The sequence below is a fragment of the Leucogemmata humicola genome, assembly GCF_055379415.1.
Genome location: NZ_AP040875.1, coordinates 460,214 through 575,556 on the forward strand (window position 1 = coordinate 460,214; position 115,343 = coordinate 575,556).

Sequence of the window (115,343 nt, forward strand, 5' to 3'; positions counted from 1 at the left end):
CATCCTGAAGCCGTCGGGATCGGTGCGCTACACGATTCGGAAGTCTGTGCTTCACGCGAATCGGCTCGCCGCGCAGCGAACGTTCATGAACGGCGTGGGGAAAGCATTTTGGCAGTCGGGTCCAGAAGGTAGAATGCTCCCCGAGCCGCAGCCATTCTGTTTGCTGCACGAGGGATGGTACCAGCCTAGGCGGTAGACGCCCGTGCGTTGAGGTAGGCTTTTCGCTTCGCGGGTGTCATTCGTTCGATGGCGTATCGAAGCATCGTCCTCGGCATCTCGTCCGCGTGAGCGTCGAGAAATTCGTCGAGGCGCTCGGGGTCTCGCTTCCCGACTTCGCGCAGCATCCAGCCTGTCGCCTTGTGAATCAGGTCGTGAGAATCGCCGAGCAGTTTGGTTGCGATTCGGATGGTGTCGTCGAACTGGCCGGCGCGAATCAGCTCCTGCGTTGCGACGATAGCGATGCGCCGCTCCCACAGATTCTTGGAGCGCGCCAGCTTGTCGAGCAACGTGCGCGGTCGCTCCATGAGATGCGCGCCGACGATATTCGGCGCCGACGAGTCGACGAGATCCCAGTTGTTGACACGGTCCGCGTTCCGCACGTACAGCCGGAAAATCGCTTCGCGCTCCTTCTCCGTTCCGGCGTCATACCGATTGCCGAGCAGAATGACGCCGAGCAGTCGCGCCTCGTGCCAGGGCTCAAAGAGCAGCGCTTCGACGTCCTCGAGCGGAAGTTCGCGAAATTCTCGCGCAAGACGACGCGTAGCGGGAACGCGGATGCCAAGAAACTTGTCGCCGGCTCCGTATTCACCGGGGCCCGTCTTGAAAAAGCCTTGGAGAAACGCGGCGTCATCGGTGTCGCCGAGTTCGCGAAGTCGCTTTCGAACGGCGGTGAGCGTCGGTGGTCGTTCAGCGCGTGGTGCCATGGGCGGACGGTAGAAAGTGTGACGGAAGCTGGACGTTACTGGCCCGGATCGCCACCGGAAAGAGTCGCGAAGTCCTCCATCGTCTTGCCACATCGGTCATGCTCGGCGCATACTCCTGACGCAACGATTTCGCGCTTTCGATTCCGCTTTCTCGAGGTCAGCACCATGCCAGCATTTACGAAGACCGAATTCATTTGGATGAATGGCGAACTCATGCCGTGGGACGCCGCGAACATTCACGTGACTGCGCACGCGCTCCAGTACGGCACGGGCGTCTTCGAGGGCATGCGGTCGTACGACACGCCAGAAGGTCCCGCGATTTTCCGACTCGACGCACACATGCGTCGTTTCGAAGCCTCGGCGTCATTCTACGAAATCGCCTGGCCGTATTCGTTCGATGAGCTTTGCGCCGCGTCGCTCGACGTCGTCCGCGCGAACAACCTCGAGAATGCTTACCTCCGCCCACTCGCGTTCTTCGATTCATACAGCTTCAGCGTGTGGCCGAAAGACTGTCCTGTGACTGTGGCGATCATCGCAGTACCGGGACGCGCGTACATCCAGGGCGGTCCGGAACATGGTGTTCGTGCAACGGTGTCGACCGTCGAGCGCATTGCGCCGGCAACGCTGCCGCCGTTTGTGAAGGCGTGCGGTCATTACACGAACTCGGTGCGTGCGGTGCAGGAGGCGATTCGCCGGGGCTACGACGACGCAATTCTCATGAACAGCAAGGGTGACGTCGCCGAGGGTTCTGGCGCGAATCTGTTCATCGTGCGCAACGGCACCGTGATCACGAACGACGTCGACGCGTCGATCGTCATGGGCATCACACGCGACAGCGTGCTGCAGATCGCACGCGACCTTGGGCTTCCGGTGGAAGTACGCCCCATGGGTCTCATCGAAGTGCAGTCGGCCGACGAACTGTTCTTCACGGGAACGGCAATCGAAGTCACGCCGATCAAGGAGCTCGACGGTCGCATCGTTGCCGGCGGAAAGCCTGGCCCGATCACGCGTCAGATTCAGCAGACGTTCTTCGATGCCGTGCACGGCAAGCTGCCGCAGTATCGCAACTGGCTCGCGGTCGCGTCACAAATGGAAACCGCCTAGGCTTTTCGCTCACTCGGAGCCGCATACATGTCATTCTCTCGGTCGACGCTCGCCGTTGGTGTCGTGTGTTTTGCCACGGGCGCCGGTGTCGTGTGGGCGCAGCAGCAACAGGCCGCTTCGTACCGCGAGCCGCAATTTGAGAACGAGCACCTGCAGGTATGGAAGTCGGTCGTCATGCCGAATCAGCCGCTCTCGCTGCATCGCCACGATCACGGCCGCGCGTTGATCGCGCTCAACGACGGCCAGCTCAAGATCGTCGACAAGAACGGCAAGACGCTCGAGACCTACGATCTAAAGGCCGGAAAGGCGATGTGGCTCGGCGTCGATCCGCCGGGACAGCAGCACGCCGACGTGAATCCTGGAACGAAGCCTCTCGAAGTGATCGTCGTTCAGCTCAAGAACGACGTGAAGCCCGCGAAGTAGATCCGTGTAGCGCAGAGCCGTAGGGCTGGTAGCCAGAACGCCGCACCGCGACCCAGCCCACGGCGAGACCGGCGAAGGCGAGCAGAATGTTCGTCACGTCAAAGGTGCGGCCGGCCATCACGATGTGGCCAAGCTCGATCACGATGGCGAGCAATACCGCGGGCCGCAGACCCGACCAGCGTCCGGTGAGACGCAGTGGCCAAACCGCGAGCAACGCGCCCAGCGGCAGATAGAGCAGGAACTGCTGCGCCACGTGCAGCGCGCTGAATACGTCGACGCGCTCCGACAATCTCGCGAGCGGAATGAACGCCTGCGGCTCGAGCTCAGCGACGATCGCGTCCCACTGCGTTTCCGGATACAGAGGGCGCCATCCCCAGACGACGAGCAGTCCGAGATATGTGAAGATCGCGAGACGCGCACGCTCCGAGCTTCGATAGTGTTTGGTGAGACGGCCGAGATACGTGCTCGCCAGCCACGCACCGAACGCGATCGATACGCTGTCGGTGATCACGGCTTCCCAGCGGACGGGCAGGCTGAACAAACCGTGCGCCACGTGAGCCAACGTAACGGTGATCGCGCCAAGGATCGTAACGCCGATCCATTGGAGCGATGAGGCGCCCTTCCACTCGCGCAGAAACGCGACCAACAGAAATCCCCCAGCCACGTACAGCGGAATGTCCAACACTGGGATCTCGTTCCAGTCCAACGCTCGCGACGCAGAAAGTGCGATGGACAGCCGGTTGAGCGGGCCGCCCTCCATGAACGGGAGCGGATCGGACTCGAACAGCGGAGCAAGCGCTTCGCATAGCAACGCAAGCGCGTATGGACCGGCGATCAACAAGGTGGGAATGCCGACGTACGACTTATCCTGTCGCGCCCTCTGTACGGCGACGAGAAGCATTGCCGTGACGACCGCACCAGCGAGTCCGCCGAGTGTGTTGGTAAAGACGTCGAGAATGCTCGCCGTGCGAACGGGCGAGAATATCTGAAATCCTTCGACCAAGGTGCTCAACGCAAACGACGTGAGCGTTGCCCAGCGGAGTTCGCGGGGAATGCTGTTGGTGAACGACGTCAGCACCCAAACGGCGCCAAGTCCCGCGAACAACACGGCGTTCCGCAAACCGTCAATCGCATCGCGCCAACCAATCGACGGAGTGACCGCGCGCTGGAGGCGCATCATCGCGTCGTCAGCGTTTGCCGAGAAATGCAGATTCGTCAGCGTCGCAAGCAGAACGACGGCGACATAGGCGATTCTGGCAGTCAGGTACCGCTGGCGCGTTGTCACGGCGGAGAATCTAGCGCCAGAGGCCGATTCTACGCGGCAGGATAGCGATAAATTTCCGCCCGCCCGCCATAGAAATCGACGGTATCGGCAAGCATTGCACCGAGCTTCCTGGCCACCTTCACCGAGCCACTATTCCCGATGCGGATCACGCTGATGATGTCGCGCTGCTTCAGTTGTGTGCGCGCGTAGTTCAGCGCCGCCGCCGCGCCCTCGCTCGCATAGCCCTTTCCCCACGCGCTACGAGCGAGCGTGTAGCCGATCTCGAAACCCGGCCACCCCTCGGGCTCGAAGCATCCGATGCGGCCCAGGAACGCGCCTGACGATTTTTCTTCGACGGCCCAGATGCCGAAGCCTCGCAGCTCCCAGTGGCCGATGAACATGGCGAGCTGTCGCCAGGCTTCCCAGCGAGCAAGCGCTCGCCCGTCGGCAAGAAAGCGTGCGACCTCGGGATCCGCCATCATCTCGGCGTAGGCTTCGAAGTCGCTGGTGCGCAAGCTGCGAAGCAGCAGGCGGTCGGTCTGAATTTCCGGGACGTTCACTGGAGCCTCTTTGGATGGCGGTGCCGTCGGGACGCAGGTAGTTTCGCGGAATGAGACACCGGCTTCCAGTCCTGCTTTGCGCACTCCCGATCGTAGCGCAGGCACAGCGCGGTACCGTCGATTGGCCCGTCTATGGCGGCAACACCGATCATACGCACTACTCGACGCTCGCGCAGATCACTCCGGCGAATGTGTCGCGACTCAAAGTCGCGTGGACGTTCGAGACGCATGACGAGTTTCAGGGCTCGGAGATGCAGGCCAATCCGATCGTCGTCGATGGCATTCTCTACGCGACCACGCCAAAGCTTCGTGTGATCGCGCTGGATGCAACGACGGGCAAGGAGCTTTGGAGCTTCGACGCGAACGGCGGTCGCCCGCCGACATCGCGCTTCAGGCATCGAGGCGTCGTCGTTGCGGGCGATCGCGTGCTGTTCACGTATCGCAACAAGCTCTGGGCGCTCGATCGGAAAACGGGGAAGCCGATCTCATCGTTCGGCGTCGACGGCGCCGTGGATCTGCGCGAAGGACTTGGAAGGCCAGCCGAGCAACTGTCGGTGAGCGCGAGTACGCCGGGTGTTGTCTTTGAGGATATGCTCATCATCGGAAGCACGGTGAGCGAAACGCTGCCCGGATCGCCCGGCGACATCCGTGCGTACGATCTCAAAACGGGCGCGCTGCGTTGGAGCTTTCACACGATTCCGCACCCGGGAGAGTTTGGCTACGAGACGTGGCCGCCAGACTCGTACAAGGTGAATGGTGGTGCGAATGCCTGGGCGGGTGTAACGATCGATCCCAAACGCGCCATCGTCTTCGCGGCGACGGGATCTGCGTCGTTCGATTTCTACGGTTCGAATCGGATCGGCGACAATCTCTTCGCCAATACAGTCCTCGCGCTCGATGCGCGCACGGGCAAACGCATCTGGCATTTCCAGGGCGTGAAGCACGACCTTTGGGATCGTGATTTTCCCGCGGCGCCAGCGTTGGTCACCGTCAAGCGCGACGGCCGATCAGTCGACGCCGTCGCACAGATCACGAAGACGGGCCATGTCTATGTTTTCGAACGCGAGACCGGGAAGCCGCTGTTTCCAATCGAGTATCGCGCAGTCCCCTCGTCGCGGCTCGATGGGGAACGCGCGGCGACGACACAGCCCTTTCCGGTGAGCCCGCCGCCGGTCGCGCGCCAAGCGCTGACGGAGGACATGATCACGAACCGCACACCGGCTGCTCATGCGGCAGCGCTCGAGACATTTCGAAAGTACAAAACCAATGGGATGTTCGACCCGCCGAATCTCGACGGGACGATTCTCTTTCCCGGTGTCGACGGCGGCGGTGAGTGGGGAGGACCAGCCTTTGATCCAGCGACTGGTCTATTATACGTAAACTCTAACGAAATGCCCTGGCTGCTCAAGATGGTGCCGCGCAGCGACAAATCTGCGTACGCCGCGAATTGCGCGAGCTGCCACGGCGACGACTTGAAAGGCTCATCGGTGATGCCGTCGCTCGTCGACATCGGTGCGAAACGAACGCGCGAGCAGCTCTCACAGGTCATTCGTCAGGGGACAGGCCGCATGCCCGGCTTTGCCGCCGTGTTCGACAACGGCGCCGTGAATGACATGGTGAACTTCCTGCTCACCGGTCGCGACGTCGCGTCGACCGCCGCCGAAAATCCGAACTACCTCAAGTATCGAAGCACGGGCTTCGACATCTTTCTCGATCCCGACGGCTACCCCGCCATCACGCCTCCGTGGGGAACGCTCAACGCCATCGACCTGAACAAGGGCGAGATTCGGTGGACGATTCCCTTCGGCGAATACCCGAAGTTGGCGGCGCAGGGCATCACGAATACCGGCACCGACAACTACGGTGGCGCAATCGTCACGGAAAACGGCCTGCTGTTCATTGGCGCGACGACGTACGACAACAAGTTCCACGTCTACGACAAAGCGACTGGGAAGCTTCTCTGGGAGGCGACGCTGCCTGCTGCCGGCAACGCGACGCCATCCACCTATATGGTCAACGGTACGCAGTACGTGGTCATCGCCTGCGGTGGCGGCAAGAACGGCGCTCTGTCAGGCGGTACGTACGTCGCATTTGCGCTGCCCGCCGAGCGCCACTGAGCTCGGTGTGACCTAGGGCATTCCGACGTGCGCCGCGATTCTGCGCAATTGAGCGCGCCACTGGGCTCGCGCGGCGCCGAGTCGTAGCCCGTCCGCAGCGCGTAGTGTCGCGGCCCCCATTCGTCTCGTCGTGTCGGCGTTGATGGGCGTCGGAAAAATTCGGAACGTCGAGACGACTACCGTCGAGTCGCCGGCGGCCGCGAGTGAATCGTGGCGAGCGAGCGCCACGCGTGGGATCCCGCTCGGACTGTACTCGATCCCGTCCACGCTCAGGCTCGTTGGGGGCGTGATTTCTCGCACGACCCAGACCTGCCGCTGCCGCTTGCTCGAATCGCCCGGCGCGCCAGGCGTGGAGACGCGAATCGTATCACCCACGCCAACGACACCGTGACCAATCGGCGTTAGCTCGGCGCCGACAGGCAGCCATGCCGCGATGGAGTCGCGATCCGTGAGCAACGCAAAGACGTGCTCGGGCGAGCCCTGCACTGACAGCACGACGTTATCTCCCGCCTTCGAGAGCTTCCGATAGCCGAGGTAGCACGTTCCCATCATCGCGACAATCAGGAACACCATGGTGGCGGCGATCCACTTCCACATCGTTCACGCTCGTTCGATCCGAGACGAACAACATACTGCCTCACGTCCGCACCGCGCACGATGGCAGTTGCGAGCAACGCTTCGACGGTCACATCCGCACGGCGCCAGCGGTGCGCCGCATGCATCGCAAAATCGACATGCCCACTACGACCCCCACGCTCTCCACTTGGCTGCTCGGGCACGGCCAGCCGCCGCCGGTCGAAGTGCTTCGTAAGACACGACTCGCGGCGTATGGCTACACCGCGCTGCCCCGCACCAATCCCGCTCGCTCGTCGCTGCGGCCTGACTACATCGCGACGCTTGGACGACATCAGCGCATCAAGCGAGAAATCGTTCCACTCTTTCGTGCCTGGCGCGATGCCGGCATCGACGTACTGCTGTTCAAGGGCTTCCACCTCGCCGAATTCGTCTATCCACTTCCGGGTGCGCGCTTCCACGGCGACGTCGACGTGCTCGTACCTCGCGACCGCGAGCTGCACGCGTCGCGCATCGCACGATCGCTTGGTTGGCACGAAGCGACCGCGCAAACAGTGGGACCATCGCATTCGCACAATGCGTTCAGTCTGGTTCGCGCGAAAGGAACCACGATGATCGATGTGCACCGCGACATCATTCACGTTCGACTTCCCTGGAACGGAGTGCAGCGCCGTATCACCGATGCGGTGTGGAAAGAATCACGAGCGCGTTGGTGGGAGGGGCTCGACATCCTCGAGATGTGTCCCGTCGACATGCTCCTCGTGGGTGTCGTACTGCAGCGCTGTTGGAGCGGCGACGGTTGGCAGTTGAAGCCGCACGACGTGATCGACTATCGCCATATTGCCTCGCGCTACGACCTCGACGCAGACGCGCTGCACGAGCGGGCGAAACAGCTCGGGTGCGAACGGACGCTCGGCATCTTCCTGTCGCGCTGCGACCCGCAGTCGAGCCGGCTCGACCTGACGCGACCTCGCGCGGCCCGACGCTGGCGATGGAACGCGGCGGCGTTTCCCGAACGCGGACTGCTCGGCGCGCCAGAACTCACCGTCGCTCGGCTGTGTGGAGCGCCGTCAGGTGCCCGCGCGGCCCTCGCGATGGTGCCAGGCGTTCTGCGCGTGCACCTCGCGCTGCGCGTGCATAGTGATCTACGAACGCTGCTTCGTGCGATGACTCCTCGCGTGACGTCGGCTCCGCCAACGATGGGGCGCGCCGATGTCGTTGCGGCAGTGCGATGGGCGATTCGTCTCGTCGGCACGTGGCGTCACGGCCCGTGTGTCCTGCTCGCACTCTCTCTATACGTGAAATTGCGCGAGGCAGGCTGGCCCGTGGATTTCGTCAGCGGAATTCGTCGTGACGCGGACGGGACTGTCGGTCACGCGTGGGTCGAGCACGAGGGCGTGGCGTTGCCCGAGCTCTATGAAGCGGACAAGTGCGCCACGTTCGCCGAGAACTTCCGCTTTCCGGGTTAGCGCATCGTAACGCCGATCAGAGTACGATCGGCGTCCGCCCCAAAACCAGTTGACCAATGTCGAGGTGCCGGAGGAGTACCGGCACTTCTCGCGTGAAGCGGCGCCGCGTGCGATCGCAGAGCGGAACCCCGGCGCTCTCCCAGAGTGCGCGAACCGCGCTACGGGGATCGAGTTCATCGACCATCGAATCACGCCCGGCGTCGCGTTTGAGCTCCATGATTCGCTCGAGTGTCGCAGACGCGGGTCGCGTCGGCGCGCCAGTGAGTCGGCCGAATTCGATGTACTGCTTATTGCGCTCGCGACGCCAGCCGTTCGCTGGAACAACACTACGAACGCGAGCGAGGCCCGCGTCGGTCAGGTGAACGCCGCGATCCCATCCGTAAACGCGGCGCGTGAGCGGATTGAGCCAGGCAAAATCCTCGGCGAGTGGTGCCCACCCGCGCGCTATCATCGACACGAGTGTGCTGGTCTTTCCAACACCACTGCGACCGACAAACGCCACAGCGATTCCGTCGCGCACGACGACCGCGGCGTGCAACGGCACGAGTCCGGTTGCTCGTAAGGCTTCGCAGAGAGCGATGTGAAGCGCAGTGAGAAGGTCGGGCGGCATGTCGTCCATGCGATCGAACCAAAGATCGATACGTGCTCGATCGTCAGTCAGGTCGAGCCGAACGGCGCCGCTGCTCATGCGGGCGAACCAGGCGCGCTCGGCGACGCGAATCCAGTTGAGCGTCATACCATCGACCGTCGATGTCTGCGCGATGCCCGCGGCCGCCTGGAGCGTACGCGGAGTATGCGCGTGGGCGATCACATCAATCGCGAACCGGTTCGACACAACGGCTGTGTGACGAAATTCCCAATTTGCGCGCAGCCAGGACTCGAGATGCGCACTCAGGCCCAGCGCGCGACATGGGCGACCGAGAATGGGGAACTGCATCGTCGTGCTTTCCTAACTCACGTCATCCTCGCACCAGACCAGCCCAGCGCCCTGAAGCGCGGCAATCAACGAGTGCACATCGGTCAGCGCTTGCGCGCGCGAGATGTCGAACTCGGAAAGCAGCACGTTTGCGAGTTCGTCGGGCGTTCGCGCCGGCAGTGCGAACCAGATCTGCCGAGCGCTCGTATTCAGCGCGTACATCTCGCCGTTGCGCGGATCGAGCAAGACCATCTCGTGTTCGAGGTCGGTGGCAATCACGTCCGTCGACGCGTGATACATCAGAGGACCTCCCCCGCGTTCCCGTCCCACGGCGATTGGTGATTCATCGTGATCGGAACGGTCTGCTGCAGCGTTAGAGCGCTCCAGCTACCGAGATACTCGAGCACCGGCGCGGCGTACGCTGTACGCCGTTTGTGCTTGATGATGGACTGTCTCTCACTCGTCTTCGTCGTGCTGCGATCGCTAGGCATGTGAGATCTCGGTTGGCGCAGAGATAGGGGAGTGAATTAGCCGACGCGCACGTCGCGGGGGCATTGGCCCTTCGACGCACGACGTTCGCGCGCACTTGTTGCGTGGTCCCGCGCCGTACATGTCACGCGCACTTCGGATCGCTGTCGCATCGAGCATCGCACTTCTCTGCGCTCGCTCCGGTCAATCACAACAGCTCGGCAACAAACTGCTTGGGAGCGTCGGAATCGACGCAGGGGTGCAGCCGGCGCCCGGTCTGTACCTGATCGATCAAAGCATGCGCTACCGGGCGACGACGCTTCGCGACCGTAACGGTCAACGCGTTCCAATCGACGGCCTGACTATCGATGCGAAAGGCAACGCGCTCGGCGTTGGGTACACGCTCGTCACGTCGCATGCGCAGTACTTCAGCGTTGCGATCGGCGTTCCTGTGGCCAAAATCGACATCAGTAGCGACGAGCCAGCCGCATCACTGAACGGATACGGTTTTGGCGATCTCTTCGTGCAGCCGCTCAAAGTCGGTTGGCGCGAAGGTCGGTTCGACATCGTCACCTCGTACATGCTCTACGTGCCCACCGGCAAGTTCGAGCCTCGCAAAGGAGGCGTAGGACACGGCTATTGGACACACGAGTTCTCCGCTGGAGGCGCGATGTACTTCGATTCGACGCGAGCCAGTCGTGCATCCGTACTCGCTAGCTATGACCGCAACACACGCTCGCGCGACATCGAACTGCATCGCGGCAACATGTTTCAGTTGCAGGGTGGTGCTGGCCTTGGCGTGGCGAAGATTGCCGTTGTAGGCGTCGCCGGATTCGCGCTGTGGCAAGTGACGCGCGACCGCGGCGCGGACATCCCGCCCCAACTCCGCGGTCAATGGTCGCGTGTATTTGGACTCGGTCCCGAAGTCGGTCTTCTGATTCCGAAGCTTCGGATGCACGCCGATGTGCGCTTCGAACACGAGTTCGGTGTCACGTCGCGGCCCCAAGGCCGTGTGTTGTCCATTAGCCTCGCCTATATGCTGTCGCATCCCGCCAAGCCGCCTGGTGATCCCCGTCACACGCGTTAACGGCTCCGCTTGCTCGGCGTCGAATGGGTGACAACATCACCTTCGAGGGGATCATGAAAACGCTTCTGTTGGGGCTTGGAATCGCCGGGTCGCTCGCCTTCACGCCGGCCGTCATCGAACCGCATCCGCACATTCGCGCGTCCATCGTCGAACTTCAGTCGGCGAAGCACGAACTGCAGACAGCCGCGCATGATTTCGGCGGCCATCGCGTCGAAGCCATTCGCGCTATCGACGGTGCACTCAAGCAACTACGCTTGGCGCAACAGTTCGACAAGTAGCCTTCGGCGGCCGGGTAGGGCCGCGGAAACCGACGTGCGACCGCGACCGTAGGTTGCGAATCCTCTCGGTTCCCGACGGCCCCCACCCGGATCCGCATGCTTCACTGGAACGACGTTCGTTACGCGCTTCGAATTCTTCGTCGGAGCCCGCTGTTCACCGGCCTCACCGTCGCGGTCCTCGGTGGCGGACTCGGACTCTCGATCTTCACGTTCTCGTTCCTATATACGGCGGTCGTCAAACCGCTGCCGCTCGCCGGCGGCGATCGCATCGTGCGGATTGCACAGTCGGTCAGCGGATCGTCGAGTTCATTCGACGCGGCCGACGTTGCGGCCATGCGACCGTCGATTACGACACTGAGCACGATTGGCGCGTTTACATCGCGCGGCCTCGTCATTGGCGACGAGCGACATCAGCGCGTGCTCGACGCCACGATGACCGAAGCAAACCTCTTCGACATCACGCGAACGCGCGCGCTGCTCGGCCGAACGCTTCGCGTGGATGACCAGGCGCCCGGCGCCGAGCCGGTGATCGTGCTCAGCCACCGCGTGTGGCGCGCCGTGTTTGCCAGCGACAGCGCGATCGTTGATCGTATCGTGACGTTGAACGGAACGCGCACGCGCGTCGTTGGCGTCATGCCAGAACATTTCGAGTTTCCCGTTGCGTCCGACGCGTGGGTGCCAATCCCCGCGGCAACATTGACGTCGACGACTCCGGGCATCGAGGCGCTCGATCTCTATGCGCGACTCAAGGACGGCGCGACGATAGAACAAGCAGAAACGCAGCTCAGCGGCTTGTTGGATCGCGCAATCAAAACCCGTAACACATCGACCATCACTGCTTCGACTCAGCGAGTAGCCGTCACGGTCCGATCCTTTCCCGTCGCGCAAATTGGCGACGAAGCTCCTTTGGTGCTCGGCGTCTTGAATCTCATCGCGTCGCTCATCCTCCTGCTGGCGTGCATCAACGTCGTCAATCTGCTCCTCGCCCGAGCCAACGAGCGCGCGCAGGAAACGGCAGTGCGTCTCGCACTCGGCGCGTCACGTGGTCGACTCATGATGCAAAGCATGTGGGAGAGTGTCTTGCTCTGCACTATGGGCGGTGCTGTGGCGATGGGTATGGCCGCTTGGGGGCTCGACGCGATCAATCGCTGGGCGCAGGACAAGCTTCAAGGCAATCTCGCCTTTTGGTGGGTGTGGAAGTTCGATCGACCGGCGCTGTTCGCGGCTTGTGCGTTCGTGACGCTCGCTATGGTGGTGCTCGGCGCCGTTGTTTCATCGCGCGTTGCCGGAACTGAGTTCAACGCCGTGCTTCGCGATGGCGGTGCACGCGCCGGGAGCCGGCGAGAAGGTCGTGTCGCGCGAATGCTTGTAATCACCCAAGTGTTCACCGTCGCAGTCTTGATGTTCTTCGGCGTGATGTCGAGCATCGTCGCGTATCGGGTGGCGAACGTCGACGTTGGCTACGACACACACAATCTTCTCAGCGCCACGCTCGAGCCACGCGCCGATCGATATTCGTCGGACGCTGCCCGAGGCACGTTCTACCAGGCGGTGGCAAACGGCGTCGCCGAGAACAGCGCGATGACGGGCGTGCTGCTTCGATCACCGATTGCTGCGATCGACAACGAAGTTGGCGCGTTTGAAGTCAACGGTGGTCAGAGTGCGTTCACGACGGCAAGTCCGCGCGCATTCGTTCAGGCTATGCTAGGGCCGATCGAAGTTCTCGGAATGACTGTCCGCGCCGGACGCGCGCTCGCTGCGAGCGACGACGAACGCTCTGCGCGTGTCGCGGTCGTCAGCGCCGCGCTTGCCGCAAAGAGGTGGCCGGGAGTGTCGCCGGTCGGTCAATCGATCCGACTCGCGTCCGACGGACCGAACGCGGCACCGCGTCAGGTGGTCGGTATCGTGAGTGATGTATTGATGGGCAGTCCCTTTGCGCGCAACCGAAGCAATCAGGCGATCTACATCCCGCTGCGTCAGGCATCGGTGGCTCGTGCAGACATTCTGTTCAAGCATCGCGGCGCCGCCGTTGCGGCGCAGGCGGGCTTGTATCAGACGTTGTCCGTCGTCGACCCACGTCTCGCGCCACCCTACGTCTCGACCTTCGCGGAGATTCTCGCGAAGACGACGTTGATCGCGAAGTCGGTCACTCAGCTCTTTGCGCTCTGCTTTGGCTTCGCCCTTCTGCTGGCCGTGAGCGGCACATATGGATTGATGGCTCGGTCGATCGGTCAGCGAACTCGCGAAGTTGGTATTCGCCGCGCGCTTGGTGCGACGGATGGCAGCGTCGCGCGACTACTCGTCGGGCAGGGCGGTCGCCAGCTCGGCATTGGCGTGGCGCTCGCGTTGCCGTTCATGCTCGTCGTCGGCGTCGGCTTCTCGATGTACTTCCCGATCGGAACTCTCGTGTCAATCGGGGCCGCGACACTCGTATCGTCCGCGATCGTTGGCGTCGTGCTCGCGGCGACGTATCTCCCCACTCGCCGTGTCCTGCGCGTCACTCTTCGCGACGCACTTCGGTAGGCAACCCGGCGGGTGCTATCGACGATCGCGGGCGCCCAGGTACTCGGTGGGCAGCTCGCGCTCGACGACGGTCGAGCCGGAGATAGCCACGTGATACGCTTTCGCGGCCGGTCGCGAACTCACCACTCGGTGGAGTTTTCGGCCGATGAAATGGAGCGCGGCGCCGTCGTCCGCCGCATACCCTGCGGCAATCGTCTTTCGCTGTACCAGACGGTGGTACGCGGGTCGACGCGCGACCTCACCATCGTAGTGCGGACAGTGGCTGCCGCGCAGCCAGCCCAGGGCGTGCACCGGCTGCAGCGTGGGGCCAAACGAGTCGCTCACGCCCGATTCGAACCAGCACAGTGAGCCGGCGCTAAGGCCGGACATCACGGCCCCGTTTCTCCAGGCGCGCTTGAGCATTCTATCGATCCCCCATTCACGCCAGAGGACGAGCAGATTGCGTGTGCTGCCGCCGCCGACGTAAAAGATGTCTTGACGGGCGACGAGAGCAGCGACGTCGGGTGGCGGCGTCTGAAAGAGCATCAGGTGCGTCGGCTCACATCGCTGTTGGCTGAACGCCGTATAAAACTTCTCTACATATCCAGCAGCATCGCCGCTCGCAGTGCCGAGAAAGCAGATTCGCGGCTTGGAGCTTCCGGCTTGGCCAAGGATGTAGTCATCGAGCAGCCTATTCTCTGGCTCCATGGAGAAGCCGCCGCCGCCCATGGCGATGATCTGGCCCGTCTTGTTTGTGCGCGACGACGTGGTCATGACTCCACCCGTTCTTTGCGCCGCTCCAAGCCGCGCGCGACGACGTACGCGATCAGCAGAAAAACGAACACGACGAGCAGCAGCCATGCGACGGCTTGGAGCGTCCCGATCACGGTCCGATACACCTCGAGCGTCCATCGATCCGCGTTGAGAACGAGGGGATTCTCTTTCGGATCACGCGGAATGATGTACTGCTCGAGGGAATAGACTCTCACGCCGCCGGAGATTCCGACGACGTACAGCGCGAACATGAGATACCGATGCCACGCGCCGGCGAGATCAGGGGCGACGATGCGCTCGAGGATTCGCTGGAGCGAGGTACTGAACATCTTCGCGGTCGCAAACGAAACCAGAAGTGCGACCACGAAGGTGACGACGAGCAGAGTGAGGAACATGTGCGTGTGTGGGCTGCTATCTCGTTGGTGTTGGTGAATACCGAACGTGCACGCGCGCCGGAAAGGCAGACACCACGTCCGCTGTCACATTGGACATCCCGCCAAGTATCACTTCGCGTAGCTGCGGCAGCCAGGCAAGCGTCGCAATGCCGGCATTGGTGAGTCCAGCGCATGCCGAGAACTCGACGTTCTCGAGCGACACGGTGCGGCTGAGGAGCTCCGGGGTGCGGTCAGTGGTTTTCGTATAGCTTGCGAAGTACTTCTTCAGGTTCGGCAGCGTCGCGATGTGCTCGGTCGCGCCGTCGCCTGTCTCCCGGCAATACATGAGCGTGAGTACCTCGAGGCCGAGGCACTGCGCAATGAATCTGTAGCCGGCGTCGGGAACGTCCATCGGCATCAGTTCGCGTAGTGTAGGGAAGCTTGGCAATGCTGCCAAACCAGTGTCGTCGACGTTGAGGCAGCTCACGCCCAGGGTGCGCAGCTTCGGCATGTTCGCCAGTGCGGCGAATCCGCGCGATCTCAGATTATGGCAGCGACGCCCCCAGATGTTCTCGATCGATTGCGAGCGGCTGAGTGCCACGAACCCATCGTCGCCAGACACCGTGTCCTGAATCATCAGGAATCGGAGTTTCTTCATCGCAGCGATGAATGGCATTGCTGCGTCCGTGGCATCGAACGCGAGCGAGGCGAGGTTCGGCAGATCGACGAGAGGCGCGAGGCCATCGGCTGTGATCGCGAGCGCGCTGTCATCGACATTGAGAGCATATAGGCCGTCGAGCCCCGCAAGTTCCGCCAGGCCGCCGTTTGTAAACTGGCCGCGAAGCAGGAGTGAGTTTGGCTCCGGCTGATAGAGACTGCTGGCGACCTGTTCGTCGCCGCCGCGCCAGCTTTGAAAGACTGGAAAGTCGCGAAAGAGCGACATCCCGGTGTTCGTGAGTTGAACGCCGCTCTTGAAGTGACGTAGGTGCTCCTTGCCGACGAGCGCTTTCACCGCGCCATCGCCGGTGCGTGTGTGCATGAGGTTCACGCGCTCGAGCCACGGGCACGCTGCGAGAGTGGCGATGCCCGCGTCGGTCACACCGGTCCAAGACAACGAAATCGATCGCAGCTCTGGCAATTCGCTAAGCACGGCGACGCCACGATCGGAAATGCGGCAATTACTCAGATCCAGATGTTGCAGCCGGCGTAGGCGCGCGAGATGGCGCAGACCATCATCGGTGAGTTCCGCGGAGCCGTTGAGATCGAGTGACGTCAAGTGGCCGAGGTGTGACAGCCGCTCGAGCAGTTCATCGGTCATCTGACCAGACGCGTCGAGGCCCGCGGTCTCCCTCTCGCGCAGAAGCCCGACGGCGGCGCTCCAATCGCGTGTGTGAATGGACCGGTGCTTTTTGCCGCTCACATCGGCAGAGAACACGGTCACTTGTCGCGCGACGATCATCTCGCCATTCGCACGTGAGTCGACCAGTTCGACGAGCGCGTCCCACGTGGGAAAGTCGTGCGCTCTCGCTGTGAGCAAACGCGCATCGTCAATCGTGATGTCAGGCGCCGTTCCGTCGTGGCTCGGACGCTTGCCCAGATCGAGCTGCACGTATGTGCGCATTCCCTCCCACGAGCGCATGTGCCCGAAGGTGTTCCACACGCTGCGCATCGCGGCGTCATTGCCTGTGCGATACGCGTCGACGAGATCCGTCGCCATCTTTTCGAAACGTTCGATAGTCAGCGTTTGGCGGGATCGCTCGGCGGTCAGCGCTTCTCGCAGCGCATTCCAGCCGGCGAATCCGCGCTCGCGTGCGAGTGCCAACTGCACATGGCGCAGCGACGGCTCCGCTGGCACGTCTGTCAGGGCTCGTTCGAGCCGGTTGCGGGCTTCTTCGACTCCGTCGTGGAGTGCTTTGAGCCAGCGCTTCGCCTCCCTCTTCGCATTCTCGAGGGCGGACGTGGGCGTGGGACGCCTGGACATGACCATTCTCCCGTGTCGCCTGGAGTCCGCTGAATGCAGGCCGGAAGAAGGTTCGAGATACTGCGGATTTCGAACCGAATTGGGTGGGAGTAATCCTCCCTTGCCGCGGACAGGTGGCGCCCCAATGGCGCGCTGCGTGAGGAATAACGCAGCCACGCCAATCGTGTCAAGCGCGACTCATGGCTTCGCGGTTGCGCCCGCCGGTTGATACGGGCCGTACACGGCGTCGCGAAATCCCCGATGCAATCCGACCTTGTCGAAGGGCATCAGCTGCACGAATAGCACGGCCACGAGTTGGTTCGCCGGATCGACCCAGAACAGCGTGCTCGCCGCGCCATCCCAGAAGAACTCGCCGACAACGCCATGATTCTCGTCAGGCGACGACGTTGGCCGCGTTCGCACAGCGAAGTCGATCCCAAATCCAACCTGACCCTTGCTCGGCAGCCATGAGCGTTCTGTGATGCTGTCCGACAGGTGGCTCGTTGCCATCAGCTTCACGGTCGCCGGCTCGAGCACGCGCACACCGTCCAGCGTTCCGCCGGCGAGCAACATCCGCGCAAAGCGCATGTAGTCGTCGAGCGTCGACGTCAGGCCGTAGCTGCCGGGCGTCAACGCCCAGTGATTCGTGTTGAACACCCACGCCGACGCATACGGAACCTGCGAGAGCACACCCGCATCGCTCCGCTGGTACATCGCCGCGAAGCGCCCACGATCGCTCTCCGGCAGGAAGTACCGCGTCTCATTCATTCGGAGCGGGCCGAGCACATGCTGCTGGACGTAGTCGCCGTACTTCTGTCCCGATAGCCGCTCGACGAGAAAGGCCTGCACGTCGACCGACGGGCCGTATTCCCACTTCTCGCCCGGATGAAACCAGAGCGGCACCGTGCCGAGCTTCTGCGCCATCTGCGCGAGCGTATTCGTTTGATTCATCGGATCCGCCGCGCGGAGCAACGGCCCGACGCCCGGATTGTCGCCCCCCGTCGCGAAGCCCGCGGTGTGGCGCGTGATGTCACGGATCGTGATCGGCCGGTGCGGCTTCTCGAGCTTCGGGTTACCCGACGCGTCCGCGCCGGCATACACCATCATGTTCGCGAACTCGGGCGCGTACTTCGACAGCGGATCGTCGAGCGCGAACTTGCCCTGCTCGTATAGCGTCATCAGCGCCACGCCGGTGATCGGCTTGGTCATCGAGAAGATCTGCACGATCGCGTCTCGCGTCATGCGATGGCCCGCCGTTCGGTCGGCCATCCCGAATGCGCCGAAGTAGGCTTCGTCGCCCTTTTCGTAAACCAACGCTGAAACGCCAGCAACCTTGCCGGACTCGGCGAACGATCGAAGCGTCGAGTCGAGGCGCAGTTTTGCCGCGGCCGTGATGACGCGGCCACGATCGCCCTGTGGGCTTACCTGGCTCCCAGCAACCGGCACTCCGGGTCGCACGACCGCGGCGAGCACGACCATGATCGCGATCGAAAATCCGCGTCGTCCATTCACGCGAAGCATCTGACCTCCTCGGGATGTCATTTCAATCCGCCGGTTCATCACGCTTCAGGGCCGCTCCACCATCGCGCGCCTTCCTAGGCGGCGTCCGCTCACAACTTCCGGCCGCGGCGCGCGATGTCAAGCCAACGTAACGAGCGAAAATCTGTATGCTGAATTTCCAACCTTTCCTGAAATCGCAGTGTCCAACCGGCCGACACTGACCGGATGCCCCCCAATGCTGCCCGTCGTAGCGCTGCTCCTCGCCGCGCATTTGCCGCCTCAGGAAACCACACCGCCCGTCGCTCACACGCCGAGCGTCGTCGTCGCTGCCAGTGCGATTGCTGCTCGCGCGACCAGAGCGCCCGTGATCGACGGTCGCGACGACGACGAGATCTGGCTGACCGCCAAACGCATCACAGACTTCAAGCAGTTCCAGCCGCGCATTGATGCCGATCCGTCATTCCGCACGGAATTTCGCGTCGCCTACGACGATAAGAACCTCTATGTGTTCACGCGGATGTTCGATCCGCATCCCGACAGCATCATGCACGCGCTCACTCGGCGCGACGTGCGCGGCTCGTCGGATCAGATCAAGCTGCTCATCGACTCGTACAACGACCGGCGCAGTGGCTTCGAGTTCGCCGTGAACCCCGATGGCGTGAAGCGCGATTTCTCGATGAGTAACGACGGCAACGAGGACGACTCGTGGGACGGCGTTTGGGATGTCGCGACGCGCGTCGATTCCGCCGGTTGGACGGCCGAGTTTCGAATTCCGCTTTCGCAGCTCCGATACGCGAAATCCGAATCGAACACCTTCGGCTTTGGTGTGTGGCGCGACATCGAGCGACTCAATGAGCGCGAAGCGTGGCCGGCTTACTCGCCAACGCGTAGCGGCCTGACGTCGCAGCTTGGTGTGCTCACCGGACTCACCGGCATTACCGCTGGCCGACGCGTCGAGATGACGCCCTACGTCGTCACCAAGAATGTCGAGCGCACGTTGGCGAACTCGCGATACGCACGCGATCAACAAATCACCGGCGGCGGTGACATCAAGCTCGGCATTACGCCGAATATCACGCTGAGCGCGACGGTGAATCCCGACTTCGGCCAGGTCGAAGCCGATCCATCGGTCGTCAACCTCACCGCGTTCGAAACATTCTTCGCCGAGCATCGGCCGTTCTTCGTCGAAGGTACGGGACTGTATCAGTTCCAGCTGAATTGCTACATCGTCGTTGACTGTAGCACGAACGAAGGTCTGTTCTATTCGCGGAGAATCGGCCGGTCGCCATCATTGCGCGACGATTACGGTGACTCGGGAACGCCGAGTGCGACGCCAATTGCGGCAGCAACGAAACTCACCGGGCGCACGGCGAATGGAATGTCGTTCGGCGTGCTGGATGCCGTGACCGAGCGCGTTGGTGGGGTGAACGGTGCAACGGTGGAACCGCTCACGAACTATGGCGTGCTCCGCGCGCAGCAAGATCTGCGTGGGGGCGAAGCGGGCATCAGTGTCATCGCGACCGCGGTCAACCGTTCACTCGACGACCTCACGGCGCAGTTCCTCCATCGAGGTGCCTACACGACGGGGGCGACGTTCCGCAATCGCTTCGCGGGCGGAAAGTACGAACTTGCCGGACAGTTCGCCGGTTCGTACGTCACGGGAACGCCGGCAGCGCTGCTGCTCACGCAGACAAGCTCCGTTCACTATTTCCAGCAGCCGCAAGGCGACTCACAGGTCGACTCGACGCGCACGTCGCTCGGCGGACATTCCGAGCAGATCAAGTTTGGCAAGTACGGCGGTGGCATCACGCGCTTTGAAACGAGTCTGCTGCGACAGTCCGCCGGGTTCGAAGTGAATGACCTCGGCTACCTACGACGCGCGGACATTGTCGACTGGAGCACGTGGGGCGCGATGTCATTCAGAAATGCTCGTGGCATCTACAACTGGGCACAGCTGAACGGCAATCACTGGGAGCAATGGAACACGTCGGGCACGCGTCTCGAGAACGCCTTCAACTTCAACGGACATCTGGGTCTCAAGACGAACTGGGACATTCACATGGGCAACACCTTCGCGCACATCACGCCGACCTACTGCGATCGATGCACGCGCGGTGGGCCGCTGCTGCGACAGTCGCGCGCGTTCTACCCGTGGGGCGGATTCAACTCCGACAGTCGCAAGCCGGTGTCGTTCGGGATGTGGACGAATCTGTGGTTTGCCGATGAGGGCAGCTCGCATGGCGCGTCGTTCAGTCCGTACGTGAACTTCCGCCTGTCGTCGCGTCTCTCGATCAACGTCGGCCCGAACTACTCGCGCGATCACAACGATTCGCAGTGGTTCGGCAATTTCACGGACAGCGCCACGACGAGAGTGCACTATAGCTTCGCACACCTAGAGCAGCGCACCGTGTCGATGGGCGCGCGGACAACGTACACCGTCACGCCGACGCTCACGTTCGAGTTCTACGGTCAACCGTTCGTATCGACGGGTGAGTATTCCAACATTCGCGAGGCGAGCAATCCGACGGCCAGCAGCTATGCGGCGCGCTTTCAGCCGTACGCTCCTCCGGCCGGACAGGACATGTCGTTCAAGTACACGCAACTTCGCACGAACTCAGTGGTCCGCTGGGAATTCCGACCGGGCTCTACGCTCTTCGTGGTGTGGGCACACGGTCGCGATGGCTCTGGTACGGAAAACATGAATCAGTCCTGGTCGCAGGACTATCGCGACCTGTTCAGCCTGCACCCGGACAACACGTTCCTGGTGAAGTTCGCATACTGGCTGAATCGCTAGCTACATGTGATGGTGCGCGGCCGTGCCGATTGCCTGATTCAACTCGAGATCGAACCGAGCTTTGATTTCAGGCGTCGGCGCGAGTCGGCGATACTCGTCGGCGAGGGCGGTCCATTCGTCGAGAATCCTCTTGTGGGCCGCCTGGCCTTTCGCCGCGTCGTTCTTTCGCTCGGCGTCGCGTAGCTGCGATACGAGCGAGCGCAACGCGGCGCGGTGCGCGTCGAGTGTATTCTTGACTCCGTCGCGCGCAACGAATGCCGTGATATGGTGCGCCGCGACGAGGCGCGCGCCGTAGCTCTCGCCGATCGCGACCGCGAACAACCGCTCGTCCTGCATCGCGTGATTCGGGACCTTCAAACCAGTCGCGATGTAGGGCAGCGCAGGATTGTCGTGCGCGAACGGTCCATCCGGATTGGGCACGGTCCAGGTGTGGACCATCGCAATCTGCGTTGGCGACGCTTTGCCTCCGCGTTCCTTGCAGTCGTCTGGCCCATCAGCCAGCACGTTCCCCTCGCCTTGCACGCCGCGACAGAAGATGTGGCTGTGCCACTCGGCTGTCGTTCCGGCGAGCGTGGTCGGCAGTTCGGCGTTTGCCGCTTCTCGTTGCGAGTAGGCGACACCAATCGGGATGAGCGAATCGCCGACGGGGAGGTACATCATGAAGTTCGGCTGCGTCAGCTGTACCGGCGAGTTCGCCATGAACCGTCCGATCTGCAGCCAGTGCTGTCCCTGAAATGGCGTTAGATCCTTCGACCCGCCACGAAGGCCGATGACGATGTACCCGGCTCTCTGCAGAGCAATGGTATCTCGCAGCGGCGTGATGGCGCTCGTCGCCGTCGATACGATTGACGCTACGGTTTCCTGTGCGGCGACCGCGCTGGCTGATCCGAGGCCAATTCCCGCGATGGCTAGGAGTTCAGCAGACCTGCGACGTAACGGGCGGGACGAAACGAAAGCGAGGGGCATGACACGGGATGGTCGGAGTAGGCCCTATTTTACCCCAAAAACATCGAACCGGTACCTAGTCGATGATGACCCGTGCCGCTCGCGCCTGCGTAGGCGTGGCCCTTTCAGCCATCGACGGATTCGTCGGATAACCCTCGCCGTCGAACTGCAATAGCACGTCGCCCTTCTCCTTCGTTCGGACGATCAGTGTTCGCCAGCCATTCGACTTGAGCGACGAGAGGCGAATCGGTTCGCTCGTCACCGTCGCGGCCGATACGAACTCCAGTCCGGCTGTGGTCCCATGAAAAATGAGCAGACTACAACCGCCCGACCCACACCAGTCCGGACCAGTAAGGAGGACCACCGCGTCAGAGTGGTGGTCGTCGTCGAGATCAACCAGCGCCTGGCGAAACGCCGGCATGCTGTAGCTGCCTCGCGTGGCAATCCACGCCTCGACCGCCGCCGCCACGCTCGTGGCAGACTGGGCGGCAACAAACGTAGGGCAGAGGAGGAGCAATGAAACGAACAGCGAGCGTCGCATGTTGGGTCAGGAAGTGACCAAGCGACCGACGGGAGAGCCGGCCGACTGCACGTTGTACGCCGTCGTCGGCTCCAAAGATCCGAGAAAGAATTAAAGAGTTCTATTCAGATCGCAAGGCCGTCATGGGATCAAATGACGCCGCGCGCCGCGCCGGGAGATACGTGGCCACCAGCGCGATGACGATCAGCAGGAGAGACATCGCCACAAAAGTCATGAGGTCGAGCGCGCTGACGTCGAATAGGAACTTTGCAATCACGCGCGTGGCGCCCGCCGCGAGCACAATGCCGAGCACGACACCGGCAAGCACGAGTCTGGCGCCTTCGCGAATCACTAACCCCAGCACGTCGGATCGCTGGGCTCCCAGTGCGATTCGGACACCCATCTCACGCGTCCGTCGGTTCACCGAGTACGCGATCACGCCGTAGAGCCCAAGCGTCGCCAACAGCAGTCCTACGCCGCCGAGCACGCCGGTGACGATCACCGCAATGCGTTGTGGCAACACGGCGATCCCGCTCGCCTGCTCGAGCGACATCATTGGTGGAACCGGCACGGCGACGTCGACCGCTCGCATGGCGTCGCGAAAACCGCGCGCCAATTGAGCACGATCCGTCGCCGACTTGATCAACAAAGTCTGATTCGACTGCCAATGCTGATCCAACGGCGAAAACACCATGGGCGGCGTCAGCTCGTCGAAACTCGCGTACTTCGCATCGCGGGCGACGCCCACGACGGTCGCGATCGTCTTGCCGAGGACCAACGTCTTGCCCACGGCGTTCCCATCGGTCGCCAATCGCTTGGCCAATGTTTCGTTGATCACCACGACGGCGAGCGCCCGCGCATCGTCCGTCGTTGCGAAACCACGACCCGCCACAAGCGGCATACGAAGCGCGCTGAAATACTCGCTGCCCACGTTGTCCGTCGAAGCAAGAAGTCGCTCGCCACTCGCCAGCGTGATGCTGTCGTTCATGCTGCGCGTCGTCAGCGGCGCGAAGCTGGCAAACGTTGCGTCTGTTACGCCCGGCAATGCCGCGACTCGCTCGCGCAGGTCATGATAGAAGCGCCGAGCCTTGACCTCGTCGAATCCGTATGTCCGCGTGTCGAACGACACGATGGAAATTCCCGACCGATCGAAGCCAGGATCGACTCGCGAACCGATGTCGACGGCGCGAAAGAACAGCCCCGCGGCGACGAGCAGTACGAGCGACAGAGCCAATTGACCGACGATGAGCGTGTTTCCCGTCCAACTCTTTCGCGTTCCCGATCCCGCCGCACCGTCACGCAGCCGCGCAGACACATCGTCGCGCGACGCACGGACGGCAGGCGCCAATCCAAACACCAGCCCGGTGGCCAGGGAAATCAATAGCGAGAACGCCATCACTCGCAGATCGGGCGACATGTCCGGCGGCACAATCACATCAGCGGGCAGCGTCACCTTCGTTGCGAGACGCGTCGCGATGAACGCAAATCCGATAGCGCCCGCGGCGCCGATGCCAAACAGCAGAAGGATTTCCGTCAGCAGCTGAGCCACCAGACGCGACCGACTCGCGCCAAGCGCAGCACGTAACGCCATCTCACGCCGGCGCGCTACGGCGCGCGCCGAGAGCATGGCCGCAACATTGACGCTCGCAATGAACAGGACGAAGCCGGCCGCAACGAGCAGAATCGTCATGAAGCCGAGGAACTGCACACGCGCATCCTCCGGAACGGCGCGCAGCATCGCGACTCGCACGCCGTTCAATCGACTCGCTCGGCTACCGGCCGGCGCTTGCAGAGCCTCCGTTGCCATGATGGTCGTGAGTTCCGCCTGCGCCGCATTGTTCGACGCTCCATCCTTCAACCGTCCGACCAGGCGAAGCCACTGCGCGGTCGCAATGTTGCGCTCGGGCTGGATCTGACTCTGCATCATCAGCGGAATCCAGCCATCGACCGGAATCAGCGAGATGACGCCGCGGAAACCTGCCGGCGCGACACCGATGAGCGTGTATGGATTTCCATTCACGCTGATTGGCTTTCCGATGACGCTGCTGTCGGCGCCGAGACGCGTTGACCAGAATGCCTGCGAGACGACAACCACAGGATGCGTGTTCGGCGTACTGTCTTCCTCGGGCAGAAAAAAGCGACCCAGCATTGGTCGAACGCCGAGCACCGAGAAGTAGTTGGCCGACGCGTAGTTCCCCGAGACCACGGCACCGCCATCGCGATCCGCCGTCGCTCCCGCCGAGATCGACAGCGCAACTCGGCCCCACGCAGCAAGCCCGCTTAGAGTTCGCGTTTCTTTACGCATTCTCTGATACGTGTCCCACGATCCCGCGATCTCGAGCCGTCCGTTGCGCTGCGAGAACTGCAGCCCTACGAGGCGCGAACCATCCGTGGTACCGGCCAGCGGGCGAAGTACCATCGAGTTCATCGCGCTGAAGATCGTGGCGACTGCACCGGCACCGAGCGAAATCGCCAGCACGGCAACGACGGTGAAGACCGGGCTCTTCCTCAACATTCGCGTCGCGAAGCGCAGGTCGTTCTTCGTATTCTCGAACATGTTGGGGCGTCTCGCGGATTGAGGAGTGTACGCAGCGCGGTGCTCGGCAACGGCAGCCCGCACTAGACCGATCGTGAGCCTCAGTGAGCGCCATGTGACGCGGAGTCGCCCGCCGCCCTCGCGAGACGCTCGAAGCTGATCGGCCAGCACGTCGCGCATGTCGTCGGCATACCGCTGACGAAATTCGCGCGGATAGAGCGCAATCGCGCATCGGCAGAGAAACGGCACCCGCCGCGCACCATGGTCGCGTCGGTTCACGTGGCGAATCTCCGAGCCACCGAACGAACGGCCGGCGATCCAATCAACGCGCGCAGTCGTTCCAGTTCGGCGCCGAGCACCTTCCCGCCAAGTGGCGTGAGTTTGTAGTAGCGCCGTCGCTCGTTTCCGAGGTCGGGTGCCGCTCGGTGTTCGGTCTCGGCCACGAGTCCGTCGTCGGCCAACCGTTTGACGACGCGATACAGGTTCCCCGGGTCGAGCGTCACCAGGCCGCCCGTCCGATCGGCGATTTCCTGGACGAGTCCATACCCGTGGCGCTCCTCGTCGGCCAGCGCGAGCAGCAACTGCAAATCGACGGGCCGCAACGGGAGAAAATTGCGCGGATCAGCGGGCACCACGACCTCGTGTCGGTGTATGGTTAAAATAACTATACGAGGCTAGCCGCCCGGAGTTTCACGCCTCCGAACGACCGCTCCGCGAGGCGATTGGCGTGATCCCCGTCACCCCCTACCCCCGCGGTTGGACGTTCCCTGCGTCACGCGCGATGTTTCGTCTATGCGATTCAAGCAAGACAGTATCGTTCTGCTCCTCGTCGCCGGCCTCATTGCCGTTGGCTATGGCGCCTACCGCACGGGACGCCGCGACCCGACTGCTCCGACTCGAATCGGGCGCCGGGCTCCGGGCGACCGATCCATCGTCGTCGACCAGAGTTCTCTGATCGTCGCCGAACAGTTGGTACGCCTACCAACCACGCCCGACGAACGCATCTCCGCCGAAGACGCCCTCCGACTCGGCGACCAGGAAATGGATCTGGCGTTCGCGCAGGCCGTCCGTCAGGCCGCGAGCCAGAACCGACCGTTGTCGCCAGAGGCGAAAGAGATTGACGCGCAGCTGCAGCAGGCACTTCGCGCGCTGGCATCGGACGAATCGCAGGTAAAGGACCTCACCGCCGCGGTCGCCAAAGCAAGCCCGTCTGCCGCGGAGTCGCTGAACGATCGGCTGAACCTGGCCAAGGCACAGCTCGCGCTCGATCAGGACGAAGCGGACGACGCGCGGCAGGATCTTCGACGAGCCGGCGGTGATCCGCAGGGCCGAATGCAGGAAATGATCGACCAGCACGACGCCGCGTCGCGTAGTTCTGACAGCGTGCACGTCAACATCACCACCGCGCCCGACTCGCGCGGATTGGTTCGACGCGTTCAAGCGCTCCAGGCCCTGTATGGCAAGGAGGCTCAGCTCAAGCTTGCCAAGGCGATGGCTGATTCACTCGCCGACGCATTCAAGAAGCGACATGATCGCATGGAGGCGCGCGCCACACGCATGCGCGACTCGGCGAATGCTCAGCTCAGTCACGATTCGTCGGCAGCGCTGCTTGCAGCGACGCGTCGCAATGCGTTGGCCGAAAAGGCGCGCGCCACACTCGATCAACGCGTCGACAATCAGCATCGGCTATCCGACGTCTACACCGGATGGATTGCGGTCGTCGCGTCGCAAGAGCGAGTGGTGATCAATCACATCCTGATTGGAATTGCCGTCATTCTCGTGATCGTGCTCATCGGACTGCTCATGGCTCGCTGGATTGAGCATGTCGTTGGCGCATCGACCATGGATCGCCGACGCACTCAGACGCTCTACATGGTGACGCGCGTGTCGTTGCAGGTGATTGGTGTGCTGTTCATCCTGCTCGTCATCTTTGGACCGCCCGACAATCTCGGCACATTCCTTGGACTCGCGGGCGCCGGTCTTACCGTGGCGCTCAAGGATTTCATCGTCGGTTTCATCGGTTGGTTCGTGCTCATGGGCAAGAACGGGATTCGCATTGGCGATCTCGTCGAGGTCAACGGCGTGACGGGCGAAGTCGTCGAGCTCGGACTGTTCTATACGGTGCTGCTGGAAACGGGAAGCTGGAACGAGTCGGGACATCCGACCGGTCGGCGTGTCACGTTCACAAACGGCTTTGCCATCGAAGGGCACTACTTCAACTTCTCGACGTCAGGTCAGTGGCTTTGGGACGAAGTGCAAATCGAGGTGCCGGCCGGACAGGATCCGTATCCGATCGTCGACGTCATTCAAAAGGAAGTCGAAGAGGCGACGGCCGACAGCGCACGTCAGGCCGAAGCCGAGTGGAAGGGTTCGCGTCGCTCGCCGCATCTCGCGTCGCTGACAAGTGCGCCGGCAATCAGCCTCAAGCCGGTGGCTGGAGGCGTCGAGATCAGCGCGCGATACATCACGCGCGCGTCGGAACGCAGCGCACTGCGTACTCGCCTGTACCACACTGCGATCGCACAGCTCGGTGGAGCAACGTCGCCTGTAGCGACGCGGTAGTTGCTACGGTCGGGAAAGAACCTACTCGTATCGGCCCAGTCGCAGTTGAAGATGGCGACGAACGTCGGGCCACTCTTGTGCGAGAATGCTGTACATGACCGTATCGCGCACCGTGCCGTCACGCCGGCGCCTGTGATGACGGATGACGCCGTCCTTCTGCGCGCCGAGTCGCTCGATTGCTCGTTGCGAGGCAAAGTTGAAGCGGTCCGTGCGCAACCCAACGACTTTGCAGCCGAGCGTTTCGAAGGCGTGCGTGAGTAGCATGAGCTTGCACGTGGTATTCACGTGGCTTCGCTGCCACTTCTTCGAATACCAGGTATAGCCGATTTCCACGCGATCGATCTCGGCGTCGATGTCGTGATAGCGAGTCGTGCCGATGATCGCGCCGGTGCCGAGCTCTCGTACCACCCAGCCGAGCATGTGACCTGCTCGCTGTCCGGCGAGCGCTTCGTCGACATATGCCGGCATGCCGCCGGGTTCTGGCACCGTCGTGAACCAGAGTTCCCACAGGTTGCCGTCTGACGCGGCCGACTCGAGGTCGCGCGCGTGCGCAGCCTCGAGTGGCTCGAGTCGAATGCCCGGACCTTCGAGTGTGACCGGTTCGAGTGTGATCATTCTTCAACGATGGAGGATGCCCTACGACTGTGCCGCGTACCGGAGCATGACGTTGCCCGCCGGAAAGGACTTCGCTTCCAGCAGCTTCAGGCCGATGCGCTTCGAAACGCCGCTGATCAATGAACGTCCGCTGCCAAGCAAAACCGGACTGACGACGAACATATATTCGTCGATCAGACCGTGCTCTGTAAGCTGCGATGTGAGCGCGCCGCTGCCAAAGATCATCATGTCCTTTCCCGGCTCGGATTTCATGGCGGCGATCTCGCGCGGATTCAGCTCGTGAATCAGCCGCGAGTTCTTCCAGGTCACGTCCTTTTTCGTTCTCGAGAACACGATCTTCTTGGCGTCGTTGATCCACGTAGCCATGGCGCGCATGCCCTCTGTGCGTCGCCCATCGACGTGAGGATCGGGCGCAGTGCCGGAGCCGTCTAGCACCGTTGGCCAGAAGCTCTCGAACTGATCATACGTGCGTCGCCCAAACAGTATCGTGTCCGTCCCGGGCATCGAGCCGACTGCGCCCTTGTCGAGTTCCTCATCGGGAACGGCCCAATCGAGCGCGCCTTGGGGAGTAGAGAAGTAGCCGTCGACCGTGACTCGGTCGAACGCGAGAATTCGTCGCGTAGTTGTCATTGATGCATTCCTCGTCTGTCGGGTGATGAGCCGGTTGTGTGTATCGACGTTCGAGCCGGTGCTCATCGGACAGTCAGCAGCGTGCAGGCGACGACGTTGGCGCGCGCCGTTGAGGCTACGTCGCGCGTTTGCGAACTGCGCGCGGAGGGTTCGGCGACAGCCCAAGCACCGCATAGATCATCCGTCGCATGATCGGCGCGACGTCGTGCGGTGTGCGGTCCTTTCCGGCGAGCGCGTGGAAGCTCGCGAAGCTCAGAAGCACGAACAGAACGTTCACCACCTCTTCGTGCGGCACGATCGGTTTGATTTCCTTGCCGAATCGTCCCACCAACTCCGCGAGACCGGCTCTGCGACGCTCGTTGCGGCCCAGCATCGCAGATGCGAGCTCCGGATCCGATGCGCCGGCGGCAGCCAAGCGCTCGTGCGATCGGCGGCTGAGCGTCCAAAACCGTCCGAAGAGTGCGATGAACTCGTCGAGCGCGACCCGTGGGTTCGTCTGCGCGAACACCGCTGGCAACTCGGCCAGAGGTCCGTGAAGGGCGAGCGAATCGAGCAGTGCCTCTAGCAGGCCGGCTTTCGACTCAAATTGGTTGTACACCGTCATTCGCGACACGCCCGCCCGGCGCGCCACGGCATCGAGCGAGAATGCCTCCGCGTCGGTGTCTTCCAGGAGCTGACGGGCCGCTCCGATGATGCGGTCGCGCCCCGCGTCGACCGACTTCTGTCGCTCGACCGGTGTGTAAGTCCGGGGCGCTACACGGCGCGGCATTGGGCCCGATGACGGATGCGCATCGTGCCCAGTCTAGCGCGCCCCGCGCGCCGCGCCTAGCCGGGATGCGACAACCGGCCTGCCATTGGCATGGATGCCATGGCGATCGCGAGATGCGATACGCGGACGATCCAATGAAAGTCGCCGGGCAAAATGTGTTGCTGCGTGAAGCCGACGACCGCGACCACGACGCCCCACGCGATCACGACGGCGGCCAGGCGTGTTTTCTGGCGCCGAACGAGGGCGAGCGACGCGATCGTCCACAGCGTGACGACGAACAGCATGCCGCCAATTCGATGGACGGGAACGAGCCCGTACCAATGTCCGGTCCAGAAGCCAATGCCCAGCACGATCTGAATCCACGCCAGAACGCGCAGGGTGAGAAGTGCGATTTTGGGAAACGACACGAGAGCCTCGCTAGACAGTATGTCCAACGAAATTAGACACACTGTCTAACGAAAACAATCGCCCGCATGGGCCCTCGCGGGACGGCGGCGAAGTCGCCATAATCCCGCATGACTGATAAGATGACCTTACTCGTCCGGGCGCCCCGCCTGGCCCTTTGTGCCCTCGGCGCGTTCGCGCTCGCCCTGGCGACCGCCTGCGGCGGAAGCGGTGGCGAGACCGCGGCGCCGACCGTTCCGGTAGAGAAGACCTGCCAGCAGGACCCCACCCAAGCGAAGTGCATCGTCACTCCACCGGCCACGACCACGACGCTGCGCGGGTTAGCGGCCGCCAAGGCTCGGTCGTTCGGTGTGGCCGTCGACGCCACCTTCTTCGGAACGAGTCCCGCACAGTACGACACGGTCGTCGCGCGCGAGTTCAACTTGCTCGTCGCGGGCAACGTCATGAAGTGGAGCTCGATCCATCGCGACTCGCGCTACGCGTACCGCTGGGCGAATCCCGACGCGATGCTGTCGTTCGCCCAAGCAAATACGATGAAGGTGCGCGGCCACACGCTCGTGTGGTATCAGCAGAATCCGACCTGGCTCACCGGTACGACGTGGAATGCAGAAACGCTCAAGGTCGTTCTCAAAGAGCACATCGACAGCGTAGTCGGACACTACAAGGGAAAGGTCGTCGCGTGGGACGTTGTCAATGAAGCGATCAACGACGGCAACGGGACGCTTCGCGTGACTGGTTCTCCGTGGGCAGCAACACTGGGCGCGTCGTACATCGATCTCGCCTTCCGCGAGGCGCGCGCAGTCGATCCGGCCGCGCTGCTGTTCTACAATGACTACAATCTCGAGTTTTCCGGCGCGAAACAGGATTCGGCATTCGCGTTGGTCAGCGGAATGAAAACGCGCGGCGTTCCCATCGATGGCATTGGCTTCCAAGCGCACTTTCAGGTCAACAGCGACGGGACCGGAGTGCCATCAAAGGATGCGCTCGTGTCGACGTTCAATCGATTCGCCGCGCTCGGACTCAAGATCCACATCACGGAGCTCGACATCCGCGTTCGCACACCTGGCGCAACCGCGGCCGAGCTCACGGCACAGACGCAGGGCTACGCTAACGTCGTGTCGGCGTGCCTCGCGGTAAGCGCGTGCGAGGCAATCATCGTGTGGGGATTGAACGACGGGGAATCGTGGGTGCCCGGCACGTTCCCCGGCTACGGTCAAGCGTTGCTATTCGACGACTCGTTCGGCCGAAAGCCGACGTACACCGCGGTAAGCGGAGCGCTCAGCGGAGGCTGAGCGCAGACATATCGTCGTCGCTGAGCTCGAGCACCGCGGCCGCGATGTTCTGCTCGACGTGCTTCACCTTCGATGTGCCGGGAATCACGAGCATCGCTGGCGAACGGGCGAGCAACCAAGCGAGCGCGATCTGCATTGATGGTACTTCGTGCCGTTGCGCGACACGTTCGATCGCATTTCGTGCTTCGGATTCATCGCGGTCGATCGAGCCGGCGCCAAGCGGAAACCACGGAATGAACGCCATCGCATTCCGCTCGCAATAGTCGACGACATCATCCCACCGACGCTCGGCGAGGTTATAGATGTTTTGCACCGAGACGATCGGCACGACTTTCCGCGCGCGGTCGATCTGATCGACGGTCACCTCTGATAGACCGATGTGCCGTACGAGACCTTCGCGTACGAAGTCTGAGAGCACACCGAGCTGTTCGTCCTCCGGCACTTTCGTATCGATGCGATGTAGCTGCCAGAGATCGATGCGGTCGACCCGCAGACGCTTGAGGCTTCCTTCGAGCGCCGAGCGAAGGTATTCCGGCTTGCCGTTCGTGACCCACTTGTCCGGACCGGGCCGCTCGAATCCGCCCTTCGTTCCAATGACGAGCCCCGCGGGATACGGATAGAGCGCTTCAGCGATGATCTCTTCGGAAACGTGCGGCCCATACGAGTCGGCCGTGTCGATGAATGTCACGCCCAACTCGACGGCACGTCGAAGCACGCGGATACATTCGGCGCGATCCGCGGGCTCTCCGAACACACCGCGACCCGTGATCCGCATGGCGCCATAACCCATGCGGTTCACAGTCATGTCGCCTCCGAGAGAGATCTCGCCGGCGCTCGCTGCGGGAAGGAACGATGAAACGGAATGGCGAACGTCGCCGATATCGGTCACGCGAAACTCCGGAACGGGCTGAATGGCGGGCGCAAGAACCATTCCGACCGTGTACTCACATCGCCGCTAGTCGGCCGCCATCGGCATGGCGTCGCTGATCGGATCGGCTTTCTCGATCACGCGATCGACCAGGCCGTAGTGCTTCGCCTCGCTCGAGGAAAACCAACGATCACGCTCGAACTCACGCTCGATGCGCTCGAGTGGCTGACCCGTGTGCTTTCCGAGTAGTGCGTACAGTCGTTCGCGATTGTGCAGAATTTCCTTCGCCATGATCTCGATGTCGGCCGCCGTTCCGCGACCGCCGCCGCCCGACGGTTGATGCATCATGATTCTCGCATTGGGCAGAGCGGCGCGACGTCCCTTGGCGCCCGCGGCGAGCAGAAAACATCCCATGCTCGCCGCCATCCCAACGCATGTCGTGCAAATCGGCGACGTCAGGTGCTGCATAGTGTCGTAGATCGCGAGTCCTGCCGTGACGACTCCTCCCGGCGAATTGATGTAGAACTGAATCTCCTTGCCCGGCGCATCTGCTTCGAGAAAGAGAAACTGCGCAATGAGAATGTTCGCGACGTCGTCATTGACCTCGGTGCCGAGGAAGACGATCCGGTCCATCAGAAGCCGCGAAAAAATGTCGTAGGTTCGCTCGCCGCGCGGCGAACGCTCGATCACATAGGGGACATGCAGCGACGACATGAGTTCCTCACGAGTATTTGACGGTTCCAAGAGCGAGCGCGAAGGCTCGCACGAGTGCATCAGCTGCCTCCGGTGATTGAAGCGCGGCGTGTGCGGCAGGAATCACACACCACGCATTCCCCGGTAGCGCCACGACGGTCGCGTCAGTCGTGACACGCGCGACATGTTTCGCAGAACGGCTCCCGAGTGGTCGCATGTCGCGCGTCACCTCGTATGCGGGCTTCACATCGCGCACCGCGTCGCGCGCGCGCGCGTCGGCAACGCGTGCAGCGAGGAACTCCACTGCCGTCGCCTCATCGGCGCCGCGGATTGCATCGCGCGCTTCGGCGAGCGTCACGAGACCGAGATAGCCAGCCAGTCGCGCACCTGCCACCTGCCAGAGATGACGAACGTCGTAGCGGGCAGAGATCGTCTTGCCCACGGGCGGATCGATAATGTCCTTGCGACGATAGTAGTGCACCGTGTTCACGCTGACGTCGGCAGTGACCGCGGGATCGAGTTGCAACGCGGCGACGCAATCGCGCAGAAGTCGCACGAGGTCGTCCACCTCGAGCGGCGTCGTTGCGTCGGGAACGGCGACTCGCCTCCACCGTTCGATCTCTGCGTGCGCACGCGTGACAGCGTCCGAGCGCACAGGCGTGGTCCGACGTGCGGCCTGGCCACGATGCGCCGTTGTCTGAACGCGCCGCGTCATGGACGCGCCGCCGGGCGTGCCGGAGCGGTTTGCTCTGCCGGCTTCGTCGGAGCTTCTTCGATCGCCGCCTCGCTTCCAACAACGAGGCGCATCTGAATGACCGTGGCCTCCGTCTCGAGCGGACCAAGGGACATCGGCATGAATTGCTGATCGGAGTGTCCGGTCAAACCAGTGCCGGCGGCTTGGTCGAAGTGCGGTTGCGTGTCGCGCACCACACCGGGAAAGCGTGGCGAGTACAGCGCGTCGATCGTTGCCGGCGTTCGCGGCGCGCCGCCGAGGGAACGCATCGGTGACTGCGACGGCATCGAGATCGACGGCATGTCGCCGCGGTTGTTGCCGCCGGGAAGTTCACGGCGAAAGCTCGCGTCGATCAGTCCGAGCGCATCATTGTCACGTCCGCCATCCGGCCCGAACGCGGCTTCGTCGCCCTCGGCCGCAACCGTAAAGCGGCCGTCTTCGCCGTCGTCGACCGGACGTTCGAGGTCCATCACGCTCCACGGTCGGAGCACGAGCCCTCCGCTGGTGACGCGACGACCGTCGATCGCAATGTCGGCCACACAGAACAGTGGACCGAAATTGCGAAGCCTCAGACGATAAACGGTTCCCGGTCTGGCGAGCACGTGGCCCGAGTCGAGTTCACGAACGCGAGCGTATCCGGACGGAACGACTTCGACGGCGAAATCACCGCGGCGCATTGGAGGTCTCCGAGAGCGTCTTTCAGAGACTACAATGGTACAACAATGGTGTCAATATGGCCTTCGCCTACCGATTCGGCCGCCACCACGGCGTCGGACCGTCGAGCTGGGCGGGCTCGACCGGTCGGCCGAGCACCGGCGTGATTACGCGCGCACGCGCCGCTTTGGACAGCGACATCAGTGTCTCGATGGGCTCGTCCCATGGATGAAGCCCGAGATCGAACGTCGCCCAATGAATCGGGAGCAACGTTCCGCCCCCGAGCATCTCGAGTGCGAGCAGCGCGTTCGCCGGTCCGAGGTGAATCGATCCCCACGCCGGATGCCACGCGCCGATTTCGATCATGCTTACGTCGAACGGCCCAAACCGACGACCAATCTCGGCCAGTTCGTCAGTGAGTCCGGTGTCGGCGGAAAAGAAAATTCGGCGATTCGCCGTCGTGAACACGAACGACGACCAGAGAGTTTTCTTATTCCTATCGAACAGGCCGCGTCCAGAAAAATGCTGCGCCGGCGTCGCGGTCAGCGTCAGCGTTCCTCCGGCGACCGCGTGCGTTTCCCACCAATCCAGTTCGGTGATCAGCGCGGGATCGACGCCGAACCGTTCCAACCGCTGGCCGACTCCGAGCGACGTCACGAACGGCACGCGCATTTGCGCGAGCTCGCGAATGCTCGGTGGATCGAGGTGATCATGATGATCGTGTGAGAGCAGCACGACGTCGATCGGCGGCAACTGAGCGATCGTCGCCGGCACCGGATGGAAGCGCTTGGGTCCGGCGAAGGACACGGGCGCCGCACGCGGCCCGAATACCGGATCGGTCAACACACGAACGCCATCGATTTCGATGAACAACGTGCTGTGTCCGAGCCACGTCATCCGAAGTCCAGACGACGACACCGGCGTGGCCCACGTCGCCAACGGACTCTCGACAGGTATCGTGATCCGCGGCTTGCGCGCCCCGCCACCGAAGAAGAAATCACGCAGCACCGGCAGCGTATTTCCCTGAAGGTCGGCTGTGGCACCGCTCGTATTATGAAATCGACCGTCGCGGAATTGCGGCGAGGATTGAATGCGATCGTGGCGTGTGGGCATTCATAAAACCTCGCGACTGTGCCAACCACATCCAATCCGGCGCCAAGTGGCGCCTGCCTACTCGCCGCGAAGGGAGGCGACGAGCGAAATCCGCGTAGCACGTCGAGCGGGGATCCAGGTCGCCGCGAGCGTCGTGGCGACGAGAAGCAGGAGCACCCCCGCATACGTCACGGGATCGAACGTGCCGACGGCATAGAGGTACGGCACCAGTGCCCGCGTTCCGACTAGCGCCAAACCAACACCAATGACTGCACCTGCGGTAACGCCCTTTGCGCCGGTGGCAATGATGAGTCGAGCGATCGAGCCACTGGTCGCGCCGAGCGCTGTGCGGATCGCCATTTCCTGGGTGCGTCGACTTGCCGCCGTTGCGGCGACGCCGTACATGCCGACCGCCGCGAGGAATGCCGCGAGCGCGGCAAACAGCGAGATGAGTCCGGTGCGAAAACGATCGTCAGCGAGTGACGCCGCGACGAGGCCATCCATCTCGTACATGCGACTCACCGGAACATCAGCCGCCACGTCGCGAATCACGCCGCGGATCGCGGTCGGCAGCGTCGATGCATCAGCCGTCGTTCGCACCACGAGCCACGGGTCGCTATTACGGATTACTTGGCCAAGCGGCGCGTAGACGGTTGCCGCGGTCACCTCGACGAGCTCGCGAAGCTTGATGTCGCCCGCGACGCCAATCACGGTGCGCCACCGTCCCATCCACTTGATTCGCTTTCCGACCGCACTCTCCGTCGGCCACTCTCGGCGCGCTAGTGAACGACTTACGACGACGACAGGCGGCGTGTCGCTCCGATCGGCGTCGGAATACGCGCGTCCTTCGATGATCGGAATGCCGAGCGTCGTGAAGTAGTCGCCAGAAGTCATTCGGCGCTGTGCTTCGGGATCGTGCGCACCGGGGGCAACGGTGCGTCCTTCCACCGCGAACGAGCTGCTGCTCGATCCGCCGGAGAAGGGCGGGACCGACGTTGCCGCAACGCCGACGATTCCAGGCAGGTTTTGAATTCGCGAAACGACTTCGGCATACAGCGCGCGAAGGCGTATGGTGTCGGCGTACTGTGGCTGAGGAAGTCGGATGCGCACTGCGAGCAGATGCTCGGTGCGGAAGCCCGGATCGACGGCGGCGATGCGCTCGAAGCTGCGTACCAACAGTCCAGCTGCGACAAGCAGCACCATCGACAGCGCGACCTCGCACGTGACCAGCAACCGTTGACTACGACCTCGTCCTCGCGGGCTCTGTCCACCAACGCGGAGGGCGGCATCGTTCGACCGCGACAACACCAGCGCCGGGACGATCCCGAAGATCAATCCAGTCGCGCACGAGATCGTGAGTGCGGCGAGCAACACGCGTGCGCCCACCCGGACGTCGGCCAATCCGGGAATCCATGGCGGCGCAAAGCGAACGACCAACCCGGTGCCCGCATAGGCGAGCAGTGCGCCGAGCGTTCCGCCTGCGATGGCGAGCGCGATGCTTTCTGTGAGGAGTTGGCGCACGAGTCGCGCACGACTCGCACCGAGTGCCATTCGAGCACGTAGCTCTGCATCGCGACTCGACGCTTCGCCGATGAGGACCGTGGCGACGTTCGCACATGCGATCAACAACAGCAGCCCTGCAGCGGCGAGCAGAATCAACAACGGGCGTCGGATTTCTCGGGTCTGATCGCCTTGTAGTGTCTCCAAACGCACGCCTCGCTCTGGCGAACCATTGCTGGGAGTCGAGTCGAAAAAGCGCTTGCTCTCGGCGGCGGCTGAGTTGATCGAGACGCTGCGCTTTAGACGGCCGATTGCCCAGAAGTCGTTCCATCCAGCGTGTGAAGCCGCTTCCGCGTTCTGGCCAACCGGTAACCAATACGAGGCCGGAGCCGAGCTTCGTTCGAGCGTGAGCCCGCGAGGTAGAACGCCAATGATCGAGACGCGCGCACTGTCGATCTGTACGCGCTTGCCGATGATCTGCGCGTCGCCAGCGAAGCGGGTGATCCACGCTTCGTGACTGATCAGCGCGACGCGTTCACCACCGACCTTGTCCTCGCTTGGTGTAAAGTTGCGTCCGAGCTCGGGTTGCACGCCGAGCACTGGTAGGAGCGACGCGCTCGCGTGAATGATACGGAGCTCCTCGGGAGCGTCCGTGCCGCCAACGATCGTTGATGACAGAGTCCAGATCGCGACGTCGTCGAACGACGTTTGCATCGCCGCCCAGTCGCGAAATACCGGAATCGAGATGCCACCGCGATCCCACTGTCTCGCGCGAACGGGGTTCAACTTCAACTCCGGGCGTGTTTGCCAGACAGTGATTACACGATTCGCGTCGGGGAAGGCGATCGGTTGGAACAGCACCGCATCGGCGATACTGAAGATCGAGGTCGCAGCTCCGACGCCCAGTGCGAGTGTGCCAATCGTAACCGCGGCGAAAACGCGTCGACGGCGGAGCATGCGAAGGACGAACTGCAGGTCCTGTCGAAGCGCATCGAAGAGGGCGATACCAGAGACGATGCGGCGCTCTTCAGTGGCGTAGGTGACGTTTCCGAATTCTCGCGCAGCGCGGCGTAGCGCGTTCTTACTGTCGCCGCGATGCTGTTGCTCCAACGTCTCGAGCTCGAGGTGGTGCTCTATCTCCGCATCGAGCTCTCGGCCGTATGCATCGGGGCGCAGCAGCGCGCGAAGCCGGTAACGGAGCGCATCGAAGAAGGACATGAGCGCGAGAGTTGGAGTGGAGGTCAGGCGCGGTCGAGCACGCGCGCGATGGCCCAAACTGCGCGATCGTAGCCGGAAAGCTCTTCGCCGAGTTGTTTCTTGCCGGCTGCTGTGATGGTGTAATAGCGCGCTTTCCGTCCGGTGGGCGACGGCTCCCAGCGCGATGTCAGCCAGCCCTTCTTCTGGAGTCGCTCGAGCGCCGGATACAGCGACCCCGCTTCGACTTTGAGCGTATCGTCGGTCAGCCGCTTGATGTGCTGCACGATGGCGTAGCCGTGCATGGGCTGCAGCGTGAGCGTGTGCAGAATGAGCATGTCGAGCGTGCCTTTGAGGACGTCGCTCTTTGTCGAAGCCGCGGCTCGCTTGGCCACCGTGCTTCCTCCGGCGTGATATATAGAATAGCTACTATCGATGGTAGCTATTCTATATATCGCGCCGAGTTCCTGTCAATCTCGGTGTTTTTACTTGGCGGCGGCGCGGAGCGCGGCGATCGAGGCGGGGCGCAATCGGAGGCGCGCAGGGTTTGCCAGAATCCACTGAGCCGACACGCGATCGGGCAACGTCGGTGACTCGATCCGCCAGCCCCACTGCGTATGCACTACCACGAAGGTGTCGATGATCGGCTGTGACTTCGGCTTGAAGACGAAGCCAACACTATCCTGAGTCATGTCGCCGATCTGCTCTGACCGAACGAGGAAACGCGCCGTGCTATCGTTGCGATCGAGCACTGTCGTTGCGCTCGTGCGAATCGCCGTGAATTCGTCGGGTCCGGGCAGATGTCCTGGGCACGTATACGCCGTGTCAAGCCAGCGATTGGTCTCGAGGAATTGTCCGCTGCTGTCACGACGAACGTATGCGTCGACCAGTGCCCGCGGATCGGGGTTCGCGCTCGCTTTCACGAACTCACAGCCTTCGGCGGAATCGAGGTACGCCGGCTGCGTCGCCGCACGCGGTGCGCCCGCGGCCTGCACTTTGGGATCTTTCGTTCGATCGCACGCGGCGATCGCGAGGCAGCTGACGGCGACGAGAGCGAGTCGGTTCATGGAACAGATAGTACGAGAGCCGATGCCGCGCGGCTAGAAGTGCAGCGCTGCATGGACCGCGCGTCATCGACTAACCTTATCGCAACGAACCGCCGACCTCGTGATCTCTCTTCCAAGCCCCCGCCAACTCGATCGGATTCCCGATCCATCGATTCACGTTCGCGTTGCGCCCTCGCGCATTGGCTCAGGCCTGTTCGCGCGCAAGTCGTTCGCGCTGATGGAGCCGATCATTCGGATCAGCGGTCGAGTCGTCAACTACGAGTTGTTGTGGGAGCGAGGCGGCAAGTTCCTCGACAACTGCATTCGCTTTGGCCCCGAGACCTATCTCGATCCGGGCGACGGTGTTGGGCGGTACATCAATCATTCGTGCGCACCGAACACGGCGATTCACAAATCGCGGAATCGGCTTTTTCTCATCGCCACGCGGCGCATCGCGCGCGGCGATGAATTGGCCTTCGACTACTCAACGACCATTGGCGACGACGACATCTGGACGATGCGCTGCGACTGTCGCGAGGCCGAGTGTCGAAAGCGAGTCAAGCGTTTTGGCTCGCTTTCGTCGGACCTACAGCGCCGCTATCGCGACGGCAACTTCGTTCCGAAATACATCCTCGACACGCTCGATTGAGCTAGCGGTACAGAACCTGACCGTTCAGTTGTACGCCACTCCGCATCAGTGACACGAATCCCCAGATGAGCAAGTCGACGATGCGTTCATCGCAGAGTTCGGGGTCATTCGTGATGCGTTCGCGAAACTGATCGATGGCGGGGCGAAGCAGCCCCTGTCCGATGATGCGTCGATATTCGCCGCGAAGGAATTCGTAGAATTCGAGGAGTGCGTCGAGTCTCGCTTCGAACGGCCGATCGCTCGCCGGTGGAATGAAGAAGTAGAACGACGTGACGTGAGTGTCGTACACCGGTTCACGCGAGTCGACGGTGTTGAGCAGCTTTGTCGCGAAGGAAAACTGCAGCGATGAGCGCTCAGGTGTGTCGGAGAGCATCGCGATGTCGCGCACCGCGGCTTCGTCTGCGGCCGCGCCGCTGACCTTCAGCGACTGCATGTGCTCGAAGTAGCGCTTGTAGAACAGACCACCGAGGCGCGACAGGCTCATACGCCAGTAGTCGCGATACATCTGTTGGAAGTCACGATCCGTAGCGACATCGGCGTCGCGCATCTTTCGGCGTAACTCTAGATAGCGCGGGACGTCGCTGATCCGACTCAGTTCATCGATCACCTCGTCGCGATGATCGTTCATCAGGCGGTACACTTGCGGGCCTCCGTTCAGATCACGTTCCGTCGCCGAGCCGGCGAAGGAATTTTCCGCCGAGCCCAGCGATGATGAAGCATAGCAGGGCCTGAGCCACGTCTTTGTGATCTTGGTTACGAAATGGAGGCTACCGCCCGAGTGATCGCCAGGTCGCCGGGTCTTCCAGTCCGATTCGCCAGAGTGCCAGGCGCTGAACGCCGGCGTCCTTCGCCTGGCGCGCGAGCGTCGCGAGCAGGTCCGCGTCGCTCACCCAGAGTTCCCACTCTCCGTTCCTGACCGCGCGCAGTGTGCGCGATGCGGGATCGCGCTCCAGCGGAACGTGCGCTTCAGTCGAAAGGCGTTTAGCGTCGGCGAAGCTCACGATTTCGGCCGATTCCTTCTTCTTTAACGACCACCGATAGCCGTACGTCGGGAATGCGGCGACGACGCGCGCAGCACCAACCTCAGCGATGCGCACCGCGAGCGCTGCGCGCACCCAGTCGGGCGAGGAAATCGCTCCAGGGCCGGACGTCGACCAATGCTGATCGTACAGCATTGGCATCACTAGATCAGCGACGCCGACGATCGGCTTTGCTGGGTACGCGGTGGTATCCGTTGCCGGAATGGCCACGGCGATCGTCGCAACGCCATGCGCGTGCGCAGAATCAGCAATCGCCTTCACGACGCGAAGCAACAGCGGAAGATCGCGCGCCTCGAGCGCTTCGAAGTCGAGAACTAAGCCAGCATAGTGCATCGCTGATGCATGTTTCGCGATCGCACTCGCGGCACGCGCTCGTCGTGCATCATCGTTGCCCAGTGCGCGAATCGAGCTCGGATGAAATCGATCGCCGTGCCATGACGTCACAATCGCCATCCGCCTGAGCCCGGCGTGCGACAACCGCATCGTATCCGGAAAGAGCGACGGAAGAATTGGTTGCGCCGTTGTGCTGTCGAGTCCGATCCATCCGGTGACGGCAACGTCGAGATGCGCCGCATTTGCGCGAAGACTCGAATCACTGCGCGCGTCCCACGGTCCAGTGAACGCCCACAGTTCAGTCTTCGGCGGTGTGTGTGGCGCCGACGTTACACCGAGGGTCATCACGACGAGTGCGCTGAAAAGCCTATTCATGATGTTTCCCGATCGCTCATGATACGGCACGTGAATTGAAGGGTTCGTCGCGCTGCTCGCTAGTGAAGTGTTTGCCTCAACCATCGTGCCAGCCTCGTCATCCGGTCACTAAGCGAGACGGGAGACTCGACCATTCACTGTATCATCCGCAGCGGCGTCGCTTTGCTCGACGATTGGCTCACCGGCGTTCGCGACGGTGGGACACATCTGCTTACCGGTGGACCGGGAAGCGGCAAGAGCACGATTGCGCTGCACTTTGCCGATGCGGCGTTGCGTCGCGGAAAAACCGTCGCGATGCTCGTTCACTCGCGCGCCGATGATGTAAAGTCGCACGCGCGATATCTCGGCATCGACATCGATACCCCGCTGCGCAACGGACGGTTGTTGTTGCTCCGCTACCGCTCGGACTTTGTACACTCTGCGACACACGTGTCGTCCTTTGCCGAGGTCATCGACGATCTCGCGCGCGTGATCGAACCGCAGCGTCCGGTGCGCATCGTCCTCGACACGTTTTCACCTTTCGTGTCGGGAGCGGCGCCTCACACGCCCGTCGTGGCTGCGCTCGCTGATCTCCTCGAGAAGAGCGGAAGCACGTCGCTGCTCACATTCCCTGAAGAATTGTCGACGGGATACGATCGTAGTCTGGAGCCGCTAGTCCAGGGCGCGTCGGCGATCATTCGTTTGCGATCGGAGGAGGGAGGTGTACGGCGAGCCGAACTGATGAGTCTGCGCTTTCCGCCACCGCTCGCGACGACTACGCGCTTCGTCATCCGCCAGGGCGTGGGAGTCGTCGGCGAGCACGCCGTCCGCGGCGACCGACCGATGCTACGCATACCATAAATGCGTTACGCGCTTCTCTTCGCTCTGAGCGCGATGCTTCTCACAGCTGGCACGGTCGTCACCTTCGACCGCATCAGCATCAGCGGCGTGCAGCCGCGGCCCGATACGCTTGCGCGTCCGTTCGCCGATACGCTGCCCTCATCGGGCATCGTCACGCCGGCGAATCCAACTGCCGCAGACTACGCGCGTTCCGCGGACGCCGATCGGGCATGGCGCGAGAAGAATGCGCGTCAGTACACATTGGCCGAGTTGCGCGCACGAGGCGATGGAAAGCGCTCGGCGCGCGACTCGGTGCAGGACCGTGTCTTTGAATTTTCGAAGAACAACCAGCGCCGTGAGGCGATCGCCGAGCTCGAGCGATGGGTCACCGCGCATCCCTCTGATACCGATCTGCTGCTGTCGCTCGCCAGACTGCTCTCGGAAGACGGACGCAGCGACGCAGCGATCGGGCGATACCGACAGATTCTCGCACTCCACCGTCGCGGGGAGTAGCCATGAGACAGCGGGCCTACTTCGCGAGCGCTTCGCTCGCCTGCCTTGTCGTCCTCACGACGTTGGTCGTGTCGTCGCCAGCACGCGCGCAGCGTCGTCCCGCCGGCGACGCATCGGCAAAGTCGGCCGCGAGCACAGTCGTCGTGCGCGCCGAGCTGGCCGCGGTGCTGTTGCAATCAAAAAAGTATGATGACGCCGCTCGCGAATATCGCGCCTTGCTTGCGAGCGACGGATCGAACGTCGACTATCGACTTGGTTTGGCGCGTGCTCTGGCGTGGGGCGACCGGCCGCGCGAGGCAGAGATCGAACTGCGCGCGTTGCAGGCAAAGCATATACAACCTGCGTCAGTTGACAGCCTTCTGCGTTCCGTTCGTGACGCCATGGAGCCACGCGCAGCCGAAGCAGCGACGTGGGTGGCCGAGCGGCGAGACTACGCGCCGTATCGTCTGGCGTACGCGCGTGCTCTTGCTCGTGAGCACTACAACTGGATCGCGTCGGCACAGTACGACACGCTCATTGCAGGCGCCGGTGAGGGGAAGATTCCGGACGTCGCACTCCTGCGCCGCGAACAGGCTCGTACACTAATCGATGCCGGCGATCTCGCGGGTGCCGTTGCTCGGTTTCGTGATGTGCTGCGTCTCGTTCCAAACGATACGGCGGTACGTCACGAGCTAGTCAACGTTCTGTTGATCGCGCATCGCAAGGTCGAAGCGCGTGCGCAGTACGACACGCTGCTGGCGCGATGGGCGACGGCAACACTCTACGCCGAACGCGCACGGCTTCGACTCGAACTGGGCGATCAGACAGGCGCCGAGTATGACCTCTTGGCCGCTGTCGATCACGGCGCGACGTCGCCAGCGTATCTCATGCTCGGCGACATGTACCGAGCACGTGGCGAGTTTGCAGCGGCGGAGGAAAAGTATCGCGGTGCGCTCACGCATCTCGGTAACGGCGGCAACAGCATTGAGATTCGACAGTCGATCGCTCAGCTCTCACGCGAGGAACGGCCCGTCCCGGCGTTCGTGCCAGCTGTCGGCGACGATCCTGGCTGGCGCATGAGCACCGAAGGCGTGAGCGACAACCTTGGTGTTCACTACGTCGCGTCAACGCTCGGCGGCGCCGCGTCGTTGGGCGACGCTACGCGTATTGGTGTTGCCGTCATACATCAGTACATCGCCGAGCACTCGTCGCTCCGCGCGCTGGATCTGAATGCGTACGGCGCGACCGGGTCACTGTCGAGTCAGATCGAGTACGGTCCGTTCCTCGGACGTCTTGGAGTTTCTGGCGGCGCTATCCGTCCGCCTGAATCGCGTTCGATTCCGATTGGCACCGTCGTCGCGGCCGCGTGGCTGAATGCGTGGGAACTCGCGTTCGAGTCATCGACCGGGCCAGCATATCCATCTTTGTTGACGACCGCGGCGCTCCGGCCATTGAGCGGTGCCAGCGACGACGTTCTCACCGAGCGCGCGTTTGACGGAACGCTCGGTGGACCGATCGGTGCCGCCGACATCGCGGTCACGGCGCAACAGTCGCGACTGAGCGACGGCAATCGTCGAGTGACGCTTCAAGCGTACGGACGATATCCGCTAGCTCAAGGTGTGTCGTTCGTCTACGGCGCGAATCGTGTGACGTTCGCCGACCGGAGCACGCGATATTGGGATCCGCTCGACTACGTCGGGCAATCAGCGGGGTTTGAGTTTGCGTCGCGCCCGTTTCGCGGATTCTCGTGGGCCGCGCGCGCGCTCCCCGGAGTAGCATGGAGCAGGGAAATACCTCCGCCGTCGATCGTCGATGGGCGTGCGACGCGACGATCGACGCAGGTCGTCACGCGATCGGCATTTCAGGTCGCAACCGGCGGAGAAATCGCGTGGCGTGAACCGTCGTGGGAGGGAACTGCCACGGCGAGCTACGGTATCGGCCGCGTTGGTGAGTATCGCCGACTCGGTGTATCGCTCGGCGTTCGGATCATTCCGTGAACGTTCTCGCCGACGGCGACAGCCTCGTCCTTCAGATCGGCGTCGCATTCGTGCTGACGTTCCTGGTCGTACTGATCGTTCGGTACATCCTGCTTCTGTGGCTCGGGTTTCTTCATCACATCGAAAACCGTGGACTCGCTCACGAGAAAACGCCCGAGCCGCCGGTCACGATCATTGTACCGGTGTACAACGAAGAGACAGTGATTGGCGCCGCGTTGCGCAGTCTCCTCGAGTTACAGTATCCGTCGATTGAGATCATCGTCGTCGATGACGGGTCGACGGACCGGACGCTCGAGCGCGCGTCGATGCTCGAAGGACGCTACGGCGATTCGATGCTTCGCGTAGTCTCGAAGCGCAACGGCGGAAAGGCGAGTGCGCTGAATACGGGAATCGCGCTGGCGCGCAATGCCTATGTACTCTGCATGGACGGTGATTCCCGTCTCGACGCGGGAACGCTGCGCGCCGCAATGCGCCACTTCGCCGATCCTCGAGTCGGAGCGGTCGCCGGAAATGTGAAGGTCGTGAACCGTGACAACGTGTGGACGCGTCTCCAGGCGCTCGAGTATCTCGAAGGCCTCAACATGGCACGTCGCGCCCAGGGCCTCTTGCGTGTCGTGAACATCATTCCCGGTCCGATGGGCGTCTTTCGTCGCGACGTACTCCAACGTGTCGGCGGATACGACACGGATACGTTCGCCGAGGATGCCGACCTCACGCTCAAGATTCTGACGGCAGGCTGGCACGTTGCCTATGAGGAGCGCGCCATCGCGTACACGGAAGCGCCGGAGCAGTTCGTCGATCTCATCAAACAGCGATATCGCTGGACGCGCGGAATTCTCCAAGCGCTTCGCAAGCGCCGAGCGTGGCTGACGTCGCCGCGGCGCGGGGGAATCATCTGGTTGTCGCTTGTGGCCATGCTGTTCGAGTCCGTTCTGTGGCCAGTGATGAATGTGGTGGGGAATCTGCTCTTCACCGTCGTCGCATTGTCGGTTGGCGCCGCAACGGGAGTGATCTACTGGTGGGTGTTGTTGACGATGCTCGACGTTGCTGCCGCGCTCTATGCTGTGGGAATCGAGGGAGAAGAGCTGCGACTCGTTCCGTATGCAGTGCTCTATCGCTTCTTCTTCATCGCGATGATCGACGTGGCGAAACTGTTTGCCACGGCGGAAGAAGTGGCGCGCGTGCGAATGACATGGGGAAAACTCGAACGCGTCGGGAGGATCTAACATGCGCATCGACACGCTGCTGTCGACGATCATACTCGTGTCGTTCCTGGTGACGATTCTCATGGCCATCGGCAGCTATGCGGCGTACAAGCTGCGCGAGCGCCGGCGTCCTCACGCAGAGTCGCGGCCGGACAACGGCGAATCCCTGTACTTCGAGCGCATTTTCGCCGACGAGCTCTAATGCGAGTAGGTGCAGCCGCCCTCGTGTTCGGTGTTCCCGCGGTTGCGGTCGTCCTGGTTTCGGCGGCGGTCACTCTGCGGCGGACGGAGGCGGCAACGCGTCCGCAACCAGCGCGCTTCTCGGGCTCAACCGTCGTGCAGCGTCTGCCGTCGCTGCTTGCGTCACCAAAGCTCGGCGAACCGATTTCGGTCGCCGTCATACGCGATGAATCAGCGGTGTCGTTCTACACGTCCCCCTCGGAGTTCGATGCCATCGTGGCGCGGTGGCGCGAGGCGCTCGTCGCGATTGGCGCAGACGTTCGTGTTCTGTCGCCAGCTGCCGCTCGGGACGCGGGGGTGCGCGTCATCGTCGTTCCGTCGTCACCCTGCCTGTCGGTTGCAACGCGCGAACTCATCGATGCGGCGAGCGTGCGCGGAACGGGCGTGATTCTCACCGGCGCCGCCGGGACCTACGACGCGGGCTGCCGTCCGCTCGGGTACGGCCTGATCATCGGCGCCACCGGCGCCGCGAGGGCGGAGGTTCTCGAACCACGCGAAATGTCGTACGTCACGTTTCCCTCCACGACGGTGCTGTCGGCGGACATTCCACCCGGCGCGCGCCTCGACATCAAACCGGGGCGACAGATTGCTCTGCGCAGTCGAACGCGCGACGCCTTCTATTCCGACTACTCACTCCAACCGGAGCCGGCGCATCGCGATCCACTGCTCGACGCGGCACTGACTCACGCGACGACGGGCACCTCGCGCGTCGTGTACTGGGGTTTCGAACTCTCTGATGTCGCTGATCGACCGTGGAATCGCGCGGTGGCGCGGCTGCTCGTCCGGAACTCGGTCGCATGGGCCGCACAGGAGCCTTTGGCGACTGTCGAACCATGGCCGGGCGGCAAACGCGGGGCTGCGTCGATCGCGCAGGATGTCGAGAGCGGTTTCGCCAACGCGAGGTTTGCCGTCGATTCACTGCGCGCTGCCGGCGTGCGTTCGACCTTCTATCTCACTTCGGAGCTCGCCGCGCGGTACGAACGCCTATCGCATCGCCTGGCCGAGTCCGATGAGATAGGGACGCACGGCGAGAATCATCGTCTGCTCGGCGGGTTATCGGGCGCGGAGCAACGCATTCGCCTTGGCACCACCCAAGGCGAGTTGCGTCAAATCATCGGAGCCGACGTCAACGGACTTCGGCCGCCGGAAGAACAGTTCGATACCGCGACGATGAGCGCCTGGCTCGCGTCGAAAGGGAGCTACCTGTTCGGAGCAAACGACTCTCGCGCGGCAGCGCCGGAGCTCCTTCGCGTCGGCGTCGACACACTGGTGCTCGTCGGACGAGTAGGCAGCGACGACTTCGCCGCGGTGGCGCGTCGCTCGCCGGTGCCAGACACCCTAACGTCGATCTTCCTTGGCGAATACGAGCGCGTGCGCGCGCTCGGGGGCCACTACGTGTTGAGCTACCACTCGCAGGTGCTGGCGCGCGCCGACCTAGTGCCGTCGCTCGCGGCGGTTGCTCGGCATCTCGCCGCTGACACTGCCGTTTGGGTGGCGGCCGTCGGGGACGTGGCGGACTGGTGGAGAATTCGGTCGCAGGTGAGACCGCGGGCGACGATCATCGGAAGTCGAATGCAGGTGATCGTTCGCAACGGGAGCGATCAGATCGCGCGTGATGTCGTCATTCAGATCGCATTGCCGGACGCCAAGCGGGCCGTACACGCTGACGCCAAGCTTCTGCCGAGTAACTCCGCCACGGTGCGGTTGCTCATGCCGCCTCTTTCGCCTCACGGAACGAAGATCGTGACCGTCGTTCTCGCTGATGTGAAGTGAGGGGCGTGCGTCGCCAGGCTACGTCCCTTCGTGGATTCCGCCGCCGACAGCGAGCAGCGCCACGGCGAGGCCAATGACCCCGAGCGTCACGTACGATCCAAGTCGAGCCCCGGCTCGCAAACCAACGCGCGGGGGACCGCCGATGAACGTCACGTCGGCGCCTGCCCAGGCGCCAATGAGGTCGGCGTACCCGGAGCCGGTCGTCGCAGTGATCCCGTAAGCATCCCGATGGCCGCTTCCGCCGACACCGACGACTCCAACCGACAGGTCGCGATACGAGCTGCCAGAAAACCATGTTCTCGACCGCGCATTGAGGGAAAAATGGCCTTCGCCCGCGGAGTAGGCCGCGGAGACGCTGCCGCCGATTGCGTGCGTCTCGCTTCGATTTACCATGCCGCCGAGCTCGAAGCCGGCATGCGCGTCGCCGCTTCCTGACGGCCTTTCTGGGCGCGGCAGCCAGAGACTCGCGCCGATTGGGAGCTCGATGATGGCAAACGAACCGCAGTCGCGCATCGGTCGGCCTCGAACACAAAACGCGCTCGCCGGAGGGTCGGCTCGGCGCGCCGACGGCTCCTGGGCTGCAAGGCCTCGAACCACGGCAAAGCTGGTCGCGAGGACGATGGCCAGAGTCCGCAGCGATTTATTAGAATTTGCTAAGAACATTCTCGCATTGTAGCTGGCGGACCGCTGGCGCAAAAGCCACCCGGTCGAGGCCGGAAAAGCCGGGCTGCCAGGGCCGTCAACCTCGCGACGCCAAGACTCTTAGATCGTCATTGCTGCGGACAGCGCGCCGCGGTATATCACGGAGACCACCTAGCTCCCGCCGGGCTCAAAACAGACCGAATGTCGCACGACGAAATCGCACAGATCGGGAAGTACCAGATCCTCGGCCAAATCGGTGAGGGGGCTATGGGCGTTGTGTATCGCGCCCTAGACCCGGTCCTCAACCGATCAGTCGCCATCAAGGTGATGAGCGACGCGCTGGCGCGGGACAACGATCTGCGCGGGCGGTTTCTGCGCGAGGCCCAGTCGGCAGGATCGCTGCAGCATCCAAACGTCGTCACGATCTACGACTTCGGTGAAGTGGACGGGCATCCATTCATCGCAATGGAGTTCGTGCAGGGGGCCGACCTCGACGAGATTCTGCGCGATCGCCCGCAGCTCTCTCCGATTCAGAAAATCGACATTCTCGTCGACGTCCTGAACGGGCTCTCGTACGCGCACAAGCGCGGCATCATCCATCGCGACGTCAAGCCGGCGAACATCCGGATCGACGAAGATGGCCGCGCGCGTATCATGGACTTCGGCATCGCGCATCTCAGTTCGTCGAGCATGACGCGAACGGGAATGACGATGGGCACTCCGGCGTACATGTCGCCGGAGCAGATCGTCGGCGGCGCGATCGGTGCTCAGAGCGACGTGTTTGCCGTTGGCGCGGTGATGTTCGAGCTGTTCGCCGGCTCGCAGGCGTTCGGCGGCGAAACGCTGCAGAACGTGATGTACAAGATCGTCAGCGCGCCGGCGCCGGCGTTGACCGTCGACATCGGCAGCTCGCAGCAACTCTTGGCTGCGTCGAAGGCGCTTGGCGGCGTGGCGGCGCGCGCGTTGGCCAAGGACCCCGCTGACCGTTTCGCGACAGCGCTCGACATGGCCGCCGCGTTGAGCGAAGTGCGCGCGCGCCTGGCTGAGGGGTCGGGCATGTCGGGAACGACATCGCTGCGTGCGACGGTTGCTCGGGCAATGGCGAACACGTCGGAAAATCGGGTGGTGCAAGAGACGCGTCGGCGGCGCAACATGACCGTCGTTGCCGGCTCCGGAATCGCGGTAGTGGCCGTGGTCGGCGTGCTCGTTGCCGTGCTTTCCTCGATCCACGGAAAGGCCCGAGTCGAGTCGACTGCTGCGGCGCCCGTGGCAACCGCTCCGGCCCCGGTGTCGAGCGCTCCGGTCGCAGCCGCACCGCAACAGCCAGCGACGCAACCGGCGGAGCCTTCACCAGCGACGCCCGCACCGGCGAAGCCCGCCGCAACAACGGCTTCGACGAAAGAGTTGGCGCTCGTTCGTGAACTGCAGTCGACCGCGCTCGAAGCGCGCCGACGTGCAGCCGAGGCGGGCGCGTCATCGGCGCAGCTCGATAGCGGCGACGCGTATAGCCGCCTGGCGAGCAAGCTGTTGTTCGACGGAAAAACGACGCAGGCGGGTGAGCAGTTGGGCCGAGCCACGACGTCGTGGAACGCTGCGGAGCGAGCCGCTCGTGCCGCGAGCATCGCACTCGCGTCGCGCACGTCGGTTGCTGAATCACCGAAGCCGCAGGTGTTGCCGCCGCCGGTCGCCGTTGCAGCGCCGCAGCCACAAGCGCAGGCAGCGGCACAACCGACGGCGCCTCAGCTTCCTCCACCGCCGCCCGCGAATCCGGCGGCGGATATCGGAGCAGTGGTCAGCGCATACGCGCACGCCATCGAGTCGCGCGACCTTGCCACAGTTCGTCGTGCCTATCCGGGAATCACCGCGGGACAGGCGAAGGGCTGGGAGCAATTCTTCCCCACGCTCCGGTCGTTGCGCGTCACCATTTCGATCAGTGGACTCGACGTCAGCGGCGCGAACGCCGACGCCAAGCTCACGGGCGCGTACGACTACGTCACCGACGGCGGTAAGACCGAACACCAACCGGTGTCCTTCCAGGCGAGCTTCCGCCGGGAAGGAGCGGTGTGGCAACTCATATCAGTTCACTGATAGCACGACCTAGAATCCGAATTCCAGTCCGGTCGTGTAGGTGATGTTCGAGCGCAGGCCGCCGCGATTGAGCGGCACGAGCGCATTTGCCAGAATCGTGAAGCCGTTGCCCGCCGAGAACTTGAAGCCGAACGATCCGCTCACGAGATCGTCGGCGATGTCGGGGATGGACGTCGGGATGATCGTGCGCTTGAAGGGATAGTCGTACTGCACGGGCGCTGGCAGAACGAGCTTCGACCGTCCAACCTGTAGTTCGCTCACGAGATCTGCAGCGAGCGTCACGCGATCGGCCATCAGGTTGTCGAAGCCGATCGTGGCGAGCACGGCATCGTTCTGCGTATTGCCGGATCGGTAGATGTAGCCGGCATTTCCGTGCGGCGAGAACGTGCCGAAACGGCCCGAGATGATCGCCAGGCCGCGTGCGGTGAACTCTCCAGAGCCGAGCAACTGGTCAGCGTCGCCGGTGGCAAAGCGCGCGTCGGCCAGTAGCGCGACGTTGGCGCGTTCCGTCGAACGAATGCCGATCTTGGTTCGCACGGAGACGTCGCCGAGGCCGAACGCGGATCCATCGACGTCGCGGCTTGCTTGCAAGACGGGATTTGCTGGCGTTCCGGCGAAAAAGTGCGCCGCAGTCGGGCCGCCGAAAGGAATGATCTGCGCGTCGCTTCGGCCATGCATCGACGTCGAGACGAGCGGCAACACGATGCCGACGTCGACGTTGTCGAACAAGCCGTATGTCGCGTAGATCGAGTTCACATTGACGTTGATGTCCATGTCGAGCTTGAACTGCATGATGTCATTCTCGAGCAGCGGAATGCCCATCAACTTGCAGTTTCCGCCCTGAATCGAGTCGCACCCGGCGAAGTCGACGTTCTCGTGCGTGAAGTACAGTTCGATGTCGTGGAGGTCCACGCCGCGGAGCGATGTGAAGTGCGACGAGCTGCGACCGATGCCAACCGCGGTACGACCACGCCCAATGGTCTGCGCACGCTCGGCGAAGATCGGTCCTGCGGACGGCGACGTGCGAACGGGGACGCCGGCCTCGAAGCGGAAGCTTTCACCGCCGCTGGTCGAGCCGATCGGCGCATTCGATACATTGCCGGCGATCGCCGTGGTGAGAAATGCGATCAGCGATCCGTTCTGCGATACTGCCGATGGAATGAAGTGCGTTCCGTGCGCCTGAATCGACGCCGGGTTGTTCGGGTCGGCTGATCCCGCGAGGAAGAGCGGATCGTCGCCCGACCCGAAGATGAACAGCTGATCGATCTTTTGACGAAGGCCCTGCGCCCGAACGCTGGGCGCGAGGACCGCGAGCAGACTGAGTACAGCGAAGGCCAAGCGGCAGCGTCGCATGAGTCCTCTGGGAGGCGAGGGAGGAGCCGTTCACGCACGGCGAGACGGGAACGAGTCCCGTGGATGCGACGAAGCTATCGGAGTTGGGGCGGCGCCGCCAACAAATCTCTGCTTGTAAGACTCCGTTCAGAGACTGCAGGGGTGTCCTACGGCCAGGTGGCAGCAGCGCTCACGTTTCCAGCCTGGTCGACCGCCGAGAGCAGAACGCGATCCGGCGCGGTGTCGAGTGTGATGGAACGCTGGTCGCCGAAGACGTTGCGCATCGTCCATCCGGTGCTGGAGCGGGCACGAACAACCCACCAACGAGGAAGTTCACCGGCACCAGGGGTCATTTGAATCGTTCGTGAGGATACGCTAACAGACGGCGTTGCCGGCGGTGCCGCATCCAGCCAGGGTGTTCCAGGGACGAGCGCGCTCATGGCGTAGAGGCCCGACAGTGAAGCCGCGACAGCGCCGCTGTTCTTCTTGAGCGTGGAATTCGTGTTGTAGAGGAGGTGCCCCGTTCCCGCCGGCCGAGTTCTCGTAAGGCGGATCTGGTCGGCGATCTCCGTAGAGCTGAACGCACTCGTAGTGCCGTCGGCGACGCGATACGCGGCGAGTCCCGGCCACACGGGGCGTCCAACGGTACTCTGCGCAATCCACCAGTCGAGGAGCGCCGCATAGCTCTGCTGTGGCGCGCTGATCGCCCAGTACAGCTGTGGTGCGAGATAGTCGACCCAGCCTTGCTGCAGCCACTTTCGAGAATCAGCATAAATGGTGGCGTAGGCGTCGAGTCCATTGACGCTGCTCGGATTGCCGGGTCGCCAGATGCCGAAGGGTGAGATGCCGACTTTGACGGTTGGCTTGAGCGCATGGACTTCGCGATACATTCGCTCGACGAACCGGTCGACGTTGGCGCGTCGCCAATCCGCTCGCGACAGGGTCGAGCCGCTGCGCGCGTAGGACGCACTGTCGGGAAAGTCGATCAACCGGCCGCCGGCGTCGTTCTCTTGATATGGATAGAAGTAGTCGTCGGCATGAACACCATCGATGTCGTAGCGTTGGACGATGTCGCTTACGACGAGCATCACTCGGTCCTGGACGGCTGGTTCACCGGGATCGAGCCAGAGTTGCGAGCCGTAGACGCGAAGGAGGTCGCGCCGGACATTGAACAGGTGCGTTGACGCGAGGCCCAGCGTGTCCTTCGAGTTGCCGGCGCGGAATGGGTTGATCCACGCATGCAGCTCGAGCCCACGCGCGTGGGCGGCGGTCACGGCATAGCTGAGCGGATCGTAGCCTGGATCCTGCCCCTGGGTCCCGGTGAGCATCGCGCCCCACGGCTCGAGCGACGATCGGTACACCGCGTCGGACGCTGGGCGAATGTGAAAGAAGATGGCGTTGAAGCCCGCACTCGCAGCGCGATTCAGAATGTCGTCGAGCTCGGCGCGCTGCTGGTCGGCGGTCAGCGTCGACCGTGATGGCCAGTCGATATTCGCCACGGTCGCGATCCACAGCCCTCGCATCTCCCGCTGGATCGGTGGCGGCGCCGTGTCGACGACCACCGGCACGGGAACGGGCACCGTTGGCGCGGGAGCCGTCATCGCGGGGTCGTGCGAGCAGGCCGCAAGTGCGGCGACGGTGAGAAGCAAGAGCGAACGGCGGACGATCACGAATCTCCTGACGAATGGTGGTAGCGTTGACGCGCGACGATATTGCACCGTCAGTGCCGCAAAGGCGGACGTTGACAGCCGCGCTCCCGTGTTGAGGGTTGGGGGAGATCTAAACCCTCGACCTTATACCCTAAACCCCGCTGTGTCGTGTCTCTGACGCATAATGCCGTGATCATGCCCGGGCCGAAGCAACCGCTTCGGATCGCGACTCTGCCAACGCCGTTCCTGGAACCCGGCGCGGTGCTCCTCCGCACGTTGTATTCGGAGGTCTGCGGCACGGACGTGCACCTGCATCATGGGAAGCTGGACGTACCCTTTCCGATCATTCCAGGGCACGTTTCCGTCGGTGTCGTCGAAGCCGCGGGCGGCCGGATCAAGGACATCGAAGGCAACTACGTGAAAGAGGGCGACGTCGTCACGTTCCTCGACGTCCACGAGACCTGCAACAACTGCTATCACTGTCTCGTCGCGCGTCAACCGACGCGCTGCCCATCGCGCAAAGTCTATGGCATCAGCTACAGCGCGAAAGATGGTTTGCTCGGCGGTTGGTCCGAGGCGATCTGGCTCAAGCCCGGCGTCAAGATGGTGAAACTGCCAAAGGAGCTGACGCCGGAAACGTTCATCGGTGGTGGCTGCGGTCTCGTCACCGCGTTGCATGCCGTGGATATGGCCGAGATTCGACTTGGTGAATCTGTTGCGGTGCTGGGTGTTGGCCCGGTGGGACAATCGATCGTTGCGTTCTCGTCGCTCTCTGGCGCTGGAGAAATCGTCGCGATCGACGCCTCCCGTGCGCGACTCGACTATGCCAAGAAAATGGGTGCGACCGCGACGCTCGGTCTCGATCTTCCGTCAGCCGCTCGTTTGGACAGCATCCGTGGGCTCACTGGTGGCCGCGGTGTCGATGTCGTGATCGAAGCTAGCGGGGCTCCTGCGGCGATCACGCAGGGACTCGACATGGTTCGCGATGGCGGGCGCATGGTGGTTTGCGGTCACTACACCGACAATGGTTCGGTCGAGATTCATCCGCACTGGCAGATCAACCGTAAGCACGTCGATCTGAAGGGCTGCTGGGGCTCGCGGTACGATCACTTCCATCGCGCCGTTGCGCTCACGGCTAGGTATGGCGACGTGAAGCCGTGGCGTGACATGGTCAGCGGTCGCTATCCGCTCACGAGCGCTGACGAAGCTCTCGCTGCGGTTGAAAAGCAGACGGCGATCAAGGCTCTCATTACGCCGAATCCGCAGCTGCTCACCACATGACGCGCGCTTGACGCATCGAAGGCATCGTTGGTTGCCGCGAATTGGCGCGGCAACCTCGCTGACCGACAATGCGCTTCGACGATGCTTCATCGCACGTAGTAGACGCCGCAATCAAGGTTCACTCGGCGCTCGGTCCGGGACTCTTGGAGGGGGCATATCAGGCGTGCCTTATTCACGAACTCCGCGGCCGAAAGCTCAACGCCCGATCTCAGGTACCCGTGCCGATCCTGTATGACGGGATCCGCATCCACGTTGGTTATCGGATCGACATTCTCGTCGAAGAATCCGTTGTCGTCGAACTAAAGGCCGTGTCCAAGGTTCTTCCGATTCATCATGCGCAGCTCCTATCCTACCTAAAGTTGAGCGGCCATCGAATCGGATTGTTGCTGAATTTTCACGTTCCACGAATGCGAGATGGCATCAAGCGGATTGTGAACTAACCATCCTTGATGTTCTTCGTGACCTTCGTGTCCTTCGTGGTAAGCAATGCTTTGAACCACGAAGGTCACGAAGGTCACGAAGGTTTCGCGATCATTTGGGCGGAACAGTCTGACCGTGCAGCAACGCATTGAGCCACTGCGCGGCGCGAGTCGTGTATGGCTGCTGCTGCGCCGGCGTGGCTTGGTGATTGTGCGGCGAGTCGATCATCGGGACAGGCTCCTTCACGCCCGGGATCTGATTGAGTGTCGTCCAGATGCCGATCGCCGGCGTCACCTCGTCGATGAATCCCATTGCGGCCATCGTCGGAGCCTTGATACGCGACGCGAAGTTGGTGACGTCGAAGTAACGTGCCGTCTCCATCACTGCCGGATTTGTCGTGTCCCAATTCGGATAGCCGGCCATTCGCTTGTATTGCGCGGCGTTGGCATCTGAGCCGGCCGGGACATCCACAACGACAGCGCTCACGCGCGGATTGAGTCCGGCCATCACGAGACTCTGCTGTCCACCCATGCTGATGCCACTCACGACGAGTGTGCGACCATCCCAATCTGGGCGACTCGCCAGATACTCCAGCGCACGATAGTCACCGAGGTACATCTGCAAGAAGTAGTTGTGATCGCGATCGGAATTGTTGATTCTCTGATATTCCTTGATCATCTGCGGCAGCGCATCGTAAAAGGCCTGCGGCATGTCGCTCGGCACATCGTGCGGCTCGATGTTCATCGCCAGCCAGCCTTCGGCGGCGCGATCAGTCACCCACTGTTTCGGTAGGGGATACGGCGCACTCGCCCACTGGAAAATCACGAGCGCGGGGAATTTTCCATCGCGCTTTGGTTTGGCGATCTGGCCATAGACGTGCGCACCGCCAACGTTGTCGAGCTTGATCGTCGCGTAGTCGACGTCGGCCGCGCCACTCTCCTTCGGCGTGATCACAGCGTTCGTCGGCACGCGGTCGAGCAGCTTGAGCTTCGCGGCCCAGAACGCATCGAAATCCGACGGACGCCCGATCACCGGCTGAATCTTCGTCGGATCGACTGCAGCACCAAGCACGACGACACCGGCGCCACCCGTATTCACGTTGCCGAACGGCTGCGTCGCGCCGGAGGGTGGCCGAATTTCGACGCGAACCATCCCTGGCGCGTTCAGAGAAGTCTCGATTTTCGCCGGACCCTTGGACAGATCGAGCGATCCGCTCTTGATCACCGGGCCGCCATTCTCCTTCACGACATAGGCGTAGCCACCCGTCGACGCGGTCTGTCCGTCGGCCAGCGCGATCGTCCAACCGACGACTTTGCCGAGTTCGTAGATGCCGGAGCGGTCGTACGGAGTTGCTACCAGCTGCTGCGCCGAAAGGCTCACGGCAACGGTACATGACAACAATGCCACGTACGGAGAGCGATTTGTCATACGCCTATTATGCCGCGTGGTGAGCTCGAGCGACAACCGCCGAGCGTGGCGTCGGATGGAGCTTCCTTACACCCATTAAACACTTAGGGGACTGGCCGATCCCTGATCTGGCCAATACCATGCAGAATCACTGGTCGACGCTTCTCCTTCACGCTTTCCGTTTTTCGCGTGTACACCAGCTGTCTCTTCTGCCACCTCGACCTCGGTGCCAATCACCATCTGCCGACCTTTCCGGTCGGACGGCGCCTGGCGTACGATCCAAAGAAGGGACGACTCTGGGTGATCTGCACCCAGTGCGGACGCTGGAACCTCACGCCGCTCGAAGAGCGGTGGGAAGCGATCGATGAATCCGAACGACTCTTTCGCGGCACGCGGCTGCGAATGTCCACCGACAACGTCGGCCTCGCTCAATTCCGCGGCGGATTCGAGTTGGTGCGCGTCGGACCGGCGCTGCTTCCCGAAATTGCGTCGTGGCGCTACGGCACTCGGCTCGTTCGCTTCGAGCCGGAGACCGACGTTCGCCCCGGACTCTTCATTCGTGGAGCGCGACTGATTGCTCGCGCGACCGCTGGCGCCATGGTCGGGTACGCGCACTCCGTTGGATTCAGCGACGAAGCCGTGTTGCGCATGCGCACCTTCCGTCGCGGACACGGTGTGCTGTTGCGTTCGAACGACGAATTCGGACATCCCATCGTCGTTCGATACAGCCACCTGGGCGCAGCGGAGCTCGTGCGCCCGGTGAAGGACGCGCCCTGGCAACTCAAACTCCATCACGACAATGGCGTCGCGACGCTGGCCGAGTCGGCGGCGCTTCGCGTCGCGGGAAAAATGTTGGCGACGCTCAACGTCGGTGTGGCGAGTCATGCTGAGGTGTCGCACGCCATTGCCAAGCTCGACGATGCGGGCGATCCGGAGGGCTATTTCACGCGCGTCGCGTCGCTCGCGATGCGGACCTCGTGGGGGCGCTTTCCGGACGCGAAGCCCGAAGTCGACGACCATCCTCGCGCATCGTTTTCTGAGACGCTTGCTCTACAGCTCGCCAATCGTTCCTTCTGGGGGCGTGGCGGAACCGGCAGCGACGAGCAGACTCCGCTCTTTCGCCTCCCGGCCGTGGACAGACTCGCGCTCGAGATGGCGGCGAACGAAGACATCGAGCGCAAAGCGATGATGGGCGAGCTCGAGGGGCTGCACGCTGCGTGGCGCGACGCCGAGGAGATTGCAGCGATCGCCGACGAACTCTTTGCCGACGATGTTCTCGACGAGTTCAAGCGCCAGTACTTCGATCGCATCGCCGCCAGCGAGCAGTAAGCATTGGGCCCGAATTCGCGCGAACCCAACTGAGCACGTACCTTGCTGCCTGACTGAGCCGTGACCTCTCGGAGGCGCCGTGCCGGTACAGCATCGATGGTGGCTTGTCCCTTCCGTCGTACTTTACGGAATTCTCACGAGCGCGTGTCGCCAGAGCGATAACGCTGGCGCCGCAGCTCGTACGACTGTGTCCGGCGCGACGATCGCAACGCCGCCGCCGAACGACAACGCCGGCGAGTGGCTTCTCCCGGGCCGCGACTACGCAGGCAGCCGATACAGCCCGCTGAAGGAAATCACGCCGAGCAATGCGAAGAATCTCCACGTGTCGTGGACATTCTCCACCGGCGTATTGCGGGGCCACGAAGGGCAACCGCTCGTTGTCGGCAACACGATGTACATCATCACGCCATACCCGAACGTCGCGTACGCGCTCGACTTGACCCAGCCTGGGTTTCCGCTCAAATGGAAATACCGACCGGAGAATGCGCAGGCGGCAATTGGCGTTGCCTGTTGCGACGTTGTGAATCGCGGCGCGTCGTTCGCGAATGGGAAGATCGTCTACAATCTGCTCGACGGTCACACCGTTGCCGTCGACGCCGCGACCGGAACAGAACTCTGGAAAGTGAAGATGGGCGATGTGAATCGTGGCGAGACGATCACGATGGCACCGCTCATCGTCAAGGACAAAGTCATCGTCGGCTCGAGCGGCGGCGAGATGGGCGTACGCGGTTGGATCGCCGGCCTCGATCTCGCAACGGGGAAGGAACTCTGGCGGTCGTACAACCTCGGCCCCGACGCCGACATGAAACTCGGGCCACGATTCAAGGCATTCTATCCACAGGATCGCGGCGCCAACCTCGGCGTATCGTCGTGGCCGGGAGATTCGTGGAAGGTTGGAGGCGCCGTGGTGTGGGGCTGGCTGTCGTACGACCCCGAACTCAATCTCGTCTATCACGGCACGTCCAACCCCGGTCCGTGGAACGGCAATCAACGACCGGGCGACAACAAGTGGAGCGCGGCAATCATCGCGCGCGATCCGGACACCGGCGAGATGATCTGGGCGTTTCAGCCGACGCCACACGACATCTGGGACTATGACGCGGTCAATGAGAATATTCTCGTCGACCTGCCGATCGGCGGAAAGACGCGCAAGACGCTCGTGCACTTCGATCGCAATGGTTTCGCATACACCATGGATCGTGCGACCGGCGAAGTGCTTTTGGCGAAGCCCTTCGTTCCAATGAACTGGGCGTCGGGTGTCGATCTCGCGACGGGGCGGCCGTCGGTGAACGTCGACAAGGCGACCGCGCAGGGAAAGAACGTCAAAGACATTTGTCCGAGTCTCGAAGGAGGAAAGAATCAGCAGCCTGCTGCATTCTCGCCAAAGACCGGACTGTTCTATGTGCCGACGAACAATCTCTGCATGGATTTCGAGGGCAGGGAGGTCACGTACATCGCGGGTACTCCATACATCGGCGGCAACGCTCCCGAGAAAGCCGGGCCTGGTGGCTACAAGGGCGAGTTCATCGCGTGGGACGCAGTCGCCGGTCGCAAAGTGTGGGGAATCAAGGAGCCATTCCCCGTATGGAGTGGTGCGCTCGCGACTGCTGGTGACGTCGTCTTCTATGGCACGCTCGACGGTTGGTTCAAAGCCGTGGATGCTCGCGACGGCACGGTTCTCTATCAGTTCAAGGTCGGTTCTGGCGTCGTGGGTGCACCCATGACATACACCGGGCCCGACGGTAAGCAATACGTCGCCATCTATGCCGGTATTGGAGGCGATATGGGTTTACTCATCGCAGGCGACGTCGCGGCGAATCTTCCGTACGACGTCCGTGAGCGCGGTACGACGCTTCCCGATCTCGCGCGATATACGTCGTGGGGCGGAATGCTTTTCGTCTTTTCGCTCTAAAGGCGCCGTCATGAGAATTCTCAAAGCGGCACAGGTCCCGTTGACGATCGTCGTGCTCGGCGCCGTCGCGTACCAGCGCGCGCACGGTACGCAGACCCCTCCGCTGCAATCACGGCCGGGAACGCAGGCGACATACTTCGTCGAACATCCCGAGCACATTCAACTCGGCCTCACCGGTCGTCCGCAGTGGGCGGTGCTCAGGAATCCATACGCAAAGGATCCGCAGCGGATCGCGGAAGGTGGCAAGTTGTTTATCGCGTACAACTGCATGGATTGTCACGGAGCCGATGGGTCCGGCGCGATGGGGCCTAGTCTGCAGGATGGGCGCTGGCACTTCGGTGGCACCGCTGGCGAGGTCTTTCAGTCGATCTATGAAGGTCGTCCCGATGGAATGCCTTCATGGGGCGGTCGGATCGACGACGGACAGATCTGGCGACTCGTCGCATACGTCGAGTCGCTATCGAAGGGACACGACGTCACGACCGAAAATTTCACCGGAAAGACGGTCGCCCGCACGGGCCACTGAACCACGTTTCTCCAGCTGACTCCCTTGTCACAGCACTCGCTCATGCGCTTGTTGAAAGAAGTCTACTCCGGACCCGCGTGGCATGGCCCGTCGGTCAAGGAATCGCTCGCCGGTGTGGACGCCAAACTCGCAGCGCGTAAGCTGTCGCCGGATCGCAATTCGATCTGGGAGCTCGTGCTGCACCTCGCGCACGGTCGTCACCTGCTGATCGAACGTGTGAACGATGCGACGAGCGCTCCATTTCCGCGTGAGATTCGCGAACCGTGGTGGCCAGTGTCGCCAATCGATCAGTCGGAAGCATCGTGGACGGCGGATCTTGCGCTGCTCGACGAATACCAGGAGCGACTGCTCTCCGTTGCCGAGGCGGCGTCGATGCTTCAACTCGATCGCGTTCCACCGGGCGCCGATCACGCCGTGCGCGAACAACTCTATGGTATGGCGGTGCACGACGGGTATCACGCCGGCCAAATCCGGCTCCTCGCTCTCCTATAGAAGCGAGCGTTACAAAACTCGAACGACTCGTCCCACGTCTACTGAGCGCGTCTGTGTTTGGCGTCACAGCGCGGACGTGTCGCCGTTGTACTTTTGCTCAGGCTTCCCCGAACGAAGAAAACATGTTGACCCCGGCGCGCCCTTCGCCGTCGGAACCGTCTCGCGCATTTTCGCGCGGATGGAGTCCGGCTTTTGGACATATGCTCGGCCGCTCGTTGGATACGGGCCGCGCCGGGCTGCTCAACAGCGCCGACATCGTTGTTTGGCAGGCATCACGCCGCCTACTCATTGCCGGCGCACTCGGCGCAATCTCTATCGCGCTGCGCCTTGTGGGTCTGGTGTCGGGTCCGCTGTGGCCAATTCTGATCATCGTCCCGGCATACATCGCGGTGATTGCGGTGCTCACCGTGGTGATCGGGCGACGTCAACGCGTCACGCGCGTGGGGTTGATCGCGCTGTCGCTCGTGGACGTCGCTGCAGTATTCACAACAACATCGCTTGCCACTGCGCCGGCGTTCTATCCGCGCTCGCTGCTACTCAGTCTGCTCGCGCTGCAATTCGCCCAGCTGTTTTTCGGCCGGACGCCCGCAATGACGACGCTCGTTGGATCGATCGTTGGCTACGGGCTCTTGTTGTTCGCCGCGTGGGAACGTGGCATCGGCATTGGTTGGGCGGAGCAAGCATGGATGGTCGGTATCTTCGTGCTCGTCGCGCTGAACGGAATGGCACTGCATGCGAGCGCGAATCGCCGGCTCGCCATGCTGGTCGATCTCTTTGCATCGGCCCAGCGCGGTGACTTCTCGCGCACCTTCATCGACGAAAAGGGACGCGAGCCAGACGGGATCACGACGCTCGGGCGTTCGTACAATCATCTTCGCTCCGAACTCGCGACGATGGTGCACACCGATCCGCTCACGGGCTGCCTGAATCGTCGCGGCTTCGATCAGATCATGGCTCACACAGTGAGTGCCGCCGCGCGTCGAGGTGGGGAAATCGCGCTGCTCGCGATCGACATCGATCACTTCAAAGCGATCAACGACACGGTTGGACACCTCGGGGGCGACGCAGTGCTTCGCGAGCTCGTCGAGATCATCTCGCGCTCGTCGCGCGGCGGCGATGTCGTTGCGCGTGTTGGCGGCGAGGAATTCGTCGTGTTGCTGCCCGACGCCGACAACGAGATGGCGGGTGTGGTTGCGGAGCGCGTGCTACAGAGCGTTCGCGCGCATTCGTTCCGGACGATTCGCGGACGTCAACGCGTTACGGTGAGCGTCGGCATCGCGTCGGAGCAGGTGACCGACGCGAACATCTCCGGCTCCATGCGGGCACGTGCAGACGAGGCGCTGTACGTCGCCAAACGCCTCGGCCGCGATCGCGTGGTGATGTGGGCGCCCGGAATACGCTCGAACGCCACACCACCCTGGACGGACTTCGTCGGGCTGATTCCGCAGTAGCCCGACTCGCGAACTACATCGAGACGTACGCTCGCTGAAGCGCGGGAAGTGCGCCGACGATCCAGATGATCAGACCAAAGATCACCGCACGCTCCTTCGTCACTTTGCCCGTGACGTACAGTCCGATCGCAAGCAGGATCGTCGTCCAGATCGTGAACAGATCAAACCGGCCGAGCATCTGATACAGCACCGGGTTCGTTGTGTCGGGATCGAAGAAGCGGGCTGGCCCGATGGAGATAGCGAACGCCGAGTTGAGCTTGGAAGGATCCAAGATCAAACCCTGCACGCCGCTCACCACGGAGCCGAGCACGCGCGGCATGTACGACCACGCGGCTACGGCGATCGCGGCCTGGAACTCCTGCTTGGAGCCGACGATTTTGCCGACGATCCATGACACGATTCCGAGCACGAACATCGTGATCAGCGTGATCGGTCCGATCGAGTACATGCCGAACGTCGTCATCATGGCGCGCGACTTGTTGATCGCGTCGGCCGATGCCGGATTCTTCGCGATCGCCTTCGCCGTATTCCGCGTGAACTCGGCGTCGAAGATCGGTTCGAGTGTGTTGAACGTGGCAATGACGATCACGCCGATGGCGATCGACACGAAGAGCAACGGTGGCCACGAACTCTTTCCCTGACGGCGGCGAAATACCTCCGAGGGCTGATAGAAGATGTCGATGACGTCTTCCCAAAACGACGACGACTTGGCCGGTGTAGCCGCCATGTTCGCTGTTGATTCAGTCATTGTCACGTCCGATTGAGAGTGAATCCGAATTGCAACGCCGCCGCAGGCCTCACGCCGTACGCCTCACACTTACGTTCCTTCGCCCTGACTCAATTTCGTGTGCCGGTTCGCTGCGGCGCCGAGCATGCCGCCGAGTCCCATCGACTCGACCGCGGTACTCGGTACCAGCATCAGTGCGCCCTTCTCCTTGAGTCCTTCGTAGAGAATGTTCATGGCACGAAGGTGCAGCGCGGTGGGATTATCATGATACGACTTGGACGCCTCCTGGAACAGGTTGGCGATCTCCACCTCGGCCTGTCCAAGAATGATGCGGGCCTGCTTTTCGCGCGAGGCCTGGGCCTCTCGTGACATCGCATCCTGCAGTGATGTCGGAATCACGATATCGCGCATCTCGACGGATTGCACGGTCACGCCCCACGGGGTGCAACGATCGTCGATCAGCTTCTGGAGATCCGATTCGATCTGCTCGCGTCCGCGAAGGAGCTCGGTGAGCGACGTGCGACCGATGATGTCGCGGAGCGCGGTCTGCGCAGCCCAGCTCACGGCGAGCGCGTAGTTCTGAACCTCCAGCGCAGCGCGTTCCGGATCGTAGACCATCCAGAACAGCACCGCGTCGACGTTTACCGGCACCGTGTCGGACGTGAGCGTTTCTTCAGCGTTGAAATTCGTCGTGATGACACGCTGATCGACCCACGCGGTCACGGTGTCGATGAACGGAATGATCCAGAACAACCCCGGTCCGCGCAGGCCGCGATACTTGCCGAGTCGAAGCACGACAGCGCGCTCCCACTGGCGGGCGATCTTTGGCGACTGCGAGAGCAGGTATCCGACGACGATCCCGATAAGGACGCCGGCTGGATTCCGTTGCGAGATGGTGATCGGAATTCCCGCCGCTACGCTGGCGAGAAAGAGGAAGAACGCGACGACGTTGACGCGGATGACGGGGCCTTGTGACGACCCTTTCTGCTTGGCCCGGCGGCGTGTAGCGCTTTTAGCCATTTCAGGTCTTCTCCTTGGGCGTCTTGGCTTCGAGCGTCTTGAGGAATGCGACGATCTCGGGAAGCGAGACACCGATCGCCGACGCATCGGCGAGTAACCGGTCGACGAGTGGCCGCAATTCGCGTTCGCGATCGCGACGCGTCGCCGTGCCGGTTGGGGTAGGATTCTCGCGAACGAACGTGCCGATGCCGCGTTGCGTGGCGAGCACGCCAGCGCGTTCGAGCTCCGCGTACACCTTCGCGACGGTGTTGGCGTTGATCTTCAGCTCGACGGCGAGTTGTCGTACCGTTGGCAACCGGTCGCCAACCTTCAGCCGTCCGGCAGCGATCGCAGCGCGAATGCCGCGATCGAGTTGCGCGTAGAGCGGAGTCGGGTCGGAGGGGTCGACGAACAGCACGTGTAGTATTGTACTAGAAGAATGGTACAAGTCAAGATCGACGTTGTCCGGCATGCCCGCTTCGACCGGACAACGTCGTTCTGAAGATGTATGAATGACACAGACCCCACTCGGCGCCGCTTTCTGCTCGACTCGACTCGAGCTGTCACCGCGAGCTGCCTCGCCCTGTACTTTCCACTCCTCGAGGTGCTGGCGTCGTGCGCCAAGGAGTCCTCGAGCCTCGCGCATCTCACGCCTGCGGAAGCGCGGACCATGCGCGCGTTCGCCGCGCAGATCATTCCGTCTGGCGCCACTGACATCGGGGCCGACGAAGCGGGAGCGGTTGTGTTCGTCGATCGCGCGCTTGCGACGCCATTCTTTGCCGGCGACGCGCCTGTGATCCGCGCCGGCCTCGCCGATCTGGATCAGCGAGCACAAACCGTGGCCGGCCATCGAGACTTCGCCGAGCTCGCGGCAGAACAGCAGGTCGCGATCATGCGGCAAATCGAACACGACGCGTTCTTCGCGGCGGCCCGCGCGCTGGTCGTGATCGGAACGTTCGCCGACCCTTCGTACGGCGGAAATCGAAGCGGCACAGGGTGGACGATGATTGGCATCGACCATCGTCCGAGCTACGCCGCGCCATTCGGTTGGTACGACGCGGAGCCGACGGCTGGTGCGGCGTGATTCAGCGCAGCTACGGACCGAACGAGACGGTCGATTTCGTCATCGTTGGATCGGGGGCGGCTGGAGGCGTGCTGGCGAAAGAGCTATCGAGTGCTGGCTTTGACGTGGTCGTGCTCGAGCAGGGGCCGTGGCAACAGCCCTCGCAGTTCACGCACGACGAACTAGCCATCGAGCGCGAACTCGCAATGCTCAACAAGGCGGTCGAACCGACGCAGACATTCCGGGCGACCGAAGGCGAAGCGTCGCGAACCAACGTTGGGCGCGGTCTTCTATATCGGCGCGCGGTTGGTGGGAGCAGCGTTCACTTCGCGGCCAACTACTGGCGCCTTCGACCGAGCGATTTCAAAGAACGCTCATTGCTCGGCGCAATCGACGGCACGGGCTTCGCCGACTGGCCGATCACGTACGAAGAGCTCGAGCCATACTACACGAAGGTCGAATGGGAGGTTGGTGTTTCGGGGGCCTCCGGCCGGTTTGATCCACCCCGCTCACGTCCGTTCCCGCTGCCGCCCTTGCCCAACAAATCGTCGGGAGTGTTGCTCGAGCGGGCGGCCCACGCGCTGGGGTTACACGCACAGGTTGCACCTATGGCGATTCTCTCGCAGCCGTACGACGGACGCTCGGCGTGTATGTCCTGCGGTCATTGCACGTACTACGGCTGTGAGTTCGGCGCGAAGTCGTCGAGCCTCGTCACGATGATTCCGAAGGCGGTTGCGACTGGACGATGCGAGATTCGCGTCGAGTCCACCGCGTTCCGCGTCGAAATGAACGCAAATGGTCGCGCGACAGGTGTGCTCTATTGGGATAAGAACGGTCGTGAGCGACGCCAGCCTGCGCGCGCAGTGGTGCTCGCGGCCAACGGAGCGGAAACGTCGCGGCTTCTCTTGCTGTCCGAGTCTCCGGCTTTCCCGCACGGCCTCGCGAATTCCAGCGGCAATGTCGGCCGGTACATCATGTTCAATGGCGCATCGAGCACGTCGGGGCGATTCGAGCATCCTCTCAACGAGTACAAGGGCGCGGTCGCCAGTCGGATCGTGCTCGACTTCTACCAAACCGATCCGAAGCGGGGCTTCTACGGAGGAGGTGGGATCGATGCGCGCTTTCCCTTCGGGCCGATTCAGTTCGCAATCAACGGCCTTCCGGAGGATCTGCCCGCGTGGGGACGGGAGTATGTGCAAGCACTGCGCGACTACTACTCACACTCTGTTCGCTTCGCGTCGCATCTCACGTCGCTTCCAGTCGCGACAAATACAGTGACGCTCGATCCAGACCACCGCGATCGCTGGGGACGTCCTGGGCTGAGGCTCACGTACACCGACCATCCGGACGACATGAAGACGAAGCAGTGGTTTCGCGATCGCACGCAGGAGATGATGGAAGCAGCCGGCGCGACGCGTGTCTGGAATCAGCCAGTGCTTCCCATCGACGGTGGCGTTCACCTACTCGGCACCGCGCGCATGGGTAACGATCCGCGCGATTCGGTGGTCGACCGGTATCATCGCGCGCACGACGTACGGAATCTCTTCATCTGCGACGGAAGCAGTTTCGTCACGTCGGGCCGCGGCCAACCAACGATGACGATACAGGCACTCGCATTCCGCGCTGCGGACCATATCGCGCGTTTCGCGAAGTCTCACGAGCTCTAGCTCGCCAACACAAAGCGGGGCCAGGCTTGTCGCCTGACCCCGCCGTTTCCCCCTGAGACCTCAGACCTCAGACCCGAGACCTAGAGTGTCTCCATTCAACTGATCCGAATTAGTCCACGACCCTGCCGCCCCTCGATCCGAACCCTATCGTACTATCAGGTCCTGAAGCGCCTGCTTGATTCTCGGATCTTCCGAGCCAGCCAGTCGCGACACGGTTCGCTTGCGCAGCGACAGATTCTCTTCGCCCTTCACGATTGTCAGCAGCTTGTCGATTGCCGGACGTTCGCCGTTGCGAATAAAGATGCCGATCAGGGTTTCCTTCATGTTCGGATCGGTCGTCGTGTCGTACAGCTTGACCATTTCACCGATCGGCGCCCCTGCGCGGCTCGCAGCATCGAGTGCGCGACGACGCATCGTCAGCGGCTCGTTGCCATCCTGCGCCATCTTGAGCATCCACTTCATGTTGTCGGAGCCGCCGATGTCGGCCAGCGCCGAGAACACGGCTTCGCGCGACCGATCGCTCTTGAGCGTCGGATAAACCTCGCGGAGGAGAGCTGCGTCCTGCGCGGTGGCGTAGTCCTGCCCCAGCGACCGGAGCGCGACGGTGAGTACTTCGTCGGGCAGATCGGTGCGGCGCACCGCCGAGCGTAGGTACTGACGCGCGCGCGGGTCGCCGGAGCGTGACAGCGTGGACATCGATTCTTTCGCCAACCAGTTGCTCTGCGTCTGCTGCGAAAGCGAGACGAGCGACGGAATGCCCGCGCCGTGATCGAGACGGCCGAGCACCGATAGCGCTTGCTGACGCACCGACTGATTGTCGGTTTCGTCGCGAGCGATGGCGAGAATCGGCTCGGTGACGCTCGTCGGGATCGTCTGCATGCCGTCGGTAGAACGGCCCATGTACGAGAGCGCACTGCGGCGCGTCTCGCGCGGGAGTGCCGTGTTCTTGGCAATCGTGACGAGCGCCGACGCGGTGTTCGCGCTGTCTGCGAGCATCGCGGGGAAGAGCGCGTCGCGTCCAGCGCGTCCGTCCACGGAGCCGGCGAGTGAGAGCAGATAGTCGGCGGCATCCTGCGCGCGCATCTGGCCGAGGTCGGCAATGCCGCGAAGGGCAGTGTCGGCCGGGCCAACGAACGTTTGAATGGAGAGCGGCTGCTTGTCGGCGCGATCGATCACCACACGCACTGGACCGGGCACGCAGGGGTCGATGCGAACGGCGTCGTTGTAGTTGCCGTAGAAGTTTCCGTTGTAGCTGATCGAACCCGTGATGCTATTCGGTCCGGTCTGGATGTAGCTGCGCCCGTTTCCACACGTGCCGGGGCGCGCGGCGAAGGTGAACTGCACTCGACCATCTGGAGCCGCCGACACGCGATTGGCAATCGACTGACTCTGCTGCGTCTGCGCCTGCACCGTCTGGCCAGCCGCCGCGACGAGCGCGGCGGCGGCAATGTGTGAGATTCGCATTATGGTTTGCCGGATTTTCCGTCGAGGATTTCGACGAGAAGCTGCGTGGCGCGCGGGTCATTCTTGCGCTGAAGTGCGTTGATCGCCTGGGTGCGGAGATTCATCACGGTGCCAGTCTTCACGATCTCGATCAACTTGTCCGTCGCTTCCGGCTCCTTGCGGCTGCCGAGCACGTTCACGATTTGCGAACGGACGTTGTAGTTGTCGGCGGCGTCGTAGAGCTTGACGACATCCGTGATCGCGGTGTTCGAGCGCAATACGCGGGACATCGCGGTAGCTCTCGACTCACTCGATTCGTTCGGATTGCGCGCGATGGCGAGCACCCACTGGTCATTCTCCTGGCCGCCCATGCGCGACACGGCGTTGATGATCGCACCCTTCATGCGATCGCTATCCGCCTTGCCGTAGAGGTTGCGCAGGTACGCCGCGTCGTCGGACGTTGCGCGATCGCTCGCGTAGCTGTTGATCGCTTCGATGCGAAGGCTCATCGCCGCATCCTTGCGGTCGATCAGCGCACGCATGCTCGAGCGGGCCTTGGGGTTGTCGCTCGACGTCAGTGTGCGAACGATCGACCGCTGCATGCTCTCGTCCGTTTCGGTGCGAAGCAGGTCTTCGAGCGCAGCAACGCCAGCGTCGCCCTGAAGCTTGGGCAGCCAGTTGATCGCCTCGGTCCGCACGGACTTCGACGGATCGGACTTCGCAGCGGCCGAGATGAGCGTGGCGGCTTCGGCGTCGCCGCGCTTGCTGCCGAGGATGAACACGGCGCGCTGGCGGAGCTGCGCGGTGCATTCATCCTTTTTTTCCAGCACCGACCGAAGCACGGGCAGAGCGCGCGTCGGATCCATCGACGTGAGCGCGCTCATTGCTTCGACCTTCACCTGGATTTCTTCGTTGTCGCAGGTGTTCGCGCCCGCCTGTGCAAGCTTGGCGACGCGATCGGCTGCGTCACGATCACCGCGCGACGCGAGGGCCGAGTTGACGCGTGCATAGAGTCCCGCGACGTCGCCGTCGTTGGCGCCACGACGCTGCTGGTAGTACACGTTGTTGTTGCCGCTCGACGCGAGCACGACGCCCTGGAACTTCGACACGCGCGGTTCGAGCAGCTTCACCGCGGTGTGCAGCTCTTCCGTCGTGCCGATCTTGTAGCGTGCCCACGCTTCGTAGTATGGAAGGTCGTTCGCGTAGACCGACTTTGGATACTTCTGCGCGATGTCCTTGAACATCTGTGCGGCGCGACCGTAGTCGCCGCGATTGAGAACGTCGTGCGCCAGGCGATACACCGAATCCTCGGGCTCACCCTGTTGGAAGTACGGGCGTGCGATGCGGTTGTCGGAATTCCAGTTGATCCCCATCGGCGCGATTGGTGCCATGGGTGCGATCGCGATGGGGCGAGCGAACTCGAAGTCACGAGCAACATCGCGGGCAATGTCACGAGCGATTGGAGCTACGCGCGTCATCTCGCTCATGTCGATGCGAGCCAGCTCACGTGCCTGCACGCGAGCCTGTTCCGACATCTCACGTGCCTGGATGCGCGCCTGCTCCGACATCTCACGCGCCTGCTCGATGTTGATGCGGCTTGCGCTGCGAGTCATCTCCAACTGTGCTTCGCGCATGGCGTCCATGTCGACGCGTGCCATCTCGCGGCTGACTCGCGCGGCTTCGACAGCCTGTTCGCGAATCATGTCGACGTCGATCGGGTCGATCAGCGGCCTGGCGATGTAAATCGGGCGCGGCGTCGGCGTCGCCACAGGTGCTGGCGCTGGCACTGGAGCGGGAGTGGGCCGAGCGGGAGGTGTAGGACGGACCGGCGGCTCCTGAGCCCCGAGCGCGGTGGCCGCGGCAAACAAGAACGTGGCGAGCATGGTGCGATTCATCGCGCTTCTCCTAATTCGCAGAAATGTCGGCTGCGGCAGTGCGCAGCCGTGGAATGACGTCGCGCTGTTCCAGCGCGCGGTTAATGAGATCCATCTCGATTCGATTGCCATTGTTCTGCAGACGGACCACCTGTGCGAGCACGAGTTCGAGATCTTCGAACAGGCTGCGCATTGCCGGGTCGTTCGCGGCCGGTGAATCCATCAGTAGACGAGTGCGCGTCAGCAGGTCGGCGGCGCGCGACGTGAACTGCTGGTCGGCGCGACCTGCTTTGACTTCCGAGGGCAGCGCGACAAGGAGCGCCGCGGTCTGTCCGAGATACTGTGACGTTTCGACTTCATAAGGACGTGCCAGGCTCGTGTCCGAGCGCGTTGCCGGTGCGCTGGCGACGGCGATCGGAGCCGGCGATGCTGCGGGTGCGTCGTGACGGCCAAGGGTCATCGAGGCGCGTCCGAGTCCAACACCGACGATCAACGCCGCGGCGATCCGAATACCCGAGGAGTGGAGCAGCCCGCGTTTCTCGGGGCGAACGGGCAGCGCGACGATCTCCGGTCGCGACGCCAGTCCAGCGGTCTGCGAAGCGATGGCGCTCCACATTCCCTCGAAGTCCGGTTCGGGCGGAACGCGGTATGTCTTCTCCGCGTCGCGCATCAATTGTTCAAAGCGTTCGTCCGTCATCGTTCAAACTCCGGTGCCAGGTCGGCGAGCGTTGCGCGGAGTTGCGCACGCGCTTGCGACAGCCGGCTCTTACAGGTCCCTTCAGCAACTCCCAGCACTTCGGCGATCTCAGTGTGGGTATAGCCTTCGATATCGTGCATGACGAGCGTTGTTCTATAGATCTCCGGCAGTGCATCGATCGCCCGGTGCAGTCGGTCGCGCAGCACGGGGTCGACGCCCGCACTGTCTGAGCCGATCGGGTGGACGTCCTCGAGGTCCGTCTCCCGTTCCCTGAACCGCTTCACCTTTCGCATCGCGTTGGCCACGACCGTAACCGTGATCCGATGCAGCCAGGTGGAGAGCGCCGAGTCACCCCGAAAACGAGGTAGTTGACTGAAGGCGCGAACGAACGTGTCCTGCGTGAACTCGCGAGCTAGATCAGCGTCCCCGGTCAACCGAAAGGCGAGGCGAAAGACCCGGGGCGCGTGCGCGTCATACAACTCGCGCGCGGCGATCCGGTCTCCGGAGAGGACCCGAGCGATCAAATCGGGTTCGCTCACCCGGTAGGCTGGTGGTAGGGCAACGGCTGGTCTGGTCACGTGTTGGCTGTTAGATGCACGATCGGCGGAAAGCGTTCGATGCCAGTGGGTTCAAACCTTTGCCGATCGCGAACCATCCAATGATTGACGCACGAAGGCCCATTGTCATATCCTTCTCCCCGGAACATTTCCGGGGTACGCCTCGTAGGGCCTCCACCCGTAGTCCGACCCAAGCCTCGTCTCGCCATGGACCTGCTCCAGGGAACCCTCGACGTCCTCGTCCTCAAAACTCTGTCCTGGGGACCGCGGCATGGCTACGCCGTCGCCCGATGGATCAAGGACACAAGCGACGGCGCCATCTCCGTCGAAGACCGGGCCCTCTATGTCTCGCTCCACCGGCTCGAGGAGCGCGGCTGGGTTGCATCCCAGTGGGGCCTCTCCGAAAACAACCGAAAGGCCAAGTACTACGAGCTCACCGCCTCGGGCAGGCGACAGCTCCAGGCCAACGCGTCAGAGTTCACGGCCTACGCGCACGCCATGTTCAAAATCCTCGAGACCGCTGAGGCCTGACCACCATGCGCCGCATTCCCGGGGTAAAACCGCTGCCACACGCGGGGCACACACGCCGCTCCATCGAGCGCGACGTCGACGAAGAGCTTCGCTTCCACCTTCAGATGAGAATCGAGGACCTGATGCGCGAAGGCCACTCACGAGAGTCCGCGGAGCAAGCAGCTAGGCGCGAGTATGGCGACATGAACGAAGCACGATCAGAACTCGCGTCGATCGACCGCCGCGCGGCGCGCAACGGTGCATGGCGCGAATGGTTCGGATCGTTTGGCCAAGACGTTCGTTTTGGCGCACGTGGCCTGCGCTCACGCCCCGGCTTCACACTCACGATCCTGATCACGCTCGCACTCGGCATCGGTGCCAACGCGGCGATCTTCAGTGTGGTCGATGCCGTTCTCCTTCGACCGTTGCCCTTTGCGCAGCCGTCGTCGCTCGTGCACCTGTGGGAGACCTTCCAGTCGAAAGTCGAGAATCGGTCGGAAGCGTCGTTCCCCGACTACCTCGATTGGCGCGCGCGGAACAAGGTCTTCGGCGACATGGCTGGCTACCACGGTGGAGGCTTCTTGCTCGGCGGCGCACAGCCGCAGACCGTCGGTGCCGGAAAGACGACCGCGAACTTCTTCGACGTCCTCGGTGTTCGGCCGATGATCGGTCGCACCTTTTCAGCCAATGAGGATGCCGTGGGCGCGCCGCGCGTTGTGGTACTCACCTATGGATTCTGGCAGCAGCAGTTCGCCGGCGACCGCTCGATCGTTGGCCGTCAAATCACTCTCGACGGCGCGCAAGCGACCGTCATCGGTGTGCTCCCGGCCGCGTTTCAGTTCGGCCGGCTCGGCGGTGCGCAGATCTGGTCGCCCATCGATCGTGGCGCGCCGGCGCGCGCGAATCGCGGCAATCACTGGCTCAACATCGTCGCTCGATTGAAGCCGGGCGTCACCCAGCCCACGGCTGCGCAGGATATGTCGGCCATCATGCGCGACCTCGCGCGCGAGTATCCGCAGAGCAACACGGGCCGCGACGGACTCGTCGTTCCGCTGCAGGATGAATTCGTCGGCACGGTTCGACCGATCCTTCGCCTTCTATACTGTGCGGTTGTCGTCGTGCTGCTCGTCGCGTGCGTCAACGTGGCGAACCTGCTGCTCATCCGCGGCGCCGACCGCCAGCAGGAGATCGCCGTACGCGTTGCCCTCGGTGCCGGCACTGGCCGGCTCGTTCGCCAACTGATGACCGAGAGTCTGTTGCTCGCCGCCGGCGGTGGCCTGCTGGGACTTGGCGTCGCGAAGCTTGGCGTTCAGTCGTTAGTCGGGCTCATGCCGGCGCAACAAATCCGCGGTCTGCCGGCGCTATCCGCCGCGGGACTCGACCCGCGCGTCGTCACCTACGCGTTTCTCATCTCGCTGTGCGCGGGAGTCGGTTTCGGTGTCGTCCCAGCGCTGAGGTTATCGAAGTCCGCTGTTTACGGTTCTCTCAAGAACGCGGCGCGCGGAACGATCGGTGGTGCGAGTCGTTTGCGCGACGGCCTCGTCATTGGCGAAATCGCGCTCACGGTGATCCTGATGTCGGGCGCGCTGTTGTTCGGGCGCAGTCTCATGCGGCTGTTGGCGGTCGATCCTGGTTTTCGTCAGGAGCACGTGACCACGACGACGGTCGTGCTTCCGGGCGTCTCGTATCCCGATGCGCCGAAACAGGTCGACTTCTTTCACCGACTTACCGATCGTCTCCATGCGCTTCCTGGCGTCGAGGCGGTTGGTCTCGTTTCGCGAATGCCGCTCGACTTCGGCAATTCGCTCGGCTTCACGATCGTTGGGCAGCCCGCGCCTGATCCAGGTCGCGTTCCGTCGGCCAGCTATCGTCAGGCGAGCACCGAGTATTTCCACGCGATGGGAATTCCGCTCGTTCGCGGCCGCGTCTTCGGCAACGGCGATGACGCGCGCACCCCGACAGCGGCAATCGTTAATCGCGCGCTCGCGGAGGCGTATTTCGTGGGTCAGGAAGCGGTGGGGCAACGCGTCTCACTTGGTCGCGACACCGCAACGATCGTTGGCGTCGTTGGCGATGTGCCGATCGGCAACCTCGGCGACAAGGTTCCGCCGACGATGTACTTCGCTTTCGACCAGTCGCCATCGACGGCCATGGCGGTCGCCGTTCGAACGAGCGCCGAGCTCGATCAGGGCACGCGTGCAATTCGCCAGGCGCTCGCCTCACTCGATCCCAGCGCTGCTGTAACGCGAGTGACGACGATGGAGACGCTGATCTCCGAATCGCCATCGGTATTTCTACGGCGTTTTCCGCTCGTGCTCGTTGGCGCGTTTGCGGTGACGGCGTTGTTGCTCGCCATCGTCGGGATTTACGGCGTGGTGTCGTACTCGGTTGCGCAGCGCAGCCGCGAGATGGGGATTCGCATGGCACTCGGCGCGCAACCGGGGTCGCTCATTGCGCTCGTGATGCGCCACGGCGGATCGATGGCGATCATCGGCATTGTGCTCGGTGTGGTCGGAGCGCTGTTGCTGGGCCGCTTCGCCGAAAAGATGTTGTTTGGTATTCGGCCGAACGATCCGCTCACCTACGCGACCGTCGCGATGATTCTCGCGACAGTCGCTGTGGTGGCGACACTATTGCCGGCGCGTCGAGCGACGCGCGTAGATCCGGCGTTAGCGCTTCGGTCGGAGTGAAGCGTCGGCGTTGGCGAACGCCTCGATCGCGCTGCGGACCGTAGGGTCGGTCAGCGCGACGAGGCGGTAGTAGCCGGGATTGCCGAAGCGTGCGAAAGCAATATTGCGCAGCAGCGCGCGAGACAGGATGTCGTCCGTGCCCGCTTCCGTGGGAACTGTCGCACCGTTCGTCGTCGCGTACGAACGGAAGTCACTCAGCGCCGCCGCGTCGACGGTGCGTGATGTTGCGAGTGCTTCGACCGTGGCTGGAACGGCGCCGGGTTTGGTGACGAATCCGCCGGCCCACGTGAGGAACAATCCGCGCTCGGTCAACGGTGCGAGCCAACGTGGTGCGATCGTTTCGGGCACGACGACGTCAGGAACGATACCGCCTCCACCGTACACCGTTCGACCATTGTCGGTCTGACACGACGGGCGATTCGTGTTTTCCGAGCTCTGTCCTGCCTCGCGGTAGTAGGCGCGTCGCGATTCGCCGTGATATTCACGCTGAATCACACGGCCACACGGCGTGCGCACCTGACCGATCACGAGTGCCATGCGCGATCCGTCGGTGAGCGGGAACGTCTGCATGAGCAGCGACTTGCCGAACGTCGTGCGGCCAACGATGAGCGCGCGATCGTGATCCTGCAGCGCGCCGGCGACGAGCTCTGACGCGCTTGCGGTTCCGTTGTCGACAAGCACGACGATCGGATAGCGACGCTCGCTCGACCAACGCGAGCGGTCGACGCGACCGGTGTCAGTGACGTCTGCTTTGCGCCCGGACGCCGTGTAGACTACTGCGTTGCGCGGAAGAAATTCACTCGCGATGCGTTTGGCTTCGTCGACGCGGCCTCCGCCATTTCCGCGAAGGTCGAGAACGAGCCGCTTCATTCCGTTGCTCTCGAGAACCTGCAACGCACCGTGGAGGTCATCGGCGATGCGATCACCCATGAAGGTGGTGACGCGCACGTAGCCGGTGATCGAGTCGATCATGGTGGAGACGGGAACGGCCGATTCTGGTGCGACGCGCTCACGCATCACCGACCGATCGAAGCGCGCAATGGATCCGTCGGAGCGCCGGCGCCGGAACGCGAGCACGGTCGTTGATCCCTTCGGGCCCGACAGTGCGAGGTCGAGCTCGTCCGTCGACGTCGCACCAACAGGCTTTCCGTCCACGGCGACTAGTTCGTCGCCCGGAAGAATATCGAGCGAGACTGCTCGGCTTCCCGGTGAGACGGTCGCCACGATCGGCGCGCCATCGATGAAGCCGAAGTCGATTGGAACGGGGAATAGGCGGCCGGCGCGGAGCGCTGCTTCCTTTGTAGAATCGAGTCGCGCGGCCGGGATCACGTACGAATGCGGATCCGCCGCGGCGACCATGCCTTCGATCGCCGCCATCAACAATGCGTGCGGATCCAGCGAGTCGGGGTGGTTCACTCGAATCTGGTTGAGGACCTGGCTGAACAGCTGCAGGTCCTCGGCAACGGTGCGTTTGCGCGTTGGTGCGCGCAGCGAATCCTGAGCGGACGCCTTGGTGGCAGCGACGCCGAGCAGAGTGACGATGACGCCGTGACGAACGAGGCGAATCACTGCTCGAGCTCCATCCCTCCGGGCAACGCCGAGAGCGCCGCGATTCGTGCTTCGGCTTCGGCACGCCGGAGATCGGCCTTCGAGGCGCGCGCGAGAAATGCGCGGTACTCGACGAGCGCATCGGCTGGCTTCTTCTCTCGCTCGAGTGCTACGGCGAGAGCGAAGCGGGGAGCCGCGAACACTGGGTCTAGCGCCAGCGCCTTCCGCAACGGAACCTCGGCTTCGACCGGCTTGCCTGCTGTGACGAGCGTATAGCCGTACATGAACAGCGCCGCGGGATCGTCGCCGCGGAGCTGAGTCGCGAGATCCATTTCGGACAGCGCCGTTGTGGTGTCCTTGGTCTCGAGCGCGATGAACGCCAGCTGAAGGTGCGCGGGATAGTACGACAGGTCTTCCTGTAACGCTCGACCGAACGCCTCACGAGCAGCATCGGTGTGACCGAGCTGCTGATGGATCACGCCGATGCTGTGTTCGGCCAGCGCCTTGGACTGATAGACGTAGATGAGATCCTTCTTGTCGCGCTTGCGTAGGTCTTCGACTGCTACCGTGAGCTCGGCGAGTGCGCTGTCGGGCATGCCCTTATTGAAGAACACACGTGCGCGGTCGACTCGGAGCGGGCCGTTTTTGCTATTCTCGTGGATCGCCTTTGAATAGAGATCCAACGCGTCGTCGTAGCGGCCGTCGCTGTAGGCGAGCCAGGCCTTCGAGGACAGCGGCCATCTCATCACTTGGCGGTCGAGTTGGAAGCGAACGTCGGCGGAATTGTAGCCGGCGTTCGTGTACTCGCGGGTGATGTCGTCGATGATTCCGTCATACAGCAGTCGCTCGAGGCGCTGCGGAATGAACGGGTTGATCGTGAGTGCATAGTAGAAAAGCGAGTCGATCTTCTGGACATCCTTGGACTGGATGGTGCCGCGATCACCCGTCCAGTAGCGAACCAGCCGTCGTCGATCTGAAAGCAGGAGGGCGATTCTCCGGGCGTAGAAACCCTCCGCCGCCGTCGGATCGATCCGTGTCGACCAGTAGAGTGCGTCGGCTGCTTTCTCGGGATCCTCCTGAAGGACTTTGAGGCCGAAATCGTAGTAGGCGCGTGCGTTGTTCGTGTCGGCTGGGGCGTCGAGCTTGGGACGTTTTGGCTCCTTCTGCGCCTGGGACACACAGGGCCACATCGCGAGGGCCGTTACAAACGCCGCGGTCGTTCGAAATTTCATTGCGAGATCATGGGTGGTAGACCTCGCTATGACAGTCTTTGATTCGGCGGAGTCACATTAAAGCACTCTAATTCTTCTGCTTGTCGGTATTCGGGTGTCCGATTTTGTTGATGGGTTGCGTTTCTCGAGAGACCCGCGGTTACGAGTGTAATCTGAGACTCAGAAAGAAGGTGACCGAAATGCACCAGCCCACGAACACCACGCCGGCATTCGAGCGCCAGAATCCGGTGACGACACAACGCCTCACCGCCGCAGATCTCACTCGGCGTATTCCGCAACTTGCGGAGCTTCTCGTCGACGTCGTGAACGGCGGCGCATCCATGGGATTTCTTGCACCGCTCGACTACGATCAAGCGTGCGCCTACTGGCTATCGTTACGCGGGCAAATCAGATCGGGTGAGCGGCTGATCGTGGCGGCCTTTCGCGAACGTCGAATCGTTGGCGCGGGACAGCTACTGCTGGCGCGCTGGCCGAACGCGCAGCATCGAGCGGAACTCCAAAAGCTCATCGTGAGTCCAGCATTGCATGGCCGGGGAATCGGCAAGCTGCTCATCGGCGCGCTTCAGGTTGCGGCAACGGAACACGGGCGCACGTTGATCATCCTCGGCGCGCGACGCGGGTCGGTCGCCGAGCGACTGTATAGAAGTTTGGGGTACAGGGAGATTGGTGTGATCCCCGGGTATGCGAAGGACGCCGCCGGAGAGCGTCATGACAACGTCAGCTTCTATCAGGAGCTCAGCTAGCGGGCGTCCACAGAGGCGAGCCTCGCGGGAGCGGAGAGCGTTGTCGAGGGCCGATTATCGCTCTGAGATTCGGGTGACAGCACAAACGATCCTTCCCATTGGGCCATTAGCACGGTGGCCAGGCAGTTTCCGACGACGTTGAGGGACGTTCGCGCCATGTCCATGAACGCGTCGACACCAAGGATCACAGCAACACCTTGTAGCGGCAAGCCGAATTGAACGAGTGTACCCGAAATCACGACGAGCGATGTCCGCGGAACTGCGGCGAGCCCTTTGCTCGTTACCATCAGTGTCACCATCATCAGAAGTTGCTTTGAGAGCGGCATGTCGACGCCGGCCGCCTGGGCAACGAATACCGACGCCAGCGCCATGTATAGCGTCGAGCCGTCCATGTTGAAGGTGTAGCCGGCGGGTAGCACGAACGACACGATGCGGCGGGGAACGCCTAGCCGTTCCATGTTCTTGAGCGCGAGCGGCATCGCCGCCTCGGATGACGCCGTGCTGAATGCAACCAGCCATGGCTCTTTCACCGCTTGCCAGAAGCGCCGTACCGGAACTTTGAAGATCACGGCGATGGGCAGGAGAACGACGACGGCAAAGACGACTAGTGCACCATATAGCGTAAGCACGAGTACGCTCAGATTTCTGAGAACGCCGAGGCCATTCCTGCCAACCGTGACGGCGATAGCGGCGCCAATGCCGACGGGAGCGAACTTCATCACGATCTCGACGAACTTGAACATCACTTCACTGAGGCTTTCGCAGCAGCGCAGCATGAACATGTAGCCAGGTCCCTTCACGCGGGACAGCGCGACACCGAAGATGATCGCGAAGAAGGTGATCTGCAGGGCCTCGTTTTTTGCTGCCGCATCGAAGAAACTCTGCGGCACCGCGTGCTCGAGGAGCCCGGACATCGATGTCTTCGTTTTGGCGAACTCGCTGCCCGCATCGACGGTGGCTGCAGCGAGATTCACGCCGACGCCCGGCTTTATGATGTTCACCGCGGCAAGCCCGACAACGAGTGCGAGCGTCGTGACGACTTCGAAGTAGAGCATCGAACGAAGTGCCAGTCGTCCCACGCGCCTCGTATCGTCGCCTTGGCCCGCGATACCCACAACGAGTGTTGCGAAGAGCAACGGCACGATCAACGACTTGATCATGCGCAGGAAGATGTTCGACAGGACTTGCAGATCCGTCGCGTGAAAGCCGCGTGTGTCGGCGCCATCGGGGAACGCGTAACCGAGCGCGACGCCGGCGAGCATGGCGATGACAACCCAATGGGTTTGCGAGATTCGCCGCAGTACGGAGACTACGGGGGTTGGATTGGCGGCGACGTGTGATGAGTCGGCAGACATTCGGATCGACGAGGGGTGTGAAGTCGATCGCGATGCGGTTGGCTTGCGAGCGATCGTACTCCCTGAACGCGCCTCGCGTCGCCAAGCGGACAGCCCTCGCGCCGCAAAGCGGCCTGAGTGGTACGCAAAATGTCGGGTTCACCGGACTCGCTGCGCAAACAGTATGAACGTTTCTCGCGCGCGGGGATTCATCGGTAAGACGCCGACGTCTGATCCGTTTGTCTTCCTGTCTCAGTCGAATGTTTGGTCAATGCCCGTAATTCAAAACCGCATGCTCGCGCTCGAAGCACCACACGCGTTGAATGACTCAGCTCCGAGCGTCACGGAGCTCCTCGAAAATCTTGGCGCCGGTCAGCGTGACGCCTTCGATCAGCTGCTGCCGCTGGTCTATCACGAGCTACATCGAACGGCGCGCCGCGAGTTGGCGATGCGTCCAAGCGACACGCTATTCACGACCGCGCTCGTTCATGAGCTCTATCTCAAGTTCTCGCGAACCCACGGCGCGAACTGGCACAATCGTGCGCACTTTCTCCGCGCCGCTGCGGTCGCGATGCGCCACATCCTCGTCGACCGGGCTCGGCGTCGCACTGCGGAGAAACGTGGCGGTGCGAGTCGCACCGTAACGCTCGACGATGGACTCATCGCCGGCGATAGTCAGGCCGAGGCGATGCTCGAGCTGCACGATGCGCTGGATGAACTCGCCGTGATAGACGCGCGCCTCGCGCGTGTCGTCGAATGCCGGTTCTTTGGCGGCATGACCGAAAAGGAAACGGCGGACGCTCTGTCCATCACCGAACGCACCGTGCGGCGCGACTGGGTCAAGGCACGCGCGCTGTTGTATCGCTCTCTGATAGGAAACGCCGACGATGCGCTGGAGACGCGCGCGGCCGGATAGAACTCGTGACTACGGGCGCGATGTCCGCTTGCGCGGGCAGGCCGTCGTTCTGGTCACATGCTAAATCGTCTCGCTTACACGCGACTGTCGGTGAGTCTATGACTGCGCTGCCGATTCGTCTCTTTCCCAAGCGTCCTCCTTTTCGCGATCGCACGGATGGCGGGGAGCTTCTCGCGCAATCGCTGACTGCGCGGTTTGCCGGTGCTAGTGCGACCGTGCTCGGTGTGGCACGCGGGGGCGTTCCCGCGGCGCGCATCGTCGCCGATCATCTTGGTGCGCCGTTCGGCGTCGTGGTGACGACGAGGGCCGGTGGACCACGTCACATCGTTCGACAGTTTTCCGAACGCGAACGCATCAATCGCGAGCTGCGGGCGCACATGTATCGCGTCGCTCACACGCCGCCCAACGTACGCGGGCAGACGATCATTTTGGTGGACGATGGCATCGTCAGCGGCGCGACGATGCGTGCCGCGGCACGCGCGATTCGTGCGCAGGGCGCTGATCGGATCATCGGTGCTGTGCCAGCGGCATCGCGCCTGGGAGCGACAAAAGCATTGATGGAAGTCGATGCCCTCGTGTCGCTGTTGACCATCGACACCATCGATGGGCTCTCCGGGATTTACGAGAAGCACGATCCGATCAGCGATCATGATGTTCTCAAGCTGCTGCGACCGTCGAACAACCGGCGGATGTCGTTCGCGTACGCCTCGGACATCATGCGCGACGTCAGTGATCGCATTGCGCCGGCATGGCCGAACTCCGTCGATCAGGATTGCGAACCGGTGCTGGAGATTCCAGTGCATGATGGGCGTGTATCGGCAACGCTGGGTGCGCCAAAAGAGCATGCCTGCGCGGACGGATATTCCGTGTCGGAACCGCGTGGTCTCGTCGTCTTCGCTCAGAGTGGAAAATTCGCGCAGGATAGCTTCACCAATCGGTATCTTGCCGGCCGCATCCGGCTCTCTGGCTACGCCACGTTGTGCGTAGATCTGCTCACGAACGACGAGCGTCGTCGGCCCGGTGACGACGCTTCGCTACGTATCGATCTTGGCCGGCTCTCTGACCGTCTAGCGGCTGTGTACGAGTGGGCCGCACATCATTCGATCGACGGACATCAGCGATTGATCCTCGCTGGGGCGGGCGTGGGCGCTGCCGTTGCGCTTGCGGCGGCCGCACGGCAACGCGTTCGAGCACTCGGAGTAATCGCACTCGGTGCGCGCCTGGATCTTGTGAGCCATGTCTTCGACCGCGTCGAATCTCCGGTGTTGTTGGTCGTCGGGGAGGGTGATCGAGTTGCGGTTCGGCGAAGTACCGACGCGGTGCATTCGCTGCGTGGCGAGGCGACGCTCGTTCGCGTCCCTCGTGCGGGGCAGAACTTCGCCGAGCCGGGAACACTCGGAGTTGCGGGAGAGCATGTTGACCGGTGGCTCGATCGATTGAGGCGCCGAAGTATGTGAATGGATTTGCGGTGATGCGGCTTGGTTTCGTATGGTTAGGCCATGAGTTCAACCTCACAGGAACCAACGCTCGCTCGCCGCCTCGGCCCGTTCGACGCGACGATGATCGTGATGGGCGGGATCATCGGCGCGGGCATCTTCGTCAACCCGAGCAATGTGGCGCGCGATGTCCACACCCCGGGGCTCGTACTCGGTGCGTGGGTGATTGGCGGCGTCATCGCGCTGATCGGCGCGTTCGTGTATGCGGAGCTAGCTGCGCTCAGGCCCCGGGTTGGCGGCCAGTATGCGTACCTGCGCGATGCGTATCACCCGATCGTCGCTTTTCTATATGGCTGGACACTGCTGCTCGTGGTGCAGACGGGCGGCATGGCAGGCGCAGCGATCATCTGCGGGAGGTACTTCCGCGAGTTGACTGGACTGGGTGTGTCCGAGCAACTCATCGCGGGGGTGACGCTCGGGATTCTTACCCTCGTGAACTGTCTCGGCGTCCGCGCGGGCAGCAATCTTCAGAGCGCGCTGATGATCACGAAGTTGGCTGCGATCGCGATGCTCATTGGCGTGGGCTACATCATGGTGACGCCGGCGCCGACCATGGCCGCTGCAGTTCCTGGTGAAACCGGTGGGTCTCTTGGGCTCGCGACCGCGATGGTGCCGGTGCTCTTCGCCTACGGCGGCTGGCAGACGGCCAGTTTCGTGAGCGGCGAAATGCGCGATCCGCGACGTGATCTGCCGCGCGGGCTACTGATTGGCGTGATTGGCGTAATCGTTCTCTATCTCGCAGTCACGTACGTGTGTCTTCGCGTGCTCGGCGTCGACGGGCTGGCGCAAACTCATACGCCGGCGTCGGAAGTCATGCGCCGAGCTCTAGGTGATCGCGGCGCTCGGCTGATCGCGCTCGGCATTGCCGTGTCGACCGTCGGTTTCTTGAGCCAGAGCATTCTCACGGCGCCGCGCGTGTACTACGCCATGGCGCGCGACGGTGTGTTCTTCTCCGCTGTCGGAACGCTCAATGCGCGCACTCGCGTGCCCGTCGTCGCGATCGTGTTGCAAGGTGTTTGGGCCGCCGTCATCGCGCTCACCGGCAAGTACGACCAGATCCTCAACTACGTCGAGGCGATCGACGTCCTCTTCTTCGGCCTCACGGGCGCATCGCTGCTCATTTTTAGAGCGCGTGAGCGGCGCGTGGGTGGTGAGGTCGAGGATCGACCGCGCGTTCCGGGGCATCCGGTGACGACGATCGTATTCGTGGCCGCGTGTTGGGCCGTCTCCGCGGTGACCGTGGTCCATCGTCCACAGAGCGCGGGTATTGGTGTGGCCATCCTGCTTCTTGGCGTGGTCGTTTTTCAGTTTTGGCGCAAATCCGATCGAGCGGTCGCGACGAGCTGAGGCGTCGATCGGTTTGCCGTCGTTGCGGCTGGCCGCGTATGGTTCGTCATGCGATTTTTGCCGCGACATGTGCTCCACGCGTTCGCCGTTTGGACAGCCATTGGGTGTAGGGGCGACGACTCGAGCACTGTGCGCGGGCGTGGTCTGAGCATCGCGTCGCTTTCGCCAGCGGCGCAGGCGCAGATCTATCGGGCCGCGGTGCACGGCGCATTCGACGTCGACGAATCGCTCTCGCTCCTGTTGGATTCTCGATTCCTTCCGCGGGTCGCAGGTCTCGCCGCTGACGGCCGAGTTCCGACGTCGGTCGCCGCGGCTCTGGCAACGGATAGTGTGACTCGCGGATCGTGTGAGCCGCCGTTGCGAGGATCGCCGGGTGTGCCTGTCTGTACGGCGGCGCGTCCCGGGTACATCGTTCGTTTTTCCCCCGTATTCGCTCTGCGTGCGGATTCCGTTCAGGTGTACGCATACTTCCAGAACTACGACATCAAGGGCTCCGAGCCGTCGCAGACCCTGCGTTTCGAGCGGGCGTATCAGGTCGTGAAGCACGGCGATGAATGGACCGCCGTGCGCGAAGGGCGAGTGCCAAAGGAAGCGCGTACCGAGCCGCGGGGTTGAACGCGGCTCCGCACCAGGTAGCATTGAGGTTCGCGTTCGACCCACCGGTTCACTTCGGCGTAATGCTCGATCAAAGCCCACAATTCGACCTCGCGGCCGCCGAGCAGTTGGCGCGAGAGCATTTTGGCGTCGATGGCCGCGCCAGCGCACTAACCAGCGAGCGCGATCAGAACTTCCTCATCGATGGCGCCGGCGGCTCCAAGATGGTGCTCAAGGTCGCGAACGCTGCGGAGGATCGCGTCATTCTCGAGGCGCAGCAGCGAGCGATCACTCACCTCGCGCAGCGCCTCGACATCACACCGCGAGTCCTGTCGACCGTCAACGGCCGAGCGCTCGCCGAGACAATCGGCGTCGATGGAAAGCGGCATTATGTGTGGGCGATCACGTGGATCGACGGAACGCCGATGGCGTCGGTTGCGCGGCGTTCGCCGCAGCTCGACGAAGACTTCGGCCGTCAGGTTGGCGCGTTACGTCGCGAGTTGGCTGATTTTGATCACCCCGGCTTTCATCGCGATTTCTACTGGGATCTCGCGAACGGTCGCGCCGTTGTCAGGGCCAAGCGTCTCCTGATCAAAGATGCCGTTCTTGGCGCGACAGTCGACCGTGTAGTCGCCGAGGTCGATCGTCACACTGTGCCGTTGCTCGCGGAGTTGAAACGTACAATCGTCCACGGCGATTTGAACGACCACAACGTGTTGGTCGACGGCGGCGATGACCTGTGGGCGCGCGGCCAGGTCGTTGCCGGCATCGTGGACTTCGGCGACATGGTGTACAGCTACAACGTCGGTGAGCTCGCGATCGCGATTGCCTATGCCGTTCTCGATCGCGAGGATCCACTCGCCGTTGCGTCGTCGATGGTGCGCGGGTACTGCGCGCAAAACACACTCGACGACAACGAGCTGGCCGCGCTGTTCGGTCTCGTGCTACTCCGCTTGTGTGTGAGTGTCTGCATCGCTGCCGATCAGCAGGCGCAGCGGCCCGACAACGAATATCTCAGCGTGAGCCAACAGGCGATTCGTCGCACGCTTCCGGTGCTCGCGGCGATTCCATTTGGCATAGCTGAAGCGACGTTTCGAGCGGCGGCCGGAAAGACGCCGTCATCAGTCGGCGACCGAGTTCGCGAATACCTCGCATCGACGCGCGCCGTCGCGCCAGTCGTCGGCTTCGACTTGGCGAGCGAGCCAACGATCGTTCTGGATCTGAGCGTCGCCAGTCCGCTGGTGTCGGGCGATTGGCGCGAGAATACCGAACCGCCGTTGACCGAGCGAGTCTTCGCCGAGATGGCGCGTGCTGGTGTGAAGGTGTCAGTCGGTCGGTACGACGAACCGCGGCTGCTATATGTCGCTCCTGCCTTTGCGACTGGCGAGCGATCGACGTCCGAGCACCGAACGATCCATATCGGTCTCGATCTGTTCGCGGAGGCCGGAACACCGGTGTTCGCACCGTTGCCTGGTGTCATCCACGCATTCAACGACAATGCGCAACTCCAGGACTACGGGCCAGTCATCATCCTGCGCCACGAGACCGATGATGGGACAGAGTTCTTCACGCTGTACGGGCATCTGAGTCGCGAATCGCTTGCCACTGCACAAGTCGGACGGGTGGTAAGAGCGGGCGAAGCGTTTGCATCGCTTGGCGCGGCGGAGGTTAACGGCGGCTGGACTCCGCACCTTCACCTTCAGGTCATCACCGATCTCCTCGGTCTAGGAACCGACTTTCCTGGAGTCGCACGGCCATCGCAACGCGCAGCATGGTTGGCGATTTGCCCCGATCCAAATCTGCTCGCGCGCGTGCCGGCGAATCGATTTCCGAGTGAGACGCCGTCGAAAGCTACGACGTTGGCAACGCGAACCGCGCGGCTCGGACACAATCTCAGCATCGCGTATCGTGAGCCGGTCAAGATCGTGCGCGGCTGGAAACAGTATCTGTACGACGATGAGGGTCGCACCTTTGTCGATGCGTACAACAATGTGCCGCACGTCGGCCACTGTCATCCGCGCGTCGTGGAAGCGGGCGCAGCGCAAATGCGCGTACTGAACACGAACACGCGTTACCTGAACGACCTGTTGAATACGTACGCCGAGCGGCTGCTCGCCACGATGCCGGCGCCGCTCGATGTTTGCTATTTCGTGAACTCAGCTAGTGAAGCGAACGAGCTCGCGTTGCGACTCTCTCGAGCGTACACGGGCGGCCGCGACATGGTCGTCCTCGACGCCGCGTATCACGGCAACACGACGTCGTTGGTCGACATCAGCCCGTATAAACACGCCGGTCCGGGCGGTACTGGCACCCCCGATTGGGTGCAAGTCGCGCCACTTCCCGACGACTATCGCGGTCCGTTCAAGCGCGATGACGCGCGCGCTGGTGAGAAGTACGCAGCGCACGTTGGCGACATCGTTACCAAGCTGCGAGGCCAGAACCGGCGCATCGCGGCGTTCATCGCCGAGACGTGTCCGAGTGTCGGCGGTCAGCTCATCCTGCCGCCGGGATATCTCGCGCACGTCTACGAGCATGTGCGTCGCGGCGGCGGACTGTGCATCGCCGACGAAGTTCAGACGGGACTCGGCCGGATGGGAACGAGCTACTGGGCGTTCGAAGACCAGGGCGTTGTTCCTGACATTGTCGTCATGGGAAAACCGCTCGGCAACGGTCACCCGATTGGCGCGGTCGCAACGACGCGCGCGATTGCCGACGCGTTCGACAACGGAATGGAGTACTTCAGCACCTTTGGCGGCAACACGGTTTCCTGCGCCGTTGGCATCGCTGTACTCGACGTGCTGCGCGACGAGGGGCTGAAAGAGCACGCGCGAGTGGTCGGAGATCGACTCCTGAACGCTCTCCGCCCGATGATCGATCGCTATCCAATCGTCGGCGACGTGCGCGGCTCCGGGCTCTTCCTTGGTGTGGAGTTGGTGCGAGATCGCGAAACGCTCGAGCCCGCAGACGCGGAGGCGAGCTTTGTGTCGAACCGGATGCGGGAACAGGGAATTCTCGTCGGCACCGACGGTCCGTTTCACAATGTCGTCAAGATCCGCCCGCCAATGCCATTCGACGCCGGCGATGCCGACCTGCTCGTCGAAGCATTCGAGACGGCGATCAGGGAACTCTAACAGCGCGACTGGCTGCCCATGGCGCTGGCAGCCAGTCGCGAACCTGCTAGTAGCGGTAGTGGTCCGGCTTGTACGGTCCTTCCACCGGAACTCCGATGTACGACGCCTGATCCTTCGACAGCGTCGTCAGTCGCGCACCGAGTTTGCCGAGGTGCAGGCGAGCAACCTTTTCGTCCAGCCACTTCGGAAGTACGTACACCTTCTTCTCGTACTTCGTTGGGTTTCCGAACAATTCGATCTGCGCCATCACCTGATTGGTGAAGCTTGACGACATGACGAAGCTCGGGTGGCCGGTAGCGCAGCCGAGGTTCATCAGGCGTCCCTCAGCGAGAATCATCACCGAGTGGCCATCGGCGAACACCCACTCGTCGTATTGCGGCTTGATGTTCACGCGCTTCACGCCCGGCACTTTCTTGAGGCCGGCCATATCGATCTCGTTGTCGAAGTGGCCGATGTTCGCCACGATCGCCTTGTCCTTCATCTTCGTCATGTGCTCGGCAGTGATGATGTTGAAGTTGCCGGTTGCCGTGATGAAGATGTCGGCCGTCGAAAGCACGTCTTCGACCGTGACGACCTGGTAGCCTTCCATGCATGCTTGGAGCGCGCAGATCGGATCGATCTCGGTGATCACGACGCGTGCACCCTGACCGCGTAGCGCCTGCGCGCAGCCCTTGCCCACTTCGCCAAAGCCGAAGACGACGGCGAGCTTGCCGGCGATCATGACGTCGGTGGCGCGATTCAGACCGTCGATCACAGAGTGACGGCAGCCGTAGATGTTGTCGAACTTCGACTTCGTCACCGAGTCGTTGACGTTGATTGCCGGGAAGAGCAGGGTCCCGGCCTTCATCATCTCGTACAGGCGATGCACGCCCGTCGTCGTCTCTTCGGTCACGCCCTTGATGTCCGCGGACACCTTCGTCCAACGGCCGGGGTTTTTCTTCGCTTCTGCGTTGATCAGGTCGAGAATGACGCCCCATTCCTCGGGATCATTCGCCGGATCGAATGCCGGGATCTTTCCAGCCTTCTCATACTCGGCGCCGCGATGTACGAGCAGAGTGGCGTCGCCGCCGTCGTCGAGCAGCATGTTCGGACCCGCGCCGTCGGGCCACATCAGCGCCTGCTCCGTGCACCACCAGTACTCCTCGAGCGTCTCGCCCTTCCACGCAAACACAGGCGTGCCCTTGGGATTGTCGACAGTACCAGTGCGACCAACCGCGACCGCCGCGGCAGCGTGATCCTGCGTCGAGAAAATGTTGCACGACACCCAGCGCACGTCGGCGCCAAGGTCGACGAGTGTTTCGATGAGGACGGCCGTCTGCACCGTCATGTGCAGCGAGCCCATGATGCGCGCACCCTTGAGCGGCGCCTTGCCCTTGTACTCCTCGCGGATCGACATCAGGCCGGGCATTTCCTGCTCGGCGAGACGGATTTCCTTGCGCCCGAATTCGGCGAGCGAGAGATCGGCGACCTTGAACGGCGGACGATCGGTAGACGGTTTCTTGTGTTCGACCAACTCGGCGACGCCCATGAGAGTGAATCCTTTTGCGTGAGTGCGTGACGATCTGACTACGTGAAAACTGAAAAGCGAAGATTGCGAACGTTTGTTATCTGTCGTGCTTTCGGCCTGTCGCGACAAACAGCGTCGGACCCTTTGCTTCTGGATCGGCAGGAAGCGGACGGTATCGACAGCCGACAAAACCCGCGTTCCCGAGCCAATCCTTCATTTGATCGGCGTCGAAGCCCTGCCACACGTGCCCCAACTGCACGATGTACTCGACGCGATCGTGCGACATCAGATCGACGATGAGCAATCGACCGCCCGGTTTGAGCACGCGACGAATTTCTCGCATGACCTTGGCCGGATCGGTGATGAAATGCGCGACGAGAAACAACACTGCCGCGTCGAGTACGCCGTCGTCGATCGGGAGTGCTTCGATCGTTCCAGTGCGAAGTTCGACGTTGGTGTGGTTCTCGAGGCGCGACTTCGCGGCCGCAAGCATTGGGCCCGACTCGTCTACAGCGATGACCTGGCCCACGCACGGAGCGAGAGCGTCCGAGATGTGGCCCGCGCCGCAGCCGAGGTCTCCGATGACCCACGTCTCGTCGAGCAGATCGAGGAGTGCGAGGAGATCGGTGCGCGCACCGATCATTTCCGCGCGCATCCTGTCCCAGGCGTCGGCCGAATTCAGGAAGAAGATCTGGGCCTTGTCGCGCCGTTTGGCGAGAACGCCATCGGCTCGTCGTCCGTCCTGTGCGGCGACGGGGGTGCTCGCGAACTGGTCGCGGACGACGGTCCACAGGTCGCGCGTAGCCGGTTCGAGCTGGGCGACCATCATCTTATAGAATCGGGTCGTACCCTCGCCTCGCGCGACGAGCCAGCCGTCGTCCGCCAACAGCTTGAGGTGCCGGCTGACGGTGGACTGCGGAAGCTGCAAGACCGCGCACAGTTCACCGACCGTAAGCTCATTCCTGTCAAGCAGTAACAGGATTCTGCTTCGGGTCGGTTCGGCGAGCGCGGTGAGGCGGTCGAGGACGGTTTGCTGCGGGGCGGCCATATATATCCGTATATCCGGATGGAAGATAATACCTCCGATGGCCGCGCGTCAATCACACCGACGCGCCCAAAACGGCAGCCTCAGCTATGTCCCCGAGAGTGCCCGACGAAAACCATCGAGGTCGTCGACGGACAGCCCAATTCGCGTGATGTCGCGCGTGCGTCCATACGGCCCGTGAGCCCTTAGTGCCGCACGAAACGTGATCATCGCGTTCGGATTCCCCGGCGCACCACGCAAGTAGCCTGCGGTGCGTTTGTGCGGCGCCGCCATTTTGCCGAATTCAATTCCTTCGATGATCGAGCGTGGAACATCGACGCGCCACAGCAGGCCGTTGCGGACTTGGATGTCGGTCGGCGTCACGATGATGGGGCGCAGCTGAACCGACCGAGCGAGGCCAAGGAGCCAGATTGTCGCGAAGAAGCTGGCGACGATCAGAATGTTCGCGGCGGCGTTATGACGGACGCGAACGATGAGGTCGACGACGATACACTCGACGATCGTGAGTGGCACGAGCGCGTAGAGCAGTCCCGCGTATCCGTTCTTTCGATGATAGCTGAATCCGCTCGCGTTGCGCGGCACGAACGGGCCACGCCTCCACGATCCAAGGGCGAAATAGAACATCGACATTTCTGTCGCGAATACTTCGGCGATTCGCGGTTGCAGCCCAGATCCCGAGACGACGAAATGGATCCGCTCGGGTGTGTCGAGTTCGGTGCCTGCAGCGGCGAGCGAGCGCTGCGTCCGACGGACGCCAAGCACGACGAACGCGATCGCTGCTATCTCGAACGGAATGCCGAGGTAGCGGATGTACTGCACGAAGTCGCGATAGCCGGGCGGAAGGATGAGCGCCGCCAACACGACACTCGCAATGAACACCGGCAACAGGGTGCGCGGTGCAGCGAGTTTGCGTCTTACCACGATCAACCAGTACGCGAGTGTGACGCCGATCGTAAGATCGAAGCTCGCGGCTGGTGCGATGAAGTTTGGTCGCGAAAGAAATTGCGGCGAATGGACGAGCGCGCCGTCGACAGCGTACATGAGTAGCGCGACGACGATGAAAGTCGTTGGCACTCGCACGCGAGGAGGTCGCGGGGCCAGAAGAGCGTTCACGAATACTCGTGGCGATGGTTGGCGCGCAGATGTCGGCTTCTCGAAAGCTACTGGACCATTCTACCCGTACATATCCCAAACACCAGGATATGCCGTCGAGAGTTGCAGTAACCGCGAGTGCACGGCCAGTTTGCACTTCGCGCACTGAACTGTGCGCGCAGTCGGAATGCTCATGCATTTTGCTGTGAGGCCTTTCTCCTCAACCGGCATGCTCTCATGACCAGCAGGCGAGACTTTCTGAAGAAGACCGGTGCCGCGGCGGCAATGGCTGCTGTTGGTTCGGCGATCCACCCCGGTTTCGCGTCGGCGTTGACTGCGCCACCGGTCTATCCTCGAGGTGTTAGCTCGTTCGAGGAGTTGCCGATTAAGGAACTACTCATGGATGCGCTCACCGCGGCGAAGGCGGCCGGCGCGTCGTGGTCGGACGCGCGAATTGGCCGGTATCGTCAGAATTTCGTCGGCACTCGAGAAAAGCAGATCGTGCAGGTTGGCGATACGGATTCCATCGGTATAGGGATCCGAGCGCTGGTAAATGGCGCGTGGGGATTTGCCGCGTCGCAGACGCTGACACGCGACGGTGTTGTCGCCGCCGCCCGCGAGGCAGCAGCGATCGCGAAGGCCAACCGCATTCCAGGGGCGGCACCTGTCGTGCTTGCTCCGGCGCAGGCGTATCCGAATGCCACCTGGAAGAGCGCATTCGAGATCGATCCGTTCACCATTCCAATCGAGCAGAAGGCTCAGCTGTTGATCGACGCGAACACGGAGGCGATGAAAGTCGCGAACGTGAAGTTCGTGAACAGCTTCCTGTTCTTCAACAAGGAAGACCGCAACTACGCCAACACCGACGGCTCGTTCATCACGCAGACGGTGATTCGCAGTTGGGTGCCGTTCACGGCGACCGCGGTTTCCGCCGACTTCAGTGATTTCCAATCGCGCGGCAACGTCGTTCAGCCGACGGGACGCGGCTGGGAGTTCATCGTGGCGGCCGATCTGGTAGGCAACGCACGGAAATGGGGTGAGGAAGCCGCCGAAAAGCTCAAGGCCAAACCCGTCGACGTCGGTCGGTACGATCTCGTGCTGCATCCGTCTCACCTGTGGCTCACGATTCACGAGTCGATCGGGCATCCGACTGAACTGGATCGCGCCATGGGGTACGAGGCGAACTACGCGGGCACGAGCTTCGTCGCCCCTCCGGAAAAGGTGCTTGGCAATCTCAAGTACGGCCCCGAGTTCATGAACATTCAGGGCGACCGCACGCAGGAAGGCGGTTGCGCGACAATCGGCTGGGACGACGACGGCGTCAAAGCCGATTCGTTCCCGATCATCAAGAACGGGATGTTCCACGACTATCAAACGAGTCGCGAACAGGCGCCGTGGCTCGAGTGGTACTACAAAAAGATCGGCCAACCGGTGAAGTCGCACGGCTGCTGCAACGCGGACAACTGGAGCAGTGTGCAGTTCCAACGCATGCCGAACGTCTCACTGCTTCCCGGACAGCAAGACCGTAAGTGGGAAGATCTCATCGCCGCCACCGACAACGGCATCGCCATCATTGGCGACGGATCGTTCTCGATCGATCAGCAACGATACAACGCACAGTTCGGCGGTCAGGTGTTCTACGAGATCAAGGGCGGCAAGATCGCGGGAATGCTCAAAGACGTCGCCTATCAAATGAAGACGACGGATTTCTGGAACTCCATGGACATGATCGGCGGCAAGTCGAGCTACATGATGGGCGCCAGCTTCTTCGACGGAAAAGGTCAGCCCGGTCAGATCGGTGCGGTGAGCCACGGCTGCGTGCCCGCTCGCTTCCGCAACATCAACGTGATCAACACGGGGAGAACGTCATGACGCGCGCAGCTGATAGCCGAGTACTGACGCGTGAACAGGCGCAGAATCTGGTTGAACGCGTCGTGAAAATGTCTAAAGCCGACTCGATTCAGGTGAACGTCGGTGGCGGGTACAACGCCAACGTCCGCTTCGCCGACAATCGTATTTCAACCGCCGGCGGAATCGCGACGGCGAACGTCAACGTACAGAGCTCGTTTGGTCCGAAGCACGCCGTGGTGTCGACGAACGATTTCACCGACGCCGGCCTCGAGCGCGCAGTGCGACAATCGGAAGCGCTGGCCAAGCTCGCACCCGACGATCCCGAAGCAATGCCGGAGCTCGGGCCACAGACGTATGAGAATGTGAAATCGTATTTCGATTCGACTGCGAACCTCGGCCCCGACGGCCGCGCAGAAGCGGCGCGCGCCGCGATCGAACCATGCAAAGCTGCAGGTGATCTCAAGGCTGCCGGTTTTCTGATCACTGGCATTGGAGCCGGCGCAGTGGGCAACAGCAAAGGACTCTTCGCCTACCAATCCGGCACCTCATCCAACTACACGCTCACCGTTCGCACCACCGACGGCACTGGCTCGGCATGGGTTGGCGCCGACCATCCGGATTGGTCGCAGGTGGACGTGAAGGCGTTGGCGAAAACAGCAATCGATAGAGCGCGACTCTCGCGCAATCCTGTCGCCGTTGAGCCGGGTCGCTACACAGTCATCCTCGAGCCGCAGGCCGTCGGCGATCTCGTGCAACTGCTAGCGTTCTCGCTCGACGCGCGCTCGGCCGACGAAGGTCGCAGTCCGTTCTCCAAGCAGGGCGGGGGAACAAAGATCGGCGAGAAGGTCGTGGACGAACGCGTTACGCTCTTCTCTGATCCGGGCGATCCGCAGCTCTTGAGCAATACCTTCGACGGTCAGGGACTTCCGGCGCACCGTGTGGCATGGATCGAGAACGGAATTCTCAAGCGGCTCACGTACTCGCGTTTCTGGGCGCAAAAGCAGAAGCAGCAGCCCGACGCAGGCACGAACGCGGTGAAGTTCTCCGGCGGAACGCAATCGACTGAAGACCTGATCAAGTCGACGCCGCGCGGAATTCTCGTCACGCGGCTCTGGTATCTACGTCAAGTCGATCCGCGCACCGTGCTCTTCACGGGTCTCACGCGCGACGGAACGTTTCTGATCGAAAACGGCAAGGTTTCGAAATCTGTGAAAAACCTGCGCTTCAACGAATCGCCGCTCTTCATGCTCAACAACCTCGAAGCGCTCGGCCGCGCAGTGCGCGTTGCCGGCACCGAATCGGGCGGCGACGTCGTCATGCCGGCGATCAAGGTGAAGGACTTCAATTTTACGAGTCTGTCCGACGCCGTCTGACCGCTAGTGTGAGATCAGCGCGAGGTATGCGTCGACACGCCTGACCAGCTCGGTCGGGCTGACTGGCTTGAGGATGAAGCCGTCGAAGCTCGACTTGCCCACGAGATCCGCCGTCGAGACGACGTGCGCGGAGAAGGCGATGAGCGGGATCGTGCTGGTGGCGGGGTCGGATTTCAGGATCCGGCTCGCCTGCCAGCCGTCCAATCCAGGCAGACCGATGTCCATGAGCACGAGGTTAGGTCGGTTCGACCGCGCCAACTCAACGGCGTCCGTGCCGTTCGTGGCCTCGTCGACCCGATAGCCGTAGTGTCGCAGGATCAGTCCATATACGCGCCGAGTGTCATCATTGTCCTCGGCAAGTAGGACCACTCGCTGTTCCCGCGCCTCGCTCTGGGTGCCCCCCGTTACCTCGATAGCCTGCACCGTCGACATCTCCAGCCTCCCAGCGCCACAGCGACAGTACGCTCGTGGCTTTTTCATCTTCCGCGGCCTTAATTGCAGAAAGTGGACCCAGGGTGACCCTGGCTTCTCGACCCAGGTTGGGCTCTAAGAACCCCGTCGAGGAACGAGTACGCGACTTCTCTTGCAACGACCCGTACCCCCGCACGCCATCGTCCTGGATGCGACAACAATCAGCCGAGCCAAGCTCGGCGATATCAGCGCATTCACATCGATCGTAGAGGCGTACTATCCGAGGTGCCTTCGGTTTGCGCGCGCGATGCTGCGCAATGCCGACGACGCCGAGGACATGGTGCAAGAAACGTTCGTTCGTTTATACCGGGCGCTGCCGCGGTATGAAGAACGCCAACGCTTCGAGTCGTGGCTCTTTCAGATCCTCGGGAACTGCTGCCGCACGGCGAACACCGTGCACCATCGCGAAGCTGGACGCGTGGTCGACGACGAAATCGCGTTGGAGCGCGTGCCGTCGACGGACATCCCCGGTCAGTCGTTCGATCATGAGTGGGGAGACGCGGTTCGCCGCGCGCTCGCCAAAGTTCCGGATTACAATCGAGAGATTTTCTTGCTGCATTACATAGAAGGGTTCGGTTACGACGAGATCGAACGGATGACAGGCGTGAAACAATCCGCGCTGAAAATGCGCGTGAAGCGCGCGAGCGATCTGTTGCGATCGCTGCTGTCGACGGAGGCCGAATGAACACGCCTGACGATCCAATCGTGCGACGCGCTGCCGACGAGCTTCGTCGGATGCCAGCCGTCAACGACGATGCAATAAGGCGTGTCGTACAGGCCGCCGCCGCCGCGCGTCTCGCGCCCGCCGATGAGCCCGCCGAGGTGACGCCACGTCGCGGACGTTCGATTCGTGTGTGGAGTGCGGTCGGTATGGCAGCCGCCGCGGCGATCGTTGGTTTCGTCGCGCGTGGGTCGTTCACGTCGAAGCCGAGTGCTGTGCCGCAGCCAATGGCTGCAGTGGCGGCGGCGCCGGTCGTGTCGAATCCGACGGAGTCGACGTCGCGCTTCGTTGCCTCGAAGGCGTCGGATGTCGTCGCGATTCCTCAGCAATTCGTGCTCGAGCGTTCGCGTGCCGCTCGCGTTTCTGTCGTTGGTGATTTCAACAACTGGAATCCGTCGGTCACGCCAATGGTCCGTTCGTCCGACGGCGCGTTCTGGTCGGCAATCGTGCCGATTCTTCCAGGTCGGCACATGTATGGCTTTATGGTCGACGATTCGATCTTCGTGCTCGATCCTCGCGCGCAAAAGGATCGTGATCCGGACCTCGGGACCGAGGGTTCTGTTCGCATGGTGAGTCGCCCATGAAGCGCGTCGCTTTGACGGTTGCGCTGTTGGGCATTGCGGCACGGCTTTCCGCACAAGCAGCACCGAGCGCGCAGCCATTGTTGACCGGCGACCGCGACGCGAACGAACAGCTCACGAAGATAGTCGAAACGACTCGAGAGAATGGGCTGCCGATCGATCCGATCGTGGCCAAGGTGCAGTACGCCGTTCTCGTAGCCCACGCCGAGCCGACGCGAATCGTCGCCGCGGCGCGCGCGGTTGCCGGACGACTCTCGGCGGCGCGCGACGCCCTGGCTCCGGCAACAGCGAACGACATCACTGCCGGCGCCAACGCCCTCGGCTCAGGCGCCGACAGAGAATCACTTCGCGCCGTTCGAACGGCGAGCGGTTCAAATCCGGTCGCCACACCGCTCGCGGTTCTCGCACAGTTGCTCGCGAGCAAAGTGCCGCTACCTCGCGCAACGGATCTCGTAACGAGCTTCCTCAAGCGCGGAGCGACGTCGGACCAACTCACGGCGTTCGGCAACAACGTCAACGCGGATGTCGCGAATGGCGCCGCCGCTCTCGCGGCGGTGGATACGCGGGCGCGTTTCCTCTTCGGGGTGCTCGCCCCAGGCGGCAGTGTAACGGGCGCGACATTGGCGCCGGGACTCAGCAGCGGAACGCCGAAAAAGCCGTAGCTCAGCACGATTAGGAATTACTTTGGGAGATGCGCCGAGCTCGGCTCATCTCCCTTTGTTTTGTTCTCGCGGCGCTTCCCGCGCGATCGACGGCGCAGTGGCAGGTCTCCGCCGACGCGGGTCTCGCGCATCTGCGCCAATCGGAGATTCCGGAATCCAATGCGTCGACGTTTGGCGCGAGTGCGGAAGTCCTTGGCGATGTCGCGTGGTTTCGGTCGAGCGTTCTTGCCGCGCGCACCACGAGCGATCGCTGGACGACTCAGGGTGTCGCGGTCGCGTCGCTGCTTGGTCCGGCGCAACGCGGTTTCCGCTGGGAGCTCTCTGGATCGTTCAGCGGTTTCAGCGAGACCAACGCGACAACGACGACCAGCGGGGAAGCGTTAGCGCGCGTGCATCTCGGCCGATCGTCGTTCGGCGGCGCGCTTGGGTTCGGTCTTGGCCACGTGAGCGTCGATGGTGGTGTTGGTGGCGCGTTGTATCACGGCCAGGGAGACCTTTGGCGAATCGTCGGCGACGATCGGTTTATCGGTAGCGTGTCGTTCGTGAACACGCCGCAGAGTTCACCGATCGCACAGGTGGAAATCGCACGCCTTTCGTATGCGGATGTCTCGGCAACGTGGCGGCGCGACAGAGGACCGCTGTCGATCGGCGCTACTGGCGGTTTGCGTGTGGGCCACGGTTCGGGCTGGGGCTCGGCTGACGCCGCACTTTGGATCCTGCCGCACGCGGCCGTCGTTGCCGCAGTTGGGCGTTCGCTCGAGGATGTGACGCGCGGTGTTCCGCGCACGCAGTACGCGAGCGTGGCGATTCGCCTCGCGGTGCGACCGCAGGCCTCGATTGGCTCGAGGAAACCTCAGCCGCGCGGTCCGACACTGATGGCGAGTCGAGAGTTCATCGAGGTGCGGAGCGAAGGCGCGTCGTCGGTCGAAGTGATGGGCGACTTCACCAATTGGTCGCCGGTCGCTCTGTCGCGCGACGGGAATGTATGGCGCTTGGGTCGCGCGCTCTCGCCGGGACTGCATCGCATCGCGCTTCGCATTGACGGCGGGGAATGGACGACGCCTGCCAATCTCCCGCGCATCACCGACGACCTTGGCGGGGCCGTCGGGATGTTGACCGTTCCCTGATGGCTATCTAGGTGGCCGCGGGCATGCGGGCGATCTTGCCCATGAACAGCACCGTGCCGGACAATCGTTCGCGAATCACGAAAATGTATGGTCGGTCCACGCGCATCGTCGTCACCACTGGCGCAGACGTGAGTGAGATTCCCACGATCGTGACTGCCGCGGCTTCAGTGCCGACCTCGTCGATCGCGACGAAGGTGTTCTGCTGGAGCAGTGACACGTAGAGATCTTTGCCGGCGGTGGACATTCGCGTGAAGTCCGCGTGACCTGGATCGAACGCGAGGCGCATGCCCTGCGCCTTCATGTCGTCGATCATCTTTCGTTTCCACGAGAACGTGACTTTCGGAAAGGAAAGATTCACTTCAGCGGTGTGAAAGCTGCTTGTCAGCGTCTGCCAGGACTCCGGTGTGAGCGAAGCGGCGACTGATTCGACGTCGCTGCCTGCTTTGGGCAGCAGCACGGTCATAGTGAACGACGAGTCGCCGTACGCGAGATCGACCGCCTGGTACGTGGGCGTCTCGGCGTATGCCATCTTGTCCTGCCGCGACATCAGCTTCGCTGTTTGATCGCCGCCCGTCGCTGCGTGAAACGGTGCATCGCGCGTATTTGCGGGGTCGAACTTGTCGCGCCAATTGCCCTTGAAGTAGATCGCGTTCATCAGGTACATGACGTCGAGCGGATCGACGCTCTGGAGCACCGTGGGGATGCGGCCATTGGTCTTGGCGCTCGCCCAGCCGTTCACGGCCGAGAGCGTGCCGGCAACGTCCGAGAAATTCTGCGCGGTGACCTGTGCGTCGAAGTACGTCGCGGCGTCGCTGAGGAAACTCTGATTGAACGGAAAGCCCGAGCGGTAGAAGATCGAGTTGGCGATCTTCATCGTCGTCGCCGGGTCGAGAGAAGTCAAAAGGCCGATCAGTGATTTGTATCCCGAGTCGATCGCGCCGAGCGATGCGTTGCCGAACTTGAGGGCCGAGCGCATTTCGTCGAACGTCTGGCCCGTCGCCCCGTTCATGGTCATGCCAAGCGCGAAGGATGCGCTGAGCGGTGAAACGAAAACGTTCGAGTCCTTTTGCGTGGCGTTGATGGTCTTCCACAGGGAGAACGAAAAATCGTTCGATGCGCTGAGCACGCTCTGTTCGGCGGGCGATAGCGGACGCGGCAACGCCGTCCTCGACGCCGCGCGCCCCGACGGGCCTGGATCGACGGTGCTGCCCGCACAGGCGGACAATAACCCGAGCAGCGAACAACCGATCGTGAACATCACACCGCGTACTTTCATGCGCTCATCCCTCGAGTTCTCGGGCCATGGAACCAACAGCAGCTACTTGCCCAACCGCCTGCTGTACGGATTGGTCATCCAATGGCTCGCGATGACTTGACTGCGCTGATGCAACAAGTACGTTCCGGTTCGCGCGGCGATTTCCCCGATTTGACGGGCCGCGCACCGGGAGCCCCGTGGCCCCGCCATAACCCGTCTAAGTCCTTGGGCGAGCAACAGCCCCGCGACGAAACGGTCGGGGGCTTTTTCTTTTTCCAGGCGACGCATCAGGCGGAGATGACATGAGCTCTTACACGTTCAGCTCGGAATCGGTCAGCGAAGGTCACCCGGACAAGGTCTGCGATTACATCGCCGACTCGATTCTCGACGCGCACTTGGCGGGAGATCCAAACAGCCGCGTCGCCTGCGAAGTGTTGTGCAAGAGCGGACAGGTCGTGCTCGCTGGCGAGATTACGTCGCGCACCACCGTCGACTACGAGGCCGTGGCTCGCCAAGCGATTCGAGAGATCGGCTACACCGATTCGTCCGAGGCCTTCAACGCCGACGGCGTGAAGGTGATTCAGTTCATCAGCAAGCAGTCGGGCGACATCGCCATGGGCGTGGACACGGGCGGCGCGGGCGATCAGGGCATCATGTTCGGTTACGCGAGCGACGAAACGCCGGAGCTCATGCCGCTGCCGATCCAGCTCGCGCATCGCTTGTCGCAGCGCGTGGCATCAGCGCGCAAGCAGAACGAGCGCGGCTGGCTCCGCCCCGATGTGAAGACGCAGGTGAGCGTTCGCTATGAAGACAATCAGCCGACGCGCGTCGAGACGGTGCTTGTATCGACACAGCACACGGCCGACGCGGCGCACGCCGACATTCACGACTACATCGCCAGCTGCATCGCTCCCGAAGTACTCGGCAACTGGTTCGGCCCGCACGTCGAAGTGCTCGTGAATCCGACGGGCCAGTTCATCGAAGGCGGACCGTCAGCCGACTGCGGCGTCACCGGTCGCAAGATCATCGTCGACTCGTACGGTGGCATGGGCCGTCACGGCGGCGGCGCGTTCAGCGGCAAAGATCCGTCGAAGGTCGATCGCAGCGGCGCGTACTTCGGACGCTTCGTCGCGCGACAGGTCGTGAAGCAGGGCTTCGCCAAGCGCGCCGAAGTGCAGGTCGCGTATGCCATCGGTCGTGCACAACCGGTGTCGGTGCGCGTTGACACGTTTGGCACGGGCGATTGGCGCGCTGCCGAGGATTACGTGCGGACGTTCGACTACCGTCCGGCTGCGATGATCGAGCGATTGGCGCTGCGTAATCCGATCTATCGTCAGACGACGAACTACGGGCACTTCGGAAAGACCGGCTTGTCGTGGGAGGCGTAGGCTTGGGCAGGTGCTGGGCGCTAGGCACTAGGCACTAGGCACTAGGCACTAGGCGCTGGGCACTAGAAATTCGGAATGAAGTTTTATTTGGATGAACGGCCCCGCGGAGACAGTTCTGCGGGGCCGTTTTCCTATAGCAACTTCCGAATTTCTAGCGCCCAGTGCCTAGCGCCCAGTGCCTAGCGCCCAGTGCCTAGCGCCCAGTGCCTAGCGCCTAGTGCCTAGCGCCTAGTGCCTAGCGCCTAGTGCCGTTCGCGCGTCCACATGAGAACAACGCCGCACGACGATCCGGTCATGTTGTACTCAGCCGGGATCGTCGCCGCGCCCTTGTAGATCTCGATCCCCGCGTACTCGTTCACCTGCATCCTATCGAGATCGCGCTGCGATTCATCGACGCGGATACCGTCGAGGTACACGTCAAACGAACACGACCCGATCGTCAACGCTGACTTGCCCGATTGGCGCGTCGAGACGACGTAGCATGGTGGGCCGCCCTTTCTAGAACACTGGACGTACGCCCCCGCCGAGATCATCACGTCCTGCATCTTGCGATTGTCGCTTTTTCGGAGCTGTTCCTCCGTAATGAACGTTCCGGCGCCCAACCGTCGCCGAGCTTCGAATGCTTGCAGTCCAGGCGAGATCGCCTTTCGGCCAGTCTCCGTCGACACCACCGTCGGCAGTGTTTGGGCGGCGTGCGAGAGAATTACCGTGATCGGCACGGTGTCATCCGGCGAGATCACCGCGACCATCGTTATCGGTTGATAGCCGATCTTCATGATCTTGATCAAGCTGCCGCTGTCGGGCAGGAATAGCAGCGCGACCGTTCCCGTCTTCGACGTGAGCGACGACGCGTGCGTCAACACGTCAGAGACCTCCGCGCCCTCGATCGGTTGGCCGGTGTCAGCGTCGTAGACGCCGAGCAGTCGTGCGCGGTACGCCGGCACGGCGACCATCGAGTCCGCCGACGACCGCGGTGGTGACGACTGCGCGCCGAGCGTCGGGCCGGCGTACAGGAGCCCAATGGCAAATCCAATGTTTCTACAGACGCGTGTCACACGACACAGCACCGGTCTATGCACGACGGCAATCTTCTCGTTGAGGAACTACGTCCACGATATGATGCTTCCTCGATTGGGGCCAGAGGGAGCGGACGCATGCATATGCTTTACAACTTCGCAAATCGTGAATTCGTTCCGGAGCCGCCGTCCATGAAGGTCGCTCGAGTCATTCTCACGGCCACGTTCGCAGCAGCTGCGTCGGGCATGGCGTGCTCGCGCGACTCGGCCGCACCTCGCCTCGACACCGTAGCCGCGGGCGCGTGCGCAGCGCAGGACGCGTCGCTCACGCTTCCCGCAGGTTTTTGCGCTTCGGTTTTCGCGGACGCGATCGGCGCGGCGCGCCACGTCGTCGTCGCACCGAACGGCGACGTCTTCGTCACGATTCAGGGCGGCAGCGCTACGGTCATCGCTCTTCGCGACGTGAATCACGATGGCCGCGCCGACAGTGTCGTGAAAATCGGATCGGGCAGCGGCGGGACAGGCATCGGACTCTACGGCGGATATCTGTACGTCGATCAGGGGCGTCAGATCATTCGCTATCCGTTGGCCACCGGGGCGCTCCAGCCTTCTGGTTCCAGCCAGGTAGTCGTGACTGGTTTACCCACCGGCGGCCACGACGCGCGCAACATCGCCATCGATGCGCAGGGCAATCTGTTCGTCAACGTTGGCTCCAACACCAACTCCTGTCAGCAGAGCGATCGCTCCGCGGGATCGGTCGGAGTCGACCCGTGTCCCGAGCTGTCGACACGCGCCGGAATCTGGAAATTCAATGCGAATACGCTAAACCAGTCCTTTGGCGGGTCGAACCGCTTCGCTACAGGTCTTCGAAATTCTGAGGGGCTCGCGTTCGCGTCGGACGGATCGCTCTGGGCCGCCACGCACGGCCGCGACCAACTGTACGACAACTGGCCCAAACTCTTCGACGCGAAGTACAGCGCCGAGAATCCGGGCGAGGAGTTGGTGCAGGTCAATCAGGGCGACGATTTCGGCTGGCCCTACTGCTACTACGCCGTCGCTGCGTCAAAGCTCGTGCTCGCGCCTGAATACGGCGGCAATGGAACGACCACACAGCGGTGCGATCAGAAGAAAAACGCGGTGGCGGCTATGCCAGGTCATTGGGCGCCGATGTCGCTGCTGCTCTACACCGGTTCGATGTTTCCCGCGAGGTACCGCAACGGCGCATTCATCGCATTCCACGGATCGTGGAATCGCGCGCCGGAGCCACAGGCAGGCTTTCGCGTTGTATTCGTTCCGCTCAGTGGCGGCCAGCAGAGCGGCGCCTACGAAACGTTCATCGATGGTTTCGCCGGCGGAAACACCGGCGCAGCCGCGCATCGTCCGGTCGGACTCGCGCAGGGTCCGAACGGAGAGCTCTACCTAACCGACGACAAGGGCGGGCGAGTCTGGCGCGTAGTCACGTCCGACGTCGGAACGCGCTGATCGCGCATCGTCGATCGCCGGAGGCTCGTCGCCCATTTGCTGTCCAACGTCCGGACGATAGACGGTCGGTCGAAGTACGTGTTCTAGCTCTGTAGGATCGACGATTGAAATCACAGGCCGATCCTGACACCAAGTCGCACGAGCAGCAAATGCGTCTCACTCTCGAGCGGTGTGATCGCGATCTGCGCGTTGGGAAGATCCTGAATGCTTCCCGGCTTGAGATACCGCGCGCGCCCACCAGCCACGTACTGCACGCCAACGTCGATCAGCACTTTGGTCAGCTTTTCGTACACCGGGAGGTACAGTCCACCGCCCGCGACCCACGTCGACGTCCAATCCGAGTAGTTCGTCGTGCTCGCGATGTTTTCATCGTTGTTCGTGCCGTCGACGCTGCTCTCGGTGAAAAAGAACTGCGAGCCAACGCCGGCATTGACGTACGGACGGATCTTTCCGCTCGGCCACGTCAGTTGCGGCCCAATACTCATCGGAAGCAGGTAGTTCGTCGTGCGAACCCTCACTTCCACTCGGCCGCCAACGGTCTCGCTGAACGGAACCCGAAACGATTCCTGTCCATAACCCAGGAACCCGACGTCGGCGCGCAGGCTGAGCGCGCCGCGCTGATCGAGCCGGAACTGATACGCACCGTCGACGCCGTAGCCGAAGCCAATGTTTTGTTGAAGTCCGCCAAGCGGACGGCTTTGAGTGAACGCAATGCTGCCGGAGCTGCGGCGTTCAAACTCGTTAGGAATGTGTTCGTCCGGCGTGCCTGTGATTTGTGCAGGAGCCGACGAGAGAGCAACGCCGCTGATCAGCGCCGCGAACGCGAAACGTGAAACCAACATACCAACCTCTGGGTGGGAGGCGTCGAACCATCTTGAGTCGTGCAACCCACCCCAAGGCAGAGGTCATGCCTTGCGCATCGCGCCGTGGTTTCTCGGTTCGTCTCGTTCCTATCTCGTTGCTACGCCGAGTCATACCATTGACTCGATCGTTCGATCACCGTCCGCCACGCGGTGCGAGGTTGTTCCCTCGCGCGGACGGTGATTGTCCGCGACTCAGGACGCCTTTACGGAATGCGCGCCTGCTCGCCGGGTCGCCCATTCATGAACTCGACTTTGAGCAGCGTTTGCTGCTCGTTCATGAATGCCGTCGACGATCCACGTCGACGATCAGTGTCGAGGCGATTGACCGACGTGATACCTGCGATCACCGGCACCGATGGCAGCGCTTCTTGAAACACCGTCACGGCTTCGGTGCCAAGCAGTCCAGCGACTTCGCGCGGGATTCGGCTGAGCCGAAGCACCGAGCGGCGAATCTGGAAGGTCTTGGGATCGAGGTACATCGACCCGCTGACGTCGGGGCTGCTGATACGTGCCGCAGCCACGAAGTCAACGCGCAGCAGCTCGACGCCGTCGATAGTCTCGGTACCACCGTTGTAAAAACAGTGATTGTCGAGGAACGGCTGGTCGGCGAACTGTGCGATCGTCGGAATGTTCAACATCAGCGTACCGCTGTTGTATCGCGTCTGACCCGAGCGCGTGAGCACGTCGCCCGGTCGATATGTCCAGCGCAACCGACTGTCGATGACGAGCGTATCGACACTGTCGATTCGGAGATCGCCATTCACCAGCGTGTGAGCGAGACGTCGTTCGGTGAGCGTGCGGAACGGATAGTGGTCAGTGAGAAGGCGATATTGATCGGCGTTCAGTCGAAGCTGGTCGAACACAGTCAGGAACGCCGAATCTCCGAGCGCCGTTGGCACGCCAGGTTCCACGCACTCGGCATCGGCGCGCACTTGCACGGGCGAGAGCTGCACGACGATGTGCGAGAGCACGACGCGCACTGTGTCCACGCCCCCCGGACGAACATCGACCGTGATGTCGACCGGTGAGTAGCCGAGATGGCGGATGCGAAGTTTGGTCGGGCCAACCGGAAGGTCAGTGAACGTGAACGTTCCGCTATCGTTAGTGAATCGCTGTTTAGAAAGCGCCGGTACCGAAACGGTGCTGTACGGCAGAGGAAGGCTGTTCTCCTTCATGACCACGGCGCCGACCACTGTCCCAGTGGTCTCGGTACGAAGCATCTGACTCGATGCGGGTGAGGAGAGAACTGCAAGCACGCCTGTGACAACGAGGGTGCGCTGAATGCACGACGTACAACGTGCGAAACCGGGGCGAAGCATAGACCCGTCCGCGTACAAATTGAGAAATGAAAAACGACTGCACTGCCAACTTTGTCATAATCCGCGCCGTCCGAGGCGGCGACCGTCGAACGGGGACGCGGCTCGCCCCTGGCGGCGCGGACTCAACCTTCGGCACTTGGGCGTCGATACTCATCATTGGCAGGAATGCCCACGAGGCGACGGCCAGGTGTTGCGCACCGGCTCGCAACTCGTAAGACATTCACAGAGATGTTCCGCCCTTCCCGCCCTTTCCATCGAATCGAATGCACACGACCCTCGGCATGACGCGACGCAGCGTGATGGCGTCAGTTGCTGCCACCGCGCTTGCGCTCCAGGCGAGCGTGGCGCAAAAGCCCATCACCGTTCGACCGCTTCCGTTCACGCGCGTCGAACTGCCGAATGGACTCGTGGCACTGCTCAACGAGGATCACTCATCGCCGATCGTCGGCGTGGGCGTGACGTACCACATTGGTTCGAAGGACGAACAAGCCGGTCGCACCGGTCTCGCACATCTGTGCGAGCACATGCTCTTCGAAGGCTCGCCGAACGTGCCGGCAGGGCAGTTCATGGCGACGATTCGCGCCGGCGGTGGCACGTCGAGCCGATGGGCCGAGACGAGCGAAGATCGAACATTCTTTTATGAAACGGTGCCGAGCAATCTGCTCGAGACGACGCTCTGGCTCGAGGCGGATCGTATGTCGACGCCCTTTCGCGCTACCGATTCGACTCGTCTCGACGTCGTTCGCGGCGCGATCAGGAACGAGCGCCAGGCGAACCGCGAAAATCTGACGTTCGGCACGTCGCAGGACATCACGCTCACCGCGCTCTACGGCGGCGAGCATCCGTATCGCGACCCGCTCGGTCCGATGGACGATCTGAACCGCGCGACCTACGGTGAGATGCGGTCGTTTTGTGCCCCGTATTACGTGCCCAACAATGCGATCGTCTCGATCAGCGGTGATTTCGAAATTGCGAAAGTGCGCGCGATGATCACGAAGTACTTCGGATCGATTCCGCGCGGTGCGGTCGTGACGCATCCAGTAATGCGGCCGACTCCCATGACCGCCGATCGACGCATCGTCCTCGAAGACCGGCGTGCACGCGACGCGCGTCTGCGTGTAGCGTGGCCGGGTGCCGGTTTCGCGAACGACGACAAGCTCGCGCTCAACGCGCTCGCCTCGGCAATGCAAGGCGATCGTTCATCAGGGTTGGTGAAGGCGCTGGTGTATGATCGACAGCTGGCGACGTTCGTGAACGTTGGACACTTCGACGTGGAGAATGGCGGAGTATTTCAGGTCGAAGTCGTGCCGCGCGCCAACGCGTCGCTCAGCGTGATCGAAGACGTGATCGACAGCGCCGTGCGCGTGTGGCGCGAAACGCCGCCCACCGAACGCGAGCTCAATCGATTCAAGAATGCGAATGCCGTGACGGCGATCTCGAGCCTGCAGGGCAGACTGTTTCGCGCCGACACCCTGGCGCAGGGCGAAAGTTGGGCGCGCGACCCGGTTGTCTACGCCAAGCAAGTGAATCGCGCATCGGCGCTCACGGGTGCAGACGTCCAGCGTGCCGCCGCGAAGTATCTCGTGCCCGGACGCGTTGTGCTGAGCATGATACCCGCGGGCAAGCTCGACTTGATCAGCAAGCCCGATCGTAAATACGAGAAGCTCTCGTCCGGCCCGCCGGCGGAGGCACGCCCATGACCGCAACCCTCGTGTCTCGCTCGCGAACGCTTGGCATTATTGCCTTCGCCGCTGTGCTCGTGCGTGATGCCGGCGCGCAGCAGCTCGACCGCAGCAAGCGACCAGCGATTCCTCCGCGTCCGCCCGTGACGTTCCCAGCCGTTCGTGTGGAAACGCTGCCGAACGGGCTGACTGTACGATTTGTCGAGAATCACGCGCTTCCGCTCGTTGCAGTGCGTGCAGCCATCGAAGGCGGCGCGTTGCTCGATCCTGCGGGCAAGGAAGGCCTGTTCACGCTCGATACGCTCATGATGCGCGACGGCACATCGTCGATGACCGGGAATCAGCTCGCGCAGGCAATCGACGAGCTCGGATCACCGCTGACGCCGACGCGCTTCACGACCGTGACCGAGGCGTTTGATCGTTCGCTCGCCGTCATGGGCGACATGCTCATGCACCCGACGTTTCCCGCCGACGCGATCGATGGACGAAAGGCCGCGATCGGCGCAGGGCTGCAACGCGCCGAAGGTATTTCCGCGACCCCAGGCCTTCGCATCTTCAACGCGATGGTGTTTGGGGCGACGCACCAGTTCGCTCGCCGAGTGACGGCGTCGACCGTCGCGTCGATCACGCGCGATGATCTCGTCAAGCTGCACGATCAGTACGTGCGACCGCAGAACGTGACGCTCACGATCGTTGGCGATGTGTCGGACCGCGCATTGATGGCGTCCGTCACGAAGGTCTTTGGTGGTTGGCAGCGTACCGGAGATCGCGCGGTCGTTGCCGTGGCGCCACCGCCGGTACCAAAACCAACCACCATCTATCTCTTCGATCGCCCTGGCTCGCCGCAGAGCACTGTATTCATCGGTCAGAGTGGCCCCGTTCGTTCGACCAGCGATTTCTATTCGCTCGAACAACTCGGCGCGCTCTTCGGCGGACCAACTGGAAGCCGACTGACGCAGAGTCTCCGCGAAGGACGTCCACTGACGTACGCTGTGTCGCACTTACCGGTGTGGCGCCGCGTCGATGATCCATCGTCGATCTTCGGCTCGTCGAACGTGGACGCGGTGAAGACTGACAGCGCGCTCGTCGTCTGGCTTGGCGAACTGAACGCACTCGCCGGAGCGCGACCGCCGAGCGAAAAGGAGTTGGAGTTCGCGCGGTCGGTTACCGTCGGATCTCTCGCGACGCGAATTGAAACGCTGGACGAAATCGCGAATCGGCTGAACATCGTGGCGAACAGCGATCTGCCTGCGAGCTACTACGCCGATTACATCGCCGGCATCAATCGCGTTACGACGAGCGATCTCGCGACGGCGGCTAAGCGGTACATCGATCCGTCGCACACCACGATCGTCGTCGTCGGTGATCGTACCGTGATCGAAGCGCCGCTCCGTGCGGCGAACATCGCGCCGGTCGTGCTCGTGGACGAAAACGGAAAGCCGATTCCCTGATTCTCGTCGCTAGTTCACGAACTCGATCGTAACTCCGGGTCGCACCGCCGCCGCCAGGCGCGCTGCGTCCCAGTTGGCCAAGCGCACGCAACCGTGAGAGCTCGCGAGTCCAATCGTGTGCGGCAACGGCGTTCCATGAATGCCGACATGGTCTTTCGTCGTTGCGATCCACACGATGCCGACCGGAGAATTCGGACCGGGCGGCAGCGTAGCGCGCGGGCGAGAGTCCGGCACGTCTGAGTACAACGACGGGTCGTAGTGAAACACTGGGTGCCACTGTACGTCCGTCACTCGGTACACGCCGCTTGGCGACGGGTCGTACTCCGAACCGACGGTCGTTGGAAAGTGAAAGACGATGGATCCATCGGCCGCGAGCGCGTGGAGATACCGTCCGTTTTTCGCGACGTGAATCTTCACGATCGTCTTCTCGTTCGTCGCGCGACCCATGCGGTTGGCGTCGAACGGCTCGACGTTCGGCACCCAGAGCGACATACCAACCGTGAGCGCCGCGAAGTTCACGGTCGGGTTCAGTCGATGCAGAATGTCGGTCACCGTATGGAAACGCTCATCGAGCATCTCGAGCGCCGATGCGTAGCACTCGCACGGAAGCTCGGCTTGGGCATACACGCTTGCCGGAATCCACCGATACGGACCGCGAATATCCTCGGCCGTCAGCGTGTACTGCACGACGGCTTCCGCTCCGCTCGTGATCGCGGCGAGTTTGGCGTATGTCGTCGAGTCCATTCGGCCGGTGCTGGGCAGGCCGTTGGCGTCCTGAAAAAAGTAGACTGCTTTCTTCATGTTCTGCCCGGCCTTGCCGTTCAGAACCCCACTCGAGAAGTGCGCCCGGTCGAGCAGAACCTGCGCGTGCAGAATCGCCGAGCCTTCGTCGTCATCGAAGTCTGCGGCGGTGGGCTGCGCGTTTGCATTTTCGGGAGTGAGCGCGGCAAGCCCGGTTGGTGGCGCGGCCGGCGCGGCCGGAGCAACTGGCCGTGGCGCCGGGGGCAGCATCGGTCCGGCGTTCGATGGCACATGTGGGCCGCCGATGTGCGACGACACATCGAGCGCAGCGGAGGCGCGCCAACTGGTGTCGCCCGTCGCCGAAATCGGCGTCAGATCGGCCACGTCGGGACCCTGCTCGGGCACCAGAACCGAAACGGGGCGGGTCCGGCACGCGCCGGCGGCGGTCAGAGCTGCGACAAGAACCAATCCAACGGCGCGCATCCAAGGCCTCCAAGTCGATGCAGGCCTTTACTTACACGATTCGTACCCATGCGCGGACGGGCTCTCGTCACCGCATGGGCGAATGCATACATTGCTACGACGGCGCCCCGTTTTCGCGCCCGATCCCGTGTCGCACCGGTGGCTCTAAATGACCGCAAAACCGAATCTCGACGCCATTCCGCGCAGCTCCGCAGCCGCGGTGCGCGATGGCTCGCGTCGGCCCACTCTCGTTGCATCGCCGCGTCCGCTTCCGGACGATCACGTCGAGCGCAATCCTGGCATGCCGCTCGACCTCGATGTCGTGCGTGCGATCCGCGTGAACCGCAGTGCAGTCGAACGACGTGCCGCGACCATCCCGACGCGTCGCACCGTGAAAAAGGAGTGGCAGGCCGCGTGGCTGCTTCGCGCCATCACGCTCATGGATCTCACGACGCTGTCTGGCGACGACACGCCCGGCAACGTTCGACGTCTATGCGCAAAAGCTCGCCACCCGCTGCGCGACGATCTCACCGAATCGCTCGGCGTAGCGGAACTCGGCATCAAAGTCGGGGCGGTGTGCGTGTACCACTCACTTGTCCCCACGGCTGTTGAAGCGCTCGAGGGATCGGGCATTCCGGTCGCCGCGGTGTCGACGGGCTTTCCCGCCGGCCTGAGTCCGATCGAACAGCGAATTGAAGAGATTCACGCATCGGTCGCGGCGGGCGCCAAAGAAATCGACATCGTCATTACGCGCGCGCACGTGCTCACGGGCAATTACGAAGCGCTGTACGATGAGGTGCGTCGTTTCCGCGAAGCGTGCGGCGACGCGCACATGAAGGCGATTCTCGCCACCGGCGAACTCGCGACGCTCGGCAACGTTGCGCGAGCGAGCATGGTCGCTATGCAGGCCGGCGCCGATTTCATCAAGACATCCACGGGCAAGGAAGGCGTCAACGCGACGATTCCGTTTGGCATCGTGATGTGCCGAATGATTCGCGAGTACTTCGAGCAGACCGGTTTCGCAGTTGGCTTCAAACCGGCCGGCGGAATCCGCGCCGCGAAGACTGCTTTGGATTTCCTGTATCTGATGAAAGAGGAGCTTGGTGATCGGTGGCTCCGGCCCGATCTCTTTCGCTTCGGCGCGAGCGCGCTCCTCACGGACATCGAACGGCAGCTCGAGCATTTCATCACGGGTCGGTACGCCGCGGCGCATCGTCATCCTATGCCTTGAGCCACACGCCAATCCATACCATGGCAACAGTCGCAGAGATTTTCCAAACGATGGAGTACGGTCCGGCACCGGAGAGCGACAAAGAAGTCCTCGCCTGGCTCGGAAAGCACGAGCGCGTATTCGGCCACTACATCGGCGGCGAGTGGACCGAGCCCGGCGAGCTGTTCGACGTCATGAATCCAGCGACGTCCAAGGTCATCGCGCGCGTCACGAATGGCTCGACTGCTGACGTCGACGCCGCGGTGGCTGCGGCGAAGCTGGCGTTACCGAAGTGGAAGGGACTCACTCCGCACGCGCGTGCGCGATACTTGTATGCCATCGCCCGCGGCATTCAGAAACATTCGCGAATGCTCGCGGTGCTCGAGAGCATGGACAACGGCAAATCGATTCGCGAAACGCGTGACATCGACGTGCCGCTCGTCGCACGACATTTCTACCATCACGCGGGTTGGGCACAACTCCTTCCCTCGGAATTTCCCGGCTACGAGGCCATTGGAGTCGTTGGCCAGATCATTCCGTGGAACTTCCCGTTGCTCATGCTCGCGTGGAAGATTGCGCCGGCTATCGCTGCAGGAAATACGATCGTGTTGAAGCCGGCCGAGTTCACGCCGCTCACTGCGTTGTGCTTTGCGGAGATCGTGCATGAGGCAGGAATTCCCGCGGGTGTGATCAACATCGTGAACGGTCACGGCGAAACCGGCGCTGCGATCGTGAATCACGCGGACGTCGACAAGCTCGCGTTCACGGGATCGACTGAAGTCGGACGTATCATCCGGAAGGCGACAGCGGGCTCGGGCAAGAAACTCAGCCTCGAGCTCGGTGGGAAGAGTCCGTTCATCGTCTACGACGACGCGGATCTCGACTCGGTCGTGGAAGGCGTGGTCGACGCGATCTGGTTCAACCAGGGCCAAGTGTGTTGTGCCGGTTCGCGCCTGCTCGTGCAGGAAGGTGTGGCGGACAAGCTCGTGGCCAAGCTGCGCGCGCGCATGGAGAAGCTGCGCGTTGGGTCGCCGCTCGACAAAGCGGTGGACATGGGGGCGATCGTCGCGCCCGTGCAGCTCGAGCGAATCAGGGGACTCGTTGAACAGGGTGTCACTGAAGGAGCAACGATGTGGCAGCCCTCGTGGGCCTGTCCCACGGAGGGCTGTTTCTATCCGCCAACCCTGTTCACCGATGTACAGCCGTCGTCGACCATCGCGCAGGTGGAAATCTTCGGGCCGGTGTTGGTCACGATGACGTTTCGTACGCCTGAGGAATCCGTCGCACTGGCGAACAACACGCCCTACGGATTGGCTGCGAGCGTCTGGACGGAGAGCATCAACCTCGCGCTCGACATCGCGCCCAAGATCAAGGCGGGCGTCGTGTGGATCAACTCGACGAACATGTTCGATGCGGCGGCGGGTTTCGGCGGCTACCGCGAGAGCGGCTTTGGTCGCGAAGGTGGCCGCGAGGGCATGTGGGAATACTTGAAGCGAGCAGAGAAGAGCGGCAAGCGAGAGACGGGAACTGTGGTGCGACAGCGCACGACGGGGAACTCGCAACCAGCCGCTCAGTCGTCCGCACTTCCGGCGATCGATCGTACGCCGAAACTATTCATTGGCGGAAAGCAGGCGCGCCCGGACGGCGCGTACTCGCGTCGCATCTACTCGCCTTCTGGTGAGTTGGTTGGTGAAGCGCCCGAGGGCAATCGTAAGGATATTCGAAATGCGGTCGAAGCGGCTCACAAGGCCGTTGGCGGTTGGAGTCGATCGACGGGGCATAGTCGCGCGCAGATCCTCTACTACATCGCGGAGAATCTGTCCGTACGGGCCGCCGAATTCGCGGGCCGAATTGACGCTATGACCGCCTGCGGCGCGCGTCGCGCAATGCAGGAAGTGGACGCGTCGGTTTCGCGGTTGTTCACATATGCTGCGTGGGCCGATAAGTACGACGGCGCGGTTCACAGCGTTCCGATTCGCGGCGTGTCGATCGCCATGAACGAGCCAGTCGGCGTGATTGGCTTGGCCTGTCCCGACGACTTCCCGCTCTTGGGCATGATTTCGCTCGTTGCGCCGGCGATCGCGATGGGCAATGCGACAATCGTCATTCCGTCGCAACCCCTCCCGCTTGCGGCGACCGACTTCTATGGTGTTCTCGAAACGTCGGATGTCCCGGACGGTGTGGTCAACATCGTCACCGGTGACAAAGACGCTCTTTCAAAAGTCCTATCGGAGCATGACGACGTCGAGGCCATGTGGTACTTTGGACAACGCGACGGCGTGAAGATGGTTGAGCTGGCGTCCGCATCGAACATGAAGCGGACATGGGCCAGCTGGCATGAGCGGCGATGGCTCGATCCCGACGACGGCGAGGGACGCGAGTTTCTCCGCGCGGCAACGCACGTGAAGAACGTCTGGGTGCCATACGGCGAATGAACTTCTCGGCCGGCGCACCGATTGTTCGATGATGGTCCCGCTCCCACGCCCCCGCTCGACCACCGCTTGATTCGTACAGGCCCTCTCTCTCTCCCGGTGCGCTGAATGTCCGTTCGCCACACCATCACCGCCGCGCTTGCCGCCGCGGTGCTCCTCGCGGGCTGTAAAGAACAAACGCCGATCCCGCACACGCCCGCCGTCATCAAGATCGTCTCCGGCGCAGGGCAGTCCGGCGATCTCTCCGCGGCCCTCGACTCGTCGCTCGTCGTCCAGGTACTCGACGCCGCGAGTAAGCCAGTGTCCGGCGTGTCGCTCACCTGGACTCCGACTGGCGGCGGCACGGTATCACCGACCTCCACGACGAGCGACAACGACGGCAAGTCGACGGTGAAGTGGACGCTCGCGCCCACGGCCGGAAACCAAGTCGTCACGGTTACGAGCACCCAAATCAGCGGCGTGTCCGTGTCGTTCGTCGCTACGAATGGCGCGACGATCACCGGAACGATTGCTGCCGCCGGCGGCACCCCATACGCCACGTTCTCTCGCGCTCCAACGCGCGCAGCGTCACTCTCGCTGTCGGGCGGACGCAAACGCCGCTTTTCGCCTGACCGGATCGTCGTCGGTTTCAAGAACGACGTGCTCGGCCTCGCCAGCGCGTCGTCGAACGCGTACCGGTCGATGACTGTCGCCCGTCAGGCCGCGTCGCGCATTCAACAAAGTGTGACGGCCCTGTCGCAGCGCCACTCCATGAGCCACGCCGAGATTTCGCCGGCGCTCATGGCGGCACGCCTCAAGCTCGATGACACGAGCGACATCGAAGGCACCATGGCCGCGTTGCGAGCTGATTCCGAAGTGGCTTGGGTCGAGCGCGACGAGATCATCTCGATCCGCGACGGCGCGCCGCGTCCGCAGTCCACCGACTTCCTCGCCCGCTTCGCCGACCAACGTCCGTCAACACCATTGGCAGCGGTGGCCACGAAGTCGCCGAACGATCCCGGCTACTATGAGCAGCTGTGGATGGCGAACATGCTCGACCTGCCGCGCGCCTGGGCTATTACAACGGGAAGCAGTAGCGTGATCGTTGCTTCGGTTGACATGGGAATTCGCTTCGACCATCCCGAGGTCGCCGCGAACCTGACAGCCGACGGCTACGACTTTGTGTCGAAGATCGGTTTCGGCACGACGGAAACGCTGTGCGCGGGCGGTACGTTCACGACGATCGACGGTGACGGCGACGGACCGGATCCCGATCCGACCGATCCCGACGATCTCGAGTTCGACACGAACAACAATTGCTGGGCGCACAACACGCTCGGTGACCACGGACTCTGGACCGCCGGAATCATTGGCGGCATTGGCAACGACGGCGTCGGTATCGCCGGCGTGAATTGGACGGTCAAGATTCGTCCCATCCGCGTGCTCGGCATCACCGGAGACGGAAGCAACTTCGACATCGCGCAGGGCGTGCTGTACGCTGCGGGTCTCGCCGCAACGGGAGCGAACGGCGCCGCAGTGCAGGCGCCGTCGCGCGCCCAGATCATCAACATGAGCCTCGGCGGGTCGAGCCAGAGCAGCACACTCTTGGCCGCTGTGAACGCCGCGTCGGCGGCTGGATCGCTCATCATCGCTTCCGCGGGCAACGACGGCTTGGATCTTCCGAGCTATCCGGCCGCGTACACGAACGTCATGGGCATTGCCGCGGTCGGGCAGGATGGCGCGCTCGCGACGTATTCGAATGCAGGAACGTTCATCTCTGTTTCTGCGCCCGGCGGCGACTTCCGCCTCGACGACAATGGTGGCGGCGGCGTCCTCGGACCCGGCTGGAATTTCGCCACCGGAAAGGCGACGTACCTGTTCGGCTACGGAACGTCGGCATCGGCGCCGTTCGTATCGGGCATCGCTGCGCTCCTCCTCGCGCAGACACCGTCGCTCACTGCGGCCGCTCTACGTTCGCGCATCGAACAGTTTGCAACGCGCCCGGCCGGCACCACGCGTAGTGATACCTATGGATGGGGCATCGCCAACGCGTACAACGCGCTCACATCGCAGAATGGTCCGCCGCGCTCGACGATTGCGCGTCTCATCAACTCGACGACGGGCGCTGTCGTGAAAACAACGGCAGTCAACGCGGCGGGCGGATTCTCGTTTACGCGCGTCGCAACCGGTACGTACTACGTTCAGGCTGGCGACGACGAAAGCGGCGACGGTTCGATCGGAGTGCCCGGACGACGCTTCACGTGGGCCGGCGGCTTCGGCACGCCAACGCTGCTCAACGTCAATGGCAACGCGCAGTCAGTTGCCATCGCCCTTGGCATGCCCAGCGAAGTCGAGCCAAACGACGACGCAGCTCACGCGAACATGCTCACGCCCGACAGTTACGTGGTGGGCTCCATCACGACTCCTGATGTACGCGACGTATACGTCGTCAACATCGTGACGCCGGGTGTCT

Annotated in this window: 101 protein-coding genes (2 of these 101 running past the window's edge); 49 read left to right on the plus strand and 52 right to left on the minus strand. The window is 62.6% G+C overall.

Going from position 1 to position 115,343, the window contains the following annotated elements; all coding sequences use genetic code 11:
- Window positions 1-196: the end of a peptidase M4 gene (locus AC6H4Z_RS01755; protein ID WP_497545011.1), read on the plus strand. The gene continues 1,739 nt to the left of window position 1, outside the view; the window shows 196 of its 1,935 coding nt (coding positions 1,740-1,935); its start codon lies beyond the left edge, outside the window; the stop codon is at window positions 194-196.
- Here the strand turns inward: AC6H4Z_RS01755 and AC6H4Z_RS01760 are convergent.
- Window positions 186-923, minus strand: a complete 738-nt coding sequence (locus AC6H4Z_RS01760; RefSeq protein WP_497545012.1) for a DNA alkylation repair protein — start codon at window positions 921-923, stop codon at window positions 186-188. The genes AC6H4Z_RS01755 and AC6H4Z_RS01760 overlap by 11 nt on opposite strands.
- Before the next feature lie 165 nt (window positions 924-1,088).
- On the opposite strand from AC6H4Z_RS01760, the gene AC6H4Z_RS01765 reads away from it, so the two are divergent.
- Both AC6H4Z_RS01765 and AC6H4Z_RS01770 read left to right on the plus strand, forming a co-directional pair.
- Window positions 1,089-2,027: a branched-chain amino acid transaminase gene (locus tag AC6H4Z_RS01765; RefSeq protein ID WP_497545013.1), complete on the plus strand. Its 939-nt coding sequence runs from the start codon at window positions 1,089-1,091 to the stop codon at window positions 2,025-2,027.
- Between the two features lie 27 nt (window positions 2,028-2,054).
- A complete protein-coding gene (locus tag AC6H4Z_RS01770; protein ID WP_497545014.1) occupies window positions 2,055-2,450 on the plus strand; it encodes a cupin domain-containing protein in 396 nt (131 codons plus the stop codon).
- Here the strand turns inward: AC6H4Z_RS01770 and AC6H4Z_RS01775 are convergent.
- Window positions 2,422-3,735: a VanZ family protein gene (locus AC6H4Z_RS01775; protein WP_497545015.1), complete on the minus strand. Its 1,314-nt coding sequence runs from the start codon at window positions 3,733-3,735 to the stop codon at window positions 2,422-2,424. The two genes, AC6H4Z_RS01770 and AC6H4Z_RS01775, sit on opposite strands and share 29 nt — an antisense overlap.
- 29 nt (window positions 3,736-3,764) lie before the next feature.
- Entirely contained in the window at window positions 3,765-4,274 is a 510-nt protein-coding gene (locus AC6H4Z_RS01780; protein WP_497545016.1) for a GNAT family N-acetyltransferase, read from the minus strand.
- A gap of 50 nt (window positions 4,275-4,324) precedes the next feature.
- Here AC6H4Z_RS01780 and AC6H4Z_RS01785 point away from each other — a divergent pair, with 50 nt between their 5' ends.
- The gene (locus tag AC6H4Z_RS01785; RefSeq protein ID WP_497545017.1) at window positions 4,325-6,391 is read left to right on the plus strand and encodes a pyrroloquinoline quinone-dependent dehydrogenase; all 2,067 of its coding nucleotides are present in this window, start codon (window positions 4,325-4,327) and stop codon (window positions 6,389-6,391) included.
- 12 nt (window positions 6,392-6,403) lie between these two features.
- Here AC6H4Z_RS01785 and AC6H4Z_RS01790 read toward each other — a convergent pair whose 3' ends face one another.
- Window positions 6,404-6,988, minus strand: a complete 585-nt coding sequence (locus AC6H4Z_RS01790) for an SRPBCC family protein (protein WP_497545018.1) — start codon at window positions 6,986-6,988, stop codon at window positions 6,404-6,406.
- A 137-nt stretch (window positions 6,989-7,125) separates the two neighbouring features.
- Between AC6H4Z_RS01790 and AC6H4Z_RS01795 the strand changes: the two genes are divergently transcribed.
- Window positions 7,126-8,433 (plus strand): lasso peptide biosynthesis B2 protein, encoded by a 1,308-nt coding sequence (locus tag AC6H4Z_RS01795; protein WP_497545019.1) that lies wholly within the window; start codon window positions 7,126-7,128, stop codon window positions 8,431-8,433.
- A gap of 16 nt (window positions 8,434-8,449) precedes the next feature.
- Here the strand turns inward: AC6H4Z_RS01795 and AC6H4Z_RS01800 are convergent, their stop codons facing one another.
- The 3 genes from AC6H4Z_RS01800 to AC6H4Z_RS01810 are packed head-to-tail and all read right to left on the minus strand — an operon-like array spanning window position 8,450 to window position 9,840.
- Entirely contained in the window at window positions 8,450-9,370 is a 921-nt protein-coding gene (locus AC6H4Z_RS01800) for a hypothetical protein (RefSeq protein WP_497545020.1), read from the minus strand.
- A 12-nt stretch (window positions 9,371-9,382) separates the two neighbouring features.
- Window positions 9,383-9,649, minus strand: coding sequence for a PqqD family protein (locus AC6H4Z_RS01805; RefSeq protein WP_497545021.1), 267 nt, complete (start codon window positions 9,647-9,649; stop codon window positions 9,383-9,385).
- Entirely contained in the window at window positions 9,649-9,840 is a 192-nt protein-coding gene (locus tag AC6H4Z_RS01810) for a hypothetical protein (protein ID WP_497545022.1), read from the minus strand. The genes AC6H4Z_RS01805 and AC6H4Z_RS01810 overlap by 1 nt, the downstream gene beginning before the upstream one ends.
- A 119-nt stretch (window positions 9,841-9,959) precedes the next feature.
- On the opposite strand from AC6H4Z_RS01810, the gene AC6H4Z_RS01815 reads away from it, so the two are divergent.
- The 3 genes from AC6H4Z_RS01815 (at window position 9,960) to AC6H4Z_RS01825 (ending at window position 13,705) form a co-directional block, all read left to right on the plus strand.
- Entirely contained in the window at window positions 9,960-10,904 is a 945-nt protein-coding gene (locus tag AC6H4Z_RS01815) for a SphA family protein (RefSeq protein WP_497545023.1), read from the plus strand.
- 53 nt (window positions 10,905-10,957) lie between these two features.
- Complete coding sequence (locus tag AC6H4Z_RS01820) at window positions 10,958-11,182, plus strand: hypothetical protein (protein WP_497545024.1); 225 nt, start codon at window positions 10,958-10,960, stop codon at window positions 11,180-11,182.
- A gap of 96 nt (window positions 11,183-11,278) precedes the next feature.
- A complete protein-coding gene (locus tag AC6H4Z_RS01825) occupies window positions 11,279-13,705 on the plus strand; it encodes an ABC transporter permease (protein ID WP_497545025.1) in 2,427 nt (808 codons plus the stop codon).
- Window positions 13,706-13,720: 15 nt separating this feature from the next.
- On the opposite strand, the gene AC6H4Z_RS01830 is transcribed toward AC6H4Z_RS01825, so the two are convergent.
- The 4 genes from AC6H4Z_RS01830 to AC6H4Z_RS01845 all read right to left on the minus strand — a co-directional run bounded on the left by AC6H4Z_RS01830 (window position 13,721) and on the right by AC6H4Z_RS01845 (window position 18,313).
- On the minus strand, window positions 13,721-14,458 hold the full coding sequence (locus AC6H4Z_RS01830) for a Type 1 glutamine amidotransferase-like domain-containing protein (protein WP_497545026.1): 738 nt from the start codon (window positions 14,456-14,458) through the stop codon (window positions 13,721-13,723).
- Window positions 14,455-14,853 (minus strand): hypothetical protein, encoded by a 399-nt coding sequence (locus AC6H4Z_RS01835; protein WP_497545027.1) that lies wholly within the window; start codon window positions 14,851-14,853, stop codon window positions 14,455-14,457. The genes AC6H4Z_RS01830 and AC6H4Z_RS01835 overlap by 4 nt, the downstream gene beginning before the upstream one ends.
- A gap of 16 nt (window positions 14,854-14,869) precedes the next feature.
- Window positions 14,870-16,813, minus strand: coding sequence for a leucine-rich repeat domain-containing protein (locus AC6H4Z_RS01840; RefSeq protein ID WP_497545028.1), 1,944 nt, complete (start codon window positions 16,811-16,813; stop codon window positions 14,870-14,872).
- 177 nt (window positions 16,814-16,990) lie between these two features.
- On the minus strand, window positions 16,991-18,313 hold the full coding sequence (locus AC6H4Z_RS01845; protein ID WP_497545029.1) for a serine hydrolase domain-containing protein: 1,323 nt from the start codon (window positions 18,311-18,313) through the stop codon (window positions 16,991-16,993).
- 214 nt (window positions 18,314-18,527) lie between these two features.
- On the opposite strand from AC6H4Z_RS01845, the gene AC6H4Z_RS01850 reads away from it, so the two are divergent.
- On the plus strand, window positions 18,528-21,086 hold the full coding sequence (locus AC6H4Z_RS01850) for a DUF5916 domain-containing protein (RefSeq protein WP_497545030.1): 2,559 nt from the start codon (window positions 18,528-18,530) through the stop codon (window positions 21,084-21,086).
- On the opposite strand, the gene AC6H4Z_RS01855 is transcribed toward AC6H4Z_RS01850, so the two are convergent.
- The 4 genes from AC6H4Z_RS01855 to AC6H4Z_RS01870 all read right to left on the minus strand — a co-directional run bounded on the left by AC6H4Z_RS01855 (window position 21,087) and on the right by AC6H4Z_RS01870 (window position 25,719).
- A complete protein-coding gene (locus AC6H4Z_RS01855; RefSeq protein WP_497545031.1) occupies window positions 21,087-22,052 on the minus strand; it encodes a hypothetical protein in 966 nt (321 codons plus the stop codon).
- Between the two features lie 55 nt (window positions 22,053-22,107).
- Window positions 22,108-22,572: a COG3650 family protein gene (locus tag AC6H4Z_RS01860; RefSeq protein ID WP_497545032.1), complete on the minus strand. Its 465-nt coding sequence runs from the start codon at window positions 22,570-22,572 to the stop codon at window positions 22,108-22,110.
- 100 nt (window positions 22,573-22,672) lie between these two features.
- The gene (locus tag AC6H4Z_RS01865) at window positions 22,673-25,366 is read right to left on the minus strand and encodes an ABC transporter permease (protein WP_497545033.1); all 2,694 of its coding nucleotides are present in this window, start codon (window positions 25,364-25,366) and stop codon (window positions 22,673-22,675) included.
- Window positions 25,363-25,719, minus strand: a complete 357-nt coding sequence (locus AC6H4Z_RS01870) for a PadR family transcriptional regulator (protein ID WP_497545034.1) — start codon at window positions 25,717-25,719, stop codon at window positions 25,363-25,365. The genes AC6H4Z_RS01865 and AC6H4Z_RS01870 overlap by 4 nt, the downstream gene beginning before the upstream one ends.
- 160 nt (window positions 25,720-25,879) lie before the next feature.
- Here AC6H4Z_RS01870 and AC6H4Z_RS01875 point away from each other — a divergent pair, with 160 nt between their 5' ends.
- A complete protein-coding gene (locus tag AC6H4Z_RS01875; RefSeq protein ID WP_497545035.1) occupies window positions 25,880-27,649 on the plus strand; it encodes a mechanosensitive ion channel domain-containing protein in 1,770 nt (589 codons plus the stop codon).
- A 21-nt stretch (window positions 27,650-27,670) separates the two neighbouring features.
- On the opposite strand, the gene AC6H4Z_RS01880 is transcribed toward AC6H4Z_RS01875, so the two are convergent.
- The 4 genes from AC6H4Z_RS01880 to AC6H4Z_RS01895 form a co-directional block, all read right to left on the minus strand.
- On the minus strand, window positions 27,671-28,264 hold the full coding sequence (locus AC6H4Z_RS01880; RefSeq protein WP_497545036.1) for a GNAT family N-acetyltransferase: 594 nt from the start codon (window positions 28,262-28,264) through the stop codon (window positions 27,671-27,673).
- Between the two features lie 21 nt (window positions 28,265-28,285).
- Entirely contained in the window at window positions 28,286-28,894 is a 609-nt protein-coding gene (locus tag AC6H4Z_RS01885) for a dihydrofolate reductase family protein (protein WP_497545037.1), read from the minus strand.
- 115 nt (window positions 28,895-29,009) lie between these two features.
- The gene (locus tag AC6H4Z_RS01890; protein WP_497545038.1) at window positions 29,010-29,663 is read right to left on the minus strand and encodes a TetR/AcrR family transcriptional regulator; all 654 of its coding nucleotides are present in this window, start codon (window positions 29,661-29,663) and stop codon (window positions 29,010-29,012) included.
- Between the two features lie 56 nt (window positions 29,664-29,719).
- Window positions 29,720-30,070, minus strand: a complete 351-nt coding sequence (locus AC6H4Z_RS01895; protein WP_497545039.1) for a hypothetical protein — start codon at window positions 30,068-30,070, stop codon at window positions 29,720-29,722.
- Between the two features lie 108 nt (window positions 30,071-30,178).
- On the opposite strand from AC6H4Z_RS01895, the gene AC6H4Z_RS01900 reads away from it, so the two are divergent.
- A complete protein-coding gene (locus AC6H4Z_RS01900) occupies window positions 30,179-31,360 on the plus strand; it encodes an endo-1,4-beta-xylanase (protein ID WP_497545040.1) in 1,182 nt (393 codons plus the stop codon).
- On the opposite strand, the gene AC6H4Z_RS01905 is transcribed toward AC6H4Z_RS01900, so the two are convergent.
- From AC6H4Z_RS01905 to AC6H4Z_RS01940, 8 genes are all read right to left on the minus strand, one after another.
- The gene (locus AC6H4Z_RS01905) at window positions 31,347-32,249 is read right to left on the minus strand and encodes an aldo/keto reductase (protein ID WP_497545041.1); all 903 of its coding nucleotides are present in this window, start codon (window positions 32,247-32,249) and stop codon (window positions 31,347-31,349) included. The two genes, AC6H4Z_RS01900 and AC6H4Z_RS01905, sit on opposite strands and share 14 nt — an antisense overlap.
- 66 nt (window positions 32,250-32,315) lie before the next feature.
- A complete protein-coding gene (locus tag AC6H4Z_RS01910) occupies window positions 32,316-32,942 on the minus strand; it encodes an ATP-dependent Clp protease proteolytic subunit (protein WP_497545042.1) in 627 nt (208 codons plus the stop codon).
- A gap of 7 nt (window positions 32,943-32,949) precedes the next feature.
- Window positions 32,950-33,636: a MerR family transcriptional regulator gene (locus tag AC6H4Z_RS01915; protein ID WP_497545043.1), complete on the minus strand. Its 687-nt coding sequence runs from the start codon at window positions 33,634-33,636 to the stop codon at window positions 32,950-32,952.
- Window positions 33,633-34,331 carry a hypothetical protein gene (locus tag AC6H4Z_RS01920; protein ID WP_497545044.1) on the minus strand — a complete coding sequence of 233 codons (699 nt, stop codon included), beginning with the start codon at window positions 34,329-34,331 and terminating at the stop codon, window positions 33,633-33,635. Before AC6H4Z_RS01920 ends, AC6H4Z_RS01915 begins: the two co-directional genes overlap by 4 nt.
- 67 nt (window positions 34,332-34,398) lie before the next feature.
- Complete coding sequence (locus tag AC6H4Z_RS01925) at window positions 34,399-35,421, minus strand: MBL fold metallo-hydrolase (RefSeq protein WP_497545045.1); 1,023 nt, start codon at window positions 35,419-35,421, stop codon at window positions 34,399-34,401.
- Window positions 35,422-35,478: 57 nt separating this feature from the next.
- Window positions 35,479-38,118: an ABC transporter permease gene (locus tag AC6H4Z_RS01930; protein ID WP_497545046.1), complete on the minus strand. Its 2,640-nt coding sequence runs from the start codon at window positions 38,116-38,118 to the stop codon at window positions 35,479-35,481.
- 23 nt (window positions 38,119-38,141) lie between these two features.
- Window positions 38,142-38,489 (minus strand): PadR family transcriptional regulator, encoded by a 348-nt coding sequence (locus AC6H4Z_RS01935; protein ID WP_497545047.1) that lies wholly within the window; start codon window positions 38,487-38,489, stop codon window positions 38,142-38,144.
- A 90-nt stretch (window positions 38,490-38,579) separates the two neighbouring features.
- On the minus strand, window positions 38,580-39,161 hold the full coding sequence (locus AC6H4Z_RS01940) for a hypothetical protein (RefSeq protein WP_497545048.1): 582 nt from the start codon (window positions 39,159-39,161) through the stop codon (window positions 38,580-38,582).
- 100 nt (window positions 39,162-39,261) lie between these two features.
- On the opposite strand from AC6H4Z_RS01940, the gene AC6H4Z_RS01945 reads away from it, so the two are divergent.
- Entirely contained in the window at window positions 39,262-39,789 is a 528-nt protein-coding gene (locus AC6H4Z_RS01945) for an SET domain-containing protein (RefSeq protein ID WP_497545049.1), read from the plus strand.
- 1 nt (window position 39,790) lies between these two features.
- Here the strand turns inward: AC6H4Z_RS01945 and AC6H4Z_RS01950 are convergent, their stop codons facing one another.
- Window positions 39,791-40,429, minus strand: coding sequence for a hypothetical protein (locus AC6H4Z_RS01950; protein ID WP_497545050.1), 639 nt, complete (start codon window positions 40,427-40,429; stop codon window positions 39,791-39,793).
- 127 nt (window positions 40,430-40,556) lie between these two features.
- On the minus strand, window positions 40,557-41,537 hold the full coding sequence (locus AC6H4Z_RS01955; protein ID WP_497545051.1) for a glycosyl hydrolase family 18 protein: 981 nt from the start codon (window positions 41,535-41,537) through the stop codon (window positions 40,557-40,559).
- A 144-nt stretch (window positions 41,538-41,681) separates the two neighbouring features.
- Between AC6H4Z_RS01955 and AC6H4Z_RS01960 the strand changes: the two genes are divergently transcribed.
- Genes AC6H4Z_RS01960 through AC6H4Z_RS01985 form a run of 6 tightly spaced genes read left to right on the plus strand, consistent with a single transcriptional unit; the run spans window position 41,682 to window position 48,063 of the window.
- Window positions 41,682-42,377: an RAD55 family ATPase gene (locus tag AC6H4Z_RS01960; protein ID WP_497547001.1), complete on the plus strand. Its 696-nt coding sequence runs from the start codon at window positions 41,682-41,684 to the stop codon at window positions 42,375-42,377.
- A 33-nt stretch (window positions 42,378-42,410) separates the two neighbouring features.
- The gene (locus AC6H4Z_RS01965) at window positions 42,411-42,869 is read left to right on the plus strand and encodes a BTAD domain-containing putative transcriptional regulator (RefSeq protein WP_497545052.1); all 459 of its coding nucleotides are present in this window, start codon (window positions 42,411-42,413) and stop codon (window positions 42,867-42,869) included.
- Between the two features lie 2 nt (window positions 42,870-42,871).
- Window positions 42,872-44,845 (plus strand): tetratricopeptide repeat protein, encoded by a 1,974-nt coding sequence (locus AC6H4Z_RS01970; RefSeq protein WP_497545053.1) that lies wholly within the window; start codon window positions 42,872-42,874, stop codon window positions 44,843-44,845.
- Window positions 44,842-46,071 carry a glycosyltransferase family 2 protein gene (locus AC6H4Z_RS01975; protein ID WP_497545054.1) on the plus strand — a complete coding sequence of 410 codons (1,230 nt, stop codon included), beginning with the start codon at window positions 44,842-44,844 and terminating at the stop codon, window positions 46,069-46,071. The genes AC6H4Z_RS01970 and AC6H4Z_RS01975 overlap by 4 nt, the downstream gene beginning before the upstream one ends.
- A 1-nt stretch (window position 46,072) precedes the next feature.
- Entirely contained in the window at window positions 46,073-46,252 is a 180-nt protein-coding gene (locus AC6H4Z_RS01980) for a hypothetical protein (protein WP_497545055.1), read from the plus strand.
- Window positions 46,252-48,063, plus strand: coding sequence for a polysaccharide deacetylase family protein (locus AC6H4Z_RS01985; protein WP_497545056.1), 1,812 nt, complete (start codon window positions 46,252-46,254; stop codon window positions 48,061-48,063). Before AC6H4Z_RS01980 ends, AC6H4Z_RS01985 begins: the two co-directional genes overlap by 1 nt.
- An 18-nt stretch (window positions 48,064-48,081) precedes the next feature.
- On the opposite strand, the gene AC6H4Z_RS01990 is transcribed toward AC6H4Z_RS01985, so the two are convergent.
- A complete protein-coding gene (locus tag AC6H4Z_RS01990) occupies window positions 48,082-48,576 on the minus strand; it encodes a hypothetical protein (RefSeq protein ID WP_497545057.1) in 495 nt (164 codons plus the stop codon).
- A gap of 330 nt (window positions 48,577-48,906) precedes the next feature.
- On the opposite strand from AC6H4Z_RS01990, the gene AC6H4Z_RS01995 reads away from it, so the two are divergent.
- Window positions 48,907-50,793, plus strand: coding sequence for a serine/threonine-protein kinase (locus tag AC6H4Z_RS01995; protein WP_497545058.1), 1,887 nt, complete (start codon window positions 48,907-48,909; stop codon window positions 50,791-50,793).
- Between the two features lie 9 nt (window positions 50,794-50,802).
- Here AC6H4Z_RS01995 and AC6H4Z_RS02000 read toward each other — a convergent pair whose 3' ends face one another.
- The gene (locus AC6H4Z_RS02000; protein WP_497545059.1) at window positions 50,803-52,146 is read right to left on the minus strand and encodes a hypothetical protein; all 1,344 of its coding nucleotides are present in this window, start codon (window positions 52,144-52,146) and stop codon (window positions 50,803-50,805) included.
- A gap of 146 nt (window positions 52,147-52,292) precedes the next feature.
- Window positions 52,293-53,795: a glycoside hydrolase family 10-like protein gene (locus tag AC6H4Z_RS02005; RefSeq protein ID WP_497545060.1), complete on the minus strand. Its 1,503-nt coding sequence runs from the start codon at window positions 53,793-53,795 to the stop codon at window positions 52,293-52,295.
- Between the two features lie 147 nt (window positions 53,796-53,942).
- Here AC6H4Z_RS02005 and AC6H4Z_RS02010 point away from each other — a divergent pair, with 147 nt between their 5' ends.
- Together AC6H4Z_RS02010 and AC6H4Z_RS02015 are read left to right on the plus strand one after the other, a co-directional pair.
- Window positions 53,943-55,055: a zinc-binding dehydrogenase gene (locus AC6H4Z_RS02010; protein WP_497545061.1), complete on the plus strand. Its 1,113-nt coding sequence runs from the start codon at window positions 53,943-53,945 to the stop codon at window positions 55,053-55,055.
- A 68-nt stretch (window positions 55,056-55,123) separates the two neighbouring features.
- Window positions 55,124-55,495, plus strand: a complete 372-nt coding sequence (locus AC6H4Z_RS02015; RefSeq protein WP_497545062.1) for a GxxExxY protein — start codon at window positions 55,124-55,126, stop codon at window positions 55,493-55,495.
- Window positions 55,496-55,586: 91 nt separating this feature from the next.
- On the opposite strand, the gene AC6H4Z_RS02020 is transcribed toward AC6H4Z_RS02015, so the two are convergent.
- Complete coding sequence (locus AC6H4Z_RS02020) at window positions 55,587-56,903, minus strand: acetylxylan esterase (RefSeq protein WP_497545063.1); 1,317 nt, start codon at window positions 56,901-56,903, stop codon at window positions 55,587-55,589.
- A gap of 168 nt (window positions 56,904-57,071) precedes the next feature.
- Between AC6H4Z_RS02020 and AC6H4Z_RS02025 the strand changes: the two genes are divergently transcribed.
- The 5 genes from AC6H4Z_RS02025 (at window position 57,072) to AC6H4Z_RS02045 (ending at window position 62,592) form a co-directional block, all read left to right on the plus strand.
- Window positions 57,072-58,211 (plus strand): hypothetical protein, encoded by a 1,140-nt coding sequence (locus AC6H4Z_RS02025; RefSeq protein ID WP_497545064.1) that lies wholly within the window; start codon window positions 57,072-57,074, stop codon window positions 58,209-58,211.
- Between the two features lie 79 nt (window positions 58,212-58,290).
- Window positions 58,291-60,123, plus strand: a complete 1,833-nt coding sequence (locus AC6H4Z_RS02030) for a methanol/ethanol family PQQ-dependent dehydrogenase (protein WP_497545065.1) — start codon at window positions 58,291-58,293, stop codon at window positions 60,121-60,123.
- Between the two features lie 10 nt (window positions 60,124-60,133).
- Window positions 60,134-60,649 carry a c-type cytochrome gene (locus AC6H4Z_RS02035; RefSeq protein ID WP_497545066.1) on the plus strand — a complete coding sequence of 172 codons (516 nt, stop codon included), beginning with the start codon at window positions 60,134-60,136 and terminating at the stop codon, window positions 60,647-60,649.
- Window positions 60,650-60,691: 42 nt separating this feature from the next.
- Entirely contained in the window at window positions 60,692-61,141 is a 450-nt protein-coding gene (locus AC6H4Z_RS02040; protein ID WP_497545067.1) for a DinB family protein, read from the plus strand.
- Between the two features lie 200 nt (window positions 61,142-61,341).
- A complete protein-coding gene (locus AC6H4Z_RS02045) occupies window positions 61,342-62,592 on the plus strand; it encodes a GGDEF domain-containing protein (RefSeq protein WP_497545068.1) in 1,251 nt (416 codons plus the stop codon).
- A gap of 13 nt (window positions 62,593-62,605) precedes the next feature.
- Here the strand turns inward: AC6H4Z_RS02045 and AC6H4Z_RS02050 are convergent, their stop codons facing one another.
- From AC6H4Z_RS02050 to AC6H4Z_RS02060, 3 genes are all read right to left on the minus strand, one after another.
- Window positions 62,606-63,340 (minus strand): Yip1 family protein, encoded by a 735-nt coding sequence (locus tag AC6H4Z_RS02050; RefSeq protein WP_497545069.1) that lies wholly within the window; start codon window positions 63,338-63,340, stop codon window positions 62,606-62,608.
- A 69-nt stretch (window positions 63,341-63,409) separates the two neighbouring features.
- Window positions 63,410-64,339 carry a slipin family protein gene (locus AC6H4Z_RS02055; RefSeq protein WP_497545070.1) on the minus strand — a complete coding sequence of 310 codons (930 nt, stop codon included), beginning with the start codon at window positions 64,337-64,339 and terminating at the stop codon, window positions 63,410-63,412.
- Between the two features lies 1 nt (window position 64,340).
- Complete coding sequence (locus AC6H4Z_RS02060) at window positions 64,341-64,736, minus strand: GntR family transcriptional regulator (protein ID WP_497545071.1); 396 nt, start codon at window positions 64,734-64,736, stop codon at window positions 64,341-64,343.
- Between the two features lie 90 nt (window positions 64,737-64,826).
- Between AC6H4Z_RS02060 and AC6H4Z_RS02065 the strand changes: the two genes are divergently transcribed.
- Window positions 64,827-65,402 (plus strand): gluconate 2-dehydrogenase subunit 3 family protein, encoded by a 576-nt coding sequence (locus AC6H4Z_RS02065; RefSeq protein WP_497545072.1) that lies wholly within the window; start codon window positions 64,827-64,829, stop codon window positions 65,400-65,402.
- Window positions 65,366-67,048, plus strand: a complete 1,683-nt coding sequence (locus AC6H4Z_RS02070) for a GMC family oxidoreductase (RefSeq protein WP_497545073.1) — start codon at window positions 65,366-65,368, stop codon at window positions 67,046-67,048. The genes AC6H4Z_RS02065 and AC6H4Z_RS02070 overlap by 37 nt, the downstream gene beginning before the upstream one ends.
- A gap of 144 nt (window positions 67,049-67,192) precedes the next feature.
- Here AC6H4Z_RS02070 and AC6H4Z_RS02075 read toward each other — a convergent pair whose 3' ends face one another.
- From AC6H4Z_RS02075 to AC6H4Z_RS02090, 4 genes are read right to left on the minus strand one after another with little or no spacing between them, the layout of a single operon-like run.
- Window positions 67,193-68,512: a HEAT repeat domain-containing protein gene (locus tag AC6H4Z_RS02075; RefSeq protein WP_497545074.1), complete on the minus strand. Its 1,320-nt coding sequence runs from the start codon at window positions 68,510-68,512 to the stop codon at window positions 67,193-67,195.
- Window positions 68,512-70,386 (minus strand): HEAT repeat domain-containing protein, encoded by a 1,875-nt coding sequence (locus AC6H4Z_RS02080; RefSeq protein WP_497545075.1) that lies wholly within the window; start codon window positions 70,384-70,386, stop codon window positions 68,512-68,514. Before AC6H4Z_RS02080 ends, AC6H4Z_RS02075 begins: the two co-directional genes overlap by 1 nt.
- Window positions 70,387-70,396: 10 nt before the next feature.
- The gene (locus AC6H4Z_RS02085) at window positions 70,397-71,062 is read right to left on the minus strand and encodes a hypothetical protein (RefSeq protein WP_497545076.1); all 666 of its coding nucleotides are present in this window, start codon (window positions 71,060-71,062) and stop codon (window positions 70,397-70,399) included.
- Window positions 71,059-71,601 (minus strand): RNA polymerase sigma factor, encoded by a 543-nt coding sequence (locus AC6H4Z_RS02090; protein ID WP_497545077.1) that lies wholly within the window; start codon window positions 71,599-71,601, stop codon window positions 71,059-71,061. The genes AC6H4Z_RS02085 and AC6H4Z_RS02090 overlap by 4 nt, the downstream gene beginning before the upstream one ends.
- A 225-nt stretch (window positions 71,602-71,826) precedes the next feature.
- On the opposite strand from AC6H4Z_RS02090, the gene AC6H4Z_RS02095 reads away from it, so the two are divergent.
- Complete coding sequence (locus AC6H4Z_RS02095) at window positions 71,827-72,150, plus strand: PadR family transcriptional regulator (protein WP_497545078.1); 324 nt, start codon at window positions 71,827-71,829, stop codon at window positions 72,148-72,150.
- 5 nt (window positions 72,151-72,155) lie between these two features.
- Window positions 72,156-74,819, plus strand: coding sequence for an ABC transporter permease (locus tag AC6H4Z_RS02100; RefSeq protein ID WP_497545079.1), 2,664 nt, complete (start codon window positions 72,156-72,158; stop codon window positions 74,817-74,819).
- Here AC6H4Z_RS02100 and AC6H4Z_RS02105 read toward each other — a convergent pair.
- On the minus strand, window positions 74,799-76,388 hold the full coding sequence (locus tag AC6H4Z_RS02105; protein ID WP_497545080.1) for a S41 family peptidase: 1,590 nt from the start codon (window positions 76,386-76,388) through the stop codon (window positions 74,799-74,801). The genes AC6H4Z_RS02100 and AC6H4Z_RS02105 overlap by 21 nt on opposite strands.
- A complete protein-coding gene (locus tag AC6H4Z_RS02110) occupies window positions 76,385-77,599 on the minus strand; it encodes a tetratricopeptide repeat protein (RefSeq protein ID WP_497545081.1) in 1,215 nt (404 codons plus the stop codon). Before AC6H4Z_RS02110 ends, AC6H4Z_RS02105 begins: the two co-directional genes overlap by 4 nt.
- A 179-nt stretch (window positions 77,600-77,778) precedes the next feature.
- Here AC6H4Z_RS02110 and AC6H4Z_RS02115 point away from each other — a divergent pair, with 179 nt between their 5' ends.
- On the plus strand, window positions 77,779-78,342 hold the full coding sequence (locus tag AC6H4Z_RS02115) for a GNAT family N-acetyltransferase (protein ID WP_497545082.1): 564 nt from the start codon (window positions 77,779-77,781) through the stop codon (window positions 78,340-78,342).
- On the opposite strand, the gene AC6H4Z_RS02120 is transcribed toward AC6H4Z_RS02115, so the two are convergent.
- A complete protein-coding gene (locus tag AC6H4Z_RS02120; RefSeq protein ID WP_497545083.1) occupies window positions 78,339-79,697 on the minus strand; it encodes a dicarboxylate/amino acid:cation symporter in 1,359 nt (452 codons plus the stop codon). The two genes, AC6H4Z_RS02115 and AC6H4Z_RS02120, sit on opposite strands and share 4 nt — an antisense overlap.
- Window positions 79,698-79,947: 250 nt before the next feature.
- Between AC6H4Z_RS02120 and AC6H4Z_RS02125 the strand changes: the two genes are divergently transcribed.
- From AC6H4Z_RS02125 to AC6H4Z_RS02145, 5 genes are all read left to right on the plus strand, one after another.
- On the plus strand, window positions 79,948-80,592 hold the full coding sequence (locus AC6H4Z_RS02125) for an ECF-type sigma factor (protein ID WP_497545084.1): 645 nt from the start codon (window positions 79,948-79,950) through the stop codon (window positions 80,590-80,592).
- A 98-nt stretch (window positions 80,593-80,690) separates the two neighbouring features.
- A complete protein-coding gene (locus tag AC6H4Z_RS02130; protein ID WP_497545085.1) occupies window positions 80,691-82,049 on the plus strand; it encodes a phosphoribosyltransferase family protein in 1,359 nt (452 codons plus the stop codon).
- 42 nt (window positions 82,050-82,091) lie between these two features.
- Entirely contained in the window at window positions 82,092-83,435 is a 1,344-nt protein-coding gene (locus AC6H4Z_RS02135) for an APC family permease (RefSeq protein WP_497545086.1), read from the plus strand.
- Window positions 83,436-83,483: 48 nt separating this feature from the next.
- A complete protein-coding gene (locus AC6H4Z_RS02140) occupies window positions 83,484-84,050 on the plus strand; it encodes a hypothetical protein (RefSeq protein ID WP_497545087.1) in 567 nt (188 codons plus the stop codon).
- Between the two features lie 62 nt (window positions 84,051-84,112).
- Window positions 84,113-87,160: an aminotransferase class III-fold pyridoxal phosphate-dependent enzyme gene (locus AC6H4Z_RS02145; protein WP_497545088.1), complete on the plus strand. Its 3,048-nt coding sequence runs from the start codon at window positions 84,113-84,115 to the stop codon at window positions 87,158-87,160.
- Window positions 87,161-87,206: 46 nt separating this feature from the next.
- Here the strand turns inward: AC6H4Z_RS02145 and ahcY are convergent, their stop codons facing one another.
- From ahcY to AC6H4Z_RS02160, 3 genes are all read right to left on the minus strand, one after another.
- Entirely contained in the window at window positions 87,207-88,688 is a 1,482-nt protein-coding gene (ahcY, locus tag AC6H4Z_RS02150; protein WP_497545089.1) for an adenosylhomocysteinase, read from the minus strand.
- Between the two features lie 76 nt (window positions 88,689-88,764).
- Window positions 88,765-89,715: an ArsR/SmtB family transcription factor gene (locus tag AC6H4Z_RS02155; RefSeq protein ID WP_497545090.1), complete on the minus strand. Its 951-nt coding sequence runs from the start codon at window positions 89,713-89,715 to the stop codon at window positions 88,765-88,767.
- An 84-nt stretch (window positions 89,716-89,799) separates the two neighbouring features.
- On the minus strand, window positions 89,800-90,786 hold the full coding sequence (locus AC6H4Z_RS02160; protein ID WP_497545091.1) for a hypothetical protein: 987 nt from the start codon (window positions 90,784-90,786) through the stop codon (window positions 89,800-89,802).
- Between the two features lie 255 nt (window positions 90,787-91,041).
- On the opposite strand from AC6H4Z_RS02160, the gene AC6H4Z_RS02165 reads away from it, so the two are divergent.
- Entirely contained in the window at window positions 91,042-92,676 is a 1,635-nt protein-coding gene (locus tag AC6H4Z_RS02165) for a TldD/PmbA family protein (RefSeq protein ID WP_497545092.1), read from the plus strand.
- The gene (locus AC6H4Z_RS02170) at window positions 92,673-94,028 is read left to right on the plus strand and encodes a TldD/PmbA family protein (RefSeq protein WP_497545093.1); all 1,356 of its coding nucleotides are present in this window, start codon (window positions 92,673-92,675) and stop codon (window positions 94,026-94,028) included. Before AC6H4Z_RS02165 ends, AC6H4Z_RS02170 begins: the two co-directional genes overlap by 4 nt.
- Before the next feature lie 3 nt (window positions 94,029-94,031).
- Here the strand turns inward: AC6H4Z_RS02170 and AC6H4Z_RS02175 are convergent, their stop codons facing one another.
- Complete coding sequence (locus AC6H4Z_RS02175; RefSeq protein WP_497545094.1) at window positions 94,032-94,460, minus strand: response regulator; 429 nt, start codon at window positions 94,458-94,460, stop codon at window positions 94,032-94,034.
- 151 nt (window positions 94,461-94,611) lie between these two features.
- On the opposite strand from AC6H4Z_RS02175, the gene AC6H4Z_RS02180 reads away from it, so the two are divergent.
- The 4 genes from AC6H4Z_RS02180 to AC6H4Z_RS02195 are packed head-to-tail and all read left to right on the plus strand — an operon-like array spanning window position 94,612 to window position 97,590.
- A complete protein-coding gene (locus AC6H4Z_RS02180) occupies window positions 94,612-95,184 on the plus strand; it encodes an RNA polymerase sigma factor (protein ID WP_497545095.1) in 573 nt (190 codons plus the stop codon).
- Window positions 95,181-95,804, plus strand: a complete 624-nt coding sequence (locus AC6H4Z_RS02185) for an early set domain-containing protein (protein ID WP_497545096.1) — start codon at window positions 95,181-95,183, stop codon at window positions 95,802-95,804. The genes AC6H4Z_RS02180 and AC6H4Z_RS02185 overlap by 4 nt, the downstream gene beginning before the upstream one ends.
- Window positions 95,801-96,463: a hypothetical protein gene (locus tag AC6H4Z_RS02190; protein WP_497545097.1), complete on the plus strand. Its 663-nt coding sequence runs from the start codon at window positions 95,801-95,803 to the stop codon at window positions 96,461-96,463. Before AC6H4Z_RS02185 ends, AC6H4Z_RS02190 begins: the two co-directional genes overlap by 4 nt.
- Before the next feature lie 29 nt (window positions 96,464-96,492).
- Window positions 96,493-97,590 (plus strand): glycogen-binding domain-containing protein, encoded by a 1,098-nt coding sequence (locus AC6H4Z_RS02195; RefSeq protein WP_497545098.1) that lies wholly within the window; start codon window positions 96,493-96,495, stop codon window positions 97,588-97,590.
- Window positions 97,591-97,597: 7 nt separating this feature from the next.
- On the opposite strand, the gene AC6H4Z_RS02200 is transcribed toward AC6H4Z_RS02195, so the two are convergent.
- Window positions 97,598-98,866: a serpin family protein gene (locus AC6H4Z_RS02200; RefSeq protein ID WP_497545099.1), complete on the minus strand. Its 1,269-nt coding sequence runs from the start codon at window positions 98,864-98,866 to the stop codon at window positions 97,598-97,600.
- Between the two features lie 281 nt (window positions 98,867-99,147).
- Here AC6H4Z_RS02200 and metK point away from each other — a divergent pair, with 281 nt between their 5' ends.
- Window positions 99,148-100,233 (plus strand): methionine adenosyltransferase, encoded by a 1,086-nt coding sequence (gene metK, locus AC6H4Z_RS02205; RefSeq protein ID WP_497545100.1) that lies wholly within the window; start codon window positions 99,148-99,150, stop codon window positions 100,231-100,233.
- A gap of 242 nt (window positions 100,234-100,475) precedes the next feature.
- On the opposite strand, the gene AC6H4Z_RS02210 is transcribed toward metK, so the two are convergent.
- Complete coding sequence (locus AC6H4Z_RS02210; protein ID WP_497545101.1) at window positions 100,476-101,288, minus strand: peptidase associated/transthyretin-like domain-containing protein; 813 nt, start codon at window positions 101,286-101,288, stop codon at window positions 100,476-100,478.
- A gap of 153 nt (window positions 101,289-101,441) precedes the next feature.
- Between AC6H4Z_RS02210 and AC6H4Z_RS02215 the strand changes: the two genes are divergently transcribed.
- The gene (locus tag AC6H4Z_RS02215; protein WP_497545102.1) at window positions 101,442-102,731 is read left to right on the plus strand and encodes a PQQ-dependent sugar dehydrogenase; all 1,290 of its coding nucleotides are present in this window, start codon (window positions 101,442-101,444) and stop codon (window positions 102,729-102,731) included.
- Between the two features lie 110 nt (window positions 102,732-102,841).
- On the opposite strand, the gene AC6H4Z_RS02220 is transcribed toward AC6H4Z_RS02215, so the two are convergent.
- Window positions 102,842-103,573, minus strand: coding sequence for a hypothetical protein (locus AC6H4Z_RS02220; protein WP_497545103.1), 732 nt, complete (start codon window positions 103,571-103,573; stop codon window positions 102,842-102,844).
- A gap of 224 nt (window positions 103,574-103,797) precedes the next feature.
- Entirely contained in the window at window positions 103,798-104,814 is a 1,017-nt protein-coding gene (locus AC6H4Z_RS02225; RefSeq protein ID WP_497545104.1) for a carboxypeptidase-like regulatory domain-containing protein, read from the minus strand.
- Between the two features lie 362 nt (window positions 104,815-105,176).
- On the opposite strand from AC6H4Z_RS02225, the gene AC6H4Z_RS02230 reads away from it, so the two are divergent.
- Together AC6H4Z_RS02230 and AC6H4Z_RS02235 are read left to right on the plus strand one after the other, a co-directional pair.
- Window positions 105,177-106,613 (plus strand): M16 family metallopeptidase, encoded by a 1,437-nt coding sequence (locus AC6H4Z_RS02230; RefSeq protein WP_497545105.1) that lies wholly within the window; start codon window positions 105,177-105,179, stop codon window positions 106,611-106,613.
- The gene (locus tag AC6H4Z_RS02235) at window positions 106,610-108,046 is read left to right on the plus strand and encodes a M16 family metallopeptidase (protein ID WP_497545106.1); all 1,437 of its coding nucleotides are present in this window, start codon (window positions 106,610-106,612) and stop codon (window positions 108,044-108,046) included. Before AC6H4Z_RS02230 ends, AC6H4Z_RS02235 begins: the two co-directional genes overlap by 4 nt.
- Before the next feature lie 9 nt (window positions 108,047-108,055).
- Here the strand turns inward: AC6H4Z_RS02235 and AC6H4Z_RS02240 are convergent, their stop codons facing one another.
- Window positions 108,056-109,171, minus strand: a complete 1,116-nt coding sequence (locus tag AC6H4Z_RS02240) for a L,D-transpeptidase family protein (protein WP_497545107.1) — start codon at window positions 109,169-109,171, stop codon at window positions 108,056-108,058.
- 379 nt (window positions 109,172-109,550) lie between these two features.
- On the opposite strand from AC6H4Z_RS02240, the gene deoC reads away from it, so the two are divergent.
- The 3 genes from deoC to AC6H4Z_RS02255 all read left to right on the plus strand — a co-directional run.
- The gene (gene deoC / locus AC6H4Z_RS02245; protein ID WP_497547002.1) at window positions 109,551-110,480 is read left to right on the plus strand and encodes a deoxyribose-phosphate aldolase; all 930 of its coding nucleotides are present in this window, start codon (window positions 109,551-109,553) and stop codon (window positions 110,478-110,480) included.
- 20 nt (window positions 110,481-110,500) lie between these two features.
- The gene (locus AC6H4Z_RS02250) at window positions 110,501-112,894 is read left to right on the plus strand and encodes an aldehyde dehydrogenase family protein (protein ID WP_497545108.1); all 2,394 of its coding nucleotides are present in this window, start codon (window positions 110,501-110,503) and stop codon (window positions 112,892-112,894) included.
- Window positions 112,895-112,999: 105 nt separating this feature from the next.
- Window positions 113,000-115,343, plus strand: the 5' portion of a protein-coding gene (locus tag AC6H4Z_RS02255; RefSeq protein WP_497545109.1) for a S8 family serine peptidase. 254 nt of this gene lie beyond the right edge of the window; the window shows 2,344 of its 2,598 coding nt (coding positions 1-2,344); the start codon lies at window positions 113,000-113,002; its stop codon lies off the right edge, out of view.

What these genes read in the sequence shown, in the direction of transcription:
- AC6H4Z_RS01760 (WP_497545012.1), bottom strand. Translation starts at nt 923, where the DNA reads ATGGCACCACGCGCTGAACGACCACCGACGCTCACCGCCGTTCGAAAG.
- AC6H4Z_RS01765 (WP_497545013.1), top strand. Translation starts at nt 1,089, where the DNA reads ATGCCAGCATTTACGAAGACCGAATTCATTTGGATGAATGGCGAACTC.
- AC6H4Z_RS01770 (WP_497545014.1), top strand. Translation starts at nt 2,055, where the DNA reads ATGTCATTCTCTCGGTCGACGCTCGCCGTTGGTGTCGTGTGTTTTGCC.
- AC6H4Z_RS01785 (WP_497545017.1), top strand. Translation starts at nt 4,325, where the DNA reads ATGAGACACCGGCTTCCAGTCCTGCTTTGCGCACTCCCGATCGTAGCG.
- AC6H4Z_RS01790 (WP_497545018.1), bottom strand. Translation starts at nt 6,988, where the DNA reads ATGTGGAAGTGGATCGCCGCCACCATGGTGTTCCTGATTGTCGCGATG.
- AC6H4Z_RS01795 (WP_497545019.1), top strand. Translation starts at nt 7,126, where the DNA reads ATGCCCACTACGACCCCCACGCTCTCCACTTGGCTGCTCGGGCACGGC.
- AC6H4Z_RS01800 (WP_497545020.1), bottom strand. Translation starts at nt 9,370, where the DNA reads ATGCAGTTCCCCATTCTCGGTCGCCCATGTCGCGCGCTGGGCCTGAGT.
- AC6H4Z_RS01805 (WP_497545021.1), bottom strand. Translation starts at nt 9,649, where the DNA reads ATGTATCACGCGTCGACGGACGTGATTGCCACCGACCTCGAACACGAG.
- AC6H4Z_RS01810 (WP_497545022.1), bottom strand. Translation starts at nt 9,840, where the DNA reads ATGCCTAGCGATCGCAGCACGACGAAGACGAGTGAGAGACAGTCCATC.
- AC6H4Z_RS01815 (WP_497545023.1), top strand. Translation starts at nt 9,960, where the DNA reads ATGTCACGCGCACTTCGGATCGCTGTCGCATCGAGCATCGCACTTCTC.
- AC6H4Z_RS01820 (WP_497545024.1), top strand. Translation starts at nt 10,958, where the DNA reads ATGAAAACGCTTCTGTTGGGGCTTGGAATCGCCGGGTCGCTCGCCTTC.
- AC6H4Z_RS01825 (WP_497545025.1), top strand. Translation starts at nt 11,279, where the DNA reads ATGCTTCACTGGAACGACGTTCGTTACGCGCTTCGAATTCTTCGTCGG.
- AC6H4Z_RS01830 (WP_497545026.1), bottom strand. Translation starts at nt 14,458, where the DNA reads ATGACCACGTCGTCGCGCACAAACAAGACGGGCCAGATCATCGCCATG.
- AC6H4Z_RS01835 (WP_497545027.1), bottom strand. Translation starts at nt 14,853, where the DNA reads ATGTTCCTCACTCTGCTCGTCGTCACCTTCGTGGTCGCACTTCTGGTT.
- AC6H4Z_RS01840 (WP_497545028.1), bottom strand. Translation starts at nt 16,813, where the DNA reads ATGTCCAGGCGTCCCACGCCCACGTCCGCCCTCGAGAATGCGAAGAGG.
- AC6H4Z_RS01845 (WP_497545029.1), bottom strand. Translation starts at nt 18,313, where the DNA reads ATGCTTCGCGTGAATGGACGACGCGGATTTTCGATCGCGATCATGGTC.
- AC6H4Z_RS01850 (WP_497545030.1), top strand. Translation starts at nt 18,528, where the DNA reads ATGCTGCCCGTCGTAGCGCTGCTCCTCGCCGCGCATTTGCCGCCTCAG.
- AC6H4Z_RS01855 (WP_497545031.1), bottom strand. Translation starts at nt 22,052, where the DNA reads ATGCCCCTCGCTTTCGTTTCGTCCCGCCCGTTACGTCGCAGGTCTGCT.
- AC6H4Z_RS01860 (WP_497545032.1), bottom strand. Translation starts at nt 22,572, where the DNA reads ATGCGACGCTCGCTGTTCGTTTCATTGCTCCTCCTCTGCCCTACGTTT.
- AC6H4Z_RS01875 (WP_497545035.1), top strand. Translation starts at nt 25,880, where the DNA reads ATGCGATTCAAGCAAGACAGTATCGTTCTGCTCCTCGTCGCCGGCCTC.
- AC6H4Z_RS01880 (WP_497545036.1), bottom strand. Translation starts at nt 28,264, where the DNA reads ATGATCACACTCGAACCGGTCACACTCGAAGGTCCGGGCATTCGACTC.
- AC6H4Z_RS01885 (WP_497545037.1), bottom strand. Translation starts at nt 28,894, where the DNA reads ATGACAACTACGCGACGAATTCTCGCGTTCGACCGAGTCACGGTCGAC.
- AC6H4Z_RS01890 (WP_497545038.1), bottom strand. Translation starts at nt 29,663, where the DNA reads ATGCCGCGCCGTGTAGCGCCCCGGACTTACACACCGGTCGAGCGACAG.
- AC6H4Z_RS01900 (WP_497545040.1), top strand. Translation starts at nt 30,179, where the DNA reads ATGACTGATAAGATGACCTTACTCGTCCGGGCGCCCCGCCTGGCCCTT.
- AC6H4Z_RS01910 (WP_497545042.1), bottom strand. Translation starts at nt 32,942, where the DNA reads ATGTCGTCGCTGCATGTCCCCTATGTGATCGAGCGTTCGCCGCGCGGC.
- AC6H4Z_RS01915 (WP_497545043.1), bottom strand. Translation starts at nt 33,636, where the DNA reads ATGACGCGGCGCGTTCAGACAACGGCGCATCGTGGCCAGGCCGCACGT.
- AC6H4Z_RS01920 (WP_497545044.1), bottom strand. Translation starts at nt 34,331, where the DNA reads ATGCGCCGCGGTGATTTCGCCGTCGAAGTCGTTCCGTCCGGATACGCT.
- AC6H4Z_RS01925 (WP_497545045.1), bottom strand. Translation starts at nt 35,421, where the DNA reads ATGCCCACACGCCACGATCGCATTCAATCCTCGCCGCAATTCCGCGAC.
- AC6H4Z_RS01930 (WP_497545046.1), bottom strand. Translation starts at nt 38,118, where the DNA reads ATGTCCTTCTTCGATGCGCTCCGTTACCGGCTTCGCGCGCTGCTGCGC.
- AC6H4Z_RS01940 (WP_497545048.1), bottom strand. Translation starts at nt 39,161, where the DNA reads ATGAACCGACTCGCTCTCGTCGCCGTCAGCTGCCTCGCGATCGCCGCG.
- AC6H4Z_RS01955 (WP_497545051.1), bottom strand. Translation starts at nt 41,537, where the DNA reads ATGAATAGGCTTTTCAGCGCACTCGTCGTGATGACCCTCGGTGTAACG.
- AC6H4Z_RS01965 (WP_497545052.1), top strand. Translation starts at nt 42,411, where the DNA reads ATGCTTCTCACAGCTGGCACGGTCGTCACCTTCGACCGCATCAGCATC.
- AC6H4Z_RS01970 (WP_497545053.1), top strand. Translation starts at nt 42,872, where the DNA reads ATGAGACAGCGGGCCTACTTCGCGAGCGCTTCGCTCGCCTGCCTTGTC.
- AC6H4Z_RS01980 (WP_497545055.1), top strand. Translation starts at nt 46,073, where the DNA reads ATGCGCATCGACACGCTGCTGTCGACGATCATACTCGTGTCGTTCCTG.
- AC6H4Z_RS01985 (WP_497545056.1), top strand. Translation starts at nt 46,252, where the DNA reads ATGCGAGTAGGTGCAGCCGCCCTCGTGTTCGGTGTTCCCGCGGTTGCG.
- AC6H4Z_RS01990 (WP_497545057.1), bottom strand. Translation starts at nt 48,576, where the DNA reads ATGCGCGACTGCGGTTCGTTTGCCATCATCGAGCTCCCAATCGGCGCG.
- AC6H4Z_RS01995 (WP_497545058.1), top strand. Translation starts at nt 48,907, where the DNA reads ATGTCGCACGACGAAATCGCACAGATCGGGAAGTACCAGATCCTCGGC.
- AC6H4Z_RS02000 (WP_497545059.1), bottom strand. Translation starts at nt 52,146, where the DNA reads ATGCGACGCTGCCGCTTGGCCTTCGCTGTACTCAGTCTGCTCGCGGTC.
- AC6H4Z_RS02015 (WP_497545062.1), top strand. Translation starts at nt 55,124, where the DNA reads ATGCGCTTCGACGATGCTTCATCGCACGTAGTAGACGCCGCAATCAAG.
- AC6H4Z_RS02020 (WP_497545063.1), bottom strand. Translation starts at nt 56,903, where the DNA reads ATGACAAATCGCTCTCCGTACGTGGCATTGTTGTCATGTACCGTTGCC.
- AC6H4Z_RS02035 (WP_497545066.1), top strand. Translation starts at nt 60,134, where the DNA reads ATGAGAATTCTCAAAGCGGCACAGGTCCCGTTGACGATCGTCGTGCTC.
- AC6H4Z_RS02040 (WP_497545067.1), top strand. Translation starts at nt 60,692, where the DNA reads ATGCGCTTGTTGAAAGAAGTCTACTCCGGACCCGCGTGGCATGGCCCG.
- AC6H4Z_RS02045 (WP_497545068.1), top strand. Translation starts at nt 61,342, where the DNA reads ATGCTCGGCCGCTCGTTGGATACGGGCCGCGCCGGGCTGCTCAACAGC.
- AC6H4Z_RS02050 (WP_497545069.1), bottom strand. Translation starts at nt 63,340, where the DNA reads ATGACTGAATCAACAGCGAACATGGCGGCTACACCGGCCAAGTCGTCG.
- AC6H4Z_RS02055 (WP_497545070.1), bottom strand. Translation starts at nt 64,339, where the DNA reads ATGGCTAAAAGCGCTACACGCCGCCGGGCCAAGCAGAAAGGGTCGTCA.
- AC6H4Z_RS02065 (WP_497545072.1), top strand. Translation starts at nt 64,827, where the DNA reads ATGAATGACACAGACCCCACTCGGCGCCGCTTTCTGCTCGACTCGACT.
- AC6H4Z_RS02075 (WP_497545074.1), bottom strand. Translation starts at nt 68,512, where the DNA reads ATGCGAATCTCACACATTGCCGCCGCCGCGCTCGTCGCGGCGGCTGGC.
- AC6H4Z_RS02080 (WP_497545075.1), bottom strand. Translation starts at nt 70,386, where the DNA reads ATGAATCGCACCATGCTCGCCACGTTCTTGTTTGCCGCGGCCACCGCG.
- AC6H4Z_RS02085 (WP_497545076.1), bottom strand. Translation starts at nt 71,062, where the DNA reads ATGACGGACGAACGCTTTGAACAATTGATGCGCGACGCGGAGAAGACA.
- AC6H4Z_RS02095 (WP_497545078.1), top strand. Translation starts at nt 71,827, where the DNA reads ATGGACCTGCTCCAGGGAACCCTCGACGTCCTCGTCCTCAAAACTCTG.
- AC6H4Z_RS02100 (WP_497545079.1), top strand. Translation starts at nt 72,156, where the DNA reads ATGCGCCGCATTCCCGGGGTAAAACCGCTGCCACACGCGGGGCACACA.
- AC6H4Z_RS02110 (WP_497545081.1), bottom strand. Translation starts at nt 77,599, where the DNA reads ATGAAATTTCGAACGACCGCGGCGTTTGTAACGGCCCTCGCGATGTGG.
- AC6H4Z_RS02115 (WP_497545082.1), top strand. Translation starts at nt 77,779, where the DNA reads ATGCACCAGCCCACGAACACCACGCCGGCATTCGAGCGCCAGAATCCG.
- AC6H4Z_RS02120 (WP_497545083.1), bottom strand. Translation starts at nt 79,697, where the DNA reads ATGTCTGCCGACTCATCACACGTCGCCGCCAATCCAACCCCCGTAGTC.
- AC6H4Z_RS02125 (WP_497545084.1), top strand. Translation starts at nt 79,948, where the DNA reads ATGCCCGTAATTCAAAACCGCATGCTCGCGCTCGAAGCACCACACGCG.
- AC6H4Z_RS02130 (WP_497545085.1), top strand. Translation starts at nt 80,691, where the DNA reads ATGACTGCGCTGCCGATTCGTCTCTTTCCCAAGCGTCCTCCTTTTCGC.
- AC6H4Z_RS02135 (WP_497545086.1), top strand. Translation starts at nt 82,092, where the DNA reads ATGAGTTCAACCTCACAGGAACCAACGCTCGCTCGCCGCCTCGGCCCG.
- AC6H4Z_RS02140 (WP_497545087.1), top strand. Translation starts at nt 83,484, where the DNA reads ATGCGATTTTTGCCGCGACATGTGCTCCACGCGTTCGCCGTTTGGACA.
- AC6H4Z_RS02145 (WP_497545088.1), top strand. Translation starts at nt 84,113, where the DNA reads ATGCTCGATCAAAGCCCACAATTCGACCTCGCGGCCGCCGAGCAGTTG.
- ahcY (WP_497545089.1), bottom strand. Translation starts at nt 88,688, where the DNA reads ATGGGCGTCGCCGAGTTGGTCGAACACAAGAAACCGTCTACCGATCGT.
- AC6H4Z_RS02155 (WP_497545090.1), bottom strand. Translation starts at nt 89,715, where the DNA reads ATGGCCGCCCCGCAGCAAACCGTCCTCGACCGCCTCACCGCGCTCGCC.
- AC6H4Z_RS02165 (WP_497545092.1), top strand. Translation starts at nt 91,042, where the DNA reads ATGACCAGCAGGCGAGACTTTCTGAAGAAGACCGGTGCCGCGGCGGCA.
- AC6H4Z_RS02170 (WP_497545093.1), top strand. Translation starts at nt 92,673, where the DNA reads ATGACGCGCGCAGCTGATAGCCGAGTACTGACGCGTGAACAGGCGCAG.
- AC6H4Z_RS02175 (WP_497545094.1), bottom strand. Translation starts at nt 94,460, where the DNA reads ATGTCGACGGTGCAGGCTATCGAGGTAACGGGGGGCACCCAGAGCGAG.
- AC6H4Z_RS02185 (WP_497545096.1), top strand. Translation starts at nt 95,181, where the DNA reads ATGAACACGCCTGACGATCCAATCGTGCGACGCGCTGCCGACGAGCTT.
- AC6H4Z_RS02190 (WP_497545097.1), top strand. Translation starts at nt 95,801, where the DNA reads ATGAAGCGCGTCGCTTTGACGGTTGCGCTGTTGGGCATTGCGGCACGG.
- AC6H4Z_RS02195 (WP_497545098.1), top strand. Translation starts at nt 96,493, where the DNA reads ATGCGCCGAGCTCGGCTCATCTCCCTTTGTTTTGTTCTCGCGGCGCTT.
- AC6H4Z_RS02200 (WP_497545099.1), bottom strand. Translation starts at nt 98,866, where the DNA reads ATGAAAGTACGCGGTGTGATGTTCACGATCGGTTGTTCGCTGCTCGGG.
- metK (WP_497545100.1), top strand. Translation starts at nt 99,148, where the DNA reads ATGAGCTCTTACACGTTCAGCTCGGAATCGGTCAGCGAAGGTCACCCG.
- AC6H4Z_RS02215 (WP_497545102.1), top strand. Translation starts at nt 101,442, where the DNA reads ATGAAGGTCGCTCGAGTCATTCTCACGGCCACGTTCGCAGCAGCTGCG.
- AC6H4Z_RS02220 (WP_497545103.1), bottom strand. Translation starts at nt 103,573, where the DNA reads ATGTTGGTTTCACGTTTCGCGTTCGCGGCGCTGATCAGCGGCGTTGCT.
- AC6H4Z_RS02225 (WP_497545104.1), bottom strand. Translation starts at nt 104,814, where the DNA reads ATGCTTCGTACCGAGACCACTGGGACAGTGGTCGGCGCCGTGGTCATG.
- AC6H4Z_RS02230 (WP_497545105.1), top strand. Translation starts at nt 105,177, where the DNA reads ATGCACACGACCCTCGGCATGACGCGACGCAGCGTGATGGCGTCAGTT.
- AC6H4Z_RS02235 (WP_497545106.1), top strand. Translation starts at nt 106,610, where the DNA reads ATGACCGCAACCCTCGTGTCTCGCTCGCGAACGCTTGGCATTATTGCC.
- deoC (WP_497547002.1), top strand. Translation starts at nt 109,551, where the DNA reads ATGCCGCTCGACCTCGATGTCGTGCGTGCGATCCGCGTGAACCGCAGT.
- AC6H4Z_RS02250 (WP_497545108.1), top strand. Translation starts at nt 110,501, where the DNA reads ATGGCAACAGTCGCAGAGATTTTCCAAACGATGGAGTACGGTCCGGCA.